Here is a 115,343-nt window from a genome sequence, read left to right on the forward strand (position 1 = left end):
GACACTTAAAAAAAGGATCTTTTTATTGTTCTTCCTCAGTGCGTTTATCCCTTTTATCAGCATATTTGCGATTTCTTACTATACCATTGACTCCATTTTCGCAAATAAAATCGATGACGGCATCCGCAGCAATTTACAGCAGGTGACATCCTCTCTGGAGAATTCAATCACCAATCTGAATCACGTTACACAGCAATTGTCCTACCGTGGAACCATTGGCAAAAAGCTGGATCAATTCCTGAAGCCTTCCTCGGATATCTTCCTATTGATGGAGGCGAGAGACGAATTAAAAAGCGAGTTAAGTGTGGTCACATTTACCAATCCGAATATTGGATTGACCTTATATTACTTCCAGAAGGATGGAACTACACAGTTTGGCAACTTCCCGATTAAGGATCGCTTTTCTCCGGAGTCACTGCCTGTGCTCTTCCAGACCTATGGTATTAAATATTATGGTCCACATATCAGTATGAACCGATTCGATGACCAACTCGTTCTGTCTGCTCTGCGAAGAGTACAACTGCCCGAAAGGGACGACGTGTACATTTACGTTGAGTCGGGCTTTCGCCTCACACAGGATAACTTGGGATACAGTCAGTACAATGGGGCTCTGTCTCATTTGATCCTGGATGGTGAAGGCAACATTGTGTACAGTGAAATACCGGAAGCGATGAAGGTCGGGGAGAATTTCTCCAGCTTGACAGCCGATCCTGCCAAGGACGGGATATCCCGGGGGTATCACTGGTTCAAGGAGGATTCATCACAGAAATGGAGCGTCGTTTCAGTCATTTCGCAGGCTCAATATCAGCAGGAGAAAAACCAGTGGTTACTTCAAATATTGCTGGTCGCATTATTTTTCCTCGGCTTTACCGTATTTCTAGCTTGGCTCCTGTGGAAGATGGTGTACAAACCACTTGGTTTGTTCCATTCGGAAATCAACGGGATGTCCAAAAACCCACAAACGACGGGGAGCCGAGCTCGCACCCAGATTCCCGAATTTGATTTTCTGCTCGGTGAATTTTCGAACATGCAGCATCAAATTGGCGATCTCTTCAAGGAAGTGCAGCAGAAAGAAAAAATTCGTGCAGACCTGGAAGTGGAAAAACTGCTCTATCAGATTAACCCGCACTTTCTGATGAATACACTGGATACGGTACACTGGCTGGCCGTCATGAACGGACAAGGGGAGATCGACAAGCTGGTACAGTCATTGAACAAGCTGCTCTATTACAACTTGGGCAAATTAGGGCAAGTATCCACGATGGAAGAGGAGATTGATGCATTAAGACAGTATCTGATTTTGCAGCAAATTCGGTATGACTTTGAATTTGACGTTCGGATTACTGCTGATGAACAAGTGCTTCAAATTCCTGTGCCTCGTTTTATTCTGCAACCGCTGGTTGAAAATTCGCTCTATCATGGATTGAGTGATGAAGGCTTTATTCAAATTGAAGTGACATGTAATACAACATTGAACATTATGATACAGGATAATGGTGCAGGCATGAGCGAGGAAACCATTCATAAACTGCTGAACAACCGCGTAGCTGAACAACAAAAAGTAGGAATGGGCATTGGACTCAATTACGTTCACCGCATGTTGAAGTCACAATATGGGGACCAAGCACAATTGGTCATCGAGAGTGAATTGGGAACGGGGACAAGTATTCTGCTCATACTGCCCATTAAAGGAGAAGATATCTCAGCATGATTAAGGTATTGATTGTGGATGACGATAAGCTGGTACGCAAAGGCATTAGCTCAGCGATGCCATGGAACGAATTCAATATGGAGGTTGTAGGAGAAGCGAGTAACGGAGCAAAAGCATTGGATTTCCTGAAATCCCAACCGGTCGATCTCATGTTGACGGATCTTGCGATGCCGGTCATGTCAGGGATTGAACTGATGCGAGCGACGAAACAGCTCTATCCGGAGCTTCATATTGTCGTGTTAACCTTACATCAGGATTTCGATTATATCCAGGAAGCGTTGAGACTGGGCGCCATTGATTATATAGCCAAAGTCCAGCTGGAGAAGGAGCAATTTGAACATGTTCTGCACCGGATCCATACTCGTATTACTGGGTTGACGAGCTCTAGCCGAAAGATGCCTTCTATCAATGAAATCAATGTCCATTACCCGAACGTGTATGCACTGGTTTCCCAAGATCGCAAATCCGAACAGAAGTGGCCAGTGGAGCTGACCACCGATGGAGATGTGATCCGGTGGGAGGTTGAACGGAATAGCTGGATGTGGGCAGCTTCCTATGATGAGCAGGACCCGCTGTTTCTTCAGCTGAAGGCATCCCTGGATCAAGTTCCCTCTAGTACCTTATTGGTGTTGTCCGATGTACAAGAGAGAACATGGTCTCAAATCAAAAACTGGATTATGAATTATACTGAGACATATCTATTCTATGCGTATAACCCCGATTACCGAGTCATTGCCGTTTCGATGAACGAGGAAGAGACATTTTTAAAAGAACCGCAGGATGAGGACATAGACCGGATTAAGCAAAGTTGGTTCCAAACCCCATGGACTCATCATGACACGTACTACAACCAACTCATTGAACAGTTTACATCATTACGATTAAACAAGGGCCAGTTGATGGGATTACTGTACTCCCTCGTTATGGAGTGGAATCACCTTTTTGCCCAAACAACGCTTGGAAGGATCTCGATGATCCATGGTTTCAATTCCTGGTACGAGGTTGAGAAATGGATTAAACAGACTGCTGTAGTTATTCGTAAGGCCGACGAACAGACTTCGTATTCCCAGGAAATCATCCATGCCGTGAAAAAAGCAGTGATGATCATTCAGGATGACTTGGAGCAGGCGTATACGGCTTCAGGTCTTTCCCAACAACTCAACATCAGCCGAAGTTATTTCAGTCAATGCTTCAAAGATCTGATGGGGAAAACCTTTAATGAGTACTCCAGGTTCATCCGGGTAGAGAAGTCGAAGGAATATTTGCTTAATACAAACAACACGATTTTCTGGATTGCCGAGCGAGTGGGTTATACGGATGAAAAATATTTCAGCCGGATTTTCCGTGAAATGACAGGCCTTCTGCCAAGCGAATATCGGCAGCTAGGCAGAGGAGTCAAATAGCAGACGTGTTCCCATTGAACAGACACCCATCATAGGGAAAGTGACCGTCTCCATAATGATTGTTGGAGGCCGTCATGGAAATGGTCCAAGAGACATTTTATCGATTATGGATAAATTGAAGGCCGACAGTTTCCTGTTTGAGGAGCTGCCGGCCTTTGTTTTTGAATGGAAATAAGGATAGATAGATGAATGTAAGTCAGCAGGTAGGATAAATGTTCACGAGCTAACCAATGCTCCAGGATTGCGGTAGAAAACTGTAATCATTTCTCTATCCAAACGAACGTGCAATCCCTATCTCAGTGGATCTTCACTCCATTTTATAATGAAAGCGTAAACAAAAAAAGATAATCAGAATAAGGGGAATCGAATTAGATGAGAACAAAATGGTCCTTGAAAAGCAAACCGCTCACGAAACGTCTGGCCGTGCTGTCGATGTCTGCGCTGATGGTTACAGCTCTCGCGGCATGTGGAGGCGCATCCACTCCTCCTACTGCGGAGGAAGCAGGCAAATATGAGGTAACTCCGGGAGATCCGTTCAGTGCCTACAAAGACGAAATCACCGTAACCATGGGACGGGTGACTACAGCCAATCCGAAACTGCCAGCTGGAGATACCTATGAGAACAACGCATATACGCGACTGGTTAAAGATACATTTAACGCTAAAATCACAGATCAATTTGAAGCCAATGGTGAAGATTACAGCCGTCAGGTTTCGCTCGCTATCGCCTCCGGGGAATTGCCTGACATGATGCGTGTCGACTCCAAAGACGAACTGAAAGAACTGGTGGACAATGATCTGATTGAAGATCTGACAACCATTTACGATCAATATGCCACAGATAACATCAAGCAGATTTACGATTCCTATGATGGGCGTGCATTAGATAATGCAACGATTGATGGCCGTTTGATGGGCCTTCCGGCGACGTCCCTGGATTCTGCACCAACGATGGTTTGGGTACGTCAGGATTGGCTGGATCTGCTGGGGATCCAACTTGATGCAGACGGAGATGGAGCCATCTCGCTCGAAGAAGTGGAGAAAACAGCACAGGAATTCCTGAAAAGAGATCCAGGTCAAACCGGTAATCCGGTCGGTATTCCTTTTGTGAACACATTGAATACTACAGATTACAATGCCTCTTCCTATACCATGCTTGGTGTTGCCTCAACCCAGGGCGCGTTCCCACAATATTGGATGAATGGGGAAGACGGCAAAATTGTGTATGGTTCCACGACAGAAGAGACCAAGCAAATGCTAGGGATCATGGCGGACTGGTTCAAGAACGGCATCATTGACCCGCAATTCGGAACCCGGACGTTTGATGACATTACTGCACTCTATACCAATGGCCAGAGCGGTATCGCTTTTGGACCGTGGCATATCCCAGACTGGGGATTGATCAGCGTGAAGCAGATGGATAAAAACGCGAAATTTTCGGCGTATACGTTGGAAGATGCAGACGGCAATGTGAACGTGGCACATGCTAATCCATCCAATCAGTTTATCGTGGTACGAAAAGGGTATGAGCACCCTGAACTGGCAGTGAAGATTGTAAACCTGTTCTACGACAAACTGGCAAATGATAAAGATGTGGCAACAACCATGCCGGAAGCTGCCAAGTATCAGGAGACTGGGGTAGACGGTTCTACGAGACCGTTTAACATTGAAGTCAATTCCGCTACATCGCTGCTGGATGATTACTCTGATGTCGTTCGTGGAATTAAAGGGGAAATTGGTCTGGATGAGGTTCGCACAACCGAATCGAAGAACAATATCGGAAGCATTAAAACGTATTTGAGTGACATGGACACGGATGACGTGACCGCTTGGTCCAAATACCATTCACGGATTAACGGCGTTGGACTGATCGACAAGCTGACACAGGAGAATAAATTCGTATGGATGACTCCTGCTTTCTCTGGAACGACCTCAAGCATGAAACAAACGTGGGCCAATCTGACGAAGCTCGAGCAGGAATCGTTCATCAAAATTGTGACGGGTTCCGAACCGCTGGATTACTTCGATACATTCGTCAGCAACTGGAAGAAACAAGGCGGTGATCAAGTCATTCAGGAAATCGAAGACGAGATCGCATCGAAACAATAGACATCCATGAACAGTAGCAGGGCTGCGATATGCAGCCTTTCTTTCAGGAAAGGGGTTCATCCATGAAACAGGGGAAATTAAAAGCAAGAGGCCGGCTAGGCACAGGTGCCATGTACCATATGATGATGCTGCCGGGTATTTTGTTTTTGCTTGTATTCAGCTATATACCAATGGTCGGTGTCATTACGGCTTTTCAGGACTATGTGCCAGCCAAGGGCATGTTCGGCTCCGAATTTGTCGGGCTGAAGCATTTTATTTATATGTTCAAACTCCCGGATATCGCTCAGGTCATCAGTAATACGCTAGTCATTGCGATTGCCAAGATTCTGCTCGGAACGTTGATGGCGATTATATTTTCCGTATTATTGAATGAAATTCGTGTTAAATACGTTAAAAAATCCGTGCAGACGATTGTTTATCTGCCGCACTTTCTATCCTGGGTTGTACTCGCATCTGTCGTGGTCAACATGTTCAGTTTGGATGGAATCGTGAACCAAATGCTCGCGTTCTTTGGCCTGGACCATATCAATTTCCTAGGCAGCAACACGTGGTTCCAGCCACTGATCATCGGAACAGACGTCTGGAAGGAATTTGGTTATAGTTCCATCGTTTATTTGGCTGCTATCACGTCGATTGATCCCGGTCTATATGAAGCGGCAGGAATGGATGGAGCCAGTTGGTGGAGAAAAGTATGGCATATTACGCTGCCGGGTATGCTGCCTATTATCCTGCTCATGGGTGTAATGAGTCTGACCAACATTTTGAGTGCCGGTTTCGATCAAATCTATAACCTGTATAACCCGGTAGTGTATGAAACGGGCGATATTCTGGATACCTACGTGTACCGGATTGGTCTCGTTGGGCGACAGTATAGCTTCGGTACGGCTGTTGGATTGTTCAAATCCGTGATCGGCATCGTGCTGCTCTTGTCTGCGAATCAACTCGCCAAAAAATATACAGACAGAAAAATTTTCTAAGGAGGCAATGTCCGTGTCCTATTCTGCAAACGTTAAAGAACGAATTGGCCGGTTTGTCATCTATGCCATCGTGATCATGCTGGCATTGGCTTGCCTTCTTCCGTTATGGAATATTGTTGCCATTTCATTTAGCAGCAGCGAGGCTGTATCGGCGAATGCCGTAGGTCTCGTTCCGGTCAATTTTACGACAGCCGCGTATTCAAAAATTATTGATGATGCACAGTTCTGGCGCTCTTTCGGCATATCTGTTCTGCGCGTTGCGCTGGCCCTTGTGCTTAACATGATTCTGATTATTTTGATGGCTTATCCGCTATCCAAGTCGAAAAGGGAATTCAAAGGCAGAAACATCTATATGAATATCATGATTTTTGCCATGTTGTTCAGTGGAGGCATGATTCCAAGTTACCTGCTGATCAAAAACCTGGATATGCTAAATACAATATGGGCACTTGTTCTGCCAGGTGCTGTCCCGATATTCAGTGTCATCCTTGTGATGAACTTCTTCTCTGCAGTACCTAAAGCACTGGAAGAAGCGGCGTTTATCGATGGGGCGAATCCGCTCCAAGTCTTGTTCAAAGTGTATGTTCCTGTGTCCATTCCTGCGCTGGCGACCGTTGCCTTATTCAGTATCGTGGGTACATGGAACGACTTCTTCAGCGGTTTGATCTATATGACCAAGGTCAGCAATTATCCGCTTATGACCTATATTCAGTCCCTTAACGTAAATATTGCCGATCTGCTGCAAGCTGGTACGAATTCCAGCGAGCTCAGCAACCTGACTGAGATTTCGAATAAAAACCTGAATGCAGCTAAAATCGTAGTCGCGGTCATTCCGCTGCTGTTGATTTATCCGCTGCTGCAAAAATACTTTGTAACCGGCATTGTCGTTGGATCAGTCAAAGAATAATGAGAGGTTATAACACACCTTAACGGAGAGGCACACCAATCTGGAGAAGGTAGAAAGGTTGTATGACATGGAGAATAAAAAATGGTGGAAAGAAACCGTTGTATATCAAATTTATCCGCGGAGTTTTCAAGATAGTAACGGAGACGGAATCGGCGACTTGAAGGGTATTGAGTCAAGGCTCGATTATTTGCAGGAACTCGGCATTGGTGCGATCTGGTTGTCACCTGTTTGCAAGTCACCTCAAGATGACTATGGGTATGACATTTCCGATTATCAGGATATCGATCCCATGTTCGGGTCTCTGGATGATATGGAATCGTTAATTCATGAAGCCGGGAAACGAGATATTCGGATCATTATGGATCTGGTATTGAACCACACATCGGATGAACATCCTTGGTTTCAAGAAGCCAAAAAAGGCAAAGACAATCCGTACCATGATTACTACGTCTGGAGAGATGGTGTGGAAGGAACGCCTCCGAACGATTTAGGATCCACATTTGGTGGCTCAGCCTGGGAATGGGTTCCTGAAATTGGGCAATATTATTTGCATCTCTTTTCCGTAAAACAACCAGATCTGAACTGGGAAAATCCCAAAGTTCGGCAAGAGATTTACGATATGATCAATTGGTGGATCGACAAGGGAGTCGGCGGGTTTAGACTTGATGTAATCGACTTAATTGGTAAAGAACCGGATGCGAAGATTACGGGGAATGGGCCCAATCTGCATAAATATATCAGGGAACTTAGCAAGGAAACGTTTCAAAAAGCAGAAAATCTGCTAACGGTTGGAGAAACATGGGGCGCTACTCCTGAGATTGCCAAACTGTACAGCAACCCGGACGGCAGTGAGTTTTCAATGGTATTCCAGTTTGAACACATCGGCTTGGATGAACAAGAAGGCAAAGGAAAGTGGGATCTCAAGCCTTTGGATGTGCTGGAATTGAAAAAAGTGCTGTCCAAATGGCAGACAGAGCTCAAAGGCGATGCCTGGAACAGCTTGTTCTGGAATAACCACGACTTGCCTCGAATCGTCTCCCGTTGGGGAAATGACGGAAAATATAGAATTGAATCGGCTAAAATGCTGGCTACCCTTCTTCATGGCATGCAAGGCACACCTTATATTTATCAGGGTGAAGAAATAGGCATGACGAATGTTCAATATGCGATTGAAGACTATCGGGATATTGAATTGCTCAATCTCTATAAAGAAAGAATGGGGAAAGGATATCCTGAAAGCAGCGTGATGGAGTCGATCTTCGCCAAGGGACGCGATAACGCTCGAACACCGATGCAGTGGGATTCTACGGATAACGCTGGGTTTACAAGTGGCGAACCATGGATCAAGGTGAATCCGAACTATACCGATATCCATGCCCAGGACAATTTGAATAACCCTGAATCCATATTTCATCACTATCGGAAGTTAATCCAATTAAGAAAAGATCATGAAGTGATTGTGTATGGAGATTATGAGCTGGTTTTCCCGGATGATCCAGAGGTGTTTGCTTATACCCGAACGCTGAATGGAACGAAAGTCCTTGTTGTATGTAATTTTCAGGTGAATACGATCAAGCTCCCGCTGCAGGAACACTTGGCAGAGACGAATCAGCTGCTGATATCGAATTATGCAGGTGAACTGCCACTGAACGAACTGCGTCCATATGAAGCGAGAATGTACCTTATGCATGCGTAAAGAATAATACTATAAATAAAGTCTTTATAAACCGCTTAAACAGACACACGTTAACGGAGAGGCAGTACCAATCTGGAGAAGCGAAGCGTTCGCTTAAAAGCTTTCCGAAGGAAAGCTGCATCGGAAGCATAGGCTTATCACCGGATTTTCCCCTTAGAGAAGGGGAGTCAAAAAATCTGGGGATAACAGCGATCGGAAGATGGTACTGCGCTCGTAGTGCCCTTGTGTGATCGATTGGTGCAGTTTATATCGTGGTTGAGAAAGAAGGATTACATCAAATGAAAAGAGTATGGTGGAAAGAAGCAGTAGCATATCAAATCTATCCTAGAAGCTTTATGGATTCCAATGGGGACGGGATTGGCGACATCAAGGGAATCATTTCAAAACTGGATTATATTCAAGACCTCGGTATTGACCTGATATGGATCTGCCCGATGTACAAGTCTCCTAACGATGATAATGGTTATGATATCAGTGATTACTGTTCCATTATGGATGAATTCGGCACGATGGCTGAATTTGATCAATTATTAAAAGAAGTACATGATCGTGGCATGAAACTCATCATGGACTTGGTGATCAATCATACCAGTGACGAACATCCGTGGTTTATCGAATCGAGATCTTCGCAGGATAGTCCTAAACGGGACTGGTACATCTGGAGAGATGGGAAAAACGGAGAAGAACCGAATAACTGGGAAAGCATCTTCGGTGGTTCTGCTTGGGAATATGATGAAGTCTCCGGACAGTACTATCTTCATCTGTTCTCCAAAAAACAACCGGATTTGAATTGGGCAAATGAAAACGTACGGAAATCCATATATGAAATGATGAACTGGTGGCTGGATAAAGGTATTGATGGTTTCCGTGTCGATGCAATCAGTCATATCCACAAAGAAGAGGGCCTGCTGGATATGCCAGTCAAAGAAGGCTTTAAATACATCTCTTCGTTTGAGAAGCACATGAATGTCAAAGGAATTCAGCGTTATTTGCAGGAAATGAAAGAGGAAACGTTATCCAAATATGACGTGGTAACCGTTGGGGAAGCCAATGGAGTAAAAGTAGAGGACCAAGAAGATCTATACGATTGGATCTGTGAAGTCAGAGGCAAATTTAATATGGTCTTCCAATTCGAACACCTTGACCTGTGGAAAAACAGCACAGACCGGCAACTCGATGTTCCCAAACTGAAAAACGTCTTGACGAAGTGGCAAAAATCGCTGGAAGGCATCGGTTGGAATGCTTTGTTTATTGAAAATCACGATCAGCCACGTAAAGTTTCATCCTGGGGAAATGATGCGGAGTATTGGTATGAAAGTTCAACAGCTCTTGGAGCCATGTACTTTTTCATGCAGGGCACTCCGTTCATATACCAAGGACAAGAAATAGGCATGACGAATGTGGCTTATCCTTCCATAGAGGACTATAACGACGTAGCTGACCGGAATCTATATCAGATTAAACGTGAAGAGGGGATGTCGCATGAGGAAATCATGAACATCATCTGGGCATCGAGTCGCGATAACTCCAGAACGCCGATGCAGTGGTCTTCTGCAGAACAAGCAGGGTTCACCAATGGTACGCCGTGGCTTAAGGTGAATGACAATTACGTTCATATTAATGTAGAGAAACAGCTGCAGGATCCGCGTTCCATCCTGCACTTTTATAAACGAATGATTCAGCTGCGAAAAGAACACGACACGCTGACATATGGGTTCTATGAGCTTCTTATGCCGGAACATCCAAGTGTATTTGCTTATACACGAACTCTGGCAGACCAACAGGTGCTGGTCGTAGTCAATCTCTCTGATCAAGCCGTAGAGCTTAAGGAAGAAGAGCATAGCCTTAACTTCTCCGAGATCTGGCTTACCAACTACGAAGATAGCAAGCTGCCAAGGGTGCTGCGACCGTATGAAACGATCGTTGGTTTAAGCGATAAAGAATAAGTTTGATTTTCCTACAGGTATCCAATGAAGTAAACAGAGAATTCACTCACTAATTTCTGACCTCAAACAAGTGAACCCCTTAGATAAGTTATTGGAATAAGCGCCGTTTATCCAATGAATTTCTAAGGGGCTTTTTTTATTTTGCCTTCAGATTGATAATTTGTTAATTATCCTTTATTATGAAAGCGTTATCGTTAATCGAATACTTATTGTACCATTCGGTCACTTGACCAACATATTAAACCTCGAGGTGAGTAGAGTGAAGTACAGAAGATTGGGCAAGACCGAGCTGGATGTATCCGTCGTAGGTGTGGGCACCTGGCAGTTTGGCGGGGACTGGGGTAAAGACTATACCCAGAAAGAAGTCGATGATATTCTTTACCGTGCCAAAGAACTTGGTATTAATTTGATTGATACAGCGGAATGTTACGGACCCCACCATATGTCGGAAAGCTTTATCGGCGATTTTATGTCCCGTGACCGGCGTGAGGATTGGGTGATCGCATCGAAGTTTGGTCATCAGTGGCATGATCACTGGACCAATGCCTGGAGCGTGGATCAGATCCGTGTTCAACTGGAAGAATCCCTGAAAGCGCTAAGAACAGATTATATCGATTTGTATCAGTTCCATTCCGGATCAGATGAGGTGTTTGATAACGACGAGCTGTGGACCATGCTGGACAAGCAGGTACAAGCCGGTAAAATTCGAAATCTTGGTATTTCCATTGGCAGCAACGATAATCTGCATCAGACGAGCAAGGCTAGTGGGTTAAACGCGAAGGCTATACAGGTCGTATATAACCGTCTGGACCAGAAGCCCGAGGAGAGGGTATTCCCGTCATGTCAGGAGCAGGACCTTGGTGTGCTCGCAAGAGTCCCACTGGCCAGCGGCTATCTGAGCGGCAAGTACAAGCCAGGCGCAGTGTTCAATGACAATGTCAGAAAGGGACGCGAGCGTCAAGAGATCGATGAGAAGCTGCAGCTGGTAACTGAAATCCAGAAGAACGAAGTCCCTGAAGGTGTCGACATGGCCTCGTGGGCTCTTGCCTGGTGTCTGAAGCATCCAGCCGTTAGCTGCGTCATTCCAGGATGCAAAAGTCCGGAGCAGGTTGAAGCGAACGCCCGGGCCGCAGATCTGGAATTATAAGCGAGCTTGATCGGTGTAGCTTGCTGATGGCTATACATTCGTGGTTTAAAACGGAGAAAGCAGCCGACCAAAGTAGAAGGGGTCGGCTGCTTTTTTTTCCTAGAAGAATCAAAATTAATATTTAAATTGAATCGTCAAACGCTCTAACTTTTGAGACATATCGGACAAGGTTGTGGCTAGGCTCGTAATTTGTTCCATTGAAGCCAGTTGTTCTTCTGAAGAAGCAGCTATATTTTGGGAGTTGTCTGCAGCTTGGAGTGCAAGATTGGAGACTTGCTCTTGACCCGCGGTGATTTCCTGGACGCTTGCCGTGATCTGCTGTGTAACGCTGGCAAGTTCCTCCGTTTGTTGGGCGATAAAGTTGGTCGACCCTACGATTTTGTTAAACTGTTGTTCCGTCTCATTAGCAATCTGTAAGCCGGAGTCGACGTCCTGTTTAACTCGATTCAACGTTTTGAGCGATTGTTCGATATCTGTACGCATATCTTGAATCAACGTGGAAATCTGCCCGGATGATTGGTTCGATTGTTCAGCAAGTTTTCTCACCTCAGCAGCAACTACCGAGAAACCGCGGCCTTCTTCGCCTGCGCGGGCTGCCTCAATCGAGGCGTTCAGAGCAAGAAGATTCGTCTGCTTCGCAATATCCGTAATGGCATGCAGCATGGTACCGATCTGTTGGCTGCGTTCATCCAGCATTCTCATGACTACATCCGTTTCATTAACCGACTTGTTGATCAGCTTCATTTGCTTCGCCGTATGCTCTACGGCCGTACCACCTATGTTCGCGAGTTCCATCGCATCAACAGAAGAATCGGCAATGGTTGATGAGCTTTCCGCTATTCGCTGAATCCCGATCGATATTTCCTCGAGTGAGTTGGTTGTCCGTTGAAGCATCATTTGTTGCTCTTGTGCACCTGCTGCAGATTCTTGGATCGAAATGGTGATATTCTCAGTTGCCTGACTGGTGTGCTCCGCACCAAGAGTCAACTCTTTGGAAGATGAGGCTACCTGTTTGGTAGAGAGATCGACTTGACTAATAAGTGTTCTCATGTTTTTAATCATATGGTTAAAGTCCTGTGAAAGTTCACCAATCTCATCTTTGGACTTCATCTTAACTTCTTCAACGGTTAGGTCACCGTCCGCAACGGATTTCAATCGCTTAGCGACCATAAGGATCGGCTTCGTTAGGCGTCCTGAGATGATGCTAACGATAATGGATCCTAGAACAACCGCCACAGCCGTAACTATAAGAACAAGATACAGAACTTGTGTAGCACCACTGTTAAACTCACTTAAGTAGGCACCCGAACCAATGATCCATCCCCAATGCGGGTCCATTTCAACATATGAAACTTTCGTTTCTACCTCACCTGTATCAGGTAGAGCCCACTTGTAGGTGACAAATCCTCCTCCGGCTGTTCCAACATTAACGATCTCTTTTCCCAAATATACGCCATCTTCTGTAACGACATCTGTCAAATCCTGACCTTCATTTGAAGGATTCATTACGGAATGCGCATCTTTGCCAACAGCCCATGGATATCCTGTTTCCCCTACAGTATATTCACTTTTTACAGGCCTCTTATTATCTGCATTCTTATCACCGAGCAGTTCTACGCGGAGCTTTTCCTGCGCTTGCTCCAATGTCAAACTTCCGTTCTCTACCTGCTCGTTGAGGAGATTAATCATACCAATGACCATTCGTACACTATTTTCAAGTGCGGCCTTGCCGGATTCATTCATTTCATTTTTTGAAACGGTATAAGAACTGAACCCTATTACGATTGTGGGCACAATAAGTATAACCAAGCACAAAGAGACTAACTTGGCCCTTAACGTTCTCATTTTTAGAATAGATCCTATTTTTGTTTTCACTTCAGTTCCCCCTAAGTATGTCAAAGTACAGATCTAACTCAGAACCCGATAGTTAAAATTTAAATTAAATCTGTACCTAATATATCGAAAAAAGAGGAGGTAAAATGAAGTCTTTGAGCGATGGAAATCTGTGTAAACCAACTCGCCCATTGTGCTCAACACTGGGCAAATAGAATTTGTAAAACCAAAAGTGGAAATTGCATAAAAGGCGAGGGATTTTGCACAGAAAGATTAAGATTAACCTTTTTTACTTCGCTGCTGGGATTTATCTGGGTATCGCCGTCGCAGCATTTGTTCCGTGGATTGAGATTGGTTTGAAAATAACGGTATTGCTTTATTATAGATAGGAAGGAGTGTTACCTTACGGTAATCACTCCTTTTTTGTATATACTGGGCTTGTGAGTTCATACAAAAGATAACCGCCCACTGGCTGGTTATCTTAATGGAATGGCTATTCCTCTACAAATGTTTTTCATAAAATATCATTGTCATTTTGTCGTTAATTACTTTAGTTATACCCGTCTTTTTATAGCCTATCTTTTCATACAAGTAACAGTTTCCTTTCTCTTGCAAGATGGTACCCAGTCTCCATGACTTTGCATCGTCATATTTCTGCTCTACGCTTGTAAAGACGTTTTGAGCAATGCCTTTTCCTTGATGTTCTGGCAGTATAAAAATGGGGCTAACACTATAGATCTGATCCTCTTTTTTGACGACTCTTATACCGCCCACGGCAACGTCAACATGATAGATTATGAAATAATCTGTAAAAGACTGATTGATTTGAGTAATAACTTTTTCTACGGTTTCATTGGCGGGGCTTGTTTCAAAATCCTGATAGGTTTCCAACAAGGGCATAAACGCTTTAACTTTCATGTTGTGAATAGTCACTGCATCATTTAAATCTGCTTTACATAAAGAAACATCCATTAAAATGCCCCCTTTTTTTGAGACGCTCGTTAATAATATCTTATATTGCACATACACTGTTTACCTACTACAAAGATGTTCGTTAAAGTTTAGATAACTAACGACCCATCCCACAATCCTCCCAAACAGCAGATTTCTTAATTTATGTTCATCATATGTATCTCCTTGATTGCAAAGTTCTTTTTAAATGTTTCATCTAACCAGAAATAAAAGCGTCTGTCAATGATTTGGTCTGTAACTTCATTTTTTTGTATAAAAAGCTGCACCCTACTAAATACTAAGCTCCGGGGGTGTACGAATGGATAAAATGAAAATTCATCTTGAGGGAAAAAATACAGCTTTAATTGTTGTCGATGTTCAAAACGATTACTGTCATCCAGATGGGGCGATCTCCAAAAGCGGAATTGATGTGAGCTCAGTAAAACAAATGATGCCTCATATGCATTTTTTATTGGAAGCTGCAAGAAAAAGCTCAATACCCGTCATTTTTTTGCAAACCAACCATGAAGATGCCACGGACTCCGAAGTATGGCTTTCACGTTTTCCGGATGGTGTAAACCCTATTTGTCGTACAGGAAGCTGGGGTGCAGATTTTTACGAAGTGTCACCACAGGCCAATGATATCATTGTCAAAAAGCATCGTTACAGTGGGTTTGTCCACACCAGATTGGAGAGCGTTCTCCAAACGCTCAAAATAGAAACCCTCATCATGACAGGGGTTAGCACGAATTTGTGTGTTGAGTCTACAGCGAGGGAAGGTTTTATGCTTGATTATCACATTGTACTTATACAAGATGCCTGCGCGGCTTTTTCACAAGCGGAACATGATATGACGCTGAAAACAGTGGATACGTATTTCGGTATGGTTACAGATACAGCAGGAATCGTCTCTTATATAGAGACCTCACATCAGACAACAGTTAATTAGGCAGAGACATAGGAGAAAATAAGAACATTCACACGTGATCTACAACTGTTTCACTGTATTCCATTATGTAGATGCTGTTAGTTTTCCAGGTAGAGGAAGCTATTAAGGGGATAAGAATAAGAATTGCCGCAGACCAAAAATGTTCCATTCAAAGTCGCTAAAGTAGCGGCTTTTTTGTCTTTTGGAATTACAAAATGGCAGATGTGTATGACAGCTCTTGTTCAACTAGCTGAGGGATGAGTGCAACATTTCGTCTGCTGAGAAAGTCAATAAGATTTAAGATGGACGTCATAATATGATGAGAAGTAGGTGGAGAAACTGAAACATCGTTTACTCACGATCATTTTTCTTTTCACTACCCTATTCTTTTTTGCGAATGGTCAAGAAGTCAAAGCTCTATCCTGTGCTGAGAAGAAGGGAAGCCTTCAAGAAGAGTTAGACGGATATACTGGTGCTGTTTACGGTGAAATAAAGAAAATTAAAGTTGATCTGAAGCAAGAAGGGATAACGGGCACAAAAGAGAAAGTTAGATATATATTAGTGGAAGTTGAACGAAGCTGGAAAACGGAAGTTGATTCTGAGGTCATTGTCGCAACCGACTACACTTGGGGTTTTAACTTCAAGGAAGGCAGTAAATACTTCATATTTATTAGTGAAATGGATGGCGAATTAAGCAGTAGTCCGTGCAGCACGACCATTGAAATGAATAACCTTAATCAAGCAACTGAACAATTTGGTGAGGGATTCGAGCCAAAACAACAAGTCAATCTGGAATCCAAGATGTGGTTTATGGTGGAGCAGGATTTTGATTTGTATATCGTCCTTGCAATAATCCTTGTGGTGAGTGCCGTCTTCATCATGAGAGCAAAGAAGAAAAGGAAATGGGGCTAAGTCTCATTGGTCTAAGGGAAACATTCGTTGAATAAACAGAAGGTTTTCTCTTGACCGATTACATAATTCCAAGGGAAAGAAGGATACCAAATGACTACGTTAGGATTGATCCGACACGGAGTAACGGATTGGAACGACGAATATCGGACACAAGGCCATTCAGATATCCCGCTCAATGAAAAGGGGCGACAACAAGCTGAACTCTTGTCCCGAAGAATTGGCACAGAACAGTGGAATTATATTTATTCTAGTGATTTGTCCAGAGCACTTGAAACAGCGGAAATCATCGGCAAAATCAACAATATTGAAGTTAGAACCGACCCACGCTTGAGAGAAATGAACTGTGGGCTTATAGAAGGGACGACAGAACAAGAGCGTGTCAATCGATGGGGGTATGGGTGGTTTAGACTGGATCTCGGCATCGAATCAGAAGATGAGATTGTAAAAAGAGGCAGGGAGTGCCTTGCCGACATATCAGACAGACACCCAGACGAGAATATATTAATCGTGAGTCACGGTGCATTCCTTGGAATGACTTTAAAGAAACTGATCCCGCATATCGACATGAAAGAAAGTTTAATGAACACATCTATCACCATACTGCAAACAGCACAACCTCGATGGGACTGTTCGGTGTATAATTGCACTGCACATTTAAATGTGAAATCTATCGAGATCGTAAAAGGGAAGATGGAACAAGAACTATAGAAGCCGTGATAATCGGCTTTTTTTTTATCGGTACAACAATTTAATATGCGTCCCAATGGGAATAAAAAATTATTTCACTAAGGCTCTGTACCCCTGCATCTGTGTAGCGAATGTAAGGGGTATTTAGTCTGTATGCTTAACTGTATTGACTAAATAAGTTAACTCGTGTTAATTTATTAACTGTAGTTAACTTCGAGGAGATGCAATCAATATGAATCAGGATATCTCACTAAGGGAATTAAAAAAAGCCAAGAACAAAATCGCGCTGTATGAAGCTGGATTATCCTTAATGAAGGATCGAATGTTCAGCCAGGTCATGATTGAGGACATCTGCAAGACTGCTGAAATATCCAAGGTCACTTTTTTTAAGTTTTATCAACGTAAAGAGGATTTGCTGATTTATTTTATGCGGGTATGGCTTACTGAACGAATGATCGAGATCGAACAGGAAGAGAAAAAAGGATTCCAGGCATTCCGCCATTTGCTGTCCAAGGTTGCTAAGGAGCATCAATTAAGGCCGGGGATGATGCCGAGTTTGATTTCCTTTCTTGCAGAACAGAACATGCAGCCTTGTATGCCTGAACTGAGTCAAGCGGAAGTATCGCTGCTCTTTCCAGGTCACGAGGAAGCGGGGAGTGAATCGCCTAATATGTTTGTTTTATTTCAACAGTTTATGAAGGAAGAACAACAAGTGGGTAAGCTCAACAAATCTCTCACCTTGGAGCAATCTGTACAGATTTGTTTCACCATTTTCTATGGTGCGTTTCTGACGGCTCAACTGTACAATTCAGCGGATATTAGCCGCTTTTATGATACGCATCTGGGTCTGCTTGAAATATAGGAGAAGGAGTGAGTATGTATGGCTAAAGTGATCGCAGGTCGTTATACCGCACAGATGGAAGGTTCCTTCGTTGTTTTTGTGATTGGTTTTCGGATTAACAAATGGTGGGCGGTACATAAATGGCTACCTGTTATGAATTCCATGTCCCCGATGCTTCAGGAGCTGTATCGAAACAAAGAGGAGCTAGGGTTCATGGATGGTTCCTATCATTTTTCAGGCCGTGGACTTACACTCATTCAATATTGGAGGAGCTTTGAACACCTGGAGCACTATGCCCGACATGGAGCTAACCACCTGAAGGCATGGAGGGATTTCAACCGCAAAGTTGGAACTGGGGGAGATGTAGGGATTTTCCACGAAACCTATCTGGTTCCTGAAGGGCAATATGAATGTGTTTACAACAATATGCCGACCTTTGGATTGGCAAAAGCGGGAGCCCACGTTCCAGCAACGGGGCGTAAAGAAACGGCAAGCCGGCGGCTTGGCCGCGAAGGAGAACCAGCCATTGCAACACCTCCGAATCCTTAGTGCTAGCGTCTATTGCCACGAAGCAAACAAACAATGGGTGCAACCTAAGCTGATGCTCGCATGGTGATATCCTGTATCGAAGTAGCGTGTTTGTAGATAATGGGGTAAACATAACTGAATAAAAGAATAAGGCAGCCGACATCGTGATCGGCTGTTTGTTTTTTATGAACGAACAGGAAACAAGCAAAGGCTGCGTAGCTATAAGCCCCTTTTGTATATAGCCTTGTCAAATTTTGCATTTCTGAATAATCTAACACATACCACAGAAGAGGGGGAAGAAATATGAGTGGATATAGCAATGGTAATGTTGGCGGAATTGGTGGGGGATATGGTGGTTTTACGTCCGTTGGTGCAATTCTGGTACTTTTTATTCTGTTAGTCATCATCTCCAAAGCTTTCTTAGTATAATGAACTCTGAATCAGCCTCAAGTAGTGCTGAGAAAAGAACTCGTAAACCTTCAAAACTAACTGCGCCTTAAGCATAATTGGTATGGCTAGCGGAGTTTCGGAGTTTCGCCTGCAATATAAAAAAGGAACTGCTAATACGGCAGTTCCTTTTTTTAAGAAGTTAGAGTTGAGGTCAAATACAGAGGTTGGTGAGATCTCCTAGTTCTGTTTTGAGCACTTGTTTAATAGATCCATTTATATTTTTCCTGGCCATCTATTCTTTATACATAAGAAAGTTTGCTAAGTTATTCAGACTGTAAGTGAAAAAAAGAGATGATCCCTAAAAACAAAGGTCATCTCTTTTAAGCAAAAAAATAATTGAACACAAAAAAACGCTATGATATAATCGATAAACGTCATTGATTTCAATCAATAAAAGTATGTACGTATTATTATTCCTATATTTATAGTACATCTTATAATTTGATTTGTCAATGCTATTTTTTTGAAAGGTGGGGAAAGGAGTACTCGAGGGGAACAGGACTGACACGATCATATTTGTTTTTCCATTTTAACGGATAGAGGAGAGGTTGAATGAATTCACTGGTTCTCGATTTTCAAGAAATAGATCACACTCAGCTTTGGCTGGTTGGTGGAAAAGGGCTGCACTTAGGGTTATTATCCAAATTGGAAGGGATTCATGTGCCTGAAGGGTTTTGTGTCACAACGGTCGGATACCAAACAGCGATCAAACAGAATAAAATGGTTCATGCTTTGTTGGATCAGCTGTCTGAGCTTAAGGTAGAAGATCGAGAACGTGTTAATGAAATCCGTAAGGAGATCCAACAGGTCATCTTGGAAGCAGCCATTCCTTCCGATGTTGTGAAAGCAGTCGTCCAATCTCTCTCTCGCTTTGGTGAGGATCAAGCCTATGCGGTGCGCTCAAGTGCAACTGCTGAAGACTTACCCCATGCTTCTTTTGCTGGTCAACAAGACACCTATTTAAATATTATCGGCACAGAAGCCATCTTGGAGCATATCCGTAAATGCTGGGCTTCTCTATTTACAGAACGCGCGGTAATTTACCGGATGCAGAATGGGTTTGACCACAGCCAAGTTTATTTATCTGTTGTGGTTCAAAAAATGGTGTTCCCGCAGGCATCAGGGGTATTATTTACTGCGGATCCGATCACTTGCAATCGGAAACTGATCTCGATCGATGCCAGTTTCGGACTCGGAGAGGCGCTTGTTTCCGGCCTAGTGTCTGCTGATGGTTACCAAGTTAAGGATGGGGAAATCGTCAGTAAGCGAATTGAAACCAAAAAAGTAGCGATTTATGGGCGGAAGGAAGGCGGAACAGAGATCAAGCAGCTCCAGCTTGAGCAGCAAAAGATGCAAACACTTACGGATCAACAGATTTTACAACTCGCACGTTTGGGTAGACAGCTCGAAGAACATTTCGGATGCCCCCAAGACATCGAATGGTGTATAGACGATGATACATTTTACATGGTTCAGAGCCGGCCCATCACCACTTTATTTCCGATTCCTGAAGCACAAGATGAGGAAAATCACGTGTATGTATCTGTTGGTCATCAGCAAATGATGACAGATCCAATCAAACCATTAGGAATGTCCATCTGGAAGCTAACGGGCAACCCCTCCATGTTTAAAACGGGTGGTGGGAGGCTGTTTGTCGATATTACCAAGGGGCTGTCTACCTCGGCGGGCAGGCAGAATTTGCTGGGTGTCTTGGGACACTCCGACCCGCTCATAAAAGATGCACTAATGACCATTATAGAGCGGGGAGATTTTATTCCATTGGACCCGACTGACAAAAGCGAACAGGGACCTATAAAAAGTCATCAGGGCATGTCTCCTGCGGATATATTAGAAGAGGCAGGAAGCGATCCAGCCATTGTTGCTGCTTTGATACGGAGTAGCGCGACATCGGTATCTGCGTTGAAACATACGATGCAAACGAAAGCAGGATTGGACGTATTTGATTGCATTCTGGAAGATATGCAGCAGCGGAAGAAGCGTTCTTCCGACTCGAAAAATTTGAGTGTGATCATGGCCGCTTTTCACGCATCCGCATGGATCAATGAAAAGATGGATGACTGGTTAGGTGAGAAAAACGCAGCAGACACACTTTCCTTGTCTGTACCTCATAACATTACTTCAGAGATGGGTATGGAGCTGCTGGATGTTGCCGATGTGATTCGTCCCTATCCGGAAATCATTGAGTACTTACAACAAGTAAGAGATGATCATTTTATGGATAAACTGGTTCAATTCGAAGGCGGCCAGCAAGCATATGAAGCTATTTCTGCTTTTCTCGATAAATATGGAATGCGATGTGCCGGGGAGATCGATATTACACGGACTCGATGGAGTGAAAAACCGAGTATTCTGATACCTATGATCCTCAGTAATATCAAGAACCTTGAGCCTGGAGCCAGTAAACGGAAGTTTGAACAAGGACGACAGGAAGCTTTGTCAAAAGAACAGGACATATTAGCTCGTTTGAAGCTATTACCTGACGGCAAACAGAAAGCTAGAGAAACAAAACAAATGATCGACCTGATCCGTAATTTCATCGGTTATCGTGAATATCCGAAATACGACATTGTTAGTCGTTACTTCGTTTATAAGCAGGCTTTGCTAAAGGAAGCGGACCAACTCGTCCAAGCCGATGTTCTTCGTGATAAGGAGGATATATACTATCTTACTTTTGAAGAACTGCAGAAAGCCGTACGCACGATGAAATTGGATTACCAGGTCATTGACAGACGGAAAAATGATTACAAATTGTATGAAAAACTAACTCCGCCACGCGTGATCACGTCTGATGGCGAAATTATTACAGGCAAGTACAGACGCGGGAACGTCCCTGCTGAAGCTGTTGTCGGTCTGGCTGTATCTTCAGGCGTGATCGAAGGGCGGGCGCGTGTCATTCTGAATATGGAGGACGCGGATCTGGAAGATGGAGATATACTTGTGACCACTTTTACCGATCCCAGCTGGACTCCATTATTTTTATCCATAAAAGGCTTGGTTACGGAGGTGGGTGGACTGATGACTCATGGGGCTGTTATCGCACGTGAATATGGCTTGCCTGCCGTTGTTGGAGTGGAGAATGCGACCAAATTGATAAAAGATGGGCAGCGAATTCGTCTACACGGAACTGAAGGATATATCGAATTGCTGACGTAATGGATAAACCCGCGGCATTATCTGCCATACAGATGCAGCATTGTTGACCAAGAGACAAGAATACAATCCTGATGAAAGTCGCTATTTTAGCGGCTTTTTTTATTTTATCGAGACAATTTCTAGTCAAGCTCCGTGGGATTACACATTAACAAATGACTGCATGAATGAATACATATCATAAACATGTTAGGTATTAACTTATATAGGGCGTATAAATGAAGGGGCAGGAATATCGTTCGGTTTTATTGTGCATTTTTCCGAAATAAGGTTACATATATTGACGTTCAATAGGACTAAAACTATCATAATATTCAATTAAGAGTTCAGTCATTCTTAATTAGTAGGTAACCCTAAGAAGAGATGGAGTGATGACGTATATGACTAAAGGAAAGGAGAGGGAAATCTACCGGGACATCAAACTGGCGATCACACAGCACAAGCTGCTGCCGAACTCCCAACTGGTGGAGGATGCACTGGCCGAGGCTTTTGAGGTCAGCCGCACTCCAATCCGAAACGTGCTGAGAAGGCTCGAAATGGAGAAGCTGGTCACGGTTATACCTTACCGGGGAGCTTTCGTCTCTTGTCCTAGTGTTGATGAAGCAAGAGAAGTTTTTGAAATGCGTAGGGTTATCGAAACCTCAATGGTCCAAAAGTTATGCGCAACCGTGAAGCCGGAGCAGTTATTCCCTATCGAGGCTCTGATCCGGGATGAGCATCAGGCTAGCCATGAAGGTGATATCGTTGGCGCATTGGATGTCACGGTAGATATACACCTTAAGCTGGCAGAACTATCGGATAACTATTACTACTATCATTTTCTCGAGGAGTTGATCTCGCTCACCTCTGTCATCATCGCCTTGTATGGGACGGATCAGAGCTTCTGCCATGATCATGTAGACTTGCTAGCGGCGATTCAGCAGCAAGATGGTGAGCAGGCAGCTCGCATTATGACAGAGCATCTCTGGCAAATCGAACGTTCGCTAAATTTCACAGAAACGGCGCCCAATGTCCTGAATTTTAAAGAGATCTTTCAGAAGTGATTTTTTTTGGATAGGATTGTATCCAATTTTGGATTCTAAATTACCTGAAAATGCATCCAAAGGAGTGGAGAGATTTGAACAAACGGTCATTCATGCTGGGGTTAATGGTGGTGGCATCGTCTGTGCTTAGTGCTTGCGGAAGTGGAGAGAACGAGGAATCAGCAGCTGAAAGTGGCAATACCATTACGATATCGCTCATGCACAGGTATCAGGAATCCAATATCGGCAAAAGTCCGGAAGATACCGCAGTACTTGATGGACTGAAGCGGTTTAGGGAAGATTATCCGGATATCGAGATCATAGAGGAGCAGCTTCAGAATGAGGACTATTCCATTAAGGCTCAGGCACTGGCAGCGGCTGACGATATGCCTGATGTATTCATCGTACCTGGCTCATGGATGACCAATTTTGTGGACAACGAAATCGTACTCCCTTTGGACAAGGAATTGGACAAGCGCCCTGAATGGCGAGACGGTTACCGTGCTGGAACACTGGATGCCGGAACTCGTGAAGGTCAAATTTACGGGATACCCATTGCAGCCGGGCCTACGCATCTGATCTACTATAATGCTGATCTGTTTGGAAGCATCGGATACGATCAGTTTCCAGCGAGCTGGCCTGAGCTGATGGATGCCGGAGACAAACTGGCCGAAAAAGGCATTAACCTGTTCTCATATGGAGACAAGTCCAAAGGATACGCCATGTCCAGCTGGATCAGTGCGTTGACTGATCGGATCAATGGCCCGGAATGGACGGAGTCCATTTTGAACGGCGATGGTGCTAAATTTACCGATGAAGGTTTCATACAGGGAATTGGCATCATGAGTGAGCTGGCGAAAGCCGGTTATCTGAATAAGGACCTGAATTCTGTCGACAACGACACTATGGTTAACTATTACTTTGAAGGTCGATCGGCTGCCTTTGTCAGCGGAATCTGGTCAGCAATGAATATCGTAAACAATGCGCCGGATGGGATTAAGGCGAGTACACGAGTTGCCGTCTTTCCGGGCGTCGAGAACGGACTTGGCAATCCGCTCAGTTCTTCCGGGGGCGCCGGTGTCTATTATAGCGTTAACTCTGGGGTAGAAGCCGGAGAAAAGTTAGACGCCATCATGACGATGCTAGAGTATATGACTGGTTCGGATAGCGCCAAGCTTATGGCAGAAGTCGGAGGATTCCCAGCCTATGATCCCGGAGACTTCGATACTGGGAAGCTGCATCCGGTAGCCCTGGCTGCTTACGAGGCCAGCGCGGCAGCTGACGCAACTAAAATCTTTGACCTCTGGTTTGATGCTTCGATCGTAGAAGTGCTAAATACGGGGATTCAAGGTGTAATGGCTGGTTCCAGAACACCCGAGCAGCTGGCTGAGGAAACACAACAAGCCTATGAGACTTTTTTAAATCATCCATAACTTATTATTGAAGGAGTGAGAACATGGGCAAGGCGCTGCGACCGAGAGGCTGGGTGCTTGTGGCATATCTGCTTCCGGGTCTTCTTATCTATTCATTTGTCGTGCTGGTTCCCATACTTTCTGCTCTTCGAGACAGCTTCTACTCCTGGACAGGAGGTCCCAAAAAAACGTATATCGGCACGGGAAACTACAAGGAAATTCTTCAGGATGATGTGTTCTGGCATTCATTTCTGAACAATGTGCTGATGACAGCTTATGGCTTGATTGGACAAGTAGGGTTCGGTTTTGTTTTTGCTCTGCTGCTGATGTCCAAGATGGTAAAACTAAAAGGGCTGCATCGGACAATGAGCTATTTCCCCTCTACACTTGCCCCGGTAATTATCGCTTTTCTCTGGATGCTGGTCTACAACTATAACTACGGTTTACTCAATGCCGGACTAACCAAGCTTGGCCTAGGTGCATTGGTGCAATCCTGGCTGGATCTGACAGGACCAATCGTTCTGCTGGCCTCCATACCTCTGTCTTGGCAAAACATCGGGTTCTTCACACTGCTTATGCTGGCAGGGCTATCGTCAATCAATAAGGAAGTTCTGGAGGTTGCTGAACTGGATGGAGCAACAGGTGTTCGCAAAGCCTGGTATATCATCATTCCTTTAGCCAAACCTACCCTTGTCGTTGCTTCACTGCTCTGTATTGCCAACAATATGCGCGGATTCGAGCATATCTACGCACTGACCGGGGGCGGTCCGGGTAACTCTTCCTCGGTGATGGCGTTATATGCGTATGAAACGTCTTTCCTGCGTTTCCGGTATGGATACGGTTCTGCGCTCGCCATAGCCATCATTACGCTTACCATGCTTATGATCCTGCTATCCACACTTTTACTCCAGCGCCGTAATAACTCCAAGGGAGGTGCGTAAAAATGGAGTTGCAACTGGAACTACAATCGCAGCGCAGTCCCCGTCGGTTCCTTCCCAATCCAGCCAAGCTGGCCGTGAACGCCTTGTTGCTGCTCTTTACCGCCAGCTGTATCATACCGCTGCTCTGGATCGGTTATTCATCATTGAAAACGCAAGCAGAATTCGCCAACAATATTCTTAGTCTGCCAAGTGCACCGCAGTTTAGTAATTATTGGGAAGCGATTAAGCTGACGAATATGCTGCAGCTATCGTGGAACAGTGCGAGGATCACCTTCCTGTCGGTCATTGGCATTACGGCAATTGCATATGTAACAGGCTATATTACGGCCCGGCTGGACTTCAAGGGGAAGAGAGCAATGATCTTTTATTACCTTTTCGGTATGCTGGTACCCATTCACGCTCTGCTTGTTCCCATCTACCTGCTATTTAAAAATTGGGGGCTGGCAGATCAATGGTATACGCTCATCATCCCTTATATTGCCTTTAACCTGTCTTTACCAATCATGCTGGTCAGCAGCTACGTGATGGGCATTCCAAGAGAAATTGAGGAAGCAGCAGCAATCGACGGCCTTAGCTTCAGTGGAACCATGTACCGTATTATCCTGCCGATAGCCGTACCTGTACTGACAACGGTCGCAATTCTACAATTTTTCTCCTGTTGGAATGAATTTTCATTTGCTCTCGTCCTGCTTAATGATGAGTCGCTGCGCACGGTTCCGCTCGGGATGTCCTATTTCAAGTCCCAGCACAGCACCAACTATCCACAGCTTATGGCCGGAATGATATTATCGATGTTGCCTGTCACGATTATTTATTTTGTATTCAGTTCGCGGATTATTTCCGGCGTTATGGCGGGAGCTATTAAGGGATAATCGCTAAAAATTCATCGTTCACGGAGGGATTACTATGCTTACTTTTGATTCCAATCAAGAACAACCACAGAAGCGGACACCAGATCGTACGAAATGGAATGAATCCTTTTATCGGAGGTCAATGGAACTGCCAGATGAGCTTCTGATTGGTGCCATTGATAGTCATGTACATGCAGGGCCGGTGTTGAACTCTAACCCTGGGCATCTGGACCCGATTCAGGTAGCGCAAGAAGCCGCAGCTGCAGGCATGAGGAGCATTGTGTACTATGATGTATTCGGCTGGGCTTCAGGAATGGCCTGGGTAGTGAACCGTCATGTACCGGGCATTCACACGTATGGGGGTTATTTGATGAATTCCTGCCATGGCGGTATGAATCCGCGTTCCGTAAAAACCGCACTGCATATGGAAGAAGGCTGCCGCTTCATCAGCTTCGGTTCACATTGTACACGCCATTCAGCTGAGCGCGAGTCCACACTGATCGATGGCAAGCTTGTTCCGTTTAAGGATGCCTATCCGAAATTCGTGGAGAAAGAGCTGTCTGTGGCGACGTCAATACCGCTGGAAGGTCCTGTTCCAGAAGCACTGGATGAGATCTTGAGCATGGTGGCAGAACATCCGGAGGTCTATCTGAATACGGGTCATGTATCTGTGCCGGAAGCGCTCCGTCTGTTGGATCTTGCTGAACAATACGGCATAGCGAAGGTGTTAATCGCTCATCCCGTCCGCGGACAAATGACAATCGAAGAGCAAAAATCTGCTGCCGCCAGGGGTGCTTTTCTAGAGGCATGCCTTGTGGATTGGCTGTATCCTGATGTCCCCCGGACCCATTACTATGTAGAACGAGAATACATGGATATGGGAGCTGAGCTCGGCAGATTCTCGAATGCGACGAAATGGATGAATACCATCCGTGAAGTGGGAATCGATCAGTTCGTTCTTGGGACGGACTATGGGATTCGTGCGGCCTCAACGCCTGTGCAAGGGATGAGAACAATGATTGCCAGCATGCTCGATTATCAATTCGCTCCGGATGATATTTACCGGATGGTAGCGACAAATCCGGCAAGGCTTATCGGCATGAACACATAGAAGATTGCTGATGTGCTGTTACAACCTTACGTATGGATAAGGAGGAGCAAGCATGAAATCCGCAACATCGTATGATCTAGTCATTACAGGCGGAACAATCGTTACGGAAGTAGCCGTTGAGCGAAAGGATATCGGTATTAGGAATGGATTGATTGCTGAAATCGCAGATAACATTGATCCTTCGGGAACTCCCATCATTGATGCAAATGGATTGACCGTGATGCCTGGTGTTATCGACACTCATGTACATTTTAATGAGCCGGGTCTGGAATCTTGGGAAGGATTCCAGACGGGTTCCGCTGCTCTTGCTGCCGGAGGAGGAACGTGCTTTCTGGATATGCCGCTCAATGCTGTTCCTCCTACAATTACAGTTCGTGCACTTCAGCAAAAAAGAGACCGCGCGGCAGGTAAAACGTATGCGGACTATGGATTTTGGGGTGGGCTTATGCCCGGTTACCTTAAAGAGCTGCCGCTGTTGGCTGACGCCGGAGTCATCGGTTTCAAAGCCTTCATGTCTTCTCCGGGGGACAAGGACAAGGACGGATTTCGTCGGTCAGACGACGAAACCCTCAGAGAAGGGATGCGAATGATTGCGGAGACAGGCAAACTGCTGGCACTCCATGCTGAACATGAGCCGACTATTGCAAGGCTCACTCGTGAAGCCCGCAGCTTGGGGCGGTTCGACCCGGCGAGCTATACAGCTTCACGTCCGATAGAGGCAGAGGTGGAAGCAGTGGAAACAGCGCTGCGTTATGCAGCCGAGAGCGGATGTCGATTGCATTTTGTCCACATAAGCAGTGAATCTGCTGCAAAACGAATCCGTGAAGCCCGGCTAGCGGGAGTTGATGTAACCCTGGAGACTTGTCCGCACTATCTATGTCTGACTGAAAATGATTTTGCAGTCATGGGTGCTGTAGCGAAATGTGCACCTCCACTGCGTGATGCGGAAGAACAGGGGAAGCTATGGGACAGGTTACAGGAAGGCTGGTTTGACTTTTTAACTTCGGATCATTCACCCTGCCCAGCCGGCATGAAGACGGGGGATGATATGTTTGAAACGTGGGGCGGCATTGCCGGTGTACAGAGCACGCTCGAATTGATGCTGGATGAAGGATATCTGAAAAGGGGGGTTCCCCTTCCGCTGCTGGCGCGTCTGTTGTCTGGTGCCCCAGCCGAACGATTCGGACTAGATCAGGCTAAGGGACGGATTGCAGTGAACTGCGATGCCGACCTGGCCCTGGTTGACTTAAATGCTTCCTACACACTTAAAGCATCAGACCTCTATCAGAAGCATCGTCATTCCCCTTACATTGGCCGCAGCTTTGGCTGTAAAGTTAAGATGACACTGCTGCGAGGCCGGATCACGTATAGTGAAGCATCGCCATTGCTTAACCAAGGTACCGGCAGGGAATTCAGTATCGTCTGCCCGGGAGCGGTGAAATAAGTAGCTAGTCATGCTTGATCTTGAAAAGAGTACGTCCCATTTCAAGGAGGGAAAGCAATGACCGCAAAAGCTGGTAGATTGTCTGCCGTTCAGGAAGATCTTCACCGATTGGTTCAAGACATTCCGCGAGAGCAAATGCAACAATATGTCGACCGCTATATTGGCAGCCTGCTTACAGTAGAAGGCTATGATCCTGAGCTTCTACAGACACTGGAAACGTACGCAATTTGTAATGGCCACATCAATGAAATGTCCTCCAGGTTGTACATTCACCGCAATACAGCGGCTTACCGACTGGAGAAGTTGGAACGGCTCATTGGTATTCCGCTTAAAGAAACCGAAAACCTGTTGCTGCTAAATCTGGTGTTCCTGTTCCGCCGCCTGCTTGATGCAGAAAAGGCCAATGCGTCTGCCAATAGCCTTCTTACTCAGGACTATCGAAGCTGTTATCGCACATCATAATTCCAAAAAAGGTGAAAGAATAGAAAGAGAAAAGGGCGACTCTAACCGTTTTGAACAGCGGAGATCAGAGTCGTCTTTTTTGGCATTCATTGAATTGAATCGCTGGATTTCAAATTCAGAATATGATTATTCATCAATAATTCTTAAGGATATGTCATTGTATCATGCACGAAGAAACCTTACTTTTAAATAACGATGGAAACGCTAACAAGTCAGAAAGAGTGGTGTTTTAATATGCGCTAACTGTCATTTCACCTTGCAATGTAATGACAAATTCAGGTTTGAAAGGTTGTAGATCCTTGATGTTACATGAGGATAGATTAGTATTTCCTTTTTATTCGATTGCCACTTGAGAATCCAAATTCATTCATCGGGTTACGACACCAGTCGCTCGCCTAAGTATAAAAGGGAGGATAACTATGAGAAAATTTGCAATCATTCTGCTTATCGGAATATTCGTGACAGTGATCACCGCCTGCTCAGCAAACAGTGATCAAGCAGAGGGGAATTCATCGGGTAATGGAGAAATTTCCGGTGACCTTACCGTATTTGGGTGGGGCGGCGGCGAGGAACTCCAGTCTCGAAAGGAAGCAACCAAAATTTTCAAAAAATTGTATCCAAAAGTGAAGGTACATGAAGTTTGGCTCCCGGCAGATAACATTGATGTCAAGCTGGATGCAGCTCTGGCTGCTGGAAATGCCGGTGATGTGATCATGATGTCTCCAGACTGGAAAGGGTTGAGATCCAAATGGTTCGAAGATTTAAACCCTTATATTGAGAAGGATCAACTGGACCTCGAGGCATTGTTAACACAGGGAGTTGATGGGGGATATGTCGATGCGGACGGAAAACGCGAAGGCATGCCAACAACCGCTTCGGATTTTATGATTGCTTATAATAAAGACATTTTTGACAAGGCGGGGCTCCCGTACCCAACGAATGACTGGACTTGGGATGATTTTTCGGCAACAGCCAAACAGGTCTCCTCGGGTGAAGGTGCCAACCGGGTCTATGGCATTGTGTCCCACTGGATCTTGCAAAGTTTTGCACCTTTTATATACGGCGGGATGCCATATAACGAGGATTGGAGCAAACAGACTCTGGATGATCCCAATACTCTGAAGGGATACCAGTTGTTCGGAGACCTAGTGAAAGCAAAAGCAATGCCAGATGATGCGGCCGCCAAAAGCATGCCTATGGACCAAATGTTCGCTGCAGGTAGAGCTGCGATGTATCCGTTAGGTGTGTTTGAAGCTTCGACGATTGCCAAAAATATCGGTTCCAATTTTCAATGGGGTATCGTGATGCCTCCAAAAGATCCATCCGGTAAAACCGTCAACATTAAATTCCAGACAGGCTTCGCCATGAACAAGGATTCAAAAAATAAGGAAGCTGCGTGGGCTTATATTAAAACCGTCTCTCTGAATAAAGAGGTCGGAGATCTGTACAGTAAGGTAAATCTTCCTGCGGCAAAAGAATCGGCGGATAGTACTTTTGCCAACTTGAAAATTGAAGGCACAGATATCTCCATGGTGGATTTCGTAACAGGGTTGCAGGATGCCATAACTTTCCCGTGGGGTGGCTCCATTGCAAAGGCGGGGGACCTCTATGAGCAAACCTGGCAGCAGGTCACTGTTCAAGGAAAATCCGCTGAGGAAGCGGCGAAAGCCTATACATCCCAAATTCAGTCCGCTCTCGACTCCATTCATCAAAGTAAATAAACGAATAATGAACACCCGGTTACAACGAGGGGGGAGCGATCTTCCCCCTTCTATCCTAATCCGGTCTCAATAGGAGGCAGCTTTGGAGGCGAAAGAATGAAGGCGCGAAACAACCGCATTGAAAACAGGGAGGAGAAACAATTCTTCCTTTTTATCTCGCCATGGCTTTTAGGTTTTCTAATATTCACCTTATATCCAATGGGTTATTCTATCTTTTTGGTTTTCACCGATATGGATATGACCGGCTCAGGCCAATTTGTCGGCTTAGATAATATCGTCAGGGCCTTTACACAGGATCCACTATTTTATCGTTCCTTGCTAAACACATTATATTTTGTGTTGGTTTCTGTTCCGGCCAGTTTACTCATGTCGTTTCTGATTGCTCTTCTGCTCAATCAAAAAATAAAGGGAGTTGGTTTTTTCAGAACCAGCTTCTATATCCCGTATATCACATCAGGGGTTGCGGTTACCTTGCTATGGGGCTGGATTTTTAATGCCCAGTTTGGCTTTATCAATTATTTCCTTTCTCTATTCGGTATTACCGGTCCTAACTGGTTAAGCGATACGAAATGGGCCATGCCGGCGATTATTATTATGGGGATCTGGACCATCGGGAATTCCATCATCATTACACTGGCGGGGCTGCAGGATATTCCGGAAGCCTTATATGAGAGCGCTGAGATTGATGGAGCAAGCAGTTTAGTCAAAATTACGCAGATTACCCTGCCCCTGATCACGCCAACGCTTTATTTTAATCTGGTTATGGGGATCATTGGTGGTTTCCAAATCTTTATGCAGCCTTACATTCTGACCGAGGGTGGCCCCAGCTACTCCACCTACACGTACATGATGCATATCTATAACAGCGGATTTAAATACAACGAGATGGGTTATGCGTCAACTCTGGCCTGGTTATTGTTCGTCGTTATTATGATCATCACGCTAATCGTAAACCGGACTTCCCGACACTGGGTTTATTACGATAACTAAAATTTGGGAGGTGCAACCATGGAGGCTTATTACAAAAGTAAAAAAACCAGCAGCCGGATTAAAGTCAGTCTGAGTTATGTGATATTGACGATCATAGCAGTCGTGTTTATCTTTCCGTTTATATGGATGCTTTCAACCGCCTTTAAAATTCCTTCGGAAGCCTATACGCTGCCTCCCAAAATCATCCCGGAAACGTTCACTTGGGATAACTTCATTCAGGGCTGGCAATATGCGGATTTCACCCGTTATACATGGAATACCTTAATCGTAACAGGACTTGCGACGATTGGAACGGTTCTTTCCGCTTCATTTGTAGCCTATGGCTTTGCACGGTTTAAATCTCGATACAGCGGATTGTTATTTACGATCGTGCTTGCGACCATGATGCTCCCCAGTCAGGTCACTCTCGTTCCTACTTACCTCTTGTTCACCAAGCTTGGTTGGCTCGATACCTTGATGCCTCTTATTGTTCCATCCTTTTTTGGGGGAGGCGCTTTTAACATTTTCCTGCTGCGACAATTCTTCAAAACCATTCCGAAAGATTTGGATGAAGCCGCATATATCGACGGTGCCAATGCATTCCAGATTTATTACAAAATACTGCTGCCTGCAATCAAACCGGCTTTGATTACGGTCGGTCTCATGTCGATTACCTTTCACTGGAATGATTACATGTCTCCGCTGATCTATTTGAACAGCGATCAGAATTTCACACTCGCTATCGGTTTGCAGTTCTTCCAAAATTCTTTTGGCTCCTCGCAAATACAGATGCTGATGGCTGTTTCTTTAATTACCGTTATTCCTGTGCTAATCCTCTTCTTCATCGGACAGAGATATTTTATTCAGGGGATTACAATGACCGGAATCAAAGGATGACCTTTTCGGAATTTGCAGGGCCGGGAGTTAAGTTACTCGTGCGTTTGTGGAATTTCTTGGGTGATGAACCGGTCATTTGTTTGAACTGTCTACAAAAATGCTCCACATTGCGGTAACCGCACCGATCCGCAATCTCCGCAACCGTATACTGATCATGTCTTAGATATTCTTTGGCTAAGCGAATCCGGCTATGAATAACATCATCCATACACGAGAGGCCAAACAATTTTTTGTAAATCAACTGCAGATATCCTGGACTGATGCTAATAATTTTAGCCATTTCCGATATGGTCCAGGGGTGGCTTGGATTGTTATGAATGGCCGCCCGAAGTTTTAAAAGATTGTAGTGCTGAGGACTAATTTCCTCTTGAAAGTAAGACTCCAGCAGCTTGTTGAACAGGGTTCGGAGCAGGCAATCAATGGACGATTCTCTGTAGTCCTTATTGAATGAATTCTCTACGACGAGCAGCTGGAACAGCTTGTGACAATATTCAGGATCATCCAAAGGAAAAGGCTTGCCATAGGGAAGCGAGGTTTCGGTTACGTAAGGTTCATCGCTTGCAAAGCGGATCCAGTCATTAATATATTTCCCTGCGGAAGCCCGGTAGTATATTTTTTGATGGGGCTCGAAAAGAACAGCACAATGAGGAGGGTATTCCTTGAGTTTTCCATCTACCCAGAACTGAGCGGGAGTCTGCGTAATGACCAGAAGCCAGCAGGGATGTCCCTGGGGAATATCAAAAACAAAATTGCTATGATGTGCTGCGTCATATTCTACGTAAAATATATTTGTCATTGATTTTCACCTATATCATGTAAGTTTATCAGACGGACTATTTTTCTATTATACCGAATTCATTTTCGATTCATATTGCTTAATTACGCTGACGAGGAGTGTAGCTTTTATGAAAAAACAGGGGTTCAATCCATATCTTCCATCCTGGGAGTACGTCCCTGATAGTGAGCCTTATGTATTTGAGGATAGAGTTTATGTGTACGGTTCGCATGACCGGTTTAACGGACATGTCTTTTGTCTAAACGACTACGTCTGTTGGTCAGCACCTGTGGATGACCTCGGGAATTGGCGCAATGAAGGTGTAATCTACCAAAAGGCAGATGATCCGCTTAATCCGGGCGGCAGTATGTGCCTTTACGCCCCAGACGTTACGCTTGGTGCTGACGGACGATATTATCTTTATTATGTGTTGGATAAAGTGCCGGTTGTTTCTGTGGCTGTATGCGATACACCAGCAGGCAAATATGAATTCTACGGATACGTGAAATATTCGGATGGCACTCGACTGGGGGAAAGGGAAGGGGACGAGCCCCAATTCGATCCAGGCGTGCTGACCGAAGGAGAGCGTACGTATCTATATACTGGATTCTGTGCGCCCGGAGACCGATCAAGACACGGTGCGATGGCAACGGTGCTTGGTCCCGACATGCTCACGATTGTGGAAGAGCCCGTATTCATAGCGCCGAGTCAGCCATACAGCGAAGGCAGCGGATTCGAAGGACATGAGTTTTTCGAGGCTCCTTCCATCCGGAAAAGAGGGGATACCTACTACTTGGTTTACTCCTCCATTGTCATGCATGAATTATGTTATGCTACCAGCAAATTTCCTAACGAAGGGTTTGAATATCAGGGTGTTATCATAAGCAACTGCGATCTACATATTGACTCCTATAAACCAGCTGACAAGCCAATGTATTATGGCGGGAACAATCACGGCAGTATTGTTGAAATCCATGGAGACTGGTACATTTTCTATCACCGCCATACCAATGGGGATGCATTCAACCGTCAGGGCTGCATTGAACGCATCTCTTTTGACGAGCATGGAATGATATCTCAGGTAGAAATGACGTCCTGCGGCGTGAATGGGGGCCCTCTTGTAGGAAAAGGGGAATATCCCGCATACCTTGCATGTAATCTTTTTGCAAAAGATGATCAAATGTATACCGGTGGTTTTGGAGGAGGTGCTTGGCTGGACAGCCGCTTTCCGAAGATTACCCAGGATGGGCGAGACGGTGATGAAGAGGTCGGATATATTGCCAATATGGTGGATTCAGCCACAGCAGGTTTTAAATATTTCAATTGTGATGGGATTCGCCAGGTCACGGTGAAGGTCCGAGGATATTGCAATGGAGAATTTGAGATTAAAACCGCATGGGACGGTCCTGTACTGGGAACGATTCCGGTACATTTTACAAATGAATGGAAAAAATATACGGCTGACATTACCGTTCCAGACGGCAGGCAGGCTTTGTATTTGACTTACAGGGGAGCAGGAGGCGCTAGCCTGTCTTCTTTTACATTAGAATAACGGCTACACAGATAGAAACACTATTAAGACAAAGTAAAGCAGCTGCTGGTAACCCGGCAGCTGCTTATTTCATGTGGAAAAGTATTTCAATCACCGAGATGCTCCGCTGCAGCAGTCCGTTGGGAATGGATGCGAAATTCGCTTGGCGTGATGCCCGTCCATCGCTTGAACTGACGGCTGAAATGCGCATTGGTCTTGTATCCAAGCATCATCGCAATATGGTCAATGTTCAGGTCTGTTTGTTTTAACAGCCGCTGGGCTTCGTTCAGAAGGGTTTCTGATAAAAACTTGCGCGGGGCTGTACCATATACCTCCCGAAAGATCCGGTTGATCTGTGAAGGGCTAATGTTCAGCGACCTCGCGATGTCTTGGATCCAGGTTCGTTCGCTCTCCCGAACGTCACCATGAAGATGGATATATCTTACGGAGTCCTCAATGTGCTCGGCAATTTGGTGGGCGATGGTTTCTTTTCTCGATAAGGTAACGGATGCGTTCTGAGATAATTGGCCAACCAGGGAGCCGAGAAGTTCGAATACGGCGGCATGGACTTTCATCTGTTTGGAGGAAGACAACGGCATGGATAAGTGTTCTGTGGCCAGATCATACAAGGTACACAGTGAAGAGGACAGTCCTGAAGCCAGGCTCGAATCTGCCGGATAATAAATGTCCTTGCAGCGGTTGAGTTCTCTGCAGAAGGAGGTATCGTGTACGCTGAAATGAACGGAAAAGTATGTGAAACCCTGCGGTCCGGCACCTGTGCAGGAGTGAGTCATACCCGGACGGATAAACAGAAGGTCTCCAATCGATTGACTGTACGACTGACCGTTGACCACCATGTTCATCTCGCCGTCCAACATCCAGTGAATTTCATACATGGAATGCTCATGAGACGGATACGTCCAGTTGGAATCTACTTGTCTTGCATGCAGTCCGAGCAATTGAAAAGACATGCGAACATCGGGCAGACGGCCTAAATATACGGCTTTTGAAAGTTTGGTCACAGCTACCTCCTCGTAACGCTCTGTATTCCAAATACGAATAGATTTATTTTAACAGAAAAATAATGCGTGAAAAGGGTAAGTCGTCGGAGTGATAAGTACATCGTCATGAAACATCGCTGGTGCTATGGTAATGTTATCAACCCGGTAGGGAGATAGGGGGCAAGCTGGAATGAGAATTATTCGATTTTTGGATGGACAACAGAAGTGGTTGGCAGCCGTTACGGATGATGAACAAGCGTATCGTTTGCCGCAAGCAGATTTTATGACTTTAATCTATCAGGCGAGGGAGAAGGGCGTTACTCCGGTTCAATGGATTGAAAGCGCTCTTAAACCGGTAAACAAGCTGACCGACGATTGGACTTCTCTGCACCTGATCACACCAGTAGATGCACCGGAAGTGTGGGCAGCAGGTGTGACATATCAGCGGAGCCGGGAAGCGCGGAATTATGAAGCTACGGATGGAAAGTTGGATGCGGAAACTTTCTACGATAAGGTCTATGACGCAGAGAGACCGGAGATCTTCTTTAAATCCACTGCAGCCCGGACTGTCGGGCCGAATGAGGCTGTCACGCTGCGCAGCGATTCTACTTGGCAGATCCCGGAGCCTGAGCTCGGACTGGTGCTTGCCGCGGATGGCAGCATTGTGGGATACATCGCCGGGAATGACATGAGCTGCCGCGATATCGAGGGGGAAAACCCGTTGTATCTGCCACAAGCCAAAATATGGCGCAATTCCTGTTCCATAGGTCCAGCTATTCGATTAGCGGAAACGGTCAAGAATCCCTATGAATTCAGCATTGTCTGCCAGATCTATCGGGATGAATCAATGGTTGTTAAAAGTGAAGCGAGTACGAGTGAATTGAACCGCAAGCTGGATGAACTGGTTTCCTTTTTGGCAAGGGATAACGATTTGTATGATGGTACGGTACTTTTGACAGGCACTAGCATCGTGCCTCCGAATGATTTCACCCTTGAACCAGGAGACCGCATTGAAATATCCATAAGTGATATCGGGACACTGATCAATCCTGTCATTTCAAACTAGTTTAGAAGGAGGATGAATGCGATGAGCGCATTTCAGTTAGGGCAGACCTATAACAATTTTATTAACGGGGAATGGGTAAAACCAACGTCCGGATTGACGGAACCGAGCATTAATCCGGCGAATCGAAAAGAAATCGTGGGTTATGTGCCAGCCTCGGGTGTAGAGGACCTGAACCATGCAGTCGCAGCGGCAAAAGAAGCTGCGAAGGCCTGGCGGAACTTAACGGGTGCGGAACGGGGGAATTATCTTTTTCAAGCTGCCAATGTGCTGGAGCGCCGGGCCGACGAGGTGGCGGAAGCCATGACCAGAGAAATGGGGAAGACATTCCCGGAAGCCAAGGGAGAAACGATGCGCGGCGTCGCCATTTTGAGATATTACGCAGGGGAAGGCATGCGAAAAACGGGTGATGTGATTCCCTCAACCGATAGGGAGGCACTAATGTTCACGACCCGTGTGCCGCTTGGCGTCGTAGGTGTCATTGCACCTTGGAACTTCCCGGTGGCTATTCCCATCTGGAAAACGGCACCGGCTTTGATCTATGGCAACACCGTTGTATTGAAGCCAGCTCAGGAAACGGCGGTTACGGCAGCCAAGGTTTTGGAATGCTTTGAGGAAGCCGGCATCCCGGCTGGTGTTCTCAATCTCGTGAGCGGAAAAGGCTCGGTGATCGGCTCCGCACTTGCTGAGCACCCTGATGTAAACGGAATAACGTTTACAGGCTCCAATGAAGTCGGGAAGCGGGTCGGCGCCGCAGCACTTGCTCGTGGAGCCAAGTACCAGCTTGAAATGGGTGGCAAAAACCCGATTATCATCGCGGCAGACGCTGATTTGGATTTGGCTGTTGAGGCCACGATCAGCGGCGGCTTGAAATCAACTGGCCAAAAATGCACGGCCACCAGCAAGGTCATTATTGAACGAAAAGTATATGATGCCTTTAAAGAAAAACTCCTGTCCCAAATCCAGGAAATCCGTCTGGGTGACGGGATGTCTTCCGGAAGCTGGATGGGTCCATGTGCGAGTGAAAGCCAGCTGAGTACCGTGCTTGGTTACATTCAAAAAGGACAGGATGAAGGTGCCGTACTGCTCGCTGGAGGAAAAAGACCGGACAATCCTGAGCTCGCAGAAGGATTTTATGTACAGCCGACGGTATTTGAAGGTGTCGAATCGCACATGTCTATTGCCCGAGAAGAAATATTCGGCCCGGTCCTGGCCTTGATTCCGGTGGATTCCTTGGAAGAGGCCATCGCGTTGGCAAATGACAGCGATTATGGTTTGAGTGCTTCAATCTATACACAAAATGTCGGGGCCATGCTGTCCTTCATCCGGGATATGGATGCCGGACTCGTAAGAATTAATGCGGAAACTGCCGGCGTAGAACTGCAGGCACCGTTCGGTGGAATGAAGATGTCAAGCTCGCATTCCAGAGAACAGGGGCAAGCGGCCATCGAGTTTTTTACGGCGATCAAAACAGTCTTTGTGAAGTCATAAACTGTGGGAGGCTACCATGTACGAACAGATAATGTCGATTATGGGGGAGAAGGAGTCAAGCAGCTATGATATTATAGCGCATGCTCCAGGGGCAACAGGACGTCTGCCTTTAACCGATGATTTGCTGCGGAATGCTCCAAGCGGCGACTTGTTCGGCATGTCCCAGAATGTCGGAATGGGCTGGAAGCCTGGAGAATTGAACGGAAAACAGTTCCTAATCTTAAGTACGCAGGGCGGTATCCGGAATGAAGATGGCAGTCCCGCAGCTCTTGGCTACCATACGGGACACTGGGAAGTCGGCTTGCTGATGAAAGCTGCCGCAGAAGAAATATCGAGCCACGGAGGAATCCCGTTTGCTGGCTATGTCAGCGATCCTTGCGACGGCAGGTCTCAAGGAACAACCGGCATGTTCGACTCACTGCCGTACCGGAACGATGCCGCGATGGTATTCCGCAGATTGATTCGATCCCTGCCCACGCGAAAAGGCGTGCTCGGCGTTGCAACTTGTGATAAGGGATTGCCCGCCATGATGCTTGCACTTGCAGGTATGCCGCAGCTGCCAGGAGTTATTGTTCCCGGCGGCGTTACGCTTCCGCCTACGGATGGGGAGGATGCAGGTAAAATTCAAACCATCGGTGCAAGGTACGCAAATGGGGAGCTCTCTCTTGAAATGGCATCGGAGCTAGGGTGCAGGGCCTGCGCTACACCGGGCGGCGGCTGTCAGTTTCTAGGGACCGCGGCAACCGCCCAGGTGGTAGCAGAGGCAATGGGCATGACGGTGCCGCATGCCGCTCTGGCACCTTCAGGGCAGCCCATCTGGTTCGAGATGGCGCGCCAATCTTCGCGTGCACTGATCAACATGGAGTCCCAAGGGATCAAGATGGCAGACATTGTTACAGATGCCTCCATTCGCAATGCCATGGCTGTTCATGCCGCATTTGGTGGATCTACCAACCTGCTTCTTCACATCCCGGCTGCTGCTCATGCAGCGGGTTTAACTGTGCCAACGGTACAGGACTGGATACAGGTGAACAAAAACGTTCCAAGACTGGTTAGTGCTCTGCCGAATGGACCGATCTTCCATCCGACCATACGGGTTTTTCAGGCCGGAGGTGTTCCCGAAGTTATGCTTCACCTTAGACAGCTTGGCCTGCTGGATGAATCTGTACTTACAGTAACAGGTGCGTCACTGGGTGAAGTGCTGGATTGGTGGGAATCGTCAGAACGTCGTCATGTCATACGCAAGCAATTGGAAGAGAAGGACGGGATTGATCCGGACAGTGTTATTATGAGCTTGGAGCGCTCGCAGCGTCTTGGGATTTCTTCGACTGTGACCTTTCCAACCGGGAATATCGCGCCAGAAGGCTCTGTCATCAAATCCACATCCATTGATCCTGATGTGCTGGATGAACATGGCGTGTATCGGCATCGTGGACGGGCAAAGGTATTTACAACTGAACGCGAGGCAATCCGTGCCATTAAGACTGGCGGGGTTCTGGCTGGCGACGTTGTCGTACTGCTCGGTCGTGGACCTTCAGGAACCGGGATGGAGGAAACGTACCAGCTTACGTCTGCGCTCAAGCATTTGTCTTTTGGGAAGTATGTTTCGCTCATCACCGATGCTCGCTTCTCGGGAGTTTCAACCGGAGCATGTATTGGCCATGTTGGGCCCGAAGCACTGGCAGGAGGGCCCATTGGCAAACTCCGAAACGGCGACTTGATTGACATCGTTGTGGATCGGGGCAAGCTGGAGGGCAGCGTGAACTTCATTGGAGAAGGAGATACGGAGTTTTCGCCGGAAGAAGGAGCTTTCATTCTGGCTCAAAGGACCTTTCATCCAGATATGCGTCCTGATGAAAATTTGCCGGATGATACCAGGCTTTGGGCTGCGCTGCAAGCTGTCAGCGGCGGAACATGGAGAGGGAATATATATGATGTAGACCGGATCATAACTGCCCTGGAAGCCGGCAAAAAAGCGCTGGCATGGTGATGCATTCTTATCATTTGTTGTATCTGCCATTATTTTAATACCGGAGGTTGCTTCTATAATGAATATGATTACCAACCCCATTCTTCCCGGTTTCCATCCCGATCCGTCCATATGCAGGGCGGGGGAAGATTATTATATCGCCACTTCCACCTTCGAATGGTTCCCGGGTGTACGAATTCACCATTCCCGGGACCTGATTCATTGGCGGCCGATAACTTCTCCGCTGACCCGCAGCACTCAGCTGAACATGGAAGGAAACATTAATTCCGGAGGGGTATGGGCGCCATGCCTTAGCTTTGACAATGGTGTATTTTACCTAATCTACACAGATGTCAAAAGCCGTGTAGGGGCTTTCAAAGATACTCACAATTACCTTGTGACAGCAACAGATATCGAAGGGCCATGGTCCGAACCGGTTTTTCTGAACAGCAGCGGCTTCGATCCTTCCTTGTTTCACGATGAAGATGGTCGCAAGTGGCTGGTTAACATGATCTGGGATCATCGGAAGGGCAAAAATCGGTTTGCAGGCATCGTGTTGCGGGAATACTCTGTTCAGGACCAAAAGCTGATCGGACCTGCCATTAACATTTTTAAGGGAACAGAACTGGGGCTGACAGAAGCGCCTCATCTATATAAATACAAAGACTATTATTACTTGATTACGGCTGAAGGCGGTACCGGTTATGAACATGCCGTTACGGTTGCCCGCTCTCGTTCCCTGCAAGGTCCTTATGAAGTTGATCCGGCGAATCCAATTCTTACTTCATACGGCAGGCCGGAATTGACTCTGCAAAAGGCCGGTCATGGCAGTCTTGTCGAAACTCATACGGGTGAATGGTATATGGCTCATCTGGTCGGAAGGCCAGTTCATGAGAAATTTTGCATTCTTGGACGTGAGACTGCTCTTCAACCGTGTACGTGGAGCGATGAAGGCTGGCTGAAGCTTTCAAACGGTGGTCGGCATCCGGAGGTTTCGGTGCCTGCACCGAAAATCTCGTCGGTTCCATTTGAACCGGCACCGGAATTGGACCATTTCGATCAATCAGAGCTCCGGAACGATTGGAATACCCTTCGTATCCCACCCGATCCATCTTGGCTCAGCCTGACGGAACGTCCAGGTTACTTGCGCTTGCGCGGGATGGAGTCCATGAGCTCGACACATAGACAAAGCATGGTCGCCCGGAGGCTTCAGGATTTCAGGTGTGAAGCTGAAACATGCCTGGAATTTGCGCCAGACCATCCGCAGCAAATGGCAGGACTAATTCTGTACTACGATACCAAAGACTATCTCTATTTACGGGTCACCTTTCATGAAGAGAAGGGAACGTGCTTGGGAATTCTTCAGTCGAGATACGGAATATACGATGAACTGTTGGAGGATATTCCCTTGAAATCAGTGAGTCGGATTCGGTTGAAGGTGGCGTATGAGTATGACCGTGCCTGCTTTTACTATGCATGTGATGATGACCCATCTTGGTATCCTGCAGGTGGATGGTTGGATGTCACACATCTGTCCGATGAATCTCCGGAATACATCCGATTTACGGGAACTTATATTGGTCTCTGTGTGCAGGATCTTGGCGGTACCCGCCAGCATGCTGATTTTGATTACTTTTTGTATAAGAAAACAAACAACGAAACGACATAATTGGACCGATTCAATGCTGAATTAAGACCTTTGTAGTAAACGTTTGAAAAACCAAGCTTGAGGTTGTGAAGTGCTTAACAGATGACTCCTGTATTCTTCAGGGGTCATTTTTTTTATAGCTTTGCCATCTGCCAAGCTGCTGATCTGACTGCTAAACCAGCTATTTGCGCAATCAAGAAATTACCTATAATTTGTCAGGTTTTAGCTAAATGAATAATATAGTAAGATTTACAAATAAAATCTAGCACTTGTTTTTGATTTGAAAGGGAGTGGTACATGAGTTTCTATTCGATGCTGGACAAGTTGATATTTATGAATACGCTTTCATATCTACAACAATTTGAGGAAGGTGAAGATATTGAAATTTAAGATGAATTTAAAAAAATCGGTTCATGTTCTGTTGGCCTGTTTAACAGCCCTACCTCTAATGTTAACGCCAACACACGTATCAGCAGCAAGTGATGCCAACATTAATTTGTCTTCCGAAAAACAGCTCATTAAGGGGTTTGGAGGCATTAATCATCCCGCCTGGATCGGCGACTTGACGGCAGCTCAGCGAGAAACCGCCTTTGGCAACGGACCGAATCAGCTTGGTTTTTCCATACTGAGAATCTATGTCGATGAAAATCGAAATAACTGGTACAGGGAGGTGGCTACAGCCAAAAGAGCCATAGAGCAAGGCGCGCTTGTATTCGCTTCTCCCTGGAATCCGCCAAGCGACATGGTCGAAACCTTCAATCGCAACGGGGATACGAACGCCAAACGATTGAGATACGACAAATATGCCGCGTACGCGCAGCATCTGAACGACTTTGTCACATATATGAAAGATAACGGTGTGGATCTGTATGCCATTTCGGTACAAAATGAGCCGGATTATGCCCATGAATGGACCTGGTGGACTCCGCAGGAGATCCTTCGTTTCATGAAGGAGAATGCGGGATCCATTCAGAATACCAAAGTCATGGCACCTGAATCGTTCCAGTATTTGAAAAACATGTCTGATCCGATTCTAAATGATCCTCAGGCACTCGCCAATATGGACATTCTGGGAGCACATACGTACGGGACACAGTTCAAAGATTTCGCATACCCGCTCTTTAAGCAAAAGGGAGCCGGCAAAGAACTGTGGATGACCGAGGTGTATTACCCGAACAGCGATAACAACTCGTCAGACCGTTGGCCTGAGGCATTGGACGTATCTTACCATATGCATAATGCCATGGTTGAAGGGGATTTCCAGGCTTATGTATGGTGGTACATTCGGAGACAGTATGGCCCAATGAATGAGGATGGAATCATTAGCAAACGTGGATATAATATGGCCCACTTCTCCAAATTCGTGCGACCAGGCTATTACCGTGTCGATGCAACCAAAAATCCGGATACCAATACGTTCGTTTCAGCCTATAAAGGTGATAACAAGGCGGTCATTGTGGCGATTAATCGCGGCACATCTGCTGTAAGCCAAAAATTTGTCCTACAGAATGGTAACGCTTCCACTGTATCCTCTTGGGTTACGGATAGCAGCCGAAACCTGGCAAGCGGAGCACCGATTACGGTGTCAGGTGGAGCCTTTACAGCACAACTGCCAGCCCAAAGCGTAACAACGTTTGTAGCCAACATTACCGGTGGTAGTGTCACTCCAGGCAGCGGAACCACGTACGAGGCGGAAACGGGCACTACACTTACCGATGCCGTTATCGAGACTCTCTACCCGGGATACACTGGGACTGGATACGTGAACTTTAATGCGTATACAGGTTCGGCCATTCAATGGAATGCCATCAATAACACGATAACAGGTACCAAAAACGTAAAATTTCGTTACGCCCAGGAAAGCGGAACGCGTAATCTCGACATTTTCGTTAACGGAACCAAAGTCATCAGCAACGAACCTTTCCCGGCAACAGGCAGCTGGTCGACCTGGAGTGAAAAAACCATTCAGGTCCCCATGAACGCGGGAACCAATACGATTAAAGTGGTCACAACCGGTACAGAAGGGCCAAATATTGATAACATCAATGTCACTGCAGTCCAATAAGTGTGCCGTTATGACAATGTAGAGAATAATTAGCCAAGCCCCCGTCCTGCTTTTGAACCGCTAATCGGTTCCTGGGATGGGGGTTACTCATGATTTTGAAGCTGCGTGCTTACTACCTTACAAGGAGAGTGTAGACTTTGGAAATGAGGAATGAAGAGGGAGAAGTGTTAGCCATTGTATATATCGATTCATCTCAAGAGGAGAATACTATTGATCGCATTGTTCGCCAATTAAAACCTGGGATGGGAAAAGGGATATATCTTGCCGCTGATAAAAAAATCAGTCAGCAAACAAATTACGGAGCGGTGAAGTGGCTCGGAGGTGTTACAGAGTTAATGGCAAAACTATCACCATGGGAGCCCGTACTTCCTGCTGATGCTAATGTGATGGATATTCAGGTTTATTATGGATTTGACAATCTGACAGAGGAAGAAATCGATGAAATGGCTATGGAGAGTTCAGAAACCGGCAAAGACGTTGTGAGAGATCTCAAACCAAATGATACGTTCGTTGGTGTAAGTTTATTATATCGTAAAGATGAAACGGTATTTCAATTTCGGATTTTTGGAACGACAAAAAGTCGTATTCAGGTACCTGATATAGAGAAACAAACGATTGAGAAGTTAACCATTCGTTCCAACGAAGCCGTTTACATCGGAGACAATGAATCACAGAGATTGATTTGGGCAGAGGTAGGACCGACTAGGGGCAAGGCATTACAGTATGAAGTCGTGGCTGAAGATAGCAGCCGTGATTGGCTAATTTCTATTACGGAGTCTTTGAGCTAACGAGAAAGGAGATCATTAACCCGATTCTAAAACCTTTTATGAAAGTAAGCTAGTATTCTCCAAAAGGGACGGCTGTAGAATAAGTTTATTTTAGAAAACATTATTTATCCGCTGAAAAAAGAAGAAAAGGGGGTTTATTACAAGATGGTGGAGAAACAGAAATTATAATTTGTGATCATTTGGAGGAAAAGAATAACATCATGTTGAATTGAAGAAATTGGGTTCCCCTGTAAGATCGAATTGCAATCAGTGCCTTCCGCTGTGTGGCATTAAATTGAAGATTGAAGTTTGCTTGTGATCTAATGCTTCATATAAGAAGATATGTTATAAGGTTATGTTCACGCATTTATAACAGCCATTTAAGGACTATTTCAGTTCAACAGATGCTGTTAACGATAAAATTGTAGATGACTCTATACTTAAAGAGCAGGTGAATTCATGGCATGGGAAAGAGTATTTACGGTACATGTTGCGATAGGGGAAACTACGGATCTCTCCAATAATCATGATGGCGACTCCGTAGTCATGATTTCTTTTGGTGGCCATGTCACAGGAAAATATTTCGAAGGTGACATTCTTCCTGGAGGGGTAGATACTCAAATTATTGGCCCGAATGGCGGTCGGCATAGCTTATCTGCAAGATACATGCTTCAAGGTAAGGATTATACAGGGGAAGCTTGTAAAATGTATATCGAGAATAATGGAATGTTCGATGAGAAACTGGAGAATATATTGTTTCGAACCTCTCCTAAAATCATCACGAACAGTCAAGCGCTGTCCTATTTGAACAATGATGAACTAATGGGCGAAGGCATACCTTCGAATACAGGAATAGATATTCATATCTATAGAAACGTATAGTTTGGATGAGCACAAAACTGAATTTTCGTATATCGAGAAAGGGACCAAGCAGCTTAGAACAATGCTTGGTCCCTTTTTGAATCCGTCATTATTTTTTTGTTTCCCTAAATTGTATTTTGAAGTTTTTGGGGCATCTCTAGGCGTTGTACTACTCTCCCCGCACGGAAGGGGCATACGCCAACACTTCCATCTCAATCAAGTAAGGGCCTAATCCGCTGAATACGGTAATACGGGCAGGATAGGGCTCTTTCATCATTCGCTTGTATACTTCGTTGTATTCGGCCTGATCTTCTACTCGCGCCAGATGAGTGGTTGCCTTAATGATGTGGTCGAGTGTTAGTCCAGCTTCTTGCAGAATAACCTCAATATTACGAATGCACTGTTCCGTCTGCTCCTTAATGCCGCCGATTGGATCAAGCGTCTGCGGATCTACGCCTACCTGACCTGCGACGTAGACAAAATCTCCTGCGCGGACAGCGTGTGAGAAGGGGAGCGGGAATTGGGGTGCTGCGCTTGTGTGTATGATGGTAGACATCGTAGCTATCATTCCTTTCCTAGTGCGAGTTTAGGCTTGGCGTTGCGAGATGCCATTCTGTAGTTTGCTGATAATGATGAGCGATGGACAACAAACGGTCTTCTCTCATGTGTGGGCCAGAGAGCTGCATGCCGATAGGCAAGTGCTTCCCGGAGGTTGAATCAAATCCGATAGGAACCGTGATGGACGGTAGACCGGTATTGGTAAAGGGTCCGTTAAAGATCGGACTGCCTGTCTTGTAGCCATAGGGAGCCACATACGGTGTTGATGGCGTTAATAGAACATCGACCTCATCGAAAAGCATCATCATCTCGCTGCGGAATAACGTTCGGATGCGCTGTGCCTGCAAATAATCAACGGCACTCGTCTGGTAGCCGAGCTCAAGCTGCTCCCGCATCGTAGGGCCGTAACGATCAGCGGCCTCTGCGAAGCGTTCCTGATGAAAGGCGGCAGCTTCTGCCCGCATCACCGTTCGGTGAGCAGCAAGAGTTTCTTCCATATAAGGAGGCAGATCAACCTTCTTCGTTTGCATGCCTATCTTTTCAAGTACAGCTATTGCCGACTCAATGGCTACCATGATCGCCGGTTCATCCGTGTGAAAAAAGCTGCTTGGCAAACCGATAACCATTCCTGAAATAGGATGCATAAGAGTGCTTGTTAAATCCGGCTTGCCGTGAGGCAGCGAGAAGGGGTCCAGCTCATCTTGTCCGGCTAAGGCTTCAAGAACAATTGCGTTATCTTGTGCCGATCGAGTGAAGGCGCCCACATGGTCAAGGCTCCAACTTGCTGTTATGACACCATTGCGGCTAACTCTGCCATATGTGGGTTTCATACAGGTTAACCCGTTGTAAGATGCGGGTCTAAGCAGGGAACCGAAGGTCTGGGTTCCGAGTGTGAAGGAAGCCATGCCAGCTGCTACTGCAGCGGCGGAGCCGGAGCTGGAACCGCCCGGGGTATGCTCCACATTCCATGGATTGCGAGTTGGCGGTTCTCCCCCCTGAAAGGCATATTCTGTCGTTGTGGTCTTGCCGAGCAAGATAGCGCCAGCCGTCTGTAATTTATCAATCACCGTTGCGTTGTTCTCAGGTACGAAGTCTGGATAAGTGCTTGATCCAGCCGATGTGCGTATACCAGCAGTATGGATAATGTCCTTGGCTCCGTATGGGATGCCATGCAGTGGACCGAGATAATCGCCACTCATCAGCTTGTGCTCCGATTCTTTTGCGGCCTGCAAGGCTTGCTCAGCAGTAATAGTAACAAAGGCTTGCACAGCAGGCTCCACCTCTTCAATCCGTTTCAAATAGGACTGTGTAAGCTCGACAGGAGATATCATCTTGTTCTTAATCAGTTCGGCCGCTTCGGTGATCGACAGTTCGTTAAGTGGTTTCGTAATCATCGCAGAGGCACTCTCCTGTAAGGGGAATTGGGTCCTATTACTTCAGGCAGCTTGAAGCTGCGAATCAATTTCAAGTCTGCTGTGAAAAGGGCAAGCTCCTCGCTCGTAATAACTCCATTCGCATATTTGGCGTTTTCAGTGCGTCGGTGGGTGAGATAGTCGTCCTGATTCAGAGTAATCAACCTTTCTCTCTCTATTTGGTGAAACTTGCATCGATAATATCCTCGTAAGCCAGGTCTTCTTTCAGATTGCCAATGAAGCGCTGCATACCGATCGCGGCCTCAAAGGCTGATTCATTGATATGCCCATCAGCGGGGTATACCTTACTGTCAATCATGCGTTGTACGGCTTGCTCCACGACTTTCTTGTCCAGATTCGGGAATTCCTTTACCGCGACTGCCTTAGCGCCCTCAGGATTCGAGTGAATGTAGTCCAATGCTTGCTCTATAGAGGTGACGAAGCGCTGGGTGAGATCTGGATTTTTCTCAATGAAGCTTGTGGTTGTATTCATTGTTGCAAAAGCAAAGTCAGGATAATCCTTCGTGAAATCATGGACGATGTGCAGTCCCTCAGCAATTCCTTGATCAAGCTGAGGCTCATACACGAATGCAATGTCAGCTTTGCCGGCTAATACGGCACCAAGTTCGGATCCGTTCTGAACCTCTGTGATTGTAACATCCTTGTCGATATCGATGCTGTTGTCTTCGAAGAGCTTACGCATTAAGCTGTTGGAACTTGTGGGTGCCAAGCCGACAACGATGGTTTTGCCTTTGAAGTCCTCTGGCGAGCTCACGGATACTCCTTCACGCGCAACCGCCCATACGGGAGCGCTGCCCGATAGAAGGACCAGTGAGCGAGCATCTCCACCTTTTGCATTAGCGAATGCGACATGCTCAGGACCGTGAAAGGAGAATGCAGATTCGCCTGAGATGACCGAAGACAAGGCGGTTGGCCCACTTCCGGCAGCGCGGATCGAGGATAGCTCAATGCGATTCTGCTCTAGGAATCCTTGATTGTTTGCTACATACAGTGGAAGGTAGAGCAGATTGTGATACACCTCGGAAACCATGATCGTGTCCACCTTGGTATCTTCTTGTCCTCCGCTCGCCATAGTGTCTGTTCCATTCACAGACGTCGCATTGCTTCCACATGCACTGAGCAGTGCAGTCAATAAAAGGGTCATCGTTGATAGAATAGCTATCTTTTTGAAAGTACGCATTGGTCATCAGGCTCCTTTTATGGTGTAAGTTGTTTATACGGATGTGGACTTGCTGCTGTTTTTATTGTCATTCCATGGAAGGAGGCGTGACTCGATATAACTGACACAGGTGTAGAGCAGCATGGCAACGAGCATAAGCATGAACACGCCGACCCACACTGCCGGAAGGTTGAACAGGTTGCCTTCGACAAATACCATATGGCCGAGACCTTTGTCTGAAGAAATGAATTCTCCGCCTACGACAGACACGAGTGCCAAGCCAATATTGATACGGAAGGCGGAGATGATCCATGGCAGAGAGGAGGGAATAATAATTTTGCGGAAAATTTGTGATTTCTTTGCTCCGAAGGATTTCATGAGATTAATCTGGGACTCATCAATTTGGTGAGTCGCTTGGTAAGCGGATAACAACGCTACAATAAACGTTGCCACGGAGGCAAGAACAATCTTGGAAAAGATACCCGAACCGAACCAGATGATAATCATGGGAGCTAGAGCAATCTTCGGGATGCCGTTCAGCGCTACAATAAACGGATCAAGCACCCGGGCGACGGCCTTGGAATACCACATGAGTAGTCCTGCCAATGAGCCAAATAGACTTCCCGCCACAAATCCGATAATGGTGGCATTAACCGTAGCTAGAACATCTGTAAAAAGTTGACCTGAGCTGGACATGGCGATAGCGGCATCTAGAATGGCACTCGGCGATCCCATCAGGAAACCGTTTACCAGCTTTAGCTGGACTGCAGCTTCCCATATCACCAGGATGACTGCAACAATAATGAACCGCCATATCATCGTCATCGTCCATTCTTTGGTGAAAGGCGATTGTTTGCGTTTGGTTTTATTTTTCGCAACCCCAGTATGCTCCTTCGTTAGGGACATTTCAGGTGATGTACTTTTCATTAGCTGATCCTCCCCATTTGAATATCCAGCTCCGACCAGATTGATTCAAAATACTGCTTGAACTTGGGGTCGGAACGGGCTTTTAGTGCTGAACCGTACTGCGAAGCGAGACCGATGTCATACACTTGCTTCACTGTCGTAGGTCTTTTGCTCATGACAGCGATGCGGTCGGAGATGGCGATCGCTTCCTCGATGTCATGAGTGATAAGAACTCCGGTCTTGCCCTCGGATTTCAGGATAGATAAGATTTCATCTTCCAGAATGAGTCTGGTCTGATAATCCAGTGCGGAGAAGGGCTCATCCAGTAATATAATATCGGGCTGGGTAACGAGAGTACGTATAAGGGCTACACGCTGGCGCATACCGCCTGACAATGTGGAGGGGTAGGCACCGGCGAATGAAGCCAGGCCGTAACGATCCAGATAATCCATGGCAATACCGTCGCGATCCTTTTTGGGCATGCCTTTCACTTCCAAGCCTAGCGTGACATTGTCCAGAATACTCCTCCAAGGAAGCAGTAGATCTTTTTGCATCATATAGCCGACATGTCCGGTTGTTTGATCGATCTCCTGACCGCAGACGATAACCTTGCCGTTCGTTGGTTTCAGCAGACCCGCAATAATATTGAAAATGGTGCTCTTGCCGCATCCGCTCGGCCCAACGATACTGAAGAACTCCTGCTTTTTAATTTGCATTGAAACCTCAGCCAGTACCTGAATATCTTCTCCGTTTGCATTGACGAATGATTTGGAGACGCTTTGTATTTGAATAGCCATAATGGGCAGCCCCTTTCCTCCAGCGTTGATGAATGATCCTTTTTTTGTGTTAGTTAATATAACATCATCGGATGTATTCTTATCATAAAGATTGTCGATTCAATTGTCATTAGTCATGTTAAACATAAAAATAGAATTAAATCAGTTAAAATGCACAGAGTGCGATCGATGAAATGAGAAAAACAAAAATAAACGTGTCATTATAAATGACACGCCATCGATTCAAAATGTATGGGGAGCTTCGTTAGGGGAGGGGTTAGCATTCAACACGGACTCAAGTGCGAAGGCGAGACGAAAGCGCAGACTTTCCATCGGGTCCTTGATATTCCTCCCCGTCAGTTTCTCACATTTCTCCAGCCTATAGATAACCGTATTACGATGGACGTACAACTCTTTGGCTGTATCGCCGATTTGGCAATGATTCTCATAGAAGGAGGACAAGGTTTTCATAAGTTCACTACGTTCGTTTGAATCCCGTCCGGCGAAGGGTTTGAAGGTTTCTTGATGAAACTGGAGAATCTCATCATAAGGAATCATACGCAGCAACCGGCTTATATCCATGGTTTGATAGGAATGAACGAAGCGGGTCTTTTTCATCTGATAGCCGGATTGGAGTGCCTTAACTGCCTCTTTATAAGAGAGTCCGATATCCAATACGTTTGTGTAGGGATTGCCTATTCCGAATGAAACGCTGAGCTGCGAATCCGTATACAGATTACTCGCTAATTTCTCAAGCTGCTGGACTACCGTTTGTTCATCCCAAGACGACTCACCCAAAAAGACGAGAATGCCGAACTGATCGTTCTTCGTGAACATGACGAAGGTAAGATTCAGTCTGGTGAACGCCTGTTTAATCAGCTCATAATAAGCATCTCGTTCCGAGATGTATCGCTCTTCCTTGATAGGAGCAAGGTTCGGATTAGGCCTGTCTGCTAGAGATTCGTCCATCTTGGCAAGGATGAGAACCGAACTCTCTTGTGCCTTCAGTCCATATTTTTTGCCGCGATGGAGCGCCTCTTGTTCAGAACGAAAGAAACCCTGAATGAGATCGGAGAAATATTCATTCTTGTACCGGCGTGAACGTTCCTTGACCGCCTGTTTCTTGGTTAATTCGAGACCGATGACATTAACGGCTTGCTCTAACGCCAGACTGGAGAGCTTCGAGGTTGCAGGGCTGTCGTACAGCGCAATCAAATAGCCCTCGTGCCGGTCGGTGAAGATAGGATGCAGCTCGATATGCCTATATTTATCGGCAGTAAGCAGGCAGATAGAGGATGCAATCTGGAAGGAAGGGTACTCATGTATAAATGTCAGTATAGGCGCAGCGAGAGAATAGGGATCTATATGTTGTGCATGATGGGAGATTGCCGTAATCTGCTTCTTCGAGTCCAGCAGCAATACAGGTGAAGATAGCAGCTGGGACAACGTATCGACAATAGATGGAATGCCTTTTCCTTGCATAACCATCGTGGAGAATTGCTTGTGAATAGACAAGGCGTAGTGGAGCTCATCAGTTTTGTTCTGAAGGATGGAGCTGATCGAATGCTGGAATATTTCACCGAGTGTATTGTCGATCTCAGACAGTTCGATAATCGGGAACCCCAGTTTGTCGGCTGTCTCGAGCAGTTGCGGAGATAATTCAAAAGAGAAGCGCTGTGTCTTGATCGCAAGTGCCGCACATCCAATCGCATGCATATCCGTAATGAATGCAAGATGAGCATCGGGGCGGTCTTTCAGTATATAGCCGTTCGTAAGCAGCATATCTCCTGGTTTCAGGAATTGTACAATGTCCGGTGCATCCATAATATTAATGGATTGTACCAAGCGATTGAGGCCGTGATGCCCGGCAATAACCTTTGCTTTGGATAGAATGGGGATAGTCAATAAATGCTGCAGATCCATCTTCAACCCACTCGCTTTCGTAATGGTAATGTTATAAAAGCTAACACATATTTGGGTGGTCGTAAAGAAAAAATTAGGTCATCAAAACTTATACTTGACTCTAAAGCACAAAGATGGGTATTATTTCCATAATCAGTGATTGGAGGAATGAACCATGTTCATTTTAGAATTAAAACAACGTCATCATCATGGAGAGCGTTAATCTATTCCTTGAAAGATTAGGGATGGGTTAACGCTATACGCGCTTACCATCCTGCGAAATACAACGCGCAGGACTTCGGTCTGGCGCGTTTTTTATTTTTGTTATAACAGAAATGGAGGAGTGTACATGGCAATCATGACGGATTCAAAAGGCAACATTTTTTTGGAATTTAATCCTATCAAGTATGATAAGCTCATTTCAATGACGCTGGATGTTCCACTAACCCATGCTCTAATTGTGGTGAAGTGCCAAGGGAAGTACCTTTTCATGCATAATAAGTGGAGAAACAAATGGGAACTGCCGGGAGGTATTATTGAAGCTGGTGAGAACGCTGAGCAATGTGTCATTCGAGAATTGTTTGAGGAAACCAATCAACCTATGGACACGGCTGAATTTAAAGGATTAATGAAGTTTAGACTTCAGCCAAGTTTCCATGGACCTGAACGGACAGAATATGGGGCTCTGTTTATGGGGGAACTATCCCAACTTCATGATTTTGTTGAAAACGATGAAGCTTCTTCAATTATTCTTTGGGATGGTACATCGGAGATTGGTGATATCGCAGAAATAGATAGGAAGTTAATTGAGTTTGTGTGATACACGATTAAGCTAACGCAAATGATTGCATAAAAAAGCAAGGACTCCATGTGCCTGTAGTCATTATTTCACGAAAAGAGGCAGACGCCCATTTCGGTTTCCTCAGCACACTTGCAGCAATGGATATCCCCAGATCAAGCGTTGCAACTCAAGAACTTCTTGGATGGAGGCCTGTGCACCCTACACTGATCGCCGACCTCCAACAGTCTCATTACTTCAGCAACTAAATGAAGTGCTCCCGTGATCACAGATGCGGGAGCATTTTTCTATTAAGACAGTAACTCTCATTACTGTATAAGACCTATATTTGTTCTATTGGAGGGTTAGAATTTGTGGACCTTCAGCCGTGATAGCAATGGTATGTTCGTATTGAGCGGCAAGCTTGTTGTCGATCGTCCGTGCGGTCCAGCCGTCGGGATCAATTGTCAGGAAGTAAGATCCTTCGGTAATCATGGGTTCAATCGTGAATACCATACCTTCCTTGATGCGGTGGCCTTTTCCAGGCTTGCCGACATGCATATAAGTCGGCTCCTCGTGCAGGTCGCGGCCTATGCCATGGGCGAGGAGGTCGCGCACGACCCCGAAGCCGTGTGATTCCGCATGCCGCTGAATCGTGCTTGTCACGTCGCCGAGCCGATTGCCGGGCTGCGCCTGCGCGATCCCGAGGTCAAGACATTCCTTCGTGACCCGCATCAACTTCTTGGCCATTGGCGAGATCTGCCCGACCGCATAGCTCCAGGCAGAATCACCGAGCCAACCATCGAGCTCAGCAACCGTGTCAATCGTCACGATATCGCCTTCCTCAAGGGGCTTATTGTTGGGGAAACCATGTGCAATCACATCATTGGCGGAAGCACAGGTCGCATATGGGTAGCCTTTATAGCCTTTCTGGTATGGCTTTGCGCCGTGCTTCAACATAATGTCCTCGAACAGGCGATCAATCTCATTAGTCGTAATGCCTGGTTTGATAAGCGGGGCGATTGTACGATGGCATTCAGCCACCACTTGGCATGCCTTGCGGATAGCCTCAATTTCATACTTGCTTTTTAAAATGACCATTTTCGTATCAAGACTCCTTCTTAATAGCTTGCATGGCGAGATGGGCAATTCGATTAACATCAAGGTCGGAATTGCCTGCATAATAGTACAATCCACAGCAGCCGACCAGCACGGCGAGCATATGGTCTATTTGATCATCTTCACACTGGGTGGCCGATTGAAGTGGAACGTAAAGCCGTTCCATGAATCGTTTCTTGGCGTGGTAGCGATCCTTCTCAGGCAAGCCTGCATAATGTTCTGCTGCCATTTTGTAGACAAGATATGCACGGGCGTCCGATTGCCATAGCTGGAGCAGCGCTATGCAATAGGTCAATACCTGCTTATCATCCGGGTTGCTTCTGTTGCTGTTCGTCCATTTTTCGATAACTTGTTCGCATTTCTCAAAGCCGCTGCCCAGCACATCTTCTATTAATAAATGCCGGTTGGGGTAATAATGGTACACTGTGCCGTAACCAAGCTTTGCCTCGCGGGCAACGTCACGTATATCAAAGCTGCCGCCCGTGCGAAAATAGGAACGCGCAGCGACGTCCAGGATCTGTTCTCTGCGTTGTATGCGAATAAGTTCATTTTGTTCTTTGGTACGGGGAGACATAGCATGCAACCTCCTTATTTTGACCTGCAAATTTGTCGATATAAAGATAGTAACGCATGGTGGGGTAAAATGCAAAAAGGTTGTTAATGTTCGATTGATTTCGGTATTGGACAGTAAATTAAGGATTTGTACCCCAAAGCCGAAGTTGTACCTTCACCTTGTGCAAATGATAGGTGTATCATTAACAAAACAGCATTGTAAACGCTTACGAAAGAAGGGGGTACATATGCAGCGCTTATGGTCCAAATTCTCGCCTTTGTTTCGCAGATTTATGATTTCGTATCTTATTGTTCTCATGATTCCTCAAATTGCCGGATATGCCTCCTATCGAACATCCATTGAAGCAGCGAGGACCAGCTCGATTGAGAACAGCCTCAAATCGCTCAACCTGAGCAAGGAGATTATTGAACGAAATCTGAAGCTGGTTGAGGATTTCACGAGACAACTGGCCATTAACCAGGATTTAAACCGTTTGATAGCTGATCCCAAGCCGCATGACGTTAATAATGTCTATGGTTTGAGCCGCATGCAGCGCAGCCTGTCCATGTACAGCAGTACGAATGATTATTTGTCTCATTTTTTCATCTATATTCCCAACTATAATGTCATTATTACGCCTACGACGGTTTACTACCGACCTGAGCATTATTTTGCTGCCAACCGCCTAGAAGGCATCACGTTTGCAGAGTGGAAAGAGAACGTATTAAAAAAGCCGCATTTAAATGAAATCATTCCCCTACAAAATTATAAGAAGGAGATTCGAAGTGATGTGTTTGTGAACGCTCCAGCCATCACGTTTCTTCAGTCGCTTCCTTTAAACAGCTTCAACAAGCCGCAGGCTACCATTGGCGTCATGATTGATGAGAATCAGATGGCGAGTTTGACTCAACCTATTGTGGAGCAATATGGGGGGTGGACATTGGTTACAGATTCGAGTGGGGATATTATTTTTTCACGTGGCATAGATGAAGCCGAGGCGGAAAACTTGAAAGGTATGCCTGCTAACAAGAACGATGAAGTGATGCCAATGGACGATGGGCGGCTACTCATTTCCATTCACTCCAATCAAAATGGCTGGAATTACATGGCTGGCATCCCCGAAGGTGCGCTTATGGTAAAGGCCGATCAGATCAAGCAGGTTACCTTAACTTTTACGTTAGCAACACTTGGTATTGGATTATTGATTGGGCTAATGCTGGCTTACCGACACAGCGCACCGATTCACCGGCTTCTGTCGGTCTTCCGGGAACAGGATATAGGGCTGCCGGGAAAGACAAGCAACGAATATGATTTTTTGGCAAGCAATATCACCAGCCTAATTACCAATAACCATGTACTTAAGAATGCATTAAATGAACAGATTCCCATGTTAAGGGATGGATTTATCAAACGTCTGCTGACAGGTGAGTTTTACACCATCCGTGAGTTGGAGGCGATTTCTTCCCAGACTGACATATCCCTTCAGACGAGTCGAGGGGTTGTAGGAATTGTGAAGGTAGACGGTTATGGAAGTCCGGATAGCGAAGAAATTATTCAAGAACTAAGCGTCGCGAGGCTTATCGTACGTGAAGCTTTAACGGCATGGAATTCAGAGATCTTGATAACAGACTGGGGAACAGATCAGATTGCTTTTGTACAACCGCTTAGCGTAGAACCTTCGGATATATCCTTGCACACAACGGTTTCCGAACTGAGCAAACAGATGGATGCAGTTTACCGGGAATACCGGGTATCGACCACTGTTGGAATGGGTGCTTCTTATGAGGTGTGGAATGATGTTGGCCGTTCGTTTAACGAGGCCAGACAAGCATTGGAATATGCCATTCATATGGGAACTGAGCATCTGGTGAGATTCGAGGACACCGTCAAGGAAACCGAATTGTATTACTATCCGATGGAGTCAGAACAGCGTCTGCTCAATACGCTGAAGGCGGGTGAAATGGAAGAATCGGATCGGGTTCTGGATCAGTTGTTCCACCGCAATTTTACTGAGCGAGAGCTGTCTTATGACATGACACAGCAGTTCGTTGTGGAATTGAAGGGAACATTTCTGAAGCTGGAACCCAAGATCATGCTGGACGAAGCACTTGTTGATGAGTTTAAGAATCGGATTGCGGCTATTCAGGTAACGGACAGTGTTACCGTACTCCGGGACAAGTTTCACCAACTGGCAAAAGACGTCTGCCTGGACATACAACGCAAAAAATCCAATATGCATGCTGAAATTATCAACGAAACGATGGCTTACATTCAGGAACGCTATGCGGATGCAACCTTAACGGTATATCGCATTGCAGAACAAATGGGTAAACCGGAAAAATATATCTCGCAGTTATTCAAAGAGTATACCGGAGAGAACCTTTCCGACTATGTGGAGAAGGTACGAATTAACAAAGCTGCTGAACTGCTGCGTGAGACTGAACGGACGATCGATGAGATTGCCCTGACCACCGGATACAACAGCGCACATTCGTTCCGAAGAGCCTTCAAGCGAGTCCGTGGGATTTTGCCTAGTTCATTTCGCCAGATGGAGAACGAAATGGAATGAAGCTAGCACAATCATGATTATCAATCCAAGCAGAAACATCAAAAAAATCATTGCGAAATTAAAGCCACATCAGGCTTCTCGGCCTTGTTGTCCTTGAATCGTACCTCATCGAGTAAAGTGTACCTTTACGTGACTAAGGGAGCCCTCTTATGATTACGAACAAGAAAGCGCTATCAAAAAAAGAGGGCCTTATTCATTTTGGCTACCTCCTGGGGGGATGACTCTGAGAACAACAATTTCTAATGACAAAACGGTAGTAAAACAAGGCAGGCGCTCTGCAGTGAAACTGGCCTTGTCCAGAAGCTGGAGGAGACACTGGCAGCTCTATCTGTTGATGATTCCTCCTGTCGCGTACTTCATTATTTTCAAGTATGTGCCTATGGTTAATGCAGTGCTCGCTTTCAAGGATTACAACGTAATTAAGGGGATCTGGGGAAGTCCATGGGTGGGCACCAAATATTTTGAGCTGCTTTTCCAAAACCCGGCGTTCGCTACCCTGATCAAAAACACACTGTATATTTCGTTTTACAGTTTGGTCGTGGGTTTTCCAGTCCCGATACTTCTAGCACTGGCGTTGAACGAAGTCAAGAACGCCAAATTCAAAAAAACGGTACAGATGGTTACTTATGCACCTTACTTTATTTCAACCGTTGTCATGGTATCCATCATCATGCTTTTCCTATCGCCGCGGCTGGGCATTGTGAACACAATCGCAGGAACGCTTGGTTTTGAAGCGGTCAATTTCCTTGGAGAGCCTGGGCTGTTTCGTTCCATCTACGTATTTTCGGATGTCTGGCAGAGCATGGGATATTCCGCAGTCATCTATTTGGCAGCACTTGCAGGTATTGATCCTTCATTGTACGAGGCAGCCAAGGTTGATGGAGCCAACCGGTTTCAGAAAATGGTGAACATCGATCTGCCCGGCCTGCTGCCGGCGGCAGTCATTATCCTGATTCTGAGCGTTGGCAATATCATGGCCGTCGGATTTGAAAAAATTTATTTGCTGCAAAATCCATTGAACTTATCCGCTTCCGAGATTATCTCCACCTATGTGTACAAAATGGGTTTGCTGAATGCCAATTACAGCTTTGCTACCGCAGTTGGCCTCTTTAATTCGCTTATTAACCTGATTCTGTTGTTAACGGTCAATGCTGCTGCCAAGCGTCTGTCCAATACAAGCTTATGGTAATGCGGCAAAAGGAAAGGGGGGAATCAGATGAGCAAGTTGCAATCCCAAGCCGGTTCAGCGGTTAGTCAGAGGAGCACCATCAGAGAATCTTTTGGGGACCGGGTATTTATAGCCATCATCTACCTCATTCTGACGGTTGTCTTGATTGCAGTACTCTATCCACTGATCTATATCGTAAGCTCTTCTCTGAGCAGCCCGGCAGCAGTTACATCCGGGAAAGTCTGGCTGTGGCCCGTTGATATGACACTCGATGGCTATAAGTCTGTATTGCGCAACGATCAGGTTATCATGGGTTACGCCAATTCGTTATTTTATACCACAATAGGAACAATCATTAGTGTAGCGCTGACCATTATGATTGCTTATCCGCTTTCCAAAAAAACCTTTGTTGGGCGCAGCCCTCTCATGATGTTTATTACATTCACCATGCTATTCTCAGGCGGATTAATTCCAACTTACCTGGTGGTAAAATCCATGGGACTGATTGATACCCGCTGGGCTCTGTTGATTCCTAATGCCATCTGGGTGTGGCAGGTGATTATCGCACGTACTTTTTTTCAGAATTCCATCCCGGAAGAGCTGTCCGAGGCAGCCGATATTGACGGATGCAGTGATATCCGTTTCATTTTCAGCGTCATTTTGCCTCTCGCCAAACCCATCATCGCTGTTTTGTCATTGATGTATGCCGTTGGGCAGTGGAATGCGTATTTTGATGCCCTGATTTATTTAAAAACGCAATCGCTCTATCCGCTTCAGTTGATTCTCCGCAGCATTCTGATTCTGAGTAACAGCACGGGAAATATGGATGTGGGAGAGATGGTGAAACAGCAGCAAATGGCTGAGTTGATGAAGTTCTCACTCATTGTTATGGCCAGTTTGCCGGTACTCGTCATTTATCCGTTTGTGCAGCGATATTTCGTTCAGGGCATGTTGATTGGCTCCGTCAAGGGCTAGTTCACTACATTTATTCGTAAGGGAGAGGGTCTATTTGAGAAAAACAGGGTCATTCGTGCTTGCTTGTATACTGCTCCTGTCTGTGGCACTGGCAGGATGTTCATCCTCAAATCAGAGCAGCGGAGAAGAGGGGAGCGGCCCTTCATCCGGGGACAACGTGACCATTAATGTGTTTGCTCATCAAAGTTCGGATACTAACCTTCAAACGAACAAGTTTACGAAAAAGATGGAAGAGAAGTTTAATGTGAAGATAAACTGGACGACGGTTCCTTTTGACGGTGCGGCTGAAAAAAGACAAATATCATTGGCTTCGGGAGACTACCCGGATCTCTATTTGCTCATTCCATGGGTGGACCGTTTTTCTCAAACGGACTTGTTGAAATTTGGTCAGCAAGGAGTCATTGTACCGCTGAATGAACTAATTGAGCAATACGCACCGAATATCAAAAAGGTACTGGACAGCAGTGAGTATTATAAAGCAATGAACACTGCGCCCGACGGCAATATTTACGGTCTTACGGGCTTGAATGAATGTTTCCACTGCTCATATCCGAATAAAATGTGGATGAATACGAAATGGCTAGAGCAGCTTGGTTTATCCGAGCCTACAACGACGGAAGAATTTAAGGAAGTGCTAAAAGCATTCAAAACTAAGGACCCGAACGGCAACGGCAAAGCGGATGAAGTGCCGCTGAGCGGTTCCATTGAAAATTTCGGCGTTCACATTATTCCCTATTTGATGAACGGGTTTATCTACGACGATGACAGAACCTATCTCATTGCAAAGGATGGCCGGGTTGATACGGTTGCGAACAAACCGGAGTGGAAGGAAGGACTGGCCTATATCAAATCGCTGTACGATGAAGGTTTGATTGACCCCGGTGCGTTCACGCAAAATGTGGGGGCCTTTAAAAAAATCGGAGATAATGCGGATGCGCAGCTTCTTGGCGCAGGTGCAGCCATGCACCCATCTCTTTTTGTAAATACGGCCGAGGGTGCTCCGTATGGGAAGGATTATAATCCGATTCCTCCTTTGAAAGGACCGCATGCCAATTATGCGACCTACAACTATCCAATTGACCCTGGAGCATCGTTTGTACTCACAAACAAGGCAAGTGAAGAGACGCAGATTGCAGCAATAAAAATGCTGGATTATCTCTACACACAAGAAGGAGCCATGAGTGCATATCTGGGTGAGGAGGGCACCAGCTGGCGCAAGCCGGAGGAAGGCGACGTTGCCCTTAATGATCAGGTAGGTCCACTCTACAAAGCCATTCCCCTCCCCACAGGTGAGGAGCCTCGTAATGACAGCTGGGGTGCGCTGAGTCAGTATAATCACCACAGGGCATACCGCGATGCCGAAGTACAAGGCAAGGACATCTATGCAGGTGACGGATATGAGCGCCGACTTTATGAGGCGACACTCTTGATGGAAGGCAAAGAACCCAAGGAAGTTTTTCCGCATTGGGCACTATGGGTGGACCCGGCAAATGCGGACGAAACAAGCATGATGCAGACGAACCTCAAGGATTATATTGACCAGAATGCCCTGCAATTCATCACTGGAGCAAAGAGTCTGGAAAAGGATTGGGACGATTATGTGAAAGGGCTGGAAGGTCTCAACATCCAGCGTTATCTGGAAATTATGCAGGCAGCGTATGATTCTTCATCCATTTCCAAGTAGAGGGAATGGGGGGGTTATACCCATCCTGGGCGGCAATTTCATCCATTATTATCAAACACGGGCCGGTTCGCATTTTTGCGAATCAGGTCCTTAATCTTTTACGGCAGGCAGCCACCAATCTCATTGATTTTGATCGAAGAAACTCTCCCAATACATGATCTTTTCGATTCTCATATCATGAAAGAGTATGGATCTGCATGAATACGTTATTTTTATTCTTTGTTGGGATGTTAATATGAGATTAATCTCTTGTCATTCATTGAAATTCATAGTGGAGGTTCAGAATGGAAGAATCTAATCGGAACAATCATCGCATGTGGTACAGCAAACCAGCAGAGATATGGAATGAGGCCTTGCCAATCGGGAATGGTCGGCTTGGGGCAATGATATTTGGAGGCGTAGCGGAGGAGCGATTGAAGTTAAATGAAGACTCGATGTGGTATGGGGGTCCTCGGGATCGGAATAACGAAGATGCACTGCCCAATCTGCCCCATATCCGCAACTTAATCATGGAAGGGAAACTTCAGGAGGCTGAAGAGATGGCCAGCATGACGATGGCCGGGCTTCCTGAAGCCCAGAGACATTATGTGCCACTTGGTGAGCTGCAGTTATCATTCGGCAATCATGATGGTCCTGTTGAGGACTATGTACGTGAGCTGGATTTGAACCAGGGCGTCTCCAAGGTTAGCTATACCGTTAATGGTACCCGTTATACTCGTGAGCTGTTTGCCAGTCATCCGGACCAAGCCATCATCATCCGAATCTCATCAGACAAGAAGAATGCCTTGTCCATGAAAGCCCGATTCAATCGTCAGAATTGGAGATACCTGGAGAAAACCAAGAAGTGGGAGCAGAATGGACTCATTATGCGTGGTGAATGCGGTGGTAAAGACGGCAGTTCCTTCGCAGCTGTGTTGAAAGCGATACCAGACGGAGGTGCCTGTCAGCTCCTTGGCGAGTATTTGCTGGTGAAGGACGCGAGCTCGGTCACCCTGCTGCTTGCTGCGGAAACGACTTTCCGCCAGGAAGATCCGGAATTATACAATACACTTCGTTTAGAAGAGCTCAGCCGGATTCCTTATGAAACACTGCTTGTACGGCATACATCGGATTATGATGAACTGTTCAGCAGGGTTTCGTTGAACCTGTCCAAACGTTCTGATCGTCATGATGGTCCGACGGATGAGAGATTACAACAGTTCCAAAGGGGAGAAGAAGACCCCGAATTGATCGAAACCTATTTTCAGTTTGGTCGTTATTTGCTGATATCCTCAAGCCGGCCAGGTTCCCTGCCTGCTAATCTTCAAGGCATATGGAATGACAGTTTCACTCCACCTTGGGACAGCAAATTTACGATCAACATTAATGCCCAAATGAACTACTGGCTCGCCGAAAACTGCAATCTAGCCGAGTGCCATGAGCCATTGTTCGATCTGATTGAGCGAATGCGGGAGCCTGGCCGAATTACGGCACGAAAGATGTATGACTGCCGCGGGTTTACCGCACATCATAATACGGATATTTGGGCAGACACGGCCCCTCAGGATACCTACCTGCCAGCTTCCTTCTGGCCGCTTGGTGCTGCTTGGTTATGCCTGCATTTATGGGAGCATTATCGCTACAGTCAGAATCTCATTTTTCTGGAGGAAGCATACGAAACGATGAAGGAATCGGCCCAATTTCTCCTTGATTATCTGATTGAGGATGCAGATGGCCGTCTGATTACCTGTCCATCCGTCTCTCCAGAGAACAGTTACAAGCTGCCAAATGGGGAGATTGGGGTGCTATGCGCTGGCGCTTCGATGGATTTTCAGATTATTGAGGCTCTGTTCACTGCATGCATTCAAAGTGCCGAGTTGATCGGAAGGGACCATACCTTCAGGGAAGAACTTGCTGCTGCTCTGAAGCGAATTCCGAAGACTCAAATCGGCAAATACGGACAAATCCAGGAATGGATGGAGGATTACGAAGAAGTGGAACCGGGGCACCGGCACATCTCACATCTATTTGGTTTGTACCCTGGAGAAAGCTTCACTCCAGAACACACGCCGGAACTCACAAAGGCCGCACGTACAACGCTCGAACGTAGATTGGCCAATGGTGGTGGGCACACCGGATGGAGCCGAGCCTGGATCATTCACTTCTGGGCAAGACTTCAGGATGGGCAGAAGGCTTATGAAAATGTAAGAGCTCTCCTGGAGCACTCCACGTTGCCCAATCTTTTTGACAATCATCCTCCGTTTCAGATTGACGGCAACTTCGGGGGATCCTCTGGAATTGCTGAGATGTTGATGCAGAGCCACACCGATGTAATTCGGCTTCTGCCTGCCTTACCAGACAATTGGTGTGACGGTAGTGTGGAGGGGCTCAGGGCCCGTGGCGGATATACCATTGGATTTTCCTGGGCGAAATCGGAAATTACTGAAGTCACCGTAAAAAGTTCAATTGCTGGACTTTGTCAGTTGGAAGGTCCTGGCCTTAAGGCGATTTCTTTCGACGCAGAAGCTGGCGGAACGTATACGTTTACACCGTCTTCGTCTGAAATGTTGTCACAAACCCAATGATCGGATTAATAAATCGATCTGCTTCAGAAGAAGCAGAATATCCAGCTCATTGTGCTACGGATGAACGGAAAGAGTGAATTTTAGAAAGAGTCAGAGTGTGTTTTCGTGAGATTTATTCTAATATGACAACAAGGCAAAAAAACGAGGCAGTCCGTGGGGATAGTATTCGCGGGGCTGCCTCGTTTTGTTATAGGTTACAGTTTGTAGTCAATACCTTCGCCAGCGCCTGTGCGGGCGTTAATGTATACGTGAGTAACGCCTTCGATCCCGGTGACGGGAAATGCATAGACGAGTTTGTCGTTGTGGAGCTTCAGCTTGGGCTTACCCGAGGCGTTTACGTATGGGCCAAGCTTCGAAGAGGCTTGCTCCGCTGTAAGCTTCGGGTGAAGGGGGAAGTTTTTATTGTAATGGGAAAAATAATTAGACGCATCGAAGCTTATCAACGCACCTGTACGACGATCAAATCGCCATACGACTTTCATCTGCGGAATGGAGATTTGCTCCCGGAGTGGAATATAGACGAGATAAATGGAAGTTTCTTTTATGTCTTTCGCTGTTAATGTCAGACGTTCGTCAGACCAGCGAGTCATCCAGGCGTCCGCAACTGCGATAAACTGCTTTAAGTCCATATTTTGCTCTACAGCTGCATCTTTGGAGATCGAGCCCTTGCGTCTCACTTGGAGCACGTGTCCGCTTTTACTTAGTGTTACGGTATAGGAGCTGGTTGATTTTCCTTCGGTGTCCGATAACCGGAAATCCATGAATTCTCCGAACTCGGAGCTGCTCCCGCCAGAGGCCATGTGGACGATTTGCTTACCTGCCCCTTTATTCCAAGCCTCCCCCATGAAAATTTTCGCTTTGGCCGCAAGCTCCGTAGCCGTATACGTGGTTTCACCGGCGAAAACGGTTCCTGGCTTCAGAGGTATGTAAGGATTCTGGTTGTACAGGAATTCATTATAGGCTTTATTGCCGGACGTGAAGAACGGGTCAAGCCCAGATAAGGCTTCTTCCATTTCGGTCGAAATCTGTTCTATATCTGAAGAAGAGGAATCCAAAGCTTTCTTTCTCATCTGCTCGAGATATGGTTGGGCGGTCCTCGCGAACGTTCTCAAACGCTGAATTTGTTCTAATTGATCCGGATCGAGCGACTTTCCCTTCTCGCTGGCGGGATAGGCCAAGTAGCGGCTGCCTTCCGTGATGAACCACTCATACGAGGACGAAGATTGAAAGTTCATGGTGATCGATCCGATCCTTACATATTCCGAGATAACTTTGGCATGTTCAATCGCAGATTGAAGTGCTGCTTGCCGATCTGCAATCGTAGATGCCGCTAGGGATTCCGCAAGTGCATAGTCGAAATCACGCAGGTAGATTGATTGCAAGTGCGACCAGTGTTGCGTACTGCTCTGTTGCTGCCGCTCCCATTGTCGATTATTCTGATGCTCCGTATAGCTGAAATACGCGCCTGCTAAAGTCGTGACGCAAAGCAGACCAATGATGGATTTGGTGCGAATGTTCATGTCTATTAAAACTCCTGTCTATGTCTTCATAATGCTTATCCACTGTAACAAAGATGTGAACACTGTTTAATGAGTAAATATTACCAATATAAATTGCCTCGCCCGTTGACTAAATCTCTACGCCAATATTGACGAAAAATACATTAGGGGTGTTCAGAATATGTTGAGACTGGTATGTTAACTTCGTCTTAAGCGCAACTGAAACTGAAGATAAAATCAATAGGAATATAGGGGATAGTAGATAAGATGGAGAGAAGGATAAGAAATTCCGTAAAGGCCTTAATCATTGAAGACAGAAAAATGTTGGCAATTAAGATAGACGATGATGGCGATGCATTTTATACACTGCCTGGTGGAAGTCAAAGTGCGGGGGAGACATTAACTGAGGCATTGAAGCGTGAAGTCGCAGAAGAAATCGGAGTAGAGATTATTCCTAATTCATTGGAATTTGTCATTGAAGGCGTATATGGTGAGGCATTTCACCGTGTGGATTTTGTGTTTTTATGCGAATATAAAGGATTAACGGACCATTTACTTTTCCAAGGTGACAGACATCACGTCCGTTATGAATGGCTTGATATCGATAATCTGATCGGGCAACCATTGTATCCTTCCAAATTGCGAAAGCAAATTCAGCTTTTATTCAATGGAGAAAAAACCGAGATGTACTTAGGAAATGAGGAACCAGGTTATCCTAGTCTGTAGACTGAGATTATCGTATCTAACATGGTTTATTTATAAGAAAAGCATCCAATGGCGCCATTCGGCGAGAGATATCGTAAAGGGCAAGCTTTTGGATTGAAATTAATAAAAGAAGGAGCCGCATGAAATCATGCTCGCTCCTTCTTTTATTATTCTATGGGTTCGGTACGATGAAGGAAACCGTCGTTCCTTCACCAGGTTTACTTTGAATCGTTAAGCCTTGTCCATACATTTTTTTGAGCCGTCGATCGGTATTCGTTAATCCCACACCAGAGGTCCCCGCTTTCTTATTACGATCTAATAGGGAAGACAGCTTGGTCTCATCCATACCCACTCCGTTATCATGTATGATGAATTTGATGTAATCCGCTTCTTTCGTAGCAGATAGAGTTAGCTTTCCTCCACGGGTACGGTTCAATATTCCGTGCCGGATGGCATTTTCTACGATAGGTTGGATCGTAAGTGGAGGAAGTTTAGCCTCCAACGGATCAGGCAGATTCCACTCTATTTCCAATCGCTCTCCAAATCGTTCCTTTTCGATATACAAGTAAGCTCGCAGTAAATCAAGTTCATGGGACAGAGGAACCTGGCGCTCCAAGTTCCTTGAATTAAAGCTTCCCTTTAAGTAATCACCGAAGGCTTCGAGCAGCGTAATCATGCGGTCTGGATCTAATAGACTAAGCGAAGCAATGGAATTGATTGTATTAAACAAAAAGTGAGGCTGAATCTGAGCTTGGAGCCACGCAGCTTCCATACGTAATTGCTCGTCTACAGACTGTTTAAAATGAATTAAAGCGCGAATTCTTGACTGAAGCTCTAACATATCAACCGGTTTTGTTAAATAATCATTAGCACCCGCAAGAAACCCGGTATGAATATCTTCTGGTCTGATTCTAGCCGTCAATAGCAGTATAGGCAGCTCGAAAATGGTAAACTTCTTTCGTATCATTTCAGTCAGGGTATATCCGGACATTTCCGGCATCATCACATCGGTTACGATCAGATCCCACTGTTGTTTATGGTTAATTTGTCTAAGGGCCTCTTCAGCACTATTTACAGCGGTAACCTCATAGTTGTCCAGCTCCAGCAATGATTTTATAACCTTCAGATTGATGGCATCGTCATCCACTACAAGAATAGACCCCTTGATATGATCCACCTTGTATCTATCCTCTGAAGAAACAGCTACTTCCATCGCTGCATCCATCACGTCGGATCCCAGGTGATTGAAATGAGACTCTAATTCTTCAACGTTCTGTACACCCTTAACAGCCGGTACGGCGTCTGTCAGAGGTAAGGAAAATGTGAAGACGGATCCGTGTCCAATCTTAGACGTCAGCTCCAGTGTTCCTCCATGAAGTTCTACTAAATTTTTGCTTATGCTGAGTCCCAGACCCAAGCCGCTCCCTGGAGAAGTTATGCTGGAATCCGCCTGTTCATACGGGGAGAATATGCGCTGCTGCAGTTCTTCGTCAATTCCAATACCCGTATCTATAATATGAACATAAACAGCATCATTTAGCGTCTCCGCACGAAGCGAAACACGGCCTTCCTTGGTATATTTCAATGCATTGTGCACTAAGTTGAACATAATTTGGGTAAGTCGGTTTTCGTCAGCTGCTACGTTAGGTAATGTATCAGGAATCTCGTTGTGCAGCTGCACGTTCTTATCTACCGTCATATAGTTCAGCATATGGACAACTCCCTTGGCCACTGCTGGTAAAGAGACACTTGTTGGTTCTAGCGTAATACGGCTATCCTTCAGTAGGGTAATATCAATCAAGTCATCGAGCAGATGTGACATGCGTTGTCCAACTTTGGTAATCAACATCAAATCTTCTTGATCAGGTGTATCTAGCTTATTGCTCTTCCGAATAATGATGGATTGGGCCATATTAATGATCGCATGAAGTGGATTCCGAAGCTCATGTGACGTATTCGCGAGAAATTCATCTTTTTGTTTGTCCACTTTCTTGAGCGCTTCCGCTTGTTTCTCGGCACGTATTGCTGTTTTGGTGAAGCGTACAAACCAAAAGGATGCAAACACAACAAAGGCTACAATCAGGTCAATCGGGTAATACGGCAGGTCTTTATTAAACCATGACTTGAACAATCCACTGAATGCTATATTAAATGATACGGCAATGCCCGCAAGTAATATTGAAGTGGCAGCTTCTTGACCACTCCTCACAGCCTGCCTTGAAATAATCGGTACGAGTAAGATGGCTATGACCATGAAAATTCCTAGAATCTTAGAGGTATAATCCAGCCAACTGATCGGAAAGAAAAGTGTAATGGATACATAGGTGTAAAAGAAAATAGAGAAAATAAAAATCAGTTTCTTAAAACTATGTACGCCAAGCAGGTGCTTTGTACATAACACTAGACAATAACAAAGGGCGGAGTATCCAATAATCCTCATACGTACTGCCCATTCGAAGTTGATTGGTAACCATTGAAGCAGCATTTTATCATCGTCTATTAACGTAACAAGCAAGGCAAACAAAATAATTCCGGCAAAATAAAGAAGCTCTTTCTGTCGGTGCCCTACGAAAAGAAGAATAACGATATATAACATATGAAGCAGCAAAATAATTCCGACGAGCAGCTGCATATTTTCGCTAAAATGTATTTCATTCAGGACAGCAGATGGAGTACCAAATTTAATGGATTGAATAATGCCACCTTTATTATGGTAGTGAAAATTACTGACATGAATGACGATATCCATGGTGGACTGCTCCACGGTAAAGTTACCTGTATAGGGTACAACCTTAGAGATCGTTCCAACCGGGTTGTCATCAGGATGGCCTGATTCGTATAGAAGGCTTCCATTAACATATAAGCGATAAGCAGTCTTGATTTCAGGAATATGAATGCCATAAGACGCATTAGATGTAGGCAAAAGTACACGAAGTCGATAAGTTCCGAAATTGGATTCTGGGCTCGTATCATTAAAAGTACCGGGAACCTCTGTCAAATGAGCAGAATGTAATGTATCACGAAAGGATGTGCTTGGCTGAATGAAGGTACCCGGAGTAAAGTTCCATTCCCCGTTAAGTGTGATCGTCTGTTGATCCGTAAATTTCAAGTTGGACAAATCAAGTTCTCCCTGGGCTGCATGTGGCTGATTAGGAGGGGAGAACTCCGTATACCATAAAAATCTTACTCCAATTAAAGCTGCTAAGTATATGAGGATGAGCCAAGCCATCCTGTGTTTGGATATGGTTTTATTAATAGGTGTGAATGATGGCAACATGAACAATCCTTTATCATACGTTATAGTGGGCTTGTAAAAAAGCTTCTGTTATACATCTAAAATGCGGATTAAGAGGGCAGTTGTTTCTCTTGCCACTCCTTAAACCATAGTTGAATATCGTTTCCTGGGAGGATATCGTATTCTTCTTTTAGTCGTGTCGTGAGTTCTTGATAACACTCCATCGTTTTCTGTGGCTCGTTCAATTTGTCATACAGCTTCATTAAGGCAAACGAAGACTTATCCTCTATTGAATAGAGGCGGTGAATTTGTAAGTATGTAGTCAACGCATCGCCAAATCTCTGCTGATCCTCATACCAACTGCCGACACTTAGAGCTGTGTTTAGCCATAATTGTTTAAGCCTATGCCTTTCTGCCTCTGCCCACCAATAATCGTATTCCTGCAAATATTCACCCGTATAGCTGTTAATCTTCTCCAAATGAAGCTCCAGGTTATCCTCTGAGATATCGATGGTCTGCATAGAATCTTCCCAAGATGCTACGTCCAAAATGATATGGTTCAGCTCTAGTAAATATCCTTCATTTGCACTCTTAATCTGAAATCTCTTTCCATACGCAGTAAGCGTTTTGCGAATATGATAAATGGTTGTATATAACTGTGAGTAGGCCTTGTTCACATCTGTATTGCTCCATAATAAGTCAACGATAAACGATTTACGAACAAGCTGTCCCCTATGCTGAAGCAGATACAGGAAAAGTTCCTGCGCTCGGAAGGTTCTCCATTGCATCAACGTAAATTGTCCAGGCGATTGTGGCTCCTCAATCATGACTTGTTTGAACATGGTCATCCTGAGGGGTTGATGGGGATCAGGGTTATCCAATCTGGCGGTACTCTTACCCAATATCCGATTCATTGTTTTGGACAACCGATCAAAGCGAACCGGCTTAACAATGTAATCTATGGCGTTTAATTCGAAAGCGTCCACAGCGTATTCTTGATAGGCTGTAACAAATACCACCATCAGGTCAGGGTCATACTCCAACAAGCGTTCCGCCAGTTCAATACCATTGATCTCAGGTAACTCTATATCAATAAAGGCGATATCCACTTTGGCATGTTTAACGATATCCAAGGCATCGTATGGGTTTGTAAATTTACCGATAATATCAAGGCTGAAGTTTTCCATCTTCAGTAGTTGAAGCTCCAAATAAGACAACGCTAAAACTTCATCGTCAATAAGAATAGCTTTCATGTAAAAATATACTCCTTATTAGCGTTTATTTAGTTATATCGATTTTAACATGGATGTTGAAAAATGGAATAAAAACTCGAATGATGTAGCAAAGCTAGTCGTATTTCTTGAGTGTCTTGCTTATGAATCGTTATTAGCAGCTTGAAAGTGAACCGGCGAGGAATGTTCAATCTCTCTTGAATGAATAACGGAATGATCTCCAACGGCAAAAAAATTGATGATATCCTGCAAACGTTCGCTTAATTTGGTTTCCCTTGTGACTGGCGGAACTGCATCCTCCATTTTGTATAAAGCAACCGTCGGTTTTGTCCATTGTTTTTGTCAAGCTGTCGAGACTACAATGTTATTGATAATGATTATCATAAATACGGATGTTACATAAGCCGGCTGGAGGAGGACATCAATTGACGGAGCAGCTTGAATTATACGATGTGACAATTATTGGCGGTGGTCCTGCGGGAATGTATACTGCTTTTTATAGTGGAATGCGTGATTTAAAGACAAAGCTAATCGAAGCGAAAGACGAGCTGGGCGGGCGGATGCTTATTTATCCCGAGAAGATGATATGGGATGTTGGAGGGGTTACGCCGATCCTATGCGAGAAATTAATCGCCCAATTGGCGGAGCAGGCGAAGACGTTCGACCCGACCCTTGTATTCGGCCAGCACATTGTCGGATTGGAGAAACAAGCGGATTCAACGTACATCCTGGAGGCGGCAACGGGGGAGAAGCACTGGACACGTACGGTCATTCTGGCCATTGGCCGCGGCATTCTGCGAATGGCGAAGCTGGAGCTGGAAGGGGCTGAGCGCTATGAGGTATCCAATCTGCACTATACGGTGCAGGAACTGGAGCCTTTTAGAGGAAAACGGGTCCTTATTTCGGGAGGGGGAAATTCTGCTGTCGATTGGGCGAATGAGCTGGTTTCCATCGCTGCCCAGGTCACTGTCGTGCATAGACGCGACCACTTCGGTGGGCATGAAAAAAACGTCGTTCGAATGAAGGAGTCTTCTGCCGATGTGCTTACGCCATATGAAGTCACGCAGTTATACAGCGGCAACGGAAAGTCGATTGAACGGGTGACCATTAACCATATCGAATCAGGGGATTCACGCGAGCTAGAAGTAGATGAGGTTATCGTCAACCACGGACTGAAGTCCGATTTTACAGGGATCAAGGATTGGGGACTGGATATGGACGACTGGAACATATTTGTCAGCCCGAAACTGGAGACGAACTTGCCGGGTATCTTCGGGGCTGGGGACTTCGCCAATTACGAAAGCAAGCTCAACCTGATTGCAGGGGCATTCACGGATGCCGCCTTAGCACTTAACAGCGCCAAACTATATATCGATCCCGAGGCGCCGAGAATGGCTTATGTATCGTCACATAACGAGAGGTTCAAGGAACGGAACAAAGCGCTTGGCGTATCCAGTGAATAGCAGGGTCTGCTATCAGTAGACGGACAGTTACCTTCATAGCCGTTGTGAAACTGTAGATCCTGAGCAGTGGAGGAAGTTGGTTCGAATATTAATACGGTTCAATTGATGGTAAATAAGCCGCTGATCAGCGGCTTTTTTCTTTTTAATAGATGTCTGCTATTGATTTTGTCATATACTGTTTGATACTTTTATTCAGAAATGTTGTTGCCACCTAAGCTACTTGTTATTAATCAAAAAGATAATAGATGGATCACTGCATCATATGGAGGGGCATTAGAAATATGAAAATCCTAGTATTGGGTGCAACAGGACGAGTCGGCAGTCAGATCACTGCCTATGCACTTAAGGATCAGCATCATGTAACTGTATTGGTTCGTCATCCTGAAAAATGCCAGGTAAATGATGAACATTTCACAATCATTCAAGGCAATGTGTTGAACCAGGAGGATATTATGCGTGCTATTCGTGGTGCTGATGTCGTTATTAGTGCACTGAACACAGATGGAACCCATACACTATCCGAAAGTATGCCGTTAATCATTGAAGCAATGCGTGAAGAAGGGATAAAACGAATCATTACTGTAGGGACAGCAGGTATTCTGCAAAGCAGGCTTTTTCCGAGTATTCTACGATATCAATCCAGTGAATCGAGGCGTAAATCCACCCGCGCTGCCGAGGAGCATCACCGTGTGTACTCGCTGCTTCAAGAATCACCATTGGAATGGACGATCGTATGTCCTACGTATTTGCCGGATGGAGAACATTTAGGCGTATACCGTGTAGAGCGTGATGTTCTGCCTGAAGGCGGCACGGAGATATCCGTGAGTGATACAGCAGAATTTACCTACAAGCAAGTTAAAGATGACTCTTATATCAAGACACGGGTAGGCATTTGTTATTAACGATTATAGATGAGAGTAATATGGGATGCTTCCGATATTCGGTCGGGGAGCATCCCATTATTTTTTAACAACATTTGCTCAATCAAGTTTAAGAATATAATCCATCAACTACCGACTTTCGTTAATTGTATAAAAGGGGGAGCGGCTTTAGATTAAACGTATAACACAAAGGAGGATCTCGATATGAGTACAAAAGATTCATCAGCCGTTTCTAATCAGGTGCGGGTATGGGAGGAACAGGTTGAAATTCCCACTTACGGAACGGGCAAACCTGACAAGAATCCCATGTTTCTGGAGAAGCGCGTGTACCAGGGGAGTTCCGGACGAGTCTACCCGTATCCAGTCATCGATAAAATCCTGGATGAAAAAGAATCCAAATCCTACTGCATGGCCATTCTTGAAAACGAATACATTCGCGTCGAAATGTTGCCCGAAATCGGCGGACGGATCTACCGCGCATTAGATAAAACAAACAACTATGATTTCGTCTATTACAATCGTGTTATCAAACCTGCTCTCGTTGGGCTTGCTGGCCCATGGATCTCAGGAGGTATCGAATTTAACTGGCCGCAGCATCATCGACCGAATACGTTTGGACCTGTACAGCACACGGCGACGGAGAATGAGGACGGCAGCGCAACCGTATGGGTTAGTGAGATTGATCGCATGTATGGCACAAAAGTAACTACCGGTTTCACATTGCATCCAGGTAAGGCCTATATCGAAATTAAGGCGCAAATGTATAACCGGACCTCCGAGCCGCAAACGTTTTTGTGGTGGGCCAACCCGGCCGTGGCAGTCAATGATCATACACAGACCGTATTTCCACCTGATGTCACAGCAGTCTTTGATCACGGAAAAAGGGATGTATCCAAATTCCCGATTGCTACCGGGACTTATTACAAAATGGATTATTCCGAAGGCGTGGATATCTCCAGGTATAAAAATATCCCGGTCCCGACCTCTTATATGGCATATAAATCGGCCTACAACTTTGTAGGCGGTTACGACCATAGCGTGCAAGCAGGATTGCTGCATGTAGCCAATCATCATATCTCCCCAGGCAAGAAGCAGTGGACGTGGGGGAACGGGGAGTTCGGCCAAGCCTGGGACCGAAGCCTGACGGATGAAGATGGACCTTACATCGAGTTGATGACCGGCGTATTTACCGACAACCAGCCTGACTTTACTTGGCTCCAGCCGTACGAAGAAAAGTCGTTTACCCAATATTTCATGCCGTACAAAAACATTGGAGTCGTCAAAAATGCTTCCGTGGACGCGGCAGTGAATTTAGAAGTGGATGAACAGCTCCGAGTGGCGACGGTTATGGCTTATGCTACATCGGTCTTTGAAGGAGCAACCATAACATTGAAGGGACGTAAGCGTACGTATGTCAATGATGTTGCCACCCTTTCTCCAGAATCAACTTATAAAACGATCATTACGTTGGACGATGAAGATCAACCGCATGACTTGCTTGTCGCGGTTCGAGATGCCAAGCAAAATCTGCTCATCAGCTACAAGCCAGCGAAACCATCCATTGAACAGATTCCGGATGCCGCCAAACCGCTTCCTCTCCCAGAAGAACTGAAGAGTACAGAACAGTTGTATCTTGCCGGTCTTCATTTGGAGCAGTACAGGCACGCTACGTTTGAACCGGAAAGCTATTACCAAGAAGGATTGAGAAGAGATGCTTCTGACATTCGTCTCAATATCGCTTATGGAACATTGCTGCTTCGAAGAGGGTATTTGGAGAAAGCGGAGTCGCACTTCCGTAAGGCAATTGAGTCATTGACCTGGCGAAATCCCAATCCATATGACAGTGAAGCTTACTATCAACTTGGCTTGACGCTCCGGCTCCAGGAACGAAATGAAGAGGCTTTCAAAGCCTTTTATAAGGCAGTATGGTCTGCATCATATCAGGATAGCGGCTACTACGCATTAAGCCAGATTACTTCCGAGCAGGGGGCGTTTATCGAAGCTCTGGATCTGGTAGAACGTGCATTGATTCGCAATACAAGAAACTACAAATCAAGGCTCGTAAAAACGGCGCTGCTTCGCAAGTTGGGTCGTAATGAGGAAGCTATTGCGTTTGCAGACGAAACGCTGACAATGGACATTGCGGATTTTGGTGCCCGATATGAGAAATTCATGAATCTCGAAACCATCGGGAAAAACGAAGATGCTCATCTGGTGAAATCGGAACTCCGCCGGTTGTTGAGAGATGACGCGCATAATTACTTGAACCTGGCTTGGGATTATGCGGGAAGTGGTTTCTATGAGGAAGCTTCGCGTCTACTAGAAGAAGTTTCATCTCATCAGGATGGATTGGCGTATCCTATGGCTCATTACACACTTGCCTATGTCTATGACAAGATGGGACTCATTGAGAAAGCAGAACATGAACGTCACCTTGGAGGCACTGCTGCCCCGGATTACTGTTTCCCGAACAGCCTGTTTGATCTAAGTGTATTGCTTCATACAATCCATAAAAATCCATCGGACAGTAAGGCCCATTATTATTTAGGAAACCTCTATTACGATAAAAAACGAGCGGACGAGGCCATAAAGCACTGGGAGATTTCCATTGGCCTTGAACATCAATTCGCCACGGCTCATCGCAATCTTGCGCTGGCCTATTATAACAAGCGCCATGATGCAAAGGCTTCATTGCATTCGCTTCATCAGGCGTTTGCATGTGACAAGGATGATGCCCGGGTTTTTTACGAGCTCGATCAGTTGTTTAAAAAAACGGGCGTCTCTGCACAGGAACGTTTAACGAAGCTTCAGAAACATATGCACCTGGTCGAGCAACGCGACGATCTTTATCTGGAATATATTACACTGCTGAACACGCTAGGCAAGCATGATGAAGCACTGTCTTTATTATTAAGTCGCCGCTTTCATCCTTGGGAAGGCGGAGAGGGAAAAGCAACGGGACAATATACACTAGCTCTCGTTGAGCTTGCCAAGCAGGAGAATGCACGTCAATCCTATCAAGAAGCCATTTTGCTGCTTCAACGGGCGCTTCAATATCCGGAGAATCTGGGTGAGGGCAAGCTTGAAGGCGCACAAGAGAACAATATTCACTATGAGCTGGGCATGGCCTATCAGGGACTTGGACAACATGAAAAATCCGTCTATCATTGGAAACTCGCTTCAGAGGGGTTGGAGGAACCAGCGAGTGCAATGTATTACAATGATCAGCCACCGGAGATGATATTCTATCAAGGCCTTGCAAGGAATCAATTGAACCATTCGAAGGAAGCGAAGCGCCGATTTAACAAGCTGATCGACTACGCAGAACGACATCTGTTTGATGATGTGAAAATCGACTATTTTGCTGTCTCCTTACCCGATTTTCTGGTATTTGAGGATGATCTGAATAAGCGGAATCAAACCCACTGCTTGTTTATGCTTGGCCTTGGATTACTGGGTCTTGGGAACAAAGAAGAGGCCAAAAACCGATTTAATGAAGCGTTACAGCTGGAGCCTAACCACCAGGGAGCTCGAATTCACTTGGAATTATGTTAAGCATATAGGGATAAAACTCATGGGCAGCAGAGTTAACCTCAAGGAAATCCGGGACAATCCGTTCCGGATTTTACTTGTTTCCAGGAAACTTGGAGTGATTGTGGTTGTGAATTCATTTACTTACTGTGTGTAAATCTGGTTCATATCTGGTATAATAAAAATAATAATCAGGAAATACAATGAAAATATAGGTAAAATATAAAAAAAGATGAAGAGGATAGGTGGAACGGCCCATGGCGAAAATAGATCGTCATACTTTTCAGACCAGAACCAGACATATGTCTGCCGACCTGAAGCAAAAAATTAACTCCGGCTCTTACAGCCCGGGAGAATTTCTGCCTTCTGAGTTGGCACTAACAGAACAGTACAATTTAAGTAAAAATTCCGTGAGATACGTACTGGATGAGCTTGTACAGGAGGGATTGATCGTTAAAATCCCCAGGGTGGGCACGCAGGTGGCAAAGCCAGCTTCGAGGGAAACCATTCGTTTTGGTGTATATCCCTCACTTTATAAAGAAGCAGGGATGGAGGAACTCATTAAGCGATTCCACGAGAAACACCCACATATTCATGTGGAGACCATTGAGCTTCCTTATATGAATTCAGACAGTATCGCCAATCTGGTCAAATTAGGGATTGTCGATGCGTTAACCATCAACTTACAGGATATGTACCAATTCCAAGAAAAAAAGTACCTTGATTTGTTGGTCGACCAGGATCGAGACGATACAATATATCCTTTTCTTACAACTTATTTTGAGAAGGAATCGGGTGTTTTGGCAGCACAGCCTTTCATCTATTCACCTGTTATTCTGTGTTACAACAAGGAGCATCTGAGAGAGAAGAGACTGGGGGAACCCAATAGCAGCTGGAGCTGGGATGAACTGGCGGCGCTGCTCAGAGAACTTAAGGCGCCTCATCGCTACAGTATCGCTTTTCAGTTATTTTCCATGAACCGGTGGCCAATTTTTTGGATGCAAAACGAGGACGATCTATCTTCGACGGGTTCCAGTCCAGCTCAGAACGGAACTAGCTTTCCTACAGAAGGATTAAGATGGCTGAGGGATCTTGTTACGGAGGAAGGCATATTTCCGCTTGCCTTGGCCCAAGGTGAATTTGAAGCCGAGAAGTTGTTTAAGGAGCAGAAGATATCCGTCATGCTAACCACATATTACATGCTGAATGAGCTTAAAAATGCGGACTTTTCCTTTGATATTGCACAGTTACCACATTTTAAGAATGATAGGACACTTCTTCTGTCAACGGCCATTGCTCTCAGTGCAGAATCGAGCCAAAAGGACACGGCAGCCTGTTTTGTGAATTATCTTAATTCAGATGAGGCACAGACCTATATTAGGCAGCAGACCTACAGTCTACCTGCAAGCAGATATATAACCGAAACATGTTCAGTGGAGCTTAAAAACAAACCGTCCAGGTTGGAGCTTCATCGAGACTATAGCTCGAAATACATGACGTATCGGGATCTGTCGATTTCCATGCAGACTCAGATTCGTTTCGGAGAAAGCCTGAAGCAGTACATGTCTTATTTAATGGATGAAGAGGGACTCGCTGAAGTGTTGCTTCCGTCTAAAAGTCTCAAGTTATAAATACGAATAGAAGCTTTAAAAAGGCACTGCCATCAGGTAGTGCCTTTTTTGTTTTATATGAACTACAAAAGAACCAGTTGACAGAAAACGTGCCGTATGCTAATTTCTTATTGAAAATAAGAACCACATATGATCCAACTATGAAAGTTTACAGGGAGAGGTGACCGTATTCGGATGAAGACCGTGGCTGAATTGGAAGCAAAGCTTTCGGAGGCATCAGATCGGCTAATCAAAGACTTACATAAAGTGGATGGGGATCTTCTTATCTTGGGCGCAGGCGGGAAGATGGGCCCAAGTCTTGCGAGATTGGCCGCACAAGCCATCAGAGCGGGAGGAATGAACAAGAAGGTGACTGCTGTATCCCGGTTTCAGGATCAGGAGGTGAAGAACGATCTTGAAAGCGCTGGAGTTAAGACCATTTCCTGCAATCTTTTAGACGATCAAGAGTTCATGCAGCTGCCTGCAGCGGACAACATCATATATATGGCTGGCAACAAGTTTGGTACAACGGGCAGAGAGTATTATACATGGGCAATGAATACGTATTTGCCTGGAAGAGTGGCAGAAAAGTATAAAGATTCGCGTATCGTCGTTTTTTCTTCCGGGAACGTGTATCCCTTTTCCCAGGTCGCTCTCGGCGGAGTAGATGAATCTGTACCCCCTGAACCTCTCGGGGAATATGCACAATCCACTCTGGGGAGAGAGCGAATGTTTGAATACTTCTCTCATAAGTATGGCACGCCGATGCTGCTGTACCGCTTGAACTATGCCATTGATTTACGCTATGGGGTGCTGCTCGAAATTGCCCAAAAGGTCCATGAAGGCAAGTCAGTATCCCTTACGATGGGGCATGCCAATGTGATATGGCAGGGAGATGCCAATGAGATTGCCTTAAGGAGCCTGCTTAAGTGCCAAAGTCCTCCCGAAATTTTGAATGTGACCGGACCTGAAACCATGTCCGTTCGCTGGGCAGCACAGCAGTTTGCCAAAAGGTTTGGTCTTACCGCATCGTTTGAGGGAAGCGAATCCGAAACGGCTCTGCTCAGCAATGCAGCTAAGGCGTTTCGCGAATTCGGTTATCCGAGAGTAGGCTTGCTGGAAATGATTGATTTCATTGCCGAATGGGTTGAATCCGGCGGACCTACGTGGAACAAACCAACCCACTTTTCGGAGAGGAAGGGGAGGTTCTGAATGCACAAAAAACAAGCTTCACTTACACCGGAACTGGCAGCTGCATTCCATGAAGGTTTGGTTATCCCCGCTCATCCGCTTGCTTTAAATGAACGCAGAGAGCTGGATGAAGTCTATCAGCGGGTGCTGACAAAATACTATATCGCATCAGGAGCTGGCGGAATTGCAGTTGGTGTGCATTCCACCCAATTTGAGATTCGGGATCCCAAGGTTAACCTCTATGAACGGGTACTTCGCCTGGCCGCAGAGGAAACGGAGCAAGCTCGCCTGCAAAGGCCCTTCATCAAGGTGGCGGGCGTTTGCGGGGATAGTGAACAGGCGAAGGAAGAAGCCCGGATTAGTAAAGCCCTCGGATATGATGCGGTGCTGCTGAGTATGGGTGGACTCCATGATTGGAGTGAGCAAGACCTGCTTCGGCATACGGAAAAGATAGCTGAAATGATGCCGGTCATCGGATTTTATCTTCAGCCTTCTGTCGGTGGCCGCTGGCTGAGCTTCGATTTTTGGCAGGCTTTTGCTGAAATTGACAATGTCATCGCCATCAAAATAGCTCCTTTTAACCGCTATCAAACGATTGATGTTGTCCGAGCGGTTTGCTGCTCAAGCCGCCGCAATGAAATTGCATTGTACACAGGGAACGATGACAACATCCTGATGGATCTACTTACCACTTTTCGGTTCGTAACGGAAGAAGGTCCCATGGAAAAAGAAATCGTTGGCGGCCTGCTGGGTCACTTCGCTGTCTGGACACATCAAGCGGTCCAGCTGCTGGAAGAAGTGAAACGTCTCCGCAAGCCCAAGGGATCACCGTTGTCACGGGACTTGCTCACGCGAAACGTGGAGATTACAGATGCCAATGCTGCTTTTTTTGATCCTGCCCATCAGTTTGCTGGCTGTATACCGGGGATACACGAGGTTCTTCGAAGGCAGGGTCTCATGAGAGGGATTTGGTGCTTGAATCCGCAGGAGACCTTATCCAACGGGCAAAAAGAGGAAATCGATCGTGTATACCGCCAGTATCCTCACCTGAATGATGATGATTTTGTGAAGAAGCATCTGGATGAGTGGCTCAGGGTTGCTTCGCTTTCCCAGACATGAATATCGGAATCATTGGACTTGACAGCTCTCATGCCCTGGCATTCACCCGTATTCTTCACGAAAGTTGGGAGACTCTTTTTGCAGATGTGACTGTGACGGCTGCATATGCGGGCGGATCTCCGGATTTTCCACTCAGTATCACCCGTGTTAACACGTTTGCCGGTCGGATGACGAAAGAATACGGAGTGAGACTGATGCCCACGATGCAGCAAGTTGCAGAAAACACCGATGCCATCCTTATCTTGAGTACCGACGGAAGGATACATCTGAATCAGTTCAAGGCGATCTGTTCTTACCGGAAACCCGTGTTTATCGATAAACCTTTTGCTTTGTCTTCAGCAGACGCAGGTGAAATCATCCGACTCGCAGAAGAGTTTCAAATCCCGTTAATGAGTGCTTCAAGCTTGCGTTATGCCGAAGCCCTGCCTGAATGCACAAGAGGAGACATCTTGGGGGCGGACGTGTTCGGACCAATGCATGTCGAATCAACGCAGGGTCATTATTTTTGGTACGGCATCCATTCGGCAGAACTACTCTTTCAAATCATGGGCCCTGGATGCAGGGAAGTGACCGCCTTCTCTACCGATCATGGCGATCTCATTACTGGAACCTGGAAAGAGGGGAGGATGGGAACGATCCGCGGAATTCGAAATGGCCCAGAGAACTTTGGAATAACGCTACACACCAGAAACGCTAACCAGCATATCCCGCTTGAACCGAGCTACAAAGAGCTCCTGAAGTCGGTCATGAATTGGCTCAAAAACGGAGTGTGCACCGTGCATCCTTCCGAAACGCTGGAAGTTATCCGGTTTTTGGAGTGCGCAGAGCAAAGTCGTCTACAAAAATGCACCATCCTCATGGAAATGTGATCAAACCTTATACGTGTTGACTCCTTGCTCTAGTGAATCAGATCCACCTATCTGAAGGAGGAATGTTTGATGAAGCTGAAAAAGAGGATTTCCATACTACTTGCGATCACACTGTTGACCTCAATCCTTGCCGCATGCAGCAGTGGTACAGACAAAGGCGGTTCGACTGCCCTACCGCCCCAGGAACCCGGACAGTACGGTGATACAGGGGGTCTCACTTTGCCTCTTGTTGATGAGCCGACGACCATCACGTACATGCTGCCAAGCAATGCAAAAGACCTTGGCCCGAGCAAACTGGTTGTCCAGGAGATTGAAAAACGGACCGGTATTAAAGTTAACTTCCAAACGTATTCCCCACAAACCTACCAGGATAAATTAAAAGTCATTGTGGCATCCGGTAAGCTGCCGGACATTTTTACAGGGCTAAAACCGGCCGAACTCAAGAAAATCGGCAAACAAAACGGTGTGGTTGCCATCAATGAATACGCGGATCAGCTCCCTAACTTCAAAAAGCTATATATGGAAGAAAACGACTGGGTCATCAAGTCTTTCGGCGATGAAGCCGGCAATATATATACCTGGCCTATTTACAATCTCAATCGCAAAGTCAATCACGGATTCATGTTCAGGAAGGATATCTTTGATGAGCTTGGTATCAAGGAATGGACGAACACGAACGAGTTTTATGAAGCTCTGAAAAAAGTAAAAGAAGCTTATCCCGATTCTTACCCCTATGCATCCAAGAGCTTGGCTAATATCTTCAGAGATTGGGCCTTCGGCTGGGGACTCGGCAATACGGATCAGTACCCTGCCTATTACGATGAAAAAGACGGTACATGGAAGTACGCCGCAGTACAGCAAGAGCATAAGGACATGCTTGATTTCATGAAGAAACTGTACAATGAAAAACTGCTTGATCCAGAATTTTTGACAGATACTCAGGATTCCTGGACGACCAAGATGACGACAGACAAATCGTTTGTCACGTTTGACTGGATTGGACGCCTGGATCTCTTTTATAACCAGATCAAAGAGCAAAATCCAGACTATGACCTCAGATATGCCAATCCCGTGGGACCGACCGGCAATATCAGAACACTGCCTGAGGTTTCAGATTTCAGCGTTGCCGTTGCCAAAAACAAAAATACAGAAACCTCGCTTAAACTGCTCGATTATCTGACCAGTCCATCCGGGAGCGAGTTAATGACGATCGGAGTGGAAACGGTGAACTTCGAATGGGGCGAGGACGGATATCCGGTGTACCCGGAATTAAAGGATCTTCCCCTTGTGGATATAACCGTGCTCGAGGATCGTTATGCCATGTGGCTCGAAGGAGCTTACCTAAGACCGGACCATCGAAGCATCTATTATCGTTTCTCGGAGAAAGAGCAGGAGGCGCAGGATAAAATCGTGAATGAGGAGCGTTTCGAGCCCCTTGATCCGATCCTTAATTTTACGGACGAGGAAACCTCCAAGATTGCCGAGCTGCAGACATCACTGCAAAAATCAGCTGAAGAATTCAACTCCAAATATATTCTTGACGCCGGCTACGGAGATGGCGAGTGGGAGAATTTCAGAGGCCAGATCAGCAAAGGCGGTGTGGAGGAGCTGATGGCAATCTATAATGAAGCTCAAAAAAGATATGACGAATCCAAATAAATGAGCTTAAGACATGATTGAACTGGAGGAGGCGATGCTTGGAACGTTTCCTCCTTAGGGAAAAAGGTATTGGAGGCGATAATCTTATGGCAGACATCGGCACGGAACATTCGGCAGCTTACCATAAAGAACTGCGAAAGAAGAGCTTCAGAGGTCGGCTTAAACAGACGTGGAATCATATTAAGCGCGACAGGCAGCTGCTTCTGCTGTTTCTTCCTTGCATCCTATTTTATGTCATCTTTCGTTACGGGCCCCTATATGGATTGATTATTGCCTTCAAAGACTACAGTGTGTTTACAGGAGTGCTTGGCAGTGAATGGGTGGGACTGGAGCACTTCATCAAGTTCTTTACGAACCAAGATTTTTGGCTGCTTTTCCGGAACACGCTGCTCTTGGGATTATATACGCTTATTTTCGGTTTTCCCTTTCCCATCCTGCTTGCCCTTCTGCTGAACGAAGTCAGAACCAAATGGTTTAAAAAATCGGTTCAAACCTTCAGTTATTTGCCGGCCTTTTTGTCCGTGGTCATTATCAGCAGCATGATTATCGATTTTCTCTCGCCAAACCATGGTATTTTGAATCAAATGCTGGCTGCACTTGGTTTTGAGAAAAAATACTTTCTCGTAGATCCAGGCTGGTTCCGTCCGATCTATGTCATTTCGGAAATATGGGCGAACGCAGGATATGAATCCATCATTTATCTGGCAGCCATTGCGGGGATCAGTCCTACGCTTTATGAAGCGGCCAAGGTGGACGGTGCCAGTCGTTTCCATACGATCCGCCATATTACGCTTCCTGGATTGTTTCCCACGATGCTTATCATGTTCATCTTGAAAACCGGCTCCATGATTCGCGTCGGTTATGAGAAAGTGCTGCTGCTCTATAATCCGATGACCTATGACGTTGCAGACGTATTTTCAACGTATGTATACCGCAAAGGACTGCTTGAATCCAATTACAGTTATGCAGCCGCAGTAGGACTATTCGAAGCGCTCGTTGCAATGGTGATGCTGCTGTCCGCCAATGCGATCAGCAAACGGCTGGGAGGTAATGGCTTATGGTAGGTGAGCGCAAAATATCTGTTTTTGGTGTCTTGAATTCGCTGATCCTCTGTCTTGTTGCTGTAGCGACACTCTATCCCATTGTGTATATTACGGCCGTTTCTTTAAGTGATACAGCAGCGGTCGTTCAAGGTAAGGTGTTTCTTTTTCCGAAAGGGCTGAACCTTGAGGCTTATGTCGAGGTGCTTAAAAATGACACGATTCCAAGAGCCTACCTGAATTCTATTTTTTATACGGCATTCGGTACGTTTGTGAATTTACTCTTTACGGCTGTAGCTGCATATCCTTTGTCGCAAAAAGGATTTTTCGGACGAAAGTTTTTTATGATGGCCATTGTCCTCACCATGTTTTTGAATCCCGGTATTATTCCCACTTATGTGGTCGTGCAGCAGCTGGGGTTAACAGATTCGGTTTGGGCACTCGTACTTCCCAATGCCATCTGGACAATGGAACTGATCATTCTTAAAAGCTTTTACGAAAACATGTCTTCCCAGATACGCGAAGCGGCCCTGATCGACGGAGCTTCCGAATACCGGATTCTGTTCAACATTGTCATTCCCTTATCCAAGCCTGCGCTTGCTTCCATCGGACTTTTTTATTTCATGGGCCACTGGAACAGCTTTTTCCTACCGCTGATTTACTTGAACGATCCGGATAAATATCCTTTGCAGGTCGTGCTGCGGGATATGTTAATCTACAGCGCAGAAAACGACGCGGGACTTGTGGATCGTTCGGCCCTTGCCCCACAGTCTATTAAAAATGCAACCATCGTACTTTCTATGATCCCTGTTTTGCTCATCTATCCGTTTGCTCAGAAGTATTTCGCTAAAGGGGTGATGCTCGGTTCGGAAAAAGGCTAAATTGACTGAAGGAGGAGCCATATCTAATGAAAATCGTTGCTGCGAAGGAAGGAAAGGTCACGATACTGGAAGCGGATATACCCGAACTGAACAAACGACATGTGCAAGTGAGGACCGAATATTCCGGCATTAGTCCTGGTACGGAAATGAGTGCGATTAAAAGATCAGGCGTATCCCCAGTATACCTTGGCTATAGCGCTGTTGGGATTGTGGAAAAAACGGGAAGTGAAGTCAGAGATATTCTACCGGGAGACCGAGTGGCTTGTTATGGTGTGCCTTATGTAAGACATGCAGAAATCATTTCGGTACCGACCAATCTGATAACCAAAGTACCTCAACATGTCAAACCAGAGGAGGCCGCATTTACCGGGCTCGGAGCCATCGCCATACATGCGCTTCGTACGGCTGACGTGAGATTCGGCGACAAGGTGCTTGTCGTTGGACTGGGTATTCTCGGTAATCTTGTGGCCCAAATCGCCACTGCTGGTGCATGTCACACGGCTGCATACGATCTGAGCAAAGCACGGGTTCAGCTGCTTCAGGAGCAGATGGGCATTCAAGCAGGCTTTTCAACTGAAGAGGAAGTGGAGCGTTTTGTGATGAACGAAACGGGAGGTTTAGGATTCGATTCCATCCTCTTATGTGCTGGCGGGCCTGGTGAAGTGCTGATCAACAAGTCACTTGAGTGGCTTCGTGACCGGGGAAAAGTCGTGATCGTTGGTGATTTGTCCATGGAGTTTTCAAGAGATTTGATGTTTCGCAAAGAAGCTCAGGTCCTTATCTCCAGAGCAGGCGGGCCTGGGAGGTACGATCTGCAGTACGAGCAGCACAATCAGGATTATCCCATCGGTTTCGTGCGGTGGACGGAAGGAAGAAATATGGACGAATACGTCAGGTTGCTTGCTGATAAGCGAATTACGGTAAGTCCTGCTATCACGCATATGTTCGCCTTGGATGAAGCATCTGAAGCTTATGAAAATTATCAATCCGATTCGGCTCAAGGGGCACTTGCCACGTTGATCAAGTATTTTTAATGCATGAAGAAGGGGAGATGTGTGATGAAAAAGCCTTTTTCCAACCTGATCACCATGTTCATGAGTTGTTTACTTGTTATTGTGATGTTTCCCGTGCAGTCTGCTCCTGCCCAAGCAGAGGAATCCAAGCTTACTCAAAAAAACTTCAGCGCCCCCGAAGAACTGCTTGTTCCCAACAATTACACGGTAGCTGTCTTTAACGGAACTGTAGGCTATGAGGATGGAAAACCAGTCATGTATGCCACGAGTAAAGGCAAGCCTGGCTTCCTGAATGTGATCGACCTCGAAGAGTACAAACTGCTTCGGACGGTTTCTCTTGGGCCGTCGGAAAGCTCCTGGGCGCATACCGTTGCGCCGAACGGTACGCTTTATGTGGCTGCCGAAGGATCCGGTGCACGATTATGGGAGTATTCGCCAGTCACCCATCAGGCTGTTCAAGTGGCTCAATTTGAAGGACAGTCTGTCTCCAATAGTATCACGACGGATGAACAGGGTAGAGTATACGTGGGGACTTATCCGGGCGGCAAGGTTTGGCAGTATGATCCTGTGACCAAGCAAGTGAGGGATTATGGCCGTGTTATCGGTGCGGTTGATCAGGAGTATGTCCGCTCCATTGCTTACCAGGGGGGATATATTTATGCCGGTACAGCCCATGAACAGATCGTGCGTGTGGATTTGGCTACAGGTGAAAAAACGAATATTGCCGCTTCGCTTACCGTCAAAAACGATACAGTATACGATTTGAGTACGATTGATAACCGTTATTTGTTCGCACGTTATACGGATGGAAGTGGTGTACCGGGTGAGGGTTATATCTACGATACCACAACAGGATCCTGGCTTGATGTGGAGCTTCAGCAGGTAACCGGTCTTCACGCAGCTGACTCTGTGGATGGAAAGCTGTATTATATGTCCGAGAAAAAACTGAAAACCTTTGACCTGGCGACACATCAGGTAGAGGAAACCGGCATGACCTATGAGAGTGGGTTCAGAGGGGCGGATTGGGTAGAGTTTCAGAACAATCCCGAGCTGCCGGGAAAAACGCTCGTTACGGTACGATATGACGGCGGAGTTGCCATGCTCAATATCGATACCCAAAAAGTCATTGTACAGCCGCCGATTATTCCGGGATTGCCGGGAGTCGTCAATCGCCTCCAAAGTGTATCCGATACACAGCTGATAACAACGGGTTCTCAAGCCAGATCTTCGTTAGTTGACTTAGAGACCATGACGACAAAACCTTTCAGCATTGGTCAAGCGGATAGCGTATACCCGATTGGAAACAAAGTCTATATGGGAGTCTACCCGGAAGGTGGCTTGTACGTTTATGATCTGAGTCAAGAACCGGGAAATACGAATCCGCAGCGTCTCGCTGTACTCGGGAACGATCAGGAACGCCTTGTGCATATGTCTGAAGGGGACGGTAAACTGTTTATTTCGACCATCTCTGGATACGGGACGTTGGGAGGATCGCTTACAGTTCATGATACCGCTACAGGTGAAACCAAAGTCCATCGAAACGTGGTTCAGAATCAGAGTGTGCTCAGTACTGCTTATGTAGACGGGAAGATTTTTGGATCTACGACCATTAGGGGAGGACTGGGCTCCACGCCGAGCGAGCAGGAGGCCAAAATTTTTGTGTGGGATGTTCAAAATGAGCAAAAAATTACAGAGTTTACGCTGGATATTCCCGAACTTGTCGATCCTATTTTCATTGGGGACCTGTCTCTCGGGCCGGATGGATTGATCTGGGGAGCATCCTACGAATATATATTTGCGATCGATCCGGACACGTACCAACTTGTAAAATATAAGAAGATTTATCCGAAGCTCTATTACACCCAGTGGCATCATCATCCGATGCGTTGGTCGGAAGACGGACTTTTGTATGTCCTGTTTAACAACAAGCTGACGGTGATTGATCCGGAAACACTGGATTTCAGAACATTAACGGATGCTTCGAGATTTGATCTTGGCATGGATGGGGACCTGTATTTCACAGATCTCGCAACCAATACGGTTCTGTATCGAATCCAAATTGATGGAGAGATTGTGGCCGAACCGCCGGGGCTTCCTTTGCCGGTAAACAATGCCGGGTTGGAGCAGCCAGAAGAGAGCGGAAAGCTGCCGGGCTGGACTTCACTGTTTGCGACAAGTGCGGATGTTTATTTCGAGCGGAGCAGCAATAAGAGTTATGCAGGTGATTATAGCCTGAAAACAACGGATCGTATTCGTACTGCCTCCGTTGCGGTGCAAAGCGATCCAATCCCATTAGTGCCTGGAGAGGAGTACACCGCAAGTACTCAAATATATATTGAGTCAGGCCAGCCTGGTTTCATGTTCCGATTTTATAATGCAGAAGGGCAGAGCTTGTCTACTTTGGAAACACATCTGGATGAATCGCGACTTCACCAATGGCAAAAAGTAACTCTCCGCGGTACGGCACCGGAAGGAACGGCTTATGCCAGACTAATTGCGGTAACCAGCCGCTATAATATCTCCACAGCTTACTATGACGATTTTTCTGTAACGGTTAAAGATAATACGGCTCCCTTGACTGAAGCTACGCTTAATCCGCAGGCAAATGAGCAGGGTTGGCACCATGAAGATGTTTCGATTACGCTAAACTCGGAAGGAGCAAGCTCCATCTTTTTCGAAACTACGGGGGCTGAGGAAATCAATCAGCGTGAGACCGAAGGCGGTACCACTGAGTTTACTGTACGCGAAGAAGGAGTGACGGCCGTAACTTTTTGGTCTGCATCGGCTTATGGTGTGCCCGGGGTGCCCTCTACTACCGAAGTTAAGATTGACAAAACGGCTCCTATCATCGAATTTTCAGGAAAATCCGTCTACGAGCTGGATGAGGAAGTCCGGATCGAATGCTCCGCTCAGGATGCATTATCAGGTGTAGCTAAAAGTGATTGTGATGCTGTGCTTGCAGATCGCCCCGCCTATTTGAATGGTGTTGGGGAGCATTTGGTCCATGCTTCCGCCCATGATATCGCTGGGAACGCTACGAATTCTTCTTTTTCTTATGAGGTGATCCTTACCTATAAAGGTATGGCAGGACTTATCGACAAGTTCCTCGCTAATGATCAAGAGCTGGCTGATAGACTAAAGGAACAATGGACCAAAGTAGAAAGAGCCGATGAATCAGGTAATGAGGGAGGAAAAAAAGGCGCAATCAACGGATTTATCCATCAAGTGCAAGCCAAGATTGGCAAGGGATTAGCTCAAGAAGATGCAGAGGTTTTGATACAGTTCGGGTCACAAATTTAATCTTTATTTGAATGAAGAGCTTTTCTGGGCCTGAATCTCGATCGGGCTTGAATATGTAATACTTAGAATAGTAAATCAGAGGATAGTGAATATGTTAATTGAAAAGGACGTTGTCATAGCGCATGACAGCGTCTTCTTATTGTCCTAAAAATAAGATGAAGTATAGAATTAAGAGTGAGTTAATATAGGAGATCATCCACTACAATGGATAATAATAACAAACAAAGTCGTTTGACTTTCATTTTACTATATCGTATTATTCTAATATAACGATACAGGAGGGTTAACTTTGGATAAACTCGGTTTTAACGATAGCGGTGATTTGAAGCAGTTTGAGGAACCTGCTAACTTACTGAAGGCCCTTTCTCATCCTATACGCCTGTGCATTGTGCGTGGGTTGATGCGTAAAAAGAAATGTAATGTTTCCTATATGCAGGAGTGTCTGGATCTGCCGCAATCAACCGTTTCCCAGCATTTACAGAAGCTGCGCAGTGCAGGAATTGTTGATACGGAGCGAAATGGCCTCGAAGTGAATTATATACTTGCAAACCAACGTATTGAACAGATTATAACTGTTTTATTTGGAGAGGATGAATGTTAATCATGAGTAAGAAAGTAGTCATTGTTGGTGGAGTAGCGGGGGGTGCGTCAGCAGCTGCCCGCCTACGCCGCCTGGACGAACATGCGGAAATAGTCATATTTGAAAAGGGTCCCTACATTTCATTCGCCAACTGCGGCTTACCTTATTATATTGGCGGGTCGATTGCTGAGCGTGACCGCTTGTTGGTACAAACACCTAAAGGGATGGCAGATCGTTTTCGAATTGATGTACGTACACAGAGTGAGGTCATATCAATTAATCCCCAACATCAATCGATTCAAGTGAACAGCGTGGAGCGCGGTCAATATGAAGAAACCTATGACGAGTTGATTCTGTCTCCAGGTGCACGTCCGAAAATCCCCGATGTGCCGGGTATAGATAATCCATTCATTTATACAGTGCGCAGCATTCCAGACATTGATCGAATCAAAGAGGCAATAAGTGCATCTAACAACGAGTCAGCAATCGTTATTGGTGGTGGATTTATCGGTGTTGAAATGGCAGAAAATTTGCGGGAAGCTGGACTAGATGTAACGCTGGTCGAGGGTAACGAACAATTGCTCACTCCATTTGATCCTGAAATCGCAGCTGCACTGGCACAAGAAATGGAGCAGCATGGTGTTAATCTGCTTTTTTCTAAGCGTTTAAAAGCTTTTCGTTCATTGGAGCAAGGCATAGGGGTCGAGCTTTCAGATGGTCACGTTTTAAAAGGAGATCTTGTGATTCTCGCGATTGGCGTGTCGCCAGACACCTCATTTCTGCAAAGTAGTGGTATTTCCTTGGGGACACGTGGACACATCATTGTTAATGAGGCCATGGAAACCAATATACCGCATATATATGCGGTTGGTGATGCAATTGAGGTCAGTGATTACGTTCATGGAACCAAGACAGCGATTCCGCTTGCAGGTCCTGCGAACAAACAAGGACGTATTGCTGCGGATCGGATTGCTGGCATAAATTCTACCTACAAAGGAACACAAGGGACTTCTATTATTAAAGTGTTTGGACTGACTGGAGCAACCACGGGCAGCAATGAAAAGATATTAAATCGTCTTAACGTGGATTATCATACGGTGATTGTTCATCCTGCTTCTCATGCATCGTATTATCCAGGATCGAGTGCAATTACTCTAAAATTGCTGTTCTCACCTGAAGGAAAAATCCTGGGTGCCCAGGCAGTCGGATTCGAAGGAGTGGATAAACGGATTGATGATATTGCCGTTGCTATTCATTTTGGGGGTCATATAAGCGACTTGACTGAACTTGAACTGAGTTATGCACCGCCCTATTCATCAGCAAAAGATCCGGTTAATATGGCTGGGTATGCAGCAGATAATATTCTGGCTGGACGTGTCAACACATTCACCTATGATCAGCTGTCTATGCGCCAGCCGGAGCAAACCATACTACTAGATGTACGTAGCGAGCTGGAGCATCGGAATGGCCATATTCCCGGATCATTAAACATCCCAGTGGATGAGCTTCGTGAGAGAATGGATGAGTTAGATGTCTCTAAAGAAATCTGGGTATACTGCCAAGTAGGTTTACGGGGGTATACTGCAACACAGATTTTGCGTCAGCACGGTTTCACCGTTAAAAATTTGAGTGGTGGATTCAAAACGTATCGCCAAGCGCAATTTAAACCAGCTCCGTATTCTGGCCAAAAGCATGAGGTTACAGATGATAAAAATCATGGCGATCATGTTTCTCATCCAAAGCAAAATACATTCCATCAGAAGGATCAACCGTCTGCTCAGTCTCAGTCCCAACGTATCGATGAAGAATTGGATGTATGTGGATTGAGCTGCCCTGGTCCGTTAATACAAGTAAAGCAGAAGATGGATCAACTATCCGATGGAGAAACGCTGCGGGTAAAAGCTTCTGATCCAGGGTTTTACGAAGATGTAAAGGCATGGGCAGGAATGTCTGGCGCAGCACTCCTACAGTTGGAACGTGGTAAGAACGGTATCATAGAAGCAGTACTAACCAAGCAGACAGAGCCGGTCAGATCATCTGCTTCCGAAGCTCAACTTGTGGAACCTGCCAGTACGATGGTTGTCTTCAGTGGCGACCTGGATAAAGCAATAGCCTCTCTTATTATTGCTAATGGCGCAGCTGCAAGCGGGCGCAAAGTAACCATGTTTTATACATTCTGGGGACTAAATATTATTCGCAAGCATCAGCCGGGACCGGTATCCAAAAACATGATAGGCCGTATGTTTGATCTTATGCTGCCACGTGGTAGTCACAAGTTAGGCTTGTCCAAAATGAATATGATTGGTGTCGGTCCTAAAGTTATTCGCGGCATCATGAAGAAAAACAACGTCGCCTCTCTGGAAGAATTGATTCAAACTGCGTTAGCACAAGGTGTTGAAATGGTTGCTTGTCAGATGTCTATGGATCTGATGGGTATCCAGCGGGAAGAGATCATGGATCAGGTTACTATTGGTGGGGTAGGTTATTATCTGGGCCAGGCTGACAAATCAAACCATAATCTGTTTATATAGAAGGGGATATCCACTATATATTAATTAAATCAATCATGAAGAAGTCTCTAATCGACCTTGAGGGTTTGTTCCCTCAGGGTCTTTCTTTGTCATAAGACACGCTTCTGAAAGTTGAGTATGACCATCCCTCCGATGAATATAAATATTTACCTCTTGCATAAAGAACGTGTGTTCGGTTTATAATATATACAAACATACGTTCTTAAGTACAGGAGTGATTTCAGTGTTGACTAAGCAGCGAACCATTATGCTCATAGATATGCAGAGCTTTTATGCTTCAGTCGAAAAGGCCAAAATGCCTCAATACAAAAATAAACCACTCGCCGTCGCAGGTGACCCAGCAAGACGCTCTGGCATTATTCTTGCTGCTTGTCCATTAGCCAAAGCGAGGGGTGTATCCACCGCAGAACCACTCTGGCAGTCGCTTCAGAAGTGCCCTGAACTAATCATTGTTAGACCTCATATGCAAGAATACATTGAAGTATCTACTCAAATCATGTCCATTATTGAAGAGTTCACCGATCTGGTTGAGCCGTACAGTATAGACGAATTATTCGCTGATTTTACAGGGTCTATGCATCTGTTTGGTAATGATCCTGTCGATCTAGCCAAGCAAATTCAAGATAAGATCTATAATGAAACAGGGGTTTACGCAAGAGCGGGCATTGGTGAAAACAAAATCATTAGTAAATTGTGCTGCGATATGATCGCTAAAAAGGTCAAAGGGGGCATTTTCCACTTAAAGAAAGAAGAATTACACCTCCACATTGGAGATAAGCCCATCCGCGATATGTGGGGGATTGGCTCAAGAATGGAAAAACATCTGTGGAAGATGGGTATCCGAACGATTAGAGATTTGGCGAATACACCTCTTACCCAACTCAAGAGTAAATGGGGCGTGAATGGAGAAGTGATCTGGCGCATCGCCAATGGACTCGATAACTCACCAGTAACCGTCAACACACACAGTACACAAAAGGATATTGGCAACGGAATGACCTTGCCTAGAGATTACACAGAGGCTTGGGAGATCGAAGTGGTAATCCTCGATATCTGTACTGAAGTATGCCGAAGAGCTCGTAAAAAAGGACTGATGGGGAGTGTCGTTTCCGTGAGTGTGTCTGGAGCAGATTTCGACAATCCAACAGGCTTTCACAGGCAGGTTAAGCTGTCTGATCCAACAAACATAACCGTTGATGTGTGCAAGATCGCCAAACGCATATTTCATCAACACTGGGATGGGCAACCGGTGCGCCGTGTAGGCGTATCCCTTTCTCAATTATCCGACGCGGATACATATCAACTATCTTTCTTTGATGATCAGGAGCACAAACGGGCTATTGATCAGGTGATGGACGACATTAAGGATCGATTTGGCGACATTGCCATACTTCGAGCAAGCTCCATTACAGCTGCTGGTCAAGCAATAGATAGAGCATCTAAAATTGGGGGGCACTACAAATGAGCAAAAAACTTGAGGCCAATGGATTATGGGAATCGAGCCGTATGATGCTTCCACAACATAAAGAGCGAATCATACAGCATCGTAATCAAATTCATGATCAAGCCAAACCGATAATTCATGAAGATGAGTGGGAGATCATTGCTCAAAATGTAGATATGTCGCTCCACTATACATTACAAGCCACCATTGAAGTGTTTAATGAGTCGGGCAATCGATATATACACGGAATCGTTACTTCAGTCAGTACCGTTGGAAAGAAAATCAAAATTGAAATGGACAATGGATTTGAATGGGTCGATTTTGATCAATTGGTCACGGTCAAACTTGAAGAGGGAGGCGTGTACGGTGAGACAGACTTCTGAGGAACTTGCACTCGTGAAGAGACTGGTAGAGCTTCCCTATCTGTTAAGCGCTCTGGAGGTAGATAAGCATAAAATATACGCTTCAAACTTTAAGATGAAATCGGTCTATGTTGATTACTTAGACGGGACCCAAAAGAAAATTGCCTTAGAGATGTACCGATCCAAACAAAGTTTAAAGGAACACCATATTAAAATCATTGATGAACAGAGATCTGAGCTAAGTTTAACGGTAAATTATTCGGTGAGAGGTTACATTCATAAAATGACGTTATTATGGAGCAAAGTGAAAGTGGATGTTACCTTAATGCTTACGGAACATATGAACGTCGATATTACTGAATTGTCCAAATAACACTAGAGTTAGAGCGGAAGGTGGTATATAACTGCAAAGCGTGGACATAATGCAGTTATAACCATTGTTTTCCTCTCCCGAATGTGGGTAAACCGACCTTTGAAGTTTGAGGGTCGGTATTTTTGTATGCAATTTGAATCCCGAATCCAATCATTCTTTTAACATCCTGAAACTTTTCAACAAAATGTGACCAAATGCCGTCCTTAAGAGTGTTAGAGGTATAAAGGAGGGCTGAACAACCATGCGGCGATCCGTGCCCCAACCGGGCGATCATGTGATGAACATTTATGAGACTTATGCGGATACTCTGTTCCGAATAGCCATGGTACACCTTGGTAGACGAGAGGACGCGGAGGAAGCTACTCAGGATACTTTCATCAAGCTAATGGAAAAAGCCCCTTCGTTCAACGATGCAGAGCATCAGAAAGCATGGTTGATCCGAGTCATCACCAATCACTGCAAATCCTTATTAGGTAGAGGCTGGCGCAAACGGGAGGTCAATCTGGAGGGAGCAGAATTCCTAACCACAGATGACCCTGAAGATCGAGTGCTAATCGAACTCGTGCTGTCATTGCCCGTCAAGTATAAAGCGGTGGTTCATCTGTATTATTACGAGGATTATCCAGTCCGAAAAATCAGTGAAATTTTACAGATTAGCGAGTCAGCGGTGAAGATGCGATTACAACGGGGGAGACAGCTGTTAAAACTGGAGCTTGAAGGGGAGGAACCGAATGAACGAGGAACAATTCAAACGAAATTATAAGAGAGCGGTGGATCAGATGAAAACAAATGACCAAATGAAAAAACGCATGGAGCACATCTCCAATGTGCGGCACCATAAACAAAAACGCCAGCGCAGGCCTCTTTACATTGCAGCGAGTGTTGTCATTGCTGCCAGCATCGGACTGGCTGCTCCGAGCTTATGGCAGCAGTGGAACGGTTCGACACAACCGGGGACACAAATGGCTGCGAAAGTTACATATGACCCGGTAGTGATTCCGAAGACGGAAATCCCCAATTCAAATAGCAACGGTCCAAAGGCAAGTATGCTTCAACTGGTTGTATACCAGGGGCATGTCTATACGCAGTCCCCGACATCGCTTAACGGTGAGGATGCGCTGGCATTACGCGGAGAAAAACTGGGTACTACAACGGGTGGTATACATGAGCTGAGTAGTCAGGATGAATATAAAGAGCTGGCCTCCAACATTGGTGAAGCGGATATCTATATGGTTCATGGCTACGATAAGGACTTCCGAATCATGTCAACCACTGAAATGGATGGTCAGGTGTTTGCTCAATTGTTTGACAAGAACAATGATATCACGATCGGGAGCGGTGTCGATCTGTTTGGCCAGCTGAATCTCGAAGGTAACATCCATTCTGCACAATGGGAGACCTATGAAAGCTGGAATAATGGCTTATCACAGTTACAGCCGCTGGCAGCGGACCAATTATTGGAAAAATTCATTTCCGCACTATATGAGTCCAAACCACTAGCCATGACTTCAGACTTGGAAGAGCATCTTTATGGTCAGGAAGACCGTAAGATCATCTACCTAGCGTTGGAAGACAAGACGCAAGTCCCACTGGTTCTGTTCAAAGAAGGACTGGTGCGGTACGGTAATGTACCCGTCGTTTTTGAGGTGGAGAAAGGTACTTTCCAAACCTTCTGGGATAGTTTAGGCAAATAAAACAGGATGGCATGCATAATGACATTTAAGAGAACGATGAGTTGGGGGGAAGCAATTGCTAAATCAAATGATTGGCGATTGCTTCAAAAGCATGAGAAAACAATGTAGCTGTCTCATCGCTGTGCCCTGGATAAGCAGAAAATTGCACGATGACCATTTCGGCTAATGGAGCAATATGAATGCGTTGTCCATATAGTCCGTTTGCCTCGTATGCATTGAATCGATTATGTGTGATCCACCACTGATTGCGGTACGAATACCCTGGTCTTGCCATGGCTCGATTGCTAGCGGCCAATAAGTCGCTCCGACCTCCTTGGCGAATAGCATCAATAACTGCCTCAGGAACGATGGGATAGCCGTTGAAAAAACCGTCATTACGCATCATCTCTGCAAACCGAGCTACGTCTCTAAGCGTGGCATGAAGCCCCCCGCAAGCCTGTTCGGTACCTTCCGAATCCACTATGAAATACGCATCTTTCTCGGCACCCAGCTTGGACCAGATTCGTTGGCTCAACAATTCTGCAAGTGAGACGCCGTGTAATCGACTTAGAATCCAGCCCAGCACCTCAGTTGGACCGTTACTATATAGGAATGCCGAGCCGTGTTCTTGAGACTTTGTAATGGAAGCCAGATATTCATGAATGGTTCTGGGCCCTGTATATCCTTCTTTGGCAGGAATTGTACCGATGGCAGTGAGGAGCAGATTGCGCTGGTTGTCAATATAATTTGCTTCCGGAAAAAAAACAGGATAGATACACGAAATCTGCATATCCAGAAGCTGCTGGAGGGTCGCATCGCCAAATGCACTGTCGGCCAGTTCCGGAATGTACCGATGAACACGATCATTGGCACCCAGGTTCCCTTCGTATAACTCGATCGAAACTAACGTTCCGATAAACGATTTGGTGACGGATGCCAGTCCGTGCTGAAGCGTGGGCTCCATGCCGGAATAATACTTCTCATAGACGATCTTCCCGCGGTGCATAACCAGAAAAGCGTCCGTATGATTCTGTTCCAAGGTTTCTGACAGCGTTGTTGCTCTTCCGGCGGCGTCAACAAAAGCAAGTTCGTCCAAGTACTGCGGATCGCTGGCGATCGGGGAGACATCGCCACTACCGCGAAACACACTTGCAGTGGGGAGAAACCGATACGAGTGATGCATATTCTGACGGATAATGTCTATTAGCTTCGGATCCATTACGCTCTCAACTCCTTCTTATACCGTTCCTATTCAACCTTTGGTGCTGGCGTGTATGGAACTTTGAATCCTTTGGCCATGATCTGTTCCCGACCACCGTGAAGATCGAGCCGCCGCTGCTGATCCCGTCTAGCTTCAGCGTCAGTCTTTTCCGGATCAACAATCTCACGCAGCTTCTGATTCATCCGGCGAATCACGTCTGCATATTGTGGATCGCCAGCCAAGTCGTTTGATTCCGCAGGATCTTGGGCCAGATTGAACAGCTGTGGTGGGTAATTGACGTAATAAATAAATTTATACTGTTCTTCCCGTACCATGAAAAAGCCTGTAATACTGCCTGCGGCATGGTATTCGCTAAATACAACACGATTGGGCTCGATTTCCCCTTGGGCCATGGGTAACAATGATTTTCCCGGAAGATCGTGATCTTCAGGTGCCAGATGTGCTCCGACCATCTCGAGTATGGTTGGGAAGCAGTCGACGAGAGAAATATTATTTTCGACTTGTTTTCCCTTGGGCAGATCGGGTCCTGACATGATGAAAGGAACGGCCGCAGATCCTTCATACATGGTTGATTTGAACCAAAGACCATGTTCTCCCATGGAATCGCCATGATCCGATGTATAGATGATGCGTGTCGAACGGTCCAAACCAGTTTCCCGCAATGCCGATAACACCTCACCAACCTGGGCGTCCATGAAACTGCAAAGGCCATAATATGCCGCAAGCGCATTGCGAATATCCGCTTCTTCCAATTCATCGGCAATACCAATCAAGCGTCGATACTCATCAATGACAGGGTGGGAGCCACGCTGATCCAATCCGTAATTTTTCGGAAGTTCGATACTTTCCAACGGATACAAGTCAAAGTATTCCTGTGGAGCAGTCAGTGGATAATGAGGCGTGACAAACGACACGAAGAGCACCCACGGTTTATCAATGCCTGTTGCCTCATTCTGGAGAAAATTCACGGCTTCTTTTGCAATGGCACGATCATATTGGGTGTAGGATGACTCGCCCGGCCCAGCTGCAAGGACCTGCTTGCGGCCCAGGTTACCTGAAGGCAAGCCCGTCTCTCTGATCAGGGTGAACAGATCTCCCACACCATTCAGCACATGGAGAGGGAGGCGCTGATCGGGAAAGCCCGTATCATCGACTGCATCCCGGTAATGAAGCTTTCCTACAGTAGTGACCTGAATTCCTTGATTCACAAGCCTGTGTCCCCAACTTGGTCTGTCTCCTGAATAAGGTGCTGCATTATCCCAAGAGCCGTTATCATGAGGATAACGACCGGTGGCAATACTGGCTCGTGAAGGAACACAAATAGGGCAGTTACTATAAGCATTCGTGAAATTCACACCATCCTTCGCGAGCTGGTCCAAATGGGGGGTTTGAATGATGGGGTGACCGTTGTGTCCCAGGATGTCCCGGTTATGCTGATCCGACATGATAAACAATACATTTTGCGGTTTCGAAGTCATGATTGAACGTCCTCTCCTACATAAATTATATGATTGTTCATGAATAAAGCGGCTTGGAGCGTACCTTATCCCTTATAACTGTCCTGCCAACGAAGCAACTTGATTTCAAAGAACCGGACGATGGAATCGGACAATTTACCAACAATAGCAAAAATCGTGATGCCTACAAATACAATATCCGTCTGCATAAATGCGCGAGCGTCCTGAATCATGAACCCGACGCCGGTGTCGGCGCCCAAAAGTTCGGCTGTAACCAAGCAAAGCCATGCAATCGTGAGCGATAGGCGAATACCGAGCAGCACATTGGGTAGCGCTGCTGGAAGGACCAAGCGCATCATCTGGCTAAATCGGCTGAATTCCAAAACGCGGGCCACTTCGAATAGCTTGGCGTCTACGTTGCGCACGCCGAGAAACGTATTTACGTACAAGGGAAAGAAGGCACCCAGGGAGATCAGGAGCACTTTGGATAGTTCGCCAAATCCGAACCACAGGATGAATAGGGGAGTAATAGCCAGTAGAGGCACAGTTCTTAGCATTTGTACAGTTGGGTTCACGGTTTCTTCAACCTTACGGAACATGCCGACGAATAAACCGAGAAGTAATCCGCAGCTGCCTCCAAGCAAGAAACCGAGCAACGCACGAACGAGGCTAATTCGCAAATGGTGAAGCAGCTCTCCCGAGAGACTCAGCTCCCAGTACTGACGTAGAATGAGGGCAGGCGACGAAAAAAGTTGGGTGGAAATGGTTCCAGTCGAGCTTAAAATCTGCCATATGGAAAGGATCAACACGGGGAGAATGGCTCCCCGAATGAATAGACGCCATGAGCCGCCAGATGAACGGGGCATCATCTTATGTTTCTTTTCACGATGGGCATTAGACCTAATGGGTACCTCCATAAATATCCATTCCTTTCTATGCATTTTAAATGTTGTAGTCTTCCGATTCTTCTTTGTGGCCTAGCTCGTTAAGAATAAGGGTACGAAGTTCTGTAAAGGAACGACTGGTTCTGCTACGGGGATAAGGCAGGTCAATGGGGACGATCGCTTTGATTCTTCCAGGTCTTGCATCCATGACAATGACTCGGGTGGACAAGAAAATGGCTTCATCAATATCGTGGGTAACCAATACCATCGCGGTGCGATTGGACCTCCATATGTCGAGCAGCGCTTCCTGCATATGGCTTCTTGTAAATGCATCTAACGCGCCAAATGGCTCATCAAGCAAGAGAACAGCCGGCTTGCGCAGCAATGCCCGGGCAATGGCTACACGCTGGGACATCCCGCCGGATAACTGACGCGGATAAGCCTTCTCAAATCCAGTGAGCTTGACCAGCTCAATCAGATCATCCACCGCTTTACGGACCGACACATCTCGCAAGGAGAGATCAGCAGCAATATTTTTTTCTACAGTAAGCCATGGAAAAAGTCGATGCTCCTGAAAAATGAACCCTTTTTCCTGCGAGGGACTGAGAATGGGTTCACCCTTCAGTAGGACGTTGCCATCGTATTCGCCGTCAAGACCGGCGACGATTTTAAGCAGCGTACTTTTTCCGCAGCCGCTTGGTCCGATGACCGCCGTGAAATCCCCTTCGTGAACGTCAAGACTTATTCCGTCTAGAACGGGAGTGGTTTGTTGATCCGTGTGAAATGTCTTGCTCACTTCATGAATGTGTAACACCGGCTGCATGGCATTCGCTCCTATCCAGTTGACAAATTGACTTTGAAGTCATGTTGTTGGTGATCTTAGCACCTAAATCTTCCCAGTGTCAATACCCAAGTAAAATAAGTGGAATAATCAGATCAGATAATTATTTAAGAACAATTCAGAGGCGAAATGTTATTGTGGTTTAAGGGGGACTGGCTCTGTTACACTAACCTAGAAAGGGAATAAATACCCGTTGGAACAACCCAGGAGGTTTAATACAATGCCACGAAATGTGATGCGTGACACACAGATGCGCGAGCAGCGCCGGAAGGAAATTCTCGATGCAGCAGCTAGCGTCTTTGCACGTCGCGGTTTACTGACCAAGATCGACGATATTGCGTCCGAGGCAGGACGCAGCCACGGATACATATACAGCTACTTCAAATCGAAAGAAGAACTATTGCTTGCCGTCATTAAAAGGGGACAAGATCTGTACGGAGAACAGTTGAACAAAGCAATTGAGCTTGAAGGGAAAGCTTCGGACAAATTCAGGTATATTGCGACCAAGGTGTTGTCACAAGAGTCGAACGCAGACAGCTATATGGTGCTGCTGCAGGCGATCTTTACCGATTTGTTGGACGATGAAGAAAAGAAGAAAATTCGTGAACGTGGCAAGAAGAACCGACAACTTCTTGTTCAGCTAATCCACGAAGGTCAGGCAGATGGTTCCGTGCGTCAAGGAGATCCGATTCATTTGGCGACTTTATTTGCAACTCTAATACAGAACCTCATGCTGCTGAAGGTTCGTGAATACGAGCCGGCGAACGAAACGACGATCCAATTACTCATGCAGATGATTGGTCCATAATTGGACATGAATATTTTTTCAGGGAAAAGATTGACATTCTGATTTTCCTGCTGATATGATTTACCCACAAAACATTTTGACTTGAAAGTCACGTTGTGAATATGTTATTTATCCTGATGAGAATCGACTGGACAACCAGAGATTCAGGCTTTATTAGCTTGACGACTGTGTTAGAAAGTCTTTTTTTGATTCATAAAACCCATTATTTACATCTGAATTGGAGGCTTAAAGAAATGATGAGAATGAAGAGAAATAGAGGGCCATTACTTATTGTTCTCATAGTGATGGCTATTGTAATAGCCGGATGCTCAAACGCAGGTAATTCCACTTCAGGAAGTATATCTTCAAACGGCACGGAAGGGAAAACAGATTCAGGCGCCCAACCAGCTGGTGAAGGGGAGACAGTCAAGGTAAGAATTGCTGTTAACGGAAATTTGAATCCGCTTATCATCGCCCAGGAGAAGGGATGGTTGAAGGAAGGATTCGATAAACTTCATGCTGAAGTCGAATGGAGCAAATTCGCGAGCGGTCCACCCATTCTTGAGGCATTGGTATCAGGAAGGGTAGATCTTACTTTTCTTGGAGATGGTGCAACCATTACAGGTTTATCGAACAACTTGCCCCTTCAGGTTGTCGGCCTGATCGGCGAAGGCAAAAACCTGAATTCCATACTTGTTCCGGTGAATAGCAGCATAGCAGGAGTTCAAGATCTAAAGGGTAAAAAGGTTGGATTGGGAAGGGGATCATCCTCGCATGTGTACTTAATCAAAGTGTTGGAAGCAAACGGATTGAAGCAAGAAGACCTTACCATCATTAATTTGACGCCTGAGGATGCGCAAGCAGCCTTCGAATCCGGTCAATTGGATGCTTGGGTTACCGTCGATCCGAATGTGACACTGAATGTTGCCAATCATAAAGCAAAAGCACTTGATGCTAATACCGAAGTCCTTGCGCCCCTATCCATGATTGCGCATTCTGAGTTTGCTAAGGATCATCCGGAACTGGTCGTCGAATATTTAAAGCAATTTAAACGTTCGCTTGAATGGCAATCGGCCAATTTGGATGAAGCGGCTCAGATCTATTCGGAACAAACCAAATTGCCGCCCGACATCATCAAGGTCGTTCTGGAGCGCAGTTCCAACCTGCTAACTGCTTATTCGGAAGAAGCTCTGGCCGCTCAGGAAGCAACAACTGCCATTCTCCTTCAGAACGGCTTTCTTAAGAAAGAAATAGCATTTAAGCAAGGCGTCAATGATCGTTTTGTTTTACAGGCATTGGAATAATCTAGCTATTGTGTTTGAAGTATGCTAGAAAAAATAATGAAGCAACAAAATTGGTAGAGACCGTTGATCGATGATTGACGGTTTTGTGATGTTTGAAAAGTTGAAACAAGACTGCCAAATCGGAGGGAGAAGTTCCTATGGAGAACAATGAGCAAGACAAGAAGTTTTCTTGCTGTGCACCTGGACATGAGAAAGCATCCACTCGTTTCAAAATGAATACGCGAATCCATACAAAACAGGTGATTAATCAAGACCATAGTAAGGAGGCTAAACGTGTACAAACAGATTCAAACATGATCCGTCTAGAAGGAGGTGAATTCTATATGGGAACAGACAGTAATGAAGGTTTTGCAGAGGATGGGGAGGGGCCTGCTAGAAAGGTTAGGATCAGTCCCTTTTACATCGATAGATATGCTGTGACTAACGCACAGTTTCAAGATTTTATTAGAGATACCTGTTACAAAACGGAAGCTGAACGATTCGGAAACTCTTTTGTATTTCATCTGCTGTTGTCGGCAGAAAAGCGTCATAACCAAGCTACAATGGTCGTTCAGACGCCTTGGTGGCATGTGATTGAGGGGGCAAACTGGATGCATCCAGAAGGAGAAGGTTCTGATCTGGAGGGTCGTATGGAGCATCCCGTTGTACATGTATCCTGGAATGATGCAGCAGCTTATTGTGAATGGGCCGGCAAACGATTGCCTACAGAAGCGGAGTGGGAATACGCTGCCCGAGGAGGGCTGGAGCAATTGAGGTATCCATGGGGGGACGAACTAACACCAGAAGATCAACATATGTGCAACATTTGGCAGGGAGAGTTCCCAACCCATAATGATGCATCGGACGGTTATGTAGGGACATCTCCAGTGGATGAATATGAGCCGAATGGATACGGGATTTATAATATGGCGGGCAATGTATGGGAATGGTGTGTGGATGTATTTAATCCTTATTATCATCAGCAAACGTCAATGATTAATCCTCTAGGGAACGGAATAGGACATGTGCGATCCATGAGAGGTGGTTCCTATTTATGCCATGATTCCTATTGTAACCGATACCGAGTAGCCGCCCGCAATAAGAATACACCAGACAGTTCCTCCGGTAATGTCGGTTTTCGCTGTGCAGCAAATGTGGAGAGATGATTGATAACTTAAATAAAAGTAGAGCCATCCTGTTAAGGATGGCCTGATTCATTAAAGATTGTTCTCCAAATTTTACAGTTGACCACTGAGTTGAATGAGAATTTTGGCTTGGGTCATGTCGGAGAGGAGGGTCTCGAAGCCTTCTTCAACAACGTCATCCAACTTGATTCTTTTCGTAATAATGGGATCTACATTCGTGTTTGCATCATTTAGGATTCGAACCGTGTCCTTAAAAGTCTCAGGCTCATACCCAAGTGAGGAGCTCATTTTTACACCTGAAAGCATCAGCACAACAGGGTTAAAGTCCAAGTTTTTGGCGTGTACTGCAACGATTACTGCTGTGCCTGTTGGTCGAGTGGAGGCTATGGATGCATCGAATGTAGCTTTCACCCCAGCAGCTTCGAAGGTTGCATCGACACCAAAGGGATATTTCTCTTTAATAAAGCTTACTGGATCACCAGTTTTCGTGTTCAATATCTGAGTTGCCCCTACTACGCGAGCCTTCTCCAGTTTTTCATCCGATAGATCAAAAGCGTAGATTTCCTTCGCTCCTGCGGCTTTGGCTGCAACGATGGTAAGCAGCCCGATTGGTCCACAACCGAATACAGCTACGGCATCTCCAGGTTTCACACTTCCGTCTTTAACGGCTTGAGCTGCAACAGCCAGTGGTTCTACCAATGCGGCTTTATCTAAAGGCATGCTATCCGGGATCTGTACGACATTGGTTTCAGAGACGACAGCATACTCTGCAAATCCTCCGTCCGTGTGGAGACCCAATGAACCCAGACCCGTGTAACGATCGATCTCAGCCGGAAGCTTGCCAGGAGTATAGACTGGATTCACAACGACTTTATCGCCTTTTTTAAATGTTGATACGTTATTACCTACTTGTTCCACAATACCGGAAAATTCATGTCCAAGAACCATAGGGCCCATTTCTCCGGTTATTTCGTTAGGTGTATCTTTGGGCATAAAAATGGGGCCGAGCTCATACTCATGCAAATCTGTACCACATATACCTGCCCACGCAACTTTGACAAGCACATCGGTATCTTTTAGTGTCTTTATGTTTCTTTCTTCTACTCTAATGTCCTTGCGATCATACCAAACTGCTGCTTTCATAATAATTACACCTCACTGATTTCGTTAAAAGATAACAAAGCGAATTCATCGCATTTGGGCTGTGTATTATCCTTCGACTACCTAAAGCGACATTAATATAAAATATGACATATGGATTTTGGTTTTAATTGTATGCCTAAAATTGCAATGATCCAATCATTAATCCATAAAGATGTGTCTACGTTATAGACACTTGTTGGACTAATGTCTATGTATAATTAAACTTTTTGAATAAATGGTGAACATGGTGTGACAATCAAGCGAAGGACACAGGAGGAAATGATTCCTAATCAAGATGATGCAAGGGAGGTTAGTGGAGGATTTTATTAGAAAAGTAGATGCTACTTGTTACTGATTGACAATAAAATGATCTCCAGTCACTATAATATTTTTTATATTAGGTGCCTTTTCAATAAATCATGTCCCATTATCAATTTTGTTTGACAGTATATTGGTTTTGTGATAATTTAAATTTCATAATTCCAATTTGTTTACTATGAATAATGACCGACTGTTTCTACAGAGGTATTGCGAATGTGTCCATTCTGCAATGCCTCTATTTTTTTTATCCATATGGTATGAAGGAGGGCTCAAGGTGGGAAAAGAGCTGCTGTCTATCGTGAATCTAAATAAACGTTTTGAGTCTGCTGGGGGTCATGTTCAAGCCCTCTATAATGTCGATCTCGATGTCCAAGAAGGTGAATTTATTACAGTCATCGGCCCCAGCGGCTGCGGTAAAAGTACATTATTACGTATCGTTGCAGGTCTGGATCGTGGATTCACTGGCAGCGTCACTCTGGGAGGGGAGGAAATTGGCGGTCCGGGGATTGATAAAGGTTTTATTTTTCAGGAGCATCGTCTTTTTCCCTGGCTTACCGTTGAGAAGAATATCGCCTCCGATTTACCTTTAGGGAACAAAGAGGTCAGACGGAAAGTGGATGAGTTGATCGATCTGGTAAAGCTCAATGGCTTTGAGAAATCTTATCCCCGTGAGCTCTCAGGTGGAATGGCCCAGCGGGTGGCAATCGCGCGTGCACTTCTGCGGAATCCGAAAATTCTACTTCTGGATGAACCCTTTGGTGCCTTGGATGCATTCACTAGAGCACATATGCAGACGGTATTACTAGACATTTGGCGAGCTAATAAAACAACCATGATTTTTGTGACACATGATATTGATGAAGCTGTGTTCTTGGGTAACCGGGTCGTGATTCTAGAGCCTCGTCCCGGGAAAATACGAAAAATTGTGCCCATCGATTTACCCTATCCACGCAAAAAAACAACGACTTCCTTTCAGGAGCTTCGCTTGAAGGTGTTGAACTATTTTGAGAAAGTAGATGATCTGGAGCTTACGGACGGAGCAGGAATATAAAATATGTTGACCATACCCATGGAGACTTTCGAAAGATATTAACATTCGGGAGTCTCTTTCTGTTTGTTTAACGGGTTGCAAAGCTAAAAAAAGGTGGATGCAGATGATGACAAATCGGCCTGTGGCCATAAGAACTTCCGGACGTCCCGGAAAGGTAGAGAAGCTAGGGCTTGGTCTTTTGCTCCCAGTCAGCGTACTGATTGTGTGGCAGATCCTCGGGCACTATGGTGTGATTTCGGAAATGCTTTTTCCCACACCTTATACCATTGCTGAATCTTTTGTAACCTTGGCTGCTTCAGGTGATTTATGGTCGAATTTTAGGATTAGTTTGGTCAGAGCTCTGTCTGGATTTCTGTTGGGCGGTGGGCTTGGTCTCCTATTCGGCATCCTTGTAGGATTGTTCCGCAGATCCGAGAAGTTACTAGATCCCTCATTGCAAATGATTCGCATGATACCGAGTCTGGCGGTAGTACCGTTGTTTATTCTATGGTTCGGGATTGGTGAGGAGTCGAAGGTGCTGTTGATTGCTAAAGGCGCTTTTTTTCCACTCTATATTAATACATTCATGGGCATTCGCGGCGTGGATAACAAGCTCTTTGAAGTTTCCCGGGTGCTTGGTTTCAGTCGTATGAAGCAGATCGGTACACTGGTATTTCCAGCAGCGCTGCCAAACATTATTCTCGGTCTACGTCTTTCCCTGGGACTCTCCTGGCTGGGCTTGGTTGTGGCAGAGCTGATCGCTTCTACCTCCGGTATCGGCTATATGATGTCCGATGCTCGTCAATTCGCAGATACTCCTGTGGTGTTCGTAGGGATTATTATTTTCGCCGCAGCAGGGTTGGTAAGTGATTCCATTGTTCGTTACATTGAACGGCGGCTGTTGAGATGGCAAGACAGTTACAGTGGATAACATTGAATACTCATTAAACGATGGGAGGGTACGACGTGAGTGATGGAGGAGAAGCGACTATTAAGAGCACTTCCAAGTCTAGAGAAACACCGAATAGCAGGGATATCGTTTCTAGGTCCATTCAGTTATCGAGGAAACCTCTTGCTCCTGCAGCATGGAGACCTATCTTAACGGATTGGGGAACAGGTGCAATTATTCCGGTGATGACGATAGTCCTTTGGCAACTTGCGGGAAGTATGGGGTGGGTCTCAGCAACGTTTCTGCCGACTCCGCTGTCCATAGCGAGAGCTTTTACCGACCTTTTGGTTAGCGGAGAGTTAATCCATCATATGGGTGTAAGCATGGGGAGAGCGGGAATCGGATTTCTTATCGGAGGTGTTCTGGGTCTCGTATTTGGTATATTGACAGGCTTGTTTCGGAGTGTGGAATATGTGCTTGATCCAAGCGTACAGGTACTGAGGCTTGTTCCCCATCTAGCCATAGCGCCACTGATTATTCTGTGGTTCGGATTTGGGGAGGTCTCCAAAATTGCAATAATTATGACAGGCTCCTTTTTCCCGCTTTATATTAATACGTTTATGGGCATCCGGAATATAGACAACAAGCTGTTCGAGGTGGCTCGTGTGCTGGGCTTCAGCCCTTACCAGAAACTCAGGAGGCTAATATTACCTGCAGCACTACCTGGAATTCTATTAGGGTTACGGTTGTCGCTGGCTGTAGCCTGGATCGGTTTAGTTGTCGCTGAACTGATTGGTTCACAGTCGGGCATCGGATTCCTTATCAATGAGGCGAAGCAGAATTCGAATACGGAGATTGTATTTGTAGGCATTATTATTTTCGCTATTGTTGGAAAGCTGATCGATTCGCTGTTCCGTATTATTGAACGCAAGTTTCTGTTCTGGCGCGAAAGTTACAAAGGATAACCCAATTTGAGGAGGTCTTGAACATATGAGTGGACTCGTACAAAAAGAATCGGTGAACTTGGTAACTGATGTGCTCGTTATAGGGGGCGGACCTGCAGGAACATGGGCAGCTCTAACCGCTTCAGCAAAGGGAGCCAAGGTAGTGCTGGCAGATAAAGGGTATTGCGGTTCGAGTGGTGCAACGGCTCCATCAGGAACGGGAGTCTGGTATGTGAAGCCGGATGAGAAGCTTCGGGAGGAAGCCAAGGCAAGTCGTTACGCACTAGGCGGCCAGCTGGCTGAAGCTCGCTGGATGGACCGAGTACTGGACCGTACCTATGCCAATATGAATAAGCTTGGTGTTTCCGGTTATCCATTTCCATTAGATGAGCAAGGCAATCAGCACCGTAGAGGTCTCCAAGGGCCAGAATATATGAAATTAATGCGTAAGCTGGTAAAAAAAGCGGGCGTAAAAATCTTGGATCACAGCCCCGCCTTGGAGCTCTTGGCAGATGAGCATGGTGTAGCTGGAGCGGCCGGAGTCCATACACAGAGCGGCGAGACCTGGAACGTTCGAGCGGGGGCTGTCGTTATTGCTACCGGAGGCTGCGCCTTTTTAAGTAAAGCGCTCGGCTGCAACGTACTGACCGGTGATGGTTATCTGTTTGCTGCTGAGGCGGGAGCAAGTTTGTCAGGTATGGAATTCTCCAATGCCTATGCAATTTGCCCTACGTTCTCCTCGGTGACCAAGACGGCGTATTACAGCTATGCCAGCTTTTATTATGAGGATGGAAGTATTGTGGAAGGGGCCGGTTCTAAAAAAGGCCGTTCCGTGATTGCTCGAAATCTGCTGGCGGGCAATCAGGTGTATGCCAAGCTCGATGGAGCGCCTGAGGATCTAAGACCACTTCTACGGGTGGCTCAGACAAACTTCTTCCTGCCCTTTGACCGACAAGGAATTGACCCGTTCAAGGACTTGTTCCCGGTAACCTTGCGGCTCGAAGGAACGGTTCGCGGAACGGGTGGTATCCATGTTACTGACGAGAGCTGCGGCACTGGCGTTCCCGGTCTGTACGCTGCAGGGGATGCCGCCACCCGTGAGCTGATCTGTGGTGGATTCACTGGTGGAGGCAGTCATAATGCAGCCTGGGCGATGTCTTCCGGTTCGTTTGCTGGAGAAGGGGCTGCCGACTATGTACAGAGCCTTGGTTCACATGCCGCACAGCGCAATCCGGTAGGGTTATCTTCTTCACCATTAGTGCATCAAGAAGTGAAATCGGGAGTTGCTGCCAGAACGGCAGAGTACGTATCTGCTGTGCAGGCTGAAGTGAAACCGTATGACATCAATTTATTTCGAACGGACCAAGGGTTAACCTCTTCTTTAGGTCGTCTGGATGAACTGTGGAAAGAACAACGTAACCGCGAAATTCAGCGTACACCCGAAGGAGTCAAAGCGCGCGAAGCAGAAGCCATGACCGCTACAGCGCGCTGGATGTACAGTTCTGCACTTGCTCGTACAGAGACGAGAGGTATGCATAAGCGGGAGGACTTTAAGGATACAGATCCTGGGCAGCATCATCGTTTGATTAGCGGCGGATTGGATCAAGTATGGGTGAAAACGGAAGCCGTAGCCAAGGAGGGTGTCCTATCGTGATTGAGGTTATCAGTGCCGCCAGATGTGTAGAGTGCAACCAATGTGTATCTGTCTGCCCGACCAATGTTTTCGATCGTGTGGAAGATGGTATACCTGTTATTGCTAGGCAGAGCGATTGCCAGACCTGTTTCATGTGTGAACTATATTGTCCGGTAGATGCACTCTACGTTGCACCAGATTCGGAGAATATTGTGGGAGTAACCGAGGCAGCACTTGAGAAGCAGGGGCTTCTTGGTGGTTACCGTGAAAAAGTAGGCTGGGGTAAAGGCAGACAACCGGTGGCAAGTCACGATTATATGTACAAATTGTCGTTAAGGGCAGGCTTCTAATCTTAATTTCTTGATGAAATAACACACATATACGAGGGGGAGAAACCATGAAACGAGTGTACAAAGAGAAGGAAGTTAAACACTCCAAAAAGCTTCGATTGGCAATTTTAACTACCATTATGATGCTAATGCTGGTGCTGCAAGCTTGCAATAACACGGAGGGGAATGGGGCTTCTGCATCAGGTGGTGCTAATACCGGCAAGGCTGGAGAAGAGTCAACAAGTAATGTTCCGCCAGTATTGAATTACGGTTTTATCGGCTCCAACAAACTGAATGTACCGAGCGGTGCTGAGGGATGGGGCTTGTACAAAGGGATTATTCAAGAAGAATTAAAGAAACATGGGATTACCGAAGTGAAACTTACAGGCTTTCCAAACGGTCCAGATCAGACAGAATCTTTGATCAGCGGTAGGCTGGATATCGGCAGTCTTGGAGACACGCCAGCCATTATCGCCTATGCTTCCGGAGCTAAGACTCGCCTGATTTCACAATCGTCGACGAATTCCATTGGCTATTTAATCGGTAAGAAGGATGGTCCCAAGACGGTGAAAGATTTGGAAGGCAAAACGATTGCTATTCAAAAAGGATCCTTCATGCACCGTTATGTTGTCGGATTACTCCAAGAAGAAGGTGTAACTGACTATAAACTCGTGCATATGCTCATTCCTGATGCTACAGCTGCCTTGGCTCGTGGAGATGTAGATGCTACGACCAATTTGGGTGTCCCAGCCCTAAAGTTACTTGATCAAGGCTACACTCACTTAGACGATGCTTCGAAGCATCCCAACCTCCTTGGAACTAGCGCAACTGTCGTGTCCGAGGATTATCTAACGAAATTTCCTGACTTTCCGAAGGTGTGGAACGAAGCCCGTGAGAAAGCTTTGGCGGACTTGAAGCAGCATGAGGATGAGTATTATCAATTTCTAGCTGAGATTGGAGATACGACTCCTGAACTGGCGAAGCAAGTGAATCCGATTAGTGATATCAAAGATACCGCGTTCACTGATGAAGGAATTAAGCTGCTGGAGGGCACCAAAAACTTTCTGTATAAAGAGAAGTTAGCGAAAAAAGACTTCAATATCAGCGACTGGCAGCTGAAATAAGGAAGATGGAAAGCATGAATTCAAGGGGGAATGAAATGTCGCAGCTCCAGAAGGAAATGACTGTGGATGTTCTCGTTCTTGGCGGAGGTCCGGCAGGCGCGTGGGCGGCATGGAGTGCAGCGTCGCAGGGTGCAAGGGTAGTTCTAGCTGATAAGGGTTACTTGGGCACCAGTGGTGCAACTGCACCCGGTGGGACAACCTTGCTTGTTATTCCACCGATTGCGGAGCTGAGAGAACAGGCGGTTCAGTCCAGATTAAAGGCCGGTGGATATTTATCGGAGAATGTTTGGATTCACCGTGTACTCGATCAAGTAGAACAGAATCTGGCTTTGGTGGAGCAGTGGGGTTATCCTTTTCCAAAGGATACGGAAGGAAAATCCTTACGCACCCATTTGCACGGACCAGAATACATGCGAATGATGAGACGTGTTGTGCGCAAAGCAGGAGTTACTATTCTGGATCAGTCACCAGCACTTGAACTGTTACAGGATGAACATGGTGTAGGAGGCGCACGTGGAATTGACCGTCTGACAGGAAAGACATGGGAAGTAAAAGCCAACGCTGTTGTGATGGCTACCGGAGGGTGTGCTTTTCTCAGCAAGGGCCTTGGCTGCAACGTGCTAACGGGGGAAGGGCTGCTGATGTCCGCTGAGGCAGGTGCCGACCTGTCAGGAATGGAGTTCAGTCGCCAGTACGCACCAAGCTTTGCCGATGGAACCGTAACACGCGGACGGATGCTGGCTTGGGCAACACTGTATGACGCGGATGGTCAACCGCTGCTAAAAGGAGATCGGACCTTTGGCAGTATTCCTGAACTGATGCTGAAAGGTGCAGTCTATGCTTCGTTGGATCTGGCAGATACTGCGGAGAAACAGGATTTTCTGCGCAAAGCGCATCCGATTTTCTTTATGCCGCTGGAGCGGGCGGGAATTGATGCATTTAAACATAAATTCCCGCTTACCCTGCGCTATGAGGGCACGATGCGAGGAACTGGAGGGCTGCGCATAACCGGGATGGATTGCCAGACGACTGTGCCTGGACTCTATGCGGCGGGTGATGCTGCATCTCGCGAGAAAGTGACCGGCGCCATCTCCGGCGGCGGGGCTTATAATGCTTCTTGGGCCATATGTAGCGGAAGCTGGGCAGGGCAGGGAGCTGCCGGATATGCACTTTCCTGCCGAGGGCAGGCGGGCAGCCGCAACCTTAATGCAGCGGGACGCTATGGCCTTGCGGCTGGGGCCAACAGCTCAGACACACTTGAGGTGAAGCCGCTCATCACGGCGATCCAGCGTGAAATCTTGCCGCTGCAGATCAATTATTTCCGCAGCGAGCCGGTCATTTCCTCCGCCTTGAAGCGGCTGGATGCCTTGAAGCCCTGCTTGAACCAGCAAGTTCCTACCACGGTTCAGGGCATTGTTCGGGCACGCGAAGCAGCAGCTATGCTTACGGTCGGCAGGTGGATGTATACCGCCGCTCTCGCCCGAAAGGAAACACGCGGTCTTCAAAAGCTGGCGGAATATCCGGAGCTCGACCCGGAACAAACCCATCGGTTGATAATATCCGGTATCCAACAAATAAGGATCAGTACGGAGGCCGTGCCTCATGCCTATGAAATAAAGGCAAGAAAGGAGTGGCAGGCTACATGATTGAACTCATCAGTTTGGAGCGGTGCGTCGGTTGTAAATTGTGTACCAAAGTATGTCCGACAAATGTATTCGAAATGCAAGGCAAGATTCCGGTGATTGCTCGTCAGGAGGATTGCCAAACCTGTTTTATGTGTGAAGCTTATTGCCCTGTTGATGCACTCTATGTAGCTCCACAGGCAGATCAGCTGATCGGTGTGAATGAGGAGGCTTTAATCCATTCAGGTATGCTAGGAAGCTGGCGAGCGGAGATCGGGTGGGGACCAGGAGCTGACGGTTCAATGGCAGAAAGGGATACCACTCCTTACTTTGAAATATTTACAGAGCAATACCGCACATAAAGGAGTATATAAACCAAGAAATACGGTCGAAACAAGGTGGATTTTTAGGTAAAGTACGCCTGCGGGCGGGCGTTGGCAAGCGCCTTTCCGCAAGGTTTCCATCGTGAGGCAGTATTAAAGAAAGCCGGGCTGTGCTGAGAACAGTTCGGAGTCTACATATTATAGAAGCGTATAAATCTAGATAAAAAGCAGATGCAGATAAATGATCCTAATCAATGGTATAGATATCCCAATCTCGTTGTGCATTCTGCCGGATTGCATACATCCATTTTAGTTCTTCAACGGAGCCGTTTGTTGTATCCAGACGTTCACCAAGAACCGTAATATGCACCTGATTCCTAATAGACGTACTTTCCTCAATGCTTTCGATACTTGAAAATTTATACTGGAAGTGCTTCCCATAATAAAATTCCATCGCATCAGCAAGTCGATCATTAACAAAACCTGATCGGTACATTTTGTGATCATGCTGCACGAGAGCAGTCAGGTTCTTTTCGAGTACACTCAGCGCGGGACGCTCATTCTCTTTTAACAAATCTTTAGCTGATTCTAGGTCAATGGTCAATCCAGCTTCAAAGTCAATATTCGACGATGATTTAGTTACAGCATCTTGCGTTATTGTTATATCGGAAGCTGCATCATGATTCGGTTCAATTTCCGATATGCTTGGTTCATCTTTTGGCAAACTATCTTTGCTACATGCTGTCATGAAAATTAGAAAGATAGACAGGAATGTTATTACAATGGCTTTTGGCATTGAACCCTCCTTATGGCATTTGAAGATTAAACACGAGGAAGTACGAATAAGTTACACTGCAGATCATTGCTCTCGAACATAATTTTAGGTGTAAATCCGGACTGAGCGTTGCTCCAACCACGATGGTTGTATGTTCCTGCAAATCTGCAATTTCTTTTTTCGTTGACGATACCTCTTGAAGCGTAGTATTATTTTACCAATTTAGCTCTGTGGGAGGAATCGGATGTCTACTATTAAGGCCATTGTACTGGACCTGGACGGAACTTTGCTCGGAAGTGATAAATCGATATCTCCCAGAAATGTTCAGGCTGTTAAACGATGTTTTGATTCGGGGATACATATTATAGTTGCCACGGCAAGGCCGCCTAGAGCGGCAAATCAATTTGTGAAGCAGTTTCCGTTTGTAGATTACATGATTTATTACAATGGCGCTTTAGTTACATGCAAATCCACACAGAAGGAGCGCCATATTCGTATCCCTTTGGAGATCAATCAACAGATTAATACATTCATCGAGTTAAACATGCCTCAATCCATAATCTCATACGAGGTTAATGATTCATGGTACACAAGTAGGCCAGTTCTGGACTCGCAATGCGCTCAATTCGGTATCCGTCCGAATGATCTGAAACCTCAGGTTGTGGACCAACACTATATAGACTCTCTATCCCCGACCAAAATATTAGTTCTAGGTTGTAACACATGGAAGGATCTAAGCGAGCAATTTGGTGACCATGTAAACGTGATCGCAACGGATAAAGGAGTATTGATTCAAATCATGCATAAAACAGCTTCAAAGGAAAAAGCCGTGGAATGGGTGTTAAGTGAAATTGGGGTAAATTCAGAAAATGTGATGGTGTTTGGGGATGATTTTAACGATTTAGGCCTATTCCATCTGTCCGGATTTCCTGTAGCCATGGGGAACGCGATCAATGAACTGAAAAAATGCGCAGTTTACATAACCAATTCAAATGATAACGATGGTGTGGCTAATGCCATTAGAAAATTTGTGATATAACCCACCACAGTGAATCATT

The 115,343-nt window shown here is 45.9% G+C and carries 92 protein-coding genes (1 of these 92 cut by a window edge); 71 read left to right on the plus strand and 21 right to left on the minus strand.

The window, feature by feature from the left end:
* From PIL01S_RS07415 to PIL01S_RS07450, 8 genes are all read left to right on the plus strand, one after another.
* Nucleotides 1-1,711, plus strand: the 3' portion of a protein-coding gene (locus PIL01S_RS07415) for a sensor histidine kinase (protein WP_127536956.1). Its footprint begins 2 nt before the window's first position; the window shows 1,711 of its 1,713 coding nt (coding positions 3-1,713); its start codon straddles the left edge of the window (only 1 of its three bases is visible, at nt 1); it ends in the stop codon at nt 1,709-1,711.
* Nucleotides 1,708-3,114 carry a response regulator transcription factor gene (locus PIL01S_RS07420; protein ID WP_127536957.1) on the plus strand — a complete coding sequence of 469 codons (1,407 nt, stop codon included), beginning with the start codon at nt 1,708-1,710 and terminating at the stop codon, nt 3,112-3,114. The genes PIL01S_RS07415 and PIL01S_RS07420 overlap by 4 nt, the downstream gene beginning before the upstream one ends.
* A 372-nt stretch (nt 3,115-3,486) precedes the next feature.
* Nucleotides 3,487-5,223 (plus strand): extracellular solute-binding protein, encoded by a 1,737-nt coding sequence (locus PIL01S_RS07425; RefSeq protein WP_127536958.1) that lies wholly within the window; start codon nt 3,487-3,489, stop codon nt 5,221-5,223.
* Nucleotides 5,224-5,285: 62 nt separating this feature from the next.
* Nucleotides 5,286-6,200, plus strand: coding sequence for an ABC transporter permease (locus PIL01S_RS07430; RefSeq protein WP_127536959.1), 915 nt, complete (start codon nt 5,286-5,288; stop codon nt 6,198-6,200).
* Nucleotides 6,201-6,213: 13 nt separating this feature from the next.
* A complete protein-coding gene (locus tag PIL01S_RS07435; protein ID WP_127536960.1) occupies nt 6,214-7,107 on the plus strand; it encodes a carbohydrate ABC transporter permease in 894 nt (297 codons plus the stop codon).
* A 67-nt stretch (nt 7,108-7,174) separates the two neighbouring features.
* Nucleotides 7,175-8,803, plus strand: coding sequence for a glycoside hydrolase family 13 protein (locus PIL01S_RS07440; protein WP_127536961.1), 1,629 nt, complete (start codon nt 7,175-7,177; stop codon nt 8,801-8,803).
* A gap of 278 nt (nt 8,804-9,081) precedes the next feature.
* On the plus strand, nt 9,082-10,749 hold the full coding sequence (locus PIL01S_RS07445; RefSeq protein WP_127536962.1) for a glycoside hydrolase family 13 protein: 1,668 nt from the start codon (nt 9,082-9,084) through the stop codon (nt 10,747-10,749).
* Between the two features lie 259 nt (nt 10,750-11,008).
* Entirely contained in the window at nt 11,009-11,896 is an 888-nt protein-coding gene (locus tag PIL01S_RS07450) for an aldo/keto reductase (RefSeq protein WP_127536963.1), read from the plus strand.
* A gap of 114 nt (nt 11,897-12,010) precedes the next feature.
* Here PIL01S_RS07450 and PIL01S_RS07455 read toward each other — a convergent pair whose 3' ends face one another.
* Together PIL01S_RS07455 and PIL01S_RS07460 are read right to left on the minus strand one after the other, a co-directional pair.
* Nucleotides 12,011-13,771 carry a methyl-accepting chemotaxis protein gene (locus PIL01S_RS07455; RefSeq protein WP_127536964.1) on the minus strand — a complete coding sequence of 587 codons (1,761 nt, stop codon included), beginning with the start codon at nt 13,769-13,771 and terminating at the stop codon, nt 12,011-12,013.
* 459 nt (nt 13,772-14,230) lie between these two features.
* Complete coding sequence (locus tag PIL01S_RS07460) at nt 14,231-14,701, minus strand: GNAT family N-acetyltransferase (protein ID WP_127536965.1); 471 nt, start codon at nt 14,699-14,701, stop codon at nt 14,231-14,233.
* A gap of 298 nt (nt 14,702-14,999) precedes the next feature.
* On the opposite strand from PIL01S_RS07460, the gene PIL01S_RS07465 reads away from it, so the two are divergent.
* The 17 genes from PIL01S_RS07465 (at nt 15,000) to PIL01S_RS07545 (ending at nt 33,027) form a co-directional block, all read left to right on the plus strand.
* Nucleotides 15,000-15,629, plus strand: coding sequence for a cysteine hydrolase family protein (locus tag PIL01S_RS07465; protein WP_127536966.1), 630 nt, complete (start codon nt 15,000-15,002; stop codon nt 15,627-15,629).
* Nucleotides 15,630-15,938: 309 nt separating this feature from the next.
* Nucleotides 15,939-16,520 carry a hypothetical protein gene (locus PIL01S_RS07470; protein WP_127536967.1) on the plus strand — a complete coding sequence of 194 codons (582 nt, stop codon included), beginning with the start codon at nt 15,939-15,941 and terminating at the stop codon, nt 16,518-16,520.
* Between the two features lie 90 nt (nt 16,521-16,610).
* A complete protein-coding gene (locus PIL01S_RS07475; RefSeq protein ID WP_127536968.1) occupies nt 16,611-17,228 on the plus strand; it encodes a histidine phosphatase family protein in 618 nt (205 codons plus the stop codon).
* Between the two features lie 211 nt (nt 17,229-17,439).
* Nucleotides 17,440-18,069, plus strand: coding sequence for a TetR/AcrR family transcriptional regulator (locus PIL01S_RS07480; protein ID WP_127536969.1), 630 nt, complete (start codon nt 17,440-17,442; stop codon nt 18,067-18,069).
* 18 nt (nt 18,070-18,087) lie between these two features.
* Nucleotides 18,088-18,597, plus strand: coding sequence for a DUF4188 domain-containing protein (locus PIL01S_RS07485; RefSeq protein WP_127536970.1), 510 nt, complete (start codon nt 18,088-18,090; stop codon nt 18,595-18,597).
* 282 nt (nt 18,598-18,879) lie between these two features.
* Entirely contained in the window at nt 18,880-19,005 is a 126-nt protein-coding gene (locus PIL01S_RS07490; RefSeq protein ID WP_127536971.1) for a sporulation protein YjcZ, read from the plus strand.
* Between the two features lie 573 nt (nt 19,006-19,578).
* Nucleotides 19,579-22,200 carry a phosphoenolpyruvate synthase gene (gene ppsA, locus PIL01S_RS07495; RefSeq protein ID WP_127536972.1) on the plus strand — a complete coding sequence of 874 codons (2,622 nt, stop codon included), beginning with the start codon at nt 19,579-19,581 and terminating at the stop codon, nt 22,198-22,200.
* A gap of 377 nt (nt 22,201-22,577) precedes the next feature.
* Entirely contained in the window at nt 22,578-23,240 is a 663-nt protein-coding gene (locus tag PIL01S_RS07500) for a GntR family transcriptional regulator (RefSeq protein ID WP_164764183.1), read from the plus strand.
* A gap of 74 nt (nt 23,241-23,314) precedes the next feature.
* Nucleotides 23,315-24,652 carry an extracellular solute-binding protein gene (locus PIL01S_RS07505; RefSeq protein WP_164764184.1) on the plus strand — a complete coding sequence of 446 codons (1,338 nt, stop codon included), beginning with the start codon at nt 23,315-23,317 and terminating at the stop codon, nt 24,650-24,652.
* Between the two features lie 23 nt (nt 24,653-24,675).
* On the plus strand, nt 24,676-25,572 hold the full coding sequence (locus PIL01S_RS07510; RefSeq protein ID WP_127536975.1) for a carbohydrate ABC transporter permease: 897 nt from the start codon (nt 24,676-24,678) through the stop codon (nt 25,570-25,572).
* Between the two features lie 2 nt (nt 25,573-25,574).
* The gene (locus PIL01S_RS07515) at nt 25,575-26,444 is read left to right on the plus strand and encodes a carbohydrate ABC transporter permease (RefSeq protein WP_127536976.1); all 870 of its coding nucleotides are present in this window, start codon (nt 25,575-25,577) and stop codon (nt 26,442-26,444) included.
* Nucleotides 26,445-26,478: 34 nt separating this feature from the next.
* On the plus strand, nt 26,479-27,534 hold the full coding sequence (locus PIL01S_RS07520; protein ID WP_127536977.1) for a DUF6282 family protein: 1,056 nt from the start codon (nt 26,479-26,481) through the stop codon (nt 27,532-27,534).
* Between the two features lie 52 nt (nt 27,535-27,586).
* Nucleotides 27,587-28,978 carry an allantoinase AllB gene (allB, locus tag PIL01S_RS07525; RefSeq protein ID WP_127536978.1) on the plus strand — a complete coding sequence of 464 codons (1,392 nt, stop codon included), beginning with the start codon at nt 27,587-27,589 and terminating at the stop codon, nt 28,976-28,978.
* A 57-nt stretch (nt 28,979-29,035) separates the two neighbouring features.
* Nucleotides 29,036-29,440 (plus strand): PucR family transcriptional regulator, encoded by a 405-nt coding sequence (locus PIL01S_RS07530; protein ID WP_127536979.1) that lies wholly within the window; start codon nt 29,036-29,038, stop codon nt 29,438-29,440.
* Nucleotides 29,441-29,859: 419 nt separating this feature from the next.
* The gene (locus PIL01S_RS07535) at nt 29,860-31,161 is read left to right on the plus strand and encodes an ABC transporter substrate-binding protein (RefSeq protein WP_127536980.1); all 1,302 of its coding nucleotides are present in this window, start codon (nt 29,860-29,862) and stop codon (nt 31,159-31,161) included.
* 96 nt (nt 31,162-31,257) lie between these two features.
* Nucleotides 31,258-32,151 (plus strand): carbohydrate ABC transporter permease, encoded by an 894-nt coding sequence (locus PIL01S_RS07540; RefSeq protein ID WP_127536981.1) that lies wholly within the window; start codon nt 31,258-31,260, stop codon nt 32,149-32,151.
* 18 nt (nt 32,152-32,169) lie between these two features.
* The gene (locus PIL01S_RS07545; protein WP_218029805.1) at nt 32,170-33,027 is read left to right on the plus strand and encodes a carbohydrate ABC transporter permease; all 858 of its coding nucleotides are present in this window, start codon (nt 32,170-32,172) and stop codon (nt 33,025-33,027) included.
* Here PIL01S_RS07545 and PIL01S_RS07550 read toward each other — a convergent pair.
* Complete coding sequence (locus PIL01S_RS07550; protein ID WP_127536983.1) at nt 33,017-33,823, minus strand: helix-turn-helix transcriptional regulator; 807 nt, start codon at nt 33,821-33,823, stop codon at nt 33,017-33,019. The two genes, PIL01S_RS07545 and PIL01S_RS07550, sit on opposite strands and share 11 nt — an antisense overlap.
* A 109-nt stretch (nt 33,824-33,932) precedes the next feature.
* Here PIL01S_RS07550 and PIL01S_RS07555 point away from each other — a divergent pair, with 109 nt between their 5' ends.
* Nucleotides 33,933-35,354 carry a family 43 glycosylhydrolase gene (locus tag PIL01S_RS07555; protein WP_127536984.1) on the plus strand — a complete coding sequence of 474 codons (1,422 nt, stop codon included), beginning with the start codon at nt 33,933-33,935 and terminating at the stop codon, nt 35,352-35,354.
* Between the two features lie 86 nt (nt 35,355-35,440).
* On the opposite strand, the gene PIL01S_RS07560 is transcribed toward PIL01S_RS07555, so the two are convergent.
* The gene (locus PIL01S_RS07560; RefSeq protein ID WP_127536985.1) at nt 35,441-36,355 is read right to left on the minus strand and encodes a helix-turn-helix domain-containing protein; all 915 of its coding nucleotides are present in this window, start codon (nt 36,353-36,355) and stop codon (nt 35,441-35,443) included.
* Between the two features lie 169 nt (nt 36,356-36,524).
* On the opposite strand from PIL01S_RS07560, the gene PIL01S_RS07565 reads away from it, so the two are divergent.
* The 7 genes from PIL01S_RS07565 (at nt 36,525) to PIL01S_RS07595 (ending at nt 46,219) form a co-directional block, all read left to right on the plus strand.
* Nucleotides 36,525-37,400 (plus strand): fumarylacetoacetate hydrolase family protein, encoded by an 876-nt coding sequence (locus PIL01S_RS07565; protein WP_127536986.1) that lies wholly within the window; start codon nt 36,525-36,527, stop codon nt 37,398-37,400.
* Between the two features lie 21 nt (nt 37,401-37,421).
* Nucleotides 37,422-38,888 (plus strand): alpha-ketoglutaric semialdehyde dehydrogenase GucD, encoded by a 1,467-nt coding sequence (gene gucD, locus PIL01S_RS07570; protein WP_127536987.1) that lies wholly within the window; start codon nt 37,422-37,424, stop codon nt 38,886-38,888.
* A gap of 16 nt (nt 38,889-38,904) precedes the next feature.
* On the plus strand, nt 38,905-40,878 hold the full coding sequence (locus PIL01S_RS07575) for a YjhG/YagF family D-xylonate dehydratase (RefSeq protein ID WP_127536988.1): 1,974 nt from the start codon (nt 38,905-38,907) through the stop codon (nt 40,876-40,878).
* A gap of 58 nt (nt 40,879-40,936) precedes the next feature.
* Nucleotides 40,937-42,526, plus strand: coding sequence for a glycoside hydrolase family 43 protein (locus PIL01S_RS07580; RefSeq protein ID WP_127536989.1), 1,590 nt, complete (start codon nt 40,937-40,939; stop codon nt 42,524-42,526).
* Between the two features lie 370 nt (nt 42,527-42,896).
* Nucleotides 42,897-44,570 (plus strand): glucuronoarabinoxylan endo-1,4-beta-xylanase XynC, encoded by a 1,674-nt coding sequence (gene xynC / locus PIL01S_RS07585; protein WP_127537209.1) that lies wholly within the window; start codon nt 42,897-42,899, stop codon nt 44,568-44,570.
* A gap of 137 nt (nt 44,571-44,707) precedes the next feature.
* The gene (locus tag PIL01S_RS07590; RefSeq protein WP_127536990.1) at nt 44,708-45,358 is read left to right on the plus strand and encodes a hypothetical protein; all 651 of its coding nucleotides are present in this window, start codon (nt 44,708-44,710) and stop codon (nt 45,356-45,358) included.
* A gap of 438 nt (nt 45,359-45,796) precedes the next feature.
* Nucleotides 45,797-46,219 (plus strand): DUF3237 family protein, encoded by a 423-nt coding sequence (locus PIL01S_RS07595; protein WP_127536991.1) that lies wholly within the window; start codon nt 45,797-45,799, stop codon nt 46,217-46,219.
* Between the two features lie 148 nt (nt 46,220-46,367).
* Here the strand turns inward: PIL01S_RS07595 and PIL01S_RS07600 are convergent, their stop codons facing one another.
* The 6 genes from PIL01S_RS07600 to PIL01S_RS07625 all read right to left on the minus strand — a co-directional run bounded on the left by PIL01S_RS07600 (nt 46,368) and on the right by PIL01S_RS07625 (nt 52,953).
* On the minus strand, nt 46,368-46,754 hold the full coding sequence (locus PIL01S_RS07600; protein WP_127536992.1) for a RidA family protein: 387 nt from the start codon (nt 46,752-46,754) through the stop codon (nt 46,368-46,370).
* A 19-nt stretch (nt 46,755-46,773) separates the two neighbouring features.
* On the minus strand, nt 46,774-48,150 hold the full coding sequence (locus PIL01S_RS07605; RefSeq protein ID WP_127536993.1) for an amidase: 1,377 nt from the start codon (nt 48,148-48,150) through the stop codon (nt 46,774-46,776).
* Nucleotides 48,151-48,343: 193 nt separating this feature from the next.
* Nucleotides 48,344-49,369, minus strand: a complete 1,026-nt coding sequence (locus PIL01S_RS07610) for an ABC transporter substrate-binding protein (protein WP_127536994.1) — start codon at nt 49,367-49,369, stop codon at nt 48,344-48,346.
* A gap of 33 nt (nt 49,370-49,402) precedes the next feature.
* Complete coding sequence (locus tag PIL01S_RS07615) at nt 49,403-50,275, minus strand: ABC transporter permease (protein WP_127536995.1); 873 nt, start codon at nt 50,273-50,275, stop codon at nt 49,403-49,405.
* Nucleotides 50,275-51,051, minus strand: a complete 777-nt coding sequence (locus PIL01S_RS07620; RefSeq protein ID WP_127536996.1) for an ABC transporter ATP-binding protein — start codon at nt 51,049-51,051, stop codon at nt 50,275-50,277. The genes PIL01S_RS07615 and PIL01S_RS07620 overlap by 1 nt, the downstream gene beginning before the upstream one ends.
* 222 nt (nt 51,052-51,273) lie before the next feature.
* Entirely contained in the window at nt 51,274-52,953 is a 1,680-nt protein-coding gene (locus tag PIL01S_RS07625; RefSeq protein WP_127536997.1) for a PucR family transcriptional regulator, read from the minus strand.
* Between the two features lie 328 nt (nt 52,954-53,281).
* Here PIL01S_RS07625 and PIL01S_RS07630 point away from each other — a divergent pair, with 328 nt between their 5' ends.
* A complete protein-coding gene (locus PIL01S_RS07630; protein WP_127536998.1) occupies nt 53,282-53,752 on the plus strand; it encodes an NUDIX domain-containing protein in 471 nt (156 codons plus the stop codon).
* 312 nt (nt 53,753-54,064) lie between these two features.
* On the opposite strand, the gene map is transcribed toward PIL01S_RS07630, so the two are convergent.
* Complete coding sequence (gene map, locus PIL01S_RS07635) at nt 54,065-54,811, minus strand: type I methionyl aminopeptidase (RefSeq protein ID WP_127536999.1); 747 nt, start codon at nt 54,809-54,811, stop codon at nt 54,065-54,067.
* Between the two features lie 7 nt (nt 54,812-54,818).
* Nucleotides 54,819-55,403: a TetR/AcrR family transcriptional regulator gene (locus tag PIL01S_RS07640; protein WP_127537000.1), complete on the minus strand. Its 585-nt coding sequence runs from the start codon at nt 55,401-55,403 to the stop codon at nt 54,819-54,821.
* 226 nt (nt 55,404-55,629) lie between these two features.
* Between PIL01S_RS07640 and PIL01S_RS07645 the strand changes: the two genes are divergently transcribed.
* The 5 genes from PIL01S_RS07645 to PIL01S_RS07665 all read left to right on the plus strand — a co-directional run bounded on the left by PIL01S_RS07645 (nt 55,630) and on the right by PIL01S_RS07665 (nt 64,342).
* Nucleotides 55,630-57,951 carry a helix-turn-helix domain-containing protein gene (locus tag PIL01S_RS07645; protein WP_127537001.1) on the plus strand — a complete coding sequence of 774 codons (2,322 nt, stop codon included), beginning with the start codon at nt 55,630-55,632 and terminating at the stop codon, nt 57,949-57,951.
* Between the two features lie 334 nt (nt 57,952-58,285).
* Nucleotides 58,286-59,140, plus strand: coding sequence for an ABC transporter permease (locus PIL01S_RS07650; RefSeq protein WP_095357726.1), 855 nt, complete (start codon nt 58,286-58,288; stop codon nt 59,138-59,140).
* A 27-nt stretch (nt 59,141-59,167) separates the two neighbouring features.
* Nucleotides 59,168-60,094 carry a carbohydrate ABC transporter permease gene (locus PIL01S_RS07655; RefSeq protein ID WP_095286803.1) on the plus strand — a complete coding sequence of 309 codons (927 nt, stop codon included), beginning with the start codon at nt 59,168-59,170 and terminating at the stop codon, nt 60,092-60,094.
* A gap of 34 nt (nt 60,095-60,128) precedes the next feature.
* On the plus strand, nt 60,129-61,778 hold the full coding sequence (locus tag PIL01S_RS07660) for an ABC transporter substrate-binding protein (RefSeq protein WP_127537002.1): 1,650 nt from the start codon (nt 60,129-60,131) through the stop codon (nt 61,776-61,778).
* Nucleotides 61,779-62,062: 284 nt separating this feature from the next.
* Nucleotides 62,063-64,342 carry a glycoside hydrolase family 95 protein gene (locus PIL01S_RS07665; RefSeq protein WP_127537003.1) on the plus strand — a complete coding sequence of 760 codons (2,280 nt, stop codon included), beginning with the start codon at nt 62,063-62,065 and terminating at the stop codon, nt 64,340-64,342.
* A 194-nt stretch (nt 64,343-64,536) separates the two neighbouring features.
* On the opposite strand, the gene PIL01S_RS07670 is transcribed toward PIL01S_RS07665, so the two are convergent.
* On the minus strand, nt 64,537-65,862 hold the full coding sequence (locus PIL01S_RS07670; protein WP_127537004.1) for a PepSY domain-containing protein: 1,326 nt from the start codon (nt 65,860-65,862) through the stop codon (nt 64,537-64,539).
* A 246-nt stretch (nt 65,863-66,108) separates the two neighbouring features.
* Between PIL01S_RS07670 and PIL01S_RS07675 the strand changes: the two genes are divergently transcribed.
* A complete protein-coding gene (locus tag PIL01S_RS07675; protein WP_127537005.1) occupies nt 66,109-66,567 on the plus strand; it encodes an NUDIX domain-containing protein in 459 nt (152 codons plus the stop codon).
* Between the two features lie 151 nt (nt 66,568-66,718).
* On the opposite strand, the gene PIL01S_RS07680 is transcribed toward PIL01S_RS07675, so the two are convergent.
* Together PIL01S_RS07680 and PIL01S_RS07685 are read right to left on the minus strand one after the other, a co-directional pair.
* Nucleotides 66,719-69,664: a hybrid sensor histidine kinase/response regulator gene (locus PIL01S_RS07680; RefSeq protein ID WP_246058111.1), complete on the minus strand. Its 2,946-nt coding sequence runs from the start codon at nt 69,662-69,664 to the stop codon at nt 66,719-66,721.
* 227 nt (nt 69,665-69,891) lie between these two features.
* The gene (locus tag PIL01S_RS07685) at nt 69,892-71,034 is read right to left on the minus strand and encodes a response regulator (protein WP_127537006.1); all 1,143 of its coding nucleotides are present in this window, start codon (nt 71,032-71,034) and stop codon (nt 69,892-69,894) included.
* 404 nt (nt 71,035-71,438) lie between these two features.
* Between PIL01S_RS07685 and PIL01S_RS07690 the strand changes: the two genes are divergently transcribed.
* The 19 genes from PIL01S_RS07690 (at nt 71,439) to PIL01S_RS07780 (ending at nt 96,554) form a co-directional block, all read left to right on the plus strand.
* Nucleotides 71,439-72,476: an NAD(P)/FAD-dependent oxidoreductase gene (locus tag PIL01S_RS07690; RefSeq protein WP_127537007.1), complete on the plus strand. Its 1,038-nt coding sequence runs from the start codon at nt 71,439-71,441 to the stop codon at nt 72,474-72,476.
* Nucleotides 72,477-72,757: 281 nt separating this feature from the next.
* On the plus strand, nt 72,758-73,378 hold the full coding sequence (locus PIL01S_RS07695; protein WP_127537008.1) for an NAD(P)-dependent oxidoreductase: 621 nt from the start codon (nt 72,758-72,760) through the stop codon (nt 73,376-73,378).
* 183 nt (nt 73,379-73,561) lie between these two features.
* A complete protein-coding gene (locus tag PIL01S_RS07700; RefSeq protein ID WP_127537009.1) occupies nt 73,562-76,912 on the plus strand; it encodes a DUF5107 domain-containing protein in 3,351 nt (1,116 codons plus the stop codon).
* 233 nt (nt 76,913-77,145) lie between these two features.
* The gene (locus PIL01S_RS07705) at nt 77,146-78,519 is read left to right on the plus strand and encodes an extracellular solute-binding protein (RefSeq protein ID WP_127537010.1); all 1,374 of its coding nucleotides are present in this window, start codon (nt 77,146-77,148) and stop codon (nt 78,517-78,519) included.
* Nucleotides 78,520-78,693: 174 nt separating this feature from the next.
* Entirely contained in the window at nt 78,694-79,710 is a 1,017-nt protein-coding gene (locus PIL01S_RS07710) for an NAD-dependent epimerase/dehydratase family protein (protein ID WP_127537011.1), read from the plus strand.
* The gene (locus PIL01S_RS07715; protein WP_127537012.1) at nt 79,711-80,808 is read left to right on the plus strand and encodes a dihydrodipicolinate synthase family protein; all 1,098 of its coding nucleotides are present in this window, start codon (nt 79,711-79,713) and stop codon (nt 80,806-80,808) included.
* Nucleotides 80,775-81,677, plus strand: a complete 903-nt coding sequence (locus tag PIL01S_RS07720) for a Gfo/Idh/MocA family oxidoreductase (RefSeq protein ID WP_246058112.1) — start codon at nt 80,775-80,777, stop codon at nt 81,675-81,677. Before PIL01S_RS07715 ends, PIL01S_RS07720 begins: the two co-directional genes overlap by 34 nt.
* Nucleotides 81,678-81,746: 69 nt before the next feature.
* Entirely contained in the window at nt 81,747-83,336 is a 1,590-nt protein-coding gene (locus tag PIL01S_RS07725) for an extracellular solute-binding protein (protein WP_127537013.1), read from the plus strand.
* Between the two features lie 86 nt (nt 83,337-83,422).
* Nucleotides 83,423-84,400, plus strand: a complete 978-nt coding sequence (locus PIL01S_RS07730) for an ABC transporter permease (RefSeq protein WP_127537014.1) — start codon at nt 83,423-83,425, stop codon at nt 84,398-84,400.
* Nucleotides 84,394-85,257, plus strand: a complete 864-nt coding sequence (locus tag PIL01S_RS07735) for a carbohydrate ABC transporter permease (protein WP_127537015.1) — start codon at nt 84,394-84,396, stop codon at nt 85,255-85,257. Before PIL01S_RS07730 ends, PIL01S_RS07735 begins: the two co-directional genes overlap by 7 nt.
* 26 nt (nt 85,258-85,283) lie before the next feature.
* On the plus strand, nt 85,284-86,291 hold the full coding sequence (locus tag PIL01S_RS07740) for a zinc-dependent alcohol dehydrogenase (protein WP_127537016.1): 1,008 nt from the start codon (nt 85,284-85,286) through the stop codon (nt 86,289-86,291).
* A gap of 24 nt (nt 86,292-86,315) precedes the next feature.
* Nucleotides 86,316-89,570 carry a PQQ-binding-like beta-propeller repeat protein gene (locus PIL01S_RS07745; RefSeq protein ID WP_246058113.1) on the plus strand — a complete coding sequence of 1,085 codons (3,255 nt, stop codon included), beginning with the start codon at nt 86,316-86,318 and terminating at the stop codon, nt 89,568-89,570.
* A gap of 289 nt (nt 89,571-89,859) precedes the next feature.
* Nucleotides 89,860-90,171 carry an ArsR/SmtB family transcription factor gene (locus PIL01S_RS07750; protein ID WP_246058114.1) on the plus strand — a complete coding sequence of 104 codons (312 nt, stop codon included), beginning with the start codon at nt 89,860-89,862 and terminating at the stop codon, nt 90,169-90,171.
* 2 nt (nt 90,172-90,173) lie between these two features.
* The gene (locus tag PIL01S_RS07755) at nt 90,174-92,681 is read left to right on the plus strand and encodes an FAD-dependent oxidoreductase (RefSeq protein WP_127537018.1); all 2,508 of its coding nucleotides are present in this window, start codon (nt 90,174-90,176) and stop codon (nt 92,679-92,681) included.
* A gap of 247 nt (nt 92,682-92,928) precedes the next feature.
* Nucleotides 92,929-94,146: a DNA polymerase IV gene (locus PIL01S_RS07760; RefSeq protein ID WP_164764195.1), complete on the plus strand. Its 1,218-nt coding sequence runs from the start codon at nt 92,929-92,931 to the stop codon at nt 94,144-94,146.
* The gene (locus PIL01S_RS07765; RefSeq protein WP_127537020.1) at nt 94,143-94,508 is read left to right on the plus strand and encodes a YolD-like family protein; all 366 of its coding nucleotides are present in this window, start codon (nt 94,143-94,145) and stop codon (nt 94,506-94,508) included. Before PIL01S_RS07760 ends, PIL01S_RS07765 begins: the two co-directional genes overlap by 4 nt.
* Nucleotides 94,492-94,860 carry a hypothetical protein gene (locus PIL01S_RS07770; RefSeq protein WP_095357757.1) on the plus strand — a complete coding sequence of 123 codons (369 nt, stop codon included), beginning with the start codon at nt 94,492-94,494 and terminating at the stop codon, nt 94,858-94,860. Before PIL01S_RS07765 ends, PIL01S_RS07770 begins: the two co-directional genes overlap by 17 nt.
* Nucleotides 94,861-95,101: 241 nt before the next feature.
* A complete protein-coding gene (locus PIL01S_RS07775) occupies nt 95,102-95,623 on the plus strand; it encodes an RNA polymerase sigma factor (RefSeq protein ID WP_127537021.1) in 522 nt (173 codons plus the stop codon).
* Complete coding sequence (locus tag PIL01S_RS07780; RefSeq protein WP_127537022.1) at nt 95,592-96,554, plus strand: hypothetical protein; 963 nt, start codon at nt 95,592-95,594, stop codon at nt 96,552-96,554. Before PIL01S_RS07775 ends, PIL01S_RS07780 begins: the two co-directional genes overlap by 32 nt.
* 58 nt (nt 96,555-96,612) lie before the next feature.
* Here the strand turns inward: PIL01S_RS07780 and PIL01S_RS07785 are convergent, their stop codons facing one another.
* From PIL01S_RS07785 to PIL01S_RS07800, 4 genes are all read right to left on the minus strand, one after another.
* Nucleotides 96,613-97,752, minus strand: coding sequence for a serine hydrolase domain-containing protein (locus PIL01S_RS07785; RefSeq protein WP_127537023.1), 1,140 nt, complete (start codon nt 97,750-97,752; stop codon nt 96,613-96,615).
* 29 nt (nt 97,753-97,781) lie between these two features.
* Nucleotides 97,782-99,233, minus strand: coding sequence for a sulfatase-like hydrolase/transferase (locus PIL01S_RS07790; RefSeq protein ID WP_127537024.1), 1,452 nt, complete (start codon nt 99,231-99,233; stop codon nt 97,782-97,784).
* Between the two features lie 65 nt (nt 99,234-99,298).
* Nucleotides 99,299-100,135 carry an ABC transporter permease gene (locus PIL01S_RS07795; protein ID WP_371859937.1) on the minus strand — a complete coding sequence of 279 codons (837 nt, stop codon included), beginning with the start codon at nt 100,133-100,135 and terminating at the stop codon, nt 99,299-99,301.
* Nucleotides 100,136-100,154: 19 nt separating this feature from the next.
* Nucleotides 100,155-100,919, minus strand: coding sequence for an ABC transporter ATP-binding protein (locus tag PIL01S_RS07800; RefSeq protein ID WP_127537026.1), 765 nt, complete (start codon nt 100,917-100,919; stop codon nt 100,155-100,157).
* A gap of 238 nt (nt 100,920-101,157) precedes the next feature.
* Between PIL01S_RS07800 and PIL01S_RS07805 the strand changes: the two genes are divergently transcribed.
* The 3 genes from PIL01S_RS07805 to PIL01S_RS07815 all read left to right on the plus strand — a co-directional run bounded on the left by PIL01S_RS07805 (nt 101,158) and on the right by PIL01S_RS07815 (nt 104,173).
* Nucleotides 101,158-101,745: a TetR/AcrR family transcriptional regulator gene (locus tag PIL01S_RS07805; RefSeq protein ID WP_127537027.1), complete on the plus strand. Its 588-nt coding sequence runs from the start codon at nt 101,158-101,160 to the stop codon at nt 101,743-101,745.
* Nucleotides 101,746-101,978: 233 nt separating this feature from the next.
* A complete protein-coding gene (locus tag PIL01S_RS07810) occupies nt 101,979-103,028 on the plus strand; it encodes an ABC transporter substrate-binding protein (RefSeq protein WP_127537028.1) in 1,050 nt (349 codons plus the stop codon).
* Nucleotides 103,029-103,165: 137 nt separating this feature from the next.
* Nucleotides 103,166-104,173, plus strand: a complete 1,008-nt coding sequence (locus tag PIL01S_RS07815; protein WP_127537029.1) for a formylglycine-generating enzyme family protein — start codon at nt 103,166-103,168, stop codon at nt 104,171-104,173.
* 72 nt (nt 104,174-104,245) lie between these two features.
* Here PIL01S_RS07815 and PIL01S_RS07820 read toward each other — a convergent pair whose 3' ends face one another.
* Nucleotides 104,246-105,295 carry a 2,3-butanediol dehydrogenase gene (locus PIL01S_RS07820; protein WP_127537030.1) on the minus strand — a complete coding sequence of 350 codons (1,050 nt, stop codon included), beginning with the start codon at nt 105,293-105,295 and terminating at the stop codon, nt 104,246-104,248.
* 595 nt (nt 105,296-105,890) lie between these two features.
* On the opposite strand from PIL01S_RS07820, the gene PIL01S_RS07825 reads away from it, so the two are divergent.
* The 8 genes from PIL01S_RS07825 (at nt 105,891) to PIL01S_RS07860 (ending at nt 113,549) form a co-directional block, all read left to right on the plus strand.
* The gene (locus PIL01S_RS07825; RefSeq protein ID WP_246058116.1) at nt 105,891-106,667 is read left to right on the plus strand and encodes an ABC transporter ATP-binding protein; all 777 of its coding nucleotides are present in this window, start codon (nt 105,891-105,893) and stop codon (nt 106,665-106,667) included.
* A 103-nt stretch (nt 106,668-106,770) separates the two neighbouring features.
* Nucleotides 106,771-107,577: an ABC transporter permease gene (locus PIL01S_RS07830; protein WP_371859927.1), complete on the plus strand. Its 807-nt coding sequence runs from the start codon at nt 106,771-106,773 to the stop codon at nt 107,575-107,577.
* 35 nt (nt 107,578-107,612) lie between these two features.
* Nucleotides 107,613-108,500, plus strand: a complete 888-nt coding sequence (locus tag PIL01S_RS07835) for an ABC transporter permease (RefSeq protein ID WP_371859928.1) — start codon at nt 107,613-107,615, stop codon at nt 108,498-108,500.
* Between the two features lie 25 nt (nt 108,501-108,525).
* Nucleotides 108,526-110,133: an FAD-dependent oxidoreductase gene (locus PIL01S_RS07840; protein ID WP_127537033.1), complete on the plus strand. Its 1,608-nt coding sequence runs from the start codon at nt 108,526-108,528 to the stop codon at nt 110,131-110,133.
* Nucleotides 110,130-110,462: a 4Fe-4S dicluster domain-containing protein gene (locus PIL01S_RS07845; RefSeq protein ID WP_127537034.1), complete on the plus strand. Its 333-nt coding sequence runs from the start codon at nt 110,130-110,132 to the stop codon at nt 110,460-110,462. The genes PIL01S_RS07840 and PIL01S_RS07845 overlap by 4 nt, the downstream gene beginning before the upstream one ends.
* 47 nt (nt 110,463-110,509) lie before the next feature.
* Nucleotides 110,510-111,565: an ABC transporter substrate-binding protein gene (locus PIL01S_RS07850; protein WP_127537035.1), complete on the plus strand. Its 1,056-nt coding sequence runs from the start codon at nt 110,510-110,512 to the stop codon at nt 111,563-111,565.
* A gap of 14 nt (nt 111,566-111,579) precedes the next feature.
* On the plus strand, nt 111,580-113,211 hold the full coding sequence (locus tag PIL01S_RS07855) for an FAD-binding protein (RefSeq protein ID WP_246058117.1): 1,632 nt from the start codon (nt 111,580-111,582) through the stop codon (nt 113,209-113,211).
* Nucleotides 113,208-113,549: a 4Fe-4S binding protein gene (locus tag PIL01S_RS07860; RefSeq protein ID WP_127537036.1), complete on the plus strand. Its 342-nt coding sequence runs from the start codon at nt 113,208-113,210 to the stop codon at nt 113,547-113,549. The genes PIL01S_RS07855 and PIL01S_RS07860 overlap by 4 nt, the downstream gene beginning before the upstream one ends.
* A gap of 208 nt (nt 113,550-113,757) precedes the next feature.
* On the opposite strand, the gene PIL01S_RS07865 is transcribed toward PIL01S_RS07860, so the two are convergent.
* Nucleotides 113,758-114,306, minus strand: coding sequence for a hypothetical protein (locus PIL01S_RS07865; protein ID WP_127537037.1), 549 nt, complete (start codon nt 114,304-114,306; stop codon nt 113,758-113,760).
* A gap of 223 nt (nt 114,307-114,529) precedes the next feature.
* Between PIL01S_RS07865 and PIL01S_RS07870 the strand changes: the two genes are divergently transcribed.
* Nucleotides 114,530-115,324, plus strand: a complete 795-nt coding sequence (locus PIL01S_RS07870) for a Cof-type HAD-IIB family hydrolase (protein ID WP_127537038.1) — start codon at nt 114,530-114,532, stop codon at nt 115,322-115,324.
* The last annotated feature ends 19 nt before the right edge of the window (nt 115,325-115,343 follow it).

Source organism: Paenibacillus illinoisensis NBRC 15959 (assembly GCF_004000925.1).
GTDB lineage: Bacteria > Bacillota > Bacilli > Paenibacillales > Paenibacillaceae > Paenibacillus > Paenibacillus illinoisensis.

Excerpts from the sequence above, each read along its gene's own strand:
- PIL01S_RS07675 (WP_127537005.1), top strand. The coding sequence starts at position 66,109 with ATGGAGAGAAGGATAAGAAATTCCGTAAAGGCCTTAATCATTGAAGAC.
- PIL01S_RS07830 (WP_371859927.1), top strand. The coding sequence starts at position 106,771 with ATGATGACAAATCGGCCTGTGGCCATAAGAACTTCCGGACGTCCCGGA.
- PIL01S_RS07695 (WP_127537008.1), top strand. The coding sequence starts at position 72,758 with ATGAAAATCCTAGTATTGGGTGCAACAGGACGAGTCGGCAGTCAGATC.
- PIL01S_RS07620 (WP_127536996.1), bottom strand. The coding sequence starts at position 51,051 with ATGGCTATTCAAATACAAAGCGTCTCCAAATCATTCGTCAATGCAAAC.
- PIL01S_RS07535 (WP_127536980.1), top strand. The coding sequence starts at position 29,860 with ATGAGAAAATTTGCAATCATTCTGCTTATCGGAATATTCGTGACAGTG.
- PIL01S_RS07780 (WP_127537022.1), top strand. The coding sequence starts at position 95,592 with ATGAACGAGGAACAATTCAAACGAAATTATAAGAGAGCGGTGGATCAG.
- PIL01S_RS07730 (WP_127537014.1), top strand. The coding sequence starts at position 83,423 with ATGGCAGACATCGGCACGGAACATTCGGCAGCTTACCATAAAGAACTG.
- PIL01S_RS07735 (WP_127537015.1), top strand. The coding sequence starts at position 84,394 with ATGGTAGGTGAGCGCAAAATATCTGTTTTTGGTGTCTTGAATTCGCTG.
- PIL01S_RS07490 (WP_127536971.1), top strand. The coding sequence starts at position 18,880 with ATGAGTGGATATAGCAATGGTAATGTTGGCGGAATTGGTGGGGGATAT.
- PIL01S_RS07810 (WP_127537028.1), top strand. The coding sequence starts at position 101,979 with ATGATGAGAATGAAGAGAAATAGAGGGCCATTACTTATTGTTCTCATA.
- PIL01S_RS07665 (WP_127537003.1), top strand. The coding sequence starts at position 62,063 with ATGGAAGAATCTAATCGGAACAATCATCGCATGTGGTACAGCAAACCA.
- PIL01S_RS07515 (WP_127536976.1), top strand. The coding sequence starts at position 25,575 with ATGGAGTTGCAACTGGAACTACAATCGCAGCGCAGTCCCCGTCGGTTC.
- PIL01S_RS07465 (WP_127536966.1), top strand. The coding sequence starts at position 15,000 with ATGGATAAAATGAAAATTCATCTTGAGGGAAAAAATACAGCTTTAATT.
- PIL01S_RS07575 (WP_127536988.1), top strand. The coding sequence starts at position 38,905 with ATGTACGAACAGATAATGTCGATTATGGGGGAGAAGGAGTCAAGCAGC.
- PIL01S_RS07700 (WP_127537009.1), top strand. The coding sequence starts at position 73,562 with ATGAGTACAAAAGATTCATCAGCCGTTTCTAATCAGGTGCGGGTATGG.
- PIL01S_RS07555 (WP_127536984.1), top strand. The coding sequence starts at position 33,933 with ATGAAAAAACAGGGGTTCAATCCATATCTTCCATCCTGGGAGTACGTC.
- PIL01S_RS07640 (WP_127537000.1), bottom strand. The coding sequence starts at position 55,403 with ATGTCTCCCCGTACCAAAGAACAAAATGAACTTATTCGCATACAACGC.
- PIL01S_RS07520 (WP_127536977.1), top strand. The coding sequence starts at position 26,479 with ATGCTTACTTTTGATTCCAATCAAGAACAACCACAGAAGCGGACACCA.
- PIL01S_RS07530 (WP_127536979.1), top strand. The coding sequence starts at position 29,036 with ATGACCGCAAAAGCTGGTAGATTGTCTGCCGTTCAGGAAGATCTTCAC.
- PIL01S_RS07540 (WP_127536981.1), top strand. The coding sequence starts at position 31,258 with ATGAAGGCGCGAAACAACCGCATTGAAAACAGGGAGGAGAAACAATTC.
- xynC (WP_127537209.1), top strand. The coding sequence starts at position 42,897 with ATGAATTTAAAAAAATCGGTTCATGTTCTGTTGGCCTGTTTAACAGCC.
- PIL01S_RS07615 (WP_127536995.1), bottom strand. The coding sequence starts at position 50,275 with ATGAAAAGTACATCACCTGAAATGTCCCTAACGAAGGAGCATACTGGG.
- PIL01S_RS07775 (WP_127537021.1), top strand. The coding sequence starts at position 95,102 with ATGCGGCGATCCGTGCCCCAACCGGGCGATCATGTGATGAACATTTAT.
- PIL01S_RS07855 (WP_246058117.1), top strand. The coding sequence starts at position 111,580 with ATGAATTCAAGGGGGAATGAAATGTCGCAGCTCCAGAAGGAAATGACT.
- PIL01S_RS07645 (WP_127537001.1), top strand. The coding sequence starts at position 55,630 with ATGCAGCGCTTATGGTCCAAATTCTCGCCTTTGTTTCGCAGATTTATG.
- PIL01S_RS07420 (WP_127536957.1), top strand. The coding sequence starts at position 1,708 with ATGATTAAGGTATTGATTGTGGATGACGATAAGCTGGTACGCAAAGGC.
- PIL01S_RS07805 (WP_127537027.1), top strand. The coding sequence starts at position 101,158 with ATGCCACGAAATGTGATGCGTGACACACAGATGCGCGAGCAGCGCCGG.
- PIL01S_RS07755 (WP_127537018.1), top strand. The coding sequence starts at position 90,174 with ATGAGTAAGAAAGTAGTCATTGTTGGTGGAGTAGCGGGGGGTGCGTCA.
- PIL01S_RS07550 (WP_127536983.1), bottom strand. The coding sequence starts at position 33,823 with ATGACAAATATATTTTACGTAGAATATGACGCAGCACATCATAGCAAT.
- PIL01S_RS07725 (WP_127537013.1), top strand. The coding sequence starts at position 81,747 with ATGAAGCTGAAAAAGAGGATTTCCATACTACTTGCGATCACACTGTTG.
- PIL01S_RS07440 (WP_127536961.1), top strand. The coding sequence starts at position 7,175 with ATGGAGAATAAAAAATGGTGGAAAGAAACCGTTGTATATCAAATTTAT.
- PIL01S_RS07745 (WP_246058113.1), top strand. The coding sequence starts at position 86,316 with ATGAAAAAGCCTTTTTCCAACCTGATCACCATGTTCATGAGTTGTTTA.
- PIL01S_RS07545 (WP_218029805.1), top strand. The coding sequence starts at position 32,170 with ATGGAGGCTTATTACAAAAGTAAAAAAACCAGCAGCCGGATTAAAGTC.
- PIL01S_RS07610 (WP_127536994.1), bottom strand. The coding sequence starts at position 49,369 with ATGCGTACTTTCAAAAAGATAGCTATTCTATCAACGATGACCCTTTTA.
- map (WP_127536999.1), bottom strand. The coding sequence starts at position 54,811 with ATGGTCATTTTAAAAAGCAAGTATGAAATTGAGGCTATCCGCAAGGCA.
- PIL01S_RS07630 (WP_127536998.1), top strand. The coding sequence starts at position 53,282 with ATGGCAATCATGACGGATTCAAAAGGCAACATTTTTTTGGAATTTAAT.
- PIL01S_RS07580 (WP_127536989.1), top strand. The coding sequence starts at position 40,937 with ATGAATATGATTACCAACCCCATTCTTCCCGGTTTCCATCCCGATCCG.
- PIL01S_RS07500 (WP_164764183.1), top strand. The coding sequence starts at position 22,578 with ATGACTAAAGGAAAGGAGAGGGAAATCTACCGGGACATCAAACTGGCG.
- PIL01S_RS07840 (WP_127537033.1), top strand. The coding sequence starts at position 108,526 with ATGAGTGGACTCGTACAAAAAGAATCGGTGAACTTGGTAACTGATGTG.
- PIL01S_RS07605 (WP_127536993.1), bottom strand. The coding sequence starts at position 48,150 with ATGATTACGAAACCACTTAACGAACTGTCGATCACCGAAGCGGCCGAA.
- PIL01S_RS07655 (WP_095286803.1), top strand. The coding sequence starts at position 59,168 with ATGAGCAAGTTGCAATCCCAAGCCGGTTCAGCGGTTAGTCAGAGGAGC.
- PIL01S_RS07860 (WP_127537036.1), top strand. The coding sequence starts at position 113,208 with ATGATTGAACTCATCAGTTTGGAGCGGTGCGTCGGTTGTAAATTGTGT.
- PIL01S_RS07510 (WP_127536975.1), top strand. The coding sequence starts at position 24,676 with ATGGGCAAGGCGCTGCGACCGAGAGGCTGGGTGCTTGTGGCATATCTG.
- PIL01S_RS07445 (WP_127536962.1), top strand. The coding sequence starts at position 9,082 with ATGAAAAGAGTATGGTGGAAAGAAGCAGTAGCATATCAAATCTATCCT.
- PIL01S_RS07485 (WP_127536970.1), top strand. The coding sequence starts at position 18,088 with ATGGCTAAAGTGATCGCAGGTCGTTATACCGCACAGATGGAAGGTTCC.
- PIL01S_RS07815 (WP_127537029.1), top strand. The coding sequence starts at position 103,166 with ATGGAGAACAATGAGCAAGACAAGAAGTTTTCTTGCTGTGCACCTGGA.
- PIL01S_RS07820 (WP_127537030.1), bottom strand. The coding sequence starts at position 105,295 with ATGAAAGCAGCAGTTTGGTATGATCGCAAGGACATTAGAGTAGAAGAA.
- PIL01S_RS07790 (WP_127537024.1), bottom strand. The coding sequence starts at position 99,233 with ATGACTTCGAAACCGCAAAATGTATTGTTTATCATGTCGGATCAGCAT.
- PIL01S_RS07760 (WP_164764195.1), top strand. The coding sequence starts at position 92,929 with ATGCTCATAGATATGCAGAGCTTTTATGCTTCAGTCGAAAAGGCCAAA.
- PIL01S_RS07865 (WP_127537037.1), bottom strand. The coding sequence starts at position 114,306 with ATGCCAAAAGCCATTGTAATAACATTCCTGTCTATCTTTCTAATTTTC.
- PIL01S_RS07710 (WP_127537011.1), top strand. The coding sequence starts at position 78,694 with ATGAAGACCGTGGCTGAATTGGAAGCAAAGCTTTCGGAGGCATCAGAT.
- gucD (WP_127536987.1), top strand. The coding sequence starts at position 37,422 with ATGAGCGCATTTCAGTTAGGGCAGACCTATAACAATTTTATTAACGGG.
- PIL01S_RS07870 (WP_127537038.1), top strand. The coding sequence starts at position 114,530 with ATGTCTACTATTAAGGCCATTGTACTGGACCTGGACGGAACTTTGCTC.
- PIL01S_RS07785 (WP_127537023.1), bottom strand. The coding sequence starts at position 97,752 with ATGGATCCGAAGCTAATAGACATTATCCGTCAGAATATGCATCACTCG.
- PIL01S_RS07480 (WP_127536969.1), top strand. The coding sequence starts at position 17,440 with ATGAATCAGGATATCTCACTAAGGGAATTAAAAAAAGCCAAGAACAAA.
- PIL01S_RS07850 (WP_127537035.1), top strand. The coding sequence starts at position 110,510 with ATGAAACGAGTGTACAAAGAGAAGGAAGTTAAACACTCCAAAAAGCTT.
- allB (WP_127536978.1), top strand. The coding sequence starts at position 27,587 with ATGAAATCCGCAACATCGTATGATCTAGTCATTACAGGCGGAACAATC.
- PIL01S_RS07425 (WP_127536958.1), top strand. The coding sequence starts at position 3,487 with ATGAGAACAAAATGGTCCTTGAAAAGCAAACCGCTCACGAAACGTCTG.
- PIL01S_RS07650 (WP_095357726.1), top strand. The coding sequence starts at position 58,286 with ATGATTCCTCCTGTCGCGTACTTCATTATTTTCAAGTATGTGCCTATG.
- PIL01S_RS07670 (WP_127537004.1), bottom strand. The coding sequence starts at position 65,862 with ATGAACATTCGCACCAAATCCATCATTGGTCTGCTTTGCGTCACGACT.
- PIL01S_RS07685 (WP_127537006.1), bottom strand. The coding sequence starts at position 71,034 with ATGAAAGCTATTCTTATTGACGATGAAGTTTTAGCGTTGTCTTATTTG.
- PIL01S_RS07715 (WP_127537012.1), top strand. The coding sequence starts at position 79,711 with ATGCACAAAAAACAAGCTTCACTTACACCGGAACTGGCAGCTGCATTC.
- PIL01S_RS07705 (WP_127537010.1), top strand. The coding sequence starts at position 77,146 with ATGGCGAAAATAGATCGTCATACTTTTCAGACCAGAACCAGACATATG.
- PIL01S_RS07740 (WP_127537016.1), top strand. The coding sequence starts at position 85,284 with ATGAAAATCGTTGCTGCGAAGGAAGGAAAGGTCACGATACTGGAAGCG.
- PIL01S_RS07430 (WP_127536959.1), top strand. The coding sequence starts at position 5,286 with ATGAAACAGGGGAAATTAAAAGCAAGAGGCCGGCTAGGCACAGGTGCC.
- ppsA (WP_127536972.1), top strand. The coding sequence starts at position 19,579 with ATGAATTCACTGGTTCTCGATTTTCAAGAAATAGATCACACTCAGCTT.
- PIL01S_RS07625 (WP_127536997.1), bottom strand. The coding sequence starts at position 52,953 with ATGGATCTGCAGCATTTATTGACTATCCCCATTCTATCCAAAGCAAAG.
- PIL01S_RS07475 (WP_127536968.1), top strand. The coding sequence starts at position 16,611 with ATGACTACGTTAGGATTGATCCGACACGGAGTAACGGATTGGAACGAC.
- PIL01S_RS07600 (WP_127536992.1), bottom strand. The coding sequence starts at position 46,754 with ATGTCTACCATCATACACACAAGCGCAGCACCCCAATTCCCGCTCCCC.
- PIL01S_RS07765 (WP_127537020.1), top strand. The coding sequence starts at position 94,143 with ATGAGCAAAAAACTTGAGGCCAATGGATTATGGGAATCGAGCCGTATG.
- PIL01S_RS07460 (WP_127536965.1), bottom strand. The coding sequence starts at position 14,701 with ATGGATGTTTCTTTATGTAAAGCAGATTTAAATGATGCAGTGACTATT.
- PIL01S_RS07565 (WP_127536986.1), top strand. The coding sequence starts at position 36,525 with ATGAGAATTATTCGATTTTTGGATGGACAACAGAAGTGGTTGGCAGCC.
- PIL01S_RS07595 (WP_127536991.1), top strand. The coding sequence starts at position 45,797 with ATGGCATGGGAAAGAGTATTTACGGTACATGTTGCGATAGGGGAAACT.
- PIL01S_RS07800 (WP_127537026.1), bottom strand. The coding sequence starts at position 100,919 with ATGCAGCCGGTGTTACACATTCATGAAGTGAGCAAGACATTTCACACG.